103 protein-coding genes and 3 riboswitches (1 of these 106 only partly in view) are annotated in these 114,804 nt (G+C 64.6%); of the genes, 49 read left to right on the forward strand and 54 right to left on the reverse strand.

Annotated features, from left to right (window positions below; genetic code table 11):
• The first annotated feature begins 1,547 nt into the window (after window positions 1-1,547).
• Window positions 1,548-1,751, forward strand: a complete 204-nt coding sequence (locus IVA96_RS02955; protein ID WP_247305909.1) for a hypothetical protein — start codon at window positions 1,548-1,550, stop codon at window positions 1,749-1,751.
• 29 nt (window positions 1,752-1,780) lie between these two features.
• On the opposite strand, the gene IVA96_RS02960 is transcribed toward IVA96_RS02955, so the two are convergent.
• The 10 genes from IVA96_RS02960 to IVA96_RS03005 form a co-directional block, all read right to left on the reverse strand.
• Window positions 1,781-2,788: a formate dehydrogenase subunit gamma gene (locus tag IVA96_RS02960; RefSeq protein WP_247278117.1), complete on the reverse strand. Its 1,008-nt coding sequence runs from the start codon at window positions 2,786-2,788 to the stop codon at window positions 1,781-1,783.
• A gap of 31 nt (window positions 2,789-2,819) precedes the next feature.
• Window positions 2,820-3,416, reverse strand: coding sequence for a formate dehydrogenase FDH3 subunit beta (fdh3B, locus tag IVA96_RS02965; protein WP_027571966.1), 597 nt, complete (start codon window positions 3,414-3,416; stop codon window positions 2,820-2,822).
• A 12-nt stretch (window positions 3,417-3,428) separates the two neighbouring features.
• Entirely contained in the window at window positions 3,429-6,371 is a 2,943-nt protein-coding gene (locus IVA96_RS02970) for a formate dehydrogenase subunit alpha (RefSeq protein WP_247278118.1), read from the reverse strand.
• Between the two features lie 2 nt (window positions 6,372-6,373).
• A complete protein-coding gene (locus IVA96_RS02975; RefSeq protein WP_247278119.1) occupies window positions 6,374-6,592 on the reverse strand; it encodes a twin-arginine translocation signal domain-containing protein in 219 nt (72 codons plus the stop codon).
• Window positions 6,593-6,621: 29 nt separating this feature from the next.
• On the reverse strand, window positions 6,622-7,401 hold the full coding sequence (locus tag IVA96_RS02980; RefSeq protein ID WP_247278120.1) for a molecular chaperone TorD family protein: 780 nt from the start codon (window positions 7,399-7,401) through the stop codon (window positions 6,622-6,624).
• Window positions 7,402-7,522: 121 nt separating this feature from the next.
• On the reverse strand, window positions 7,523-8,146 hold the full coding sequence (locus tag IVA96_RS02985) for a DUF3306 domain-containing protein (RefSeq protein ID WP_247278121.1): 624 nt from the start codon (window positions 8,144-8,146) through the stop codon (window positions 7,523-7,525).
• Window positions 8,143-8,658, reverse strand: a complete 516-nt coding sequence (locus IVA96_RS02990) for a DUF3305 domain-containing protein (RefSeq protein ID WP_247278122.1) — start codon at window positions 8,656-8,658, stop codon at window positions 8,143-8,145. The genes IVA96_RS02985 and IVA96_RS02990 overlap by 4 nt, the downstream gene beginning before the upstream one ends.
• Window positions 8,655-9,662, reverse strand: a complete 1,008-nt coding sequence (locus IVA96_RS02995) for a DUF6352 family protein (protein ID WP_247278123.1) — start codon at window positions 9,660-9,662, stop codon at window positions 8,655-8,657. The genes IVA96_RS02990 and IVA96_RS02995 overlap by 4 nt, the downstream gene beginning before the upstream one ends.
• Window positions 9,659-10,198 (reverse strand): DUF6505 family protein, encoded by a 540-nt coding sequence (locus tag IVA96_RS03000; RefSeq protein ID WP_247278124.1) that lies wholly within the window; start codon window positions 10,196-10,198, stop codon window positions 9,659-9,661. The genes IVA96_RS02995 and IVA96_RS03000 overlap by 4 nt, the downstream gene beginning before the upstream one ends.
• A complete protein-coding gene (locus tag IVA96_RS03005) occupies window positions 10,195-10,917 on the reverse strand; it encodes a biotin/lipoate--protein ligase family protein (protein WP_247278125.1) in 723 nt (240 codons plus the stop codon). Before IVA96_RS03005 ends, IVA96_RS03000 begins: the two co-directional genes overlap by 4 nt.
• A gap of 182 nt (window positions 10,918-11,099) precedes the next feature.
• On the opposite strand from IVA96_RS03005, the gene IVA96_RS03010 reads away from it, so the two are divergent.
• Entirely contained in the window at window positions 11,100-13,070 is a 1,971-nt protein-coding gene (locus IVA96_RS03010) for a 4Fe-4S binding protein (RefSeq protein ID WP_247278126.1), read from the forward strand.
• 35 nt (window positions 13,071-13,105) lie between these two features.
• On the opposite strand, the gene IVA96_RS03015 is transcribed toward IVA96_RS03010, so the two are convergent.
• Window positions 13,106-14,320 carry a c-type cytochrome gene (locus tag IVA96_RS03015; protein WP_247278269.1) on the reverse strand — a complete coding sequence of 405 codons (1,215 nt, stop codon included), beginning with the start codon at window positions 14,318-14,320 and terminating at the stop codon, window positions 13,106-13,108.
• A 589-nt stretch (window positions 14,321-14,909) separates the two neighbouring features.
• Between IVA96_RS03015 and IVA96_RS03020 the strand changes: the two genes are divergently transcribed.
• Complete coding sequence (locus IVA96_RS03020) at window positions 14,910-15,116, forward strand: hypothetical protein (protein WP_247278127.1); 207 nt, start codon at window positions 14,910-14,912, stop codon at window positions 15,114-15,116.
• A gap of 586 nt (window positions 15,117-15,702) precedes the next feature.
• Here IVA96_RS03020 and IVA96_RS03025 read toward each other — a convergent pair.
• The 4 genes from IVA96_RS03025 to IVA96_RS03035 form a co-directional block, all read right to left on the reverse strand.
• Entirely contained in the window at window positions 15,703-15,909 is a 207-nt protein-coding gene (locus IVA96_RS03025) for a hypothetical protein (protein WP_247278278.1), read from the reverse strand.
• Between the two features lie 142 nt (window positions 15,910-16,051).
• Window positions 16,052-16,270 (reverse strand): hypothetical protein, encoded by a 219-nt coding sequence (locus tag IVA96_RS03030; RefSeq protein WP_247278128.1) that lies wholly within the window; start codon window positions 16,268-16,270, stop codon window positions 16,052-16,054.
• A gap of 624 nt (window positions 16,271-16,894) precedes the next feature.
• A complete protein-coding gene (locus IVA96_RS35545) occupies window positions 16,895-17,017 on the reverse strand; it encodes a hypothetical protein (RefSeq protein WP_256464607.1) in 123 nt (40 codons plus the stop codon).
• Between the two features lie 231 nt (window positions 17,018-17,248).
• A complete protein-coding gene (locus IVA96_RS03035; protein WP_247278129.1) occupies window positions 17,249-18,376 on the reverse strand; it encodes a mandelate racemase/muconate lactonizing enzyme family protein in 1,128 nt (375 codons plus the stop codon).
• A gap of 265 nt (window positions 18,377-18,641) precedes the next feature.
• Between IVA96_RS03035 and IVA96_RS03040 the strand changes: the two genes are divergently transcribed.
• The 20 genes from IVA96_RS03040 to IVA96_RS03135 all read left to right on the forward strand — a co-directional run bounded on the left by IVA96_RS03040 (window position 18,642) and on the right by IVA96_RS03135 (window position 41,035).
• The gene (locus IVA96_RS03040; RefSeq protein ID WP_247278130.1) at window positions 18,642-19,892 is read left to right on the forward strand and encodes an ABC transporter substrate-binding protein; all 1,251 of its coding nucleotides are present in this window, start codon (window positions 18,642-18,644) and stop codon (window positions 19,890-19,892) included.
• A gap of 124 nt (window positions 19,893-20,016) precedes the next feature.
• Complete coding sequence (locus IVA96_RS03045) at window positions 20,017-20,844, forward strand: AraC family transcriptional regulator (protein WP_247278131.1); 828 nt, start codon at window positions 20,017-20,019, stop codon at window positions 20,842-20,844.
• A 483-nt stretch (window positions 20,845-21,327) separates the two neighbouring features.
• Window positions 21,328-22,338 carry a branched-chain amino acid ABC transporter permease gene (locus IVA96_RS03050; RefSeq protein ID WP_247278132.1) on the forward strand — a complete coding sequence of 337 codons (1,011 nt, stop codon included), beginning with the start codon at window positions 21,328-21,330 and terminating at the stop codon, window positions 22,336-22,338.
• Window position 22,339: 1 nt separating this feature from the next.
• A complete protein-coding gene (locus tag IVA96_RS03055; protein WP_247278133.1) occupies window positions 22,340-23,422 on the forward strand; it encodes a branched-chain amino acid ABC transporter permease in 1,083 nt (360 codons plus the stop codon).
• Window positions 23,415-24,197 (forward strand): ABC transporter ATP-binding protein, encoded by a 783-nt coding sequence (locus IVA96_RS03060; protein WP_025035423.1) that lies wholly within the window; start codon window positions 23,415-23,417, stop codon window positions 24,195-24,197. The genes IVA96_RS03055 and IVA96_RS03060 overlap by 8 nt, the downstream gene beginning before the upstream one ends.
• A complete protein-coding gene (locus IVA96_RS03065) occupies window positions 24,190-26,400 on the forward strand; it encodes an ABC transporter permease (protein WP_247278134.1) in 2,211 nt (736 codons plus the stop codon). The genes IVA96_RS03060 and IVA96_RS03065 overlap by 8 nt, the downstream gene beginning before the upstream one ends.
• A gap of 3 nt (window positions 26,401-26,403) precedes the next feature.
• Entirely contained in the window at window positions 26,404-27,237 is an 834-nt protein-coding gene (locus IVA96_RS03070) for a phosphoenolpyruvate hydrolase family protein (protein ID WP_247278135.1), read from the forward strand.
• 25 nt (window positions 27,238-27,262) lie between these two features.
• Window positions 27,263-30,160: a flotillin family protein gene (locus tag IVA96_RS03075; RefSeq protein ID WP_247278136.1), complete on the forward strand. Its 2,898-nt coding sequence runs from the start codon at window positions 27,263-27,265 to the stop codon at window positions 30,158-30,160.
• 10 nt (window positions 30,161-30,170) lie between these two features.
• On the forward strand, window positions 30,171-30,608 hold the full coding sequence (locus IVA96_RS03080; protein WP_128939213.1) for an SRPBCC family protein: 438 nt from the start codon (window positions 30,171-30,173) through the stop codon (window positions 30,606-30,608).
• 2 nt (window positions 30,609-30,610) lie between these two features.
• Window positions 30,611-31,054 carry an SRPBCC family protein gene (locus IVA96_RS03085; RefSeq protein WP_247278137.1) on the forward strand — a complete coding sequence of 148 codons (444 nt, stop codon included), beginning with the start codon at window positions 30,611-30,613 and terminating at the stop codon, window positions 31,052-31,054.
• Window positions 31,055-31,056: 2 nt separating this feature from the next.
• A complete protein-coding gene (locus IVA96_RS03090; RefSeq protein WP_247278138.1) occupies window positions 31,057-31,875 on the forward strand; it encodes an FAD binding domain-containing protein in 819 nt (272 codons plus the stop codon).
• 12 nt (window positions 31,876-31,887) lie between these two features.
• Window positions 31,888-32,364 (forward strand): (2Fe-2S)-binding protein, encoded by a 477-nt coding sequence (locus IVA96_RS03095; RefSeq protein WP_247278139.1) that lies wholly within the window; start codon window positions 31,888-31,890, stop codon window positions 32,362-32,364.
• A 9-nt stretch (window positions 32,365-32,373) separates the two neighbouring features.
• The gene (locus tag IVA96_RS03100) at window positions 32,374-33,960 is read left to right on the forward strand and encodes a molybdopterin cofactor-binding domain-containing protein (protein WP_247415333.1); all 1,587 of its coding nucleotides are present in this window, start codon (window positions 32,374-32,376) and stop codon (window positions 33,958-33,960) included.
• Complete coding sequence (locus tag IVA96_RS03105) at window positions 33,961-34,983, forward strand: molybdopterin cofactor-binding domain-containing protein (RefSeq protein ID WP_091887626.1); 1,023 nt, start codon at window positions 33,961-33,963, stop codon at window positions 34,981-34,983.
• A 10-nt stretch (window positions 34,984-34,993) separates the two neighbouring features.
• Window positions 34,994-35,875 (forward strand): MoxR family ATPase, encoded by an 882-nt coding sequence (locus IVA96_RS03110; protein WP_247278141.1) that lies wholly within the window; start codon window positions 34,994-34,996, stop codon window positions 35,873-35,875.
• Complete coding sequence (locus tag IVA96_RS03115; protein ID WP_247415336.1) at window positions 35,872-36,993, forward strand: VWA domain-containing protein; 1,122 nt, start codon at window positions 35,872-35,874, stop codon at window positions 36,991-36,993. Before IVA96_RS03110 ends, IVA96_RS03115 begins: the two co-directional genes overlap by 4 nt.
• Entirely contained in the window at window positions 36,990-37,874 is an 885-nt protein-coding gene (locus IVA96_RS03120; protein ID WP_247278143.1) for an amidohydrolase family protein, read from the forward strand. Before IVA96_RS03115 ends, IVA96_RS03120 begins: the two co-directional genes overlap by 4 nt.
• Before the next feature lie 31 nt (window positions 37,875-37,905).
• Window positions 37,906-38,754, forward strand: coding sequence for an MBL fold metallo-hydrolase (locus IVA96_RS03125; protein WP_247278144.1), 849 nt, complete (start codon window positions 37,906-37,908; stop codon window positions 38,752-38,754).
• A 73-nt stretch (window positions 38,755-38,827) separates the two neighbouring features.
• Window positions 38,828-40,402, forward strand: coding sequence for an isochorismatase family protein (locus tag IVA96_RS03130; RefSeq protein WP_247278145.1), 1,575 nt, complete (start codon window positions 38,828-38,830; stop codon window positions 40,400-40,402).
• Between the two features lie 6 nt (window positions 40,403-40,408).
• A complete protein-coding gene (locus IVA96_RS03135) occupies window positions 40,409-41,035 on the forward strand; it encodes an NAD(P)H-dependent oxidoreductase (RefSeq protein ID WP_247278146.1) in 627 nt (208 codons plus the stop codon).
• A gap of 24 nt (window positions 41,036-41,059) precedes the next feature.
• Here the strand turns inward: IVA96_RS03135 and IVA96_RS03140 are convergent, their stop codons facing one another.
• Both IVA96_RS03140 and IVA96_RS03145 read right to left on the reverse strand, forming a co-directional pair.
• Complete coding sequence (locus tag IVA96_RS03140; protein WP_247278147.1) at window positions 41,060-42,085, reverse strand: cellulase family glycosylhydrolase; 1,026 nt, start codon at window positions 42,083-42,085, stop codon at window positions 41,060-41,062.
• Complete coding sequence (locus tag IVA96_RS03145) at window positions 42,082-43,392, reverse strand: O-antigen ligase family protein (protein WP_247415467.1); 1,311 nt, start codon at window positions 43,390-43,392, stop codon at window positions 42,082-42,084. The genes IVA96_RS03140 and IVA96_RS03145 overlap by 4 nt, the downstream gene beginning before the upstream one ends.
• A gap of 228 nt (window positions 43,393-43,620) precedes the next feature.
• On the opposite strand from IVA96_RS03145, the gene IVA96_RS03150 reads away from it, so the two are divergent.
• On the forward strand, window positions 43,621-44,757 hold the full coding sequence (locus tag IVA96_RS03150) for a GNAT family N-acetyltransferase (RefSeq protein ID WP_346015463.1): 1,137 nt from the start codon (window positions 43,621-43,623) through the stop codon (window positions 44,755-44,757).
• A 29-nt stretch (window positions 44,758-44,786) separates the two neighbouring features.
• Here IVA96_RS03150 and IVA96_RS03155 read toward each other — a convergent pair whose 3' ends face one another.
• Entirely contained in the window at window positions 44,787-46,010 is a 1,224-nt protein-coding gene (locus IVA96_RS03155) for an NAD(P)/FAD-dependent oxidoreductase (RefSeq protein WP_247415339.1), read from the reverse strand.
• Between the two features lie 462 nt (window positions 46,011-46,472).
• On the opposite strand from IVA96_RS03155, the gene IVA96_RS03160 reads away from it, so the two are divergent.
• A complete protein-coding gene (locus IVA96_RS03160) occupies window positions 46,473-47,819 on the forward strand; it encodes a polysaccharide biosynthesis C-terminal domain-containing protein (RefSeq protein WP_247278150.1) in 1,347 nt (448 codons plus the stop codon).
• A gap of 44 nt (window positions 47,820-47,863) precedes the next feature.
• Here the strand turns inward: IVA96_RS03160 and IVA96_RS03165 are convergent, their stop codons facing one another.
• Window positions 47,864-49,960, reverse strand: a complete 2,097-nt coding sequence (locus tag IVA96_RS03165) for a GumC family protein (protein ID WP_247278151.1) — start codon at window positions 49,958-49,960, stop codon at window positions 47,864-47,866.
• Between the two features lie 284 nt (window positions 49,961-50,244).
• Between IVA96_RS03165 and IVA96_RS03170 the strand changes: the two genes are divergently transcribed.
• Window positions 50,245-51,420: a glycosyltransferase family 4 protein gene (locus IVA96_RS03170; RefSeq protein ID WP_247278152.1), complete on the forward strand. Its 1,176-nt coding sequence runs from the start codon at window positions 50,245-50,247 to the stop codon at window positions 51,418-51,420.
• Between the two features lie 30 nt (window positions 51,421-51,450).
• Window positions 51,451-52,986 (forward strand): hypothetical protein, encoded by a 1,536-nt coding sequence (locus tag IVA96_RS03175; RefSeq protein ID WP_247278153.1) that lies wholly within the window; start codon window positions 51,451-51,453, stop codon window positions 52,984-52,986.
• A 76-nt stretch (window positions 52,987-53,062) separates the two neighbouring features.
• Here IVA96_RS03175 and IVA96_RS03180 read toward each other — a convergent pair whose 3' ends face one another.
• The 5 genes from IVA96_RS03180 to IVA96_RS03200 all read right to left on the reverse strand — a co-directional run bounded on the left by IVA96_RS03180 (window position 53,063) and on the right by IVA96_RS03200 (window position 59,195).
• The gene (locus IVA96_RS03180; RefSeq protein ID WP_247278154.1) at window positions 53,063-54,010 is read right to left on the reverse strand and encodes an ABC transporter substrate-binding protein; all 948 of its coding nucleotides are present in this window, start codon (window positions 54,008-54,010) and stop codon (window positions 53,063-53,065) included.
• 121 nt (window positions 54,011-54,131) lie between these two features.
• The gene (locus IVA96_RS03185; RefSeq protein WP_247278155.1) at window positions 54,132-55,166 is read right to left on the reverse strand and encodes a ribose ABC transporter permease; all 1,035 of its coding nucleotides are present in this window, start codon (window positions 55,164-55,166) and stop codon (window positions 54,132-54,134) included.
• Window positions 55,159-56,682, reverse strand: coding sequence for a sugar ABC transporter ATP-binding protein (locus tag IVA96_RS03190; RefSeq protein WP_247278156.1), 1,524 nt, complete (start codon window positions 56,680-56,682; stop codon window positions 55,159-55,161). The genes IVA96_RS03185 and IVA96_RS03190 overlap by 8 nt, the downstream gene beginning before the upstream one ends.
• 130 nt (window positions 56,683-56,812) lie before the next feature.
• Complete coding sequence (xylB, locus tag IVA96_RS03195) at window positions 56,813-58,258, reverse strand: xylulokinase (RefSeq protein WP_247415343.1); 1,446 nt, start codon at window positions 58,256-58,258, stop codon at window positions 56,813-56,815.
• A 13-nt stretch (window positions 58,259-58,271) separates the two neighbouring features.
• Window positions 58,272-59,195, reverse strand: coding sequence for a LysR family transcriptional regulator (locus IVA96_RS03200; RefSeq protein WP_247278158.1), 924 nt, complete (start codon window positions 59,193-59,195; stop codon window positions 58,272-58,274).
• 107 nt (window positions 59,196-59,302) lie between these two features.
• Between IVA96_RS03200 and IVA96_RS03205 the strand changes: the two genes are divergently transcribed.
• The 11 genes from IVA96_RS03205 to IVA96_RS03255 all read left to right on the forward strand — a co-directional run bounded on the left by IVA96_RS03205 (window position 59,303) and on the right by IVA96_RS03255 (window position 70,160).
• On the forward strand, window positions 59,303-59,626 hold the full coding sequence (locus tag IVA96_RS03205) for a Dabb family protein (protein WP_247278159.1): 324 nt from the start codon (window positions 59,303-59,305) through the stop codon (window positions 59,624-59,626).
• On the forward strand, window positions 59,623-60,702 hold the full coding sequence (locus tag IVA96_RS03210; RefSeq protein ID WP_247278160.1) for a maleylacetate reductase: 1,080 nt from the start codon (window positions 59,623-59,625) through the stop codon (window positions 60,700-60,702). The genes IVA96_RS03205 and IVA96_RS03210 overlap by 4 nt, the downstream gene beginning before the upstream one ends.
• Before the next feature lie 4 nt (window positions 60,703-60,706).
• Window positions 60,707-62,074 (forward strand): amidohydrolase family protein, encoded by a 1,368-nt coding sequence (locus IVA96_RS03215; RefSeq protein WP_247415345.1) that lies wholly within the window; start codon window positions 60,707-60,709, stop codon window positions 62,072-62,074.
• A 21-nt stretch (window positions 62,075-62,095) separates the two neighbouring features.
• Window positions 62,096-62,998 carry an NAD(P)-dependent oxidoreductase gene (locus tag IVA96_RS03220; protein ID WP_247278162.1) on the forward strand — a complete coding sequence of 301 codons (903 nt, stop codon included), beginning with the start codon at window positions 62,096-62,098 and terminating at the stop codon, window positions 62,996-62,998.
• 15 nt (window positions 62,999-63,013) lie between these two features.
• The gene (locus IVA96_RS03225) at window positions 63,014-63,898 is read left to right on the forward strand and encodes an intradiol ring-cleavage dioxygenase (RefSeq protein WP_247278163.1); all 885 of its coding nucleotides are present in this window, start codon (window positions 63,014-63,016) and stop codon (window positions 63,896-63,898) included.
• A gap of 59 nt (window positions 63,899-63,957) precedes the next feature.
• Window positions 63,958-65,352: an FAD-linked oxidase C-terminal domain-containing protein gene (locus IVA96_RS03230; protein ID WP_247278164.1), complete on the forward strand. Its 1,395-nt coding sequence runs from the start codon at window positions 63,958-63,960 to the stop codon at window positions 65,350-65,352.
• Entirely contained in the window at window positions 65,349-66,872 is a 1,524-nt protein-coding gene (locus IVA96_RS03235; RefSeq protein ID WP_247278165.1) for a sugar ABC transporter ATP-binding protein, read from the forward strand. The genes IVA96_RS03230 and IVA96_RS03235 overlap by 4 nt, the downstream gene beginning before the upstream one ends.
• Window positions 66,865-67,815 carry an ABC transporter permease gene (locus tag IVA96_RS03240; RefSeq protein WP_247278166.1) on the forward strand — a complete coding sequence of 317 codons (951 nt, stop codon included), beginning with the start codon at window positions 66,865-66,867 and terminating at the stop codon, window positions 67,813-67,815. Before IVA96_RS03235 ends, IVA96_RS03240 begins: the two co-directional genes overlap by 8 nt.
• Window positions 67,812-68,789, forward strand: a complete 978-nt coding sequence (locus IVA96_RS03245) for an ABC transporter permease (protein WP_247278167.1) — start codon at window positions 67,812-67,814, stop codon at window positions 68,787-68,789. The genes IVA96_RS03240 and IVA96_RS03245 overlap by 4 nt, the downstream gene beginning before the upstream one ends.
• 42 nt (window positions 68,790-68,831) lie before the next feature.
• Window positions 68,832-69,806, forward strand: a complete 975-nt coding sequence (locus tag IVA96_RS03250) for a sugar ABC transporter substrate-binding protein (protein ID WP_247415348.1) — start codon at window positions 68,832-68,834, stop codon at window positions 69,804-69,806.
• A gap of 66 nt (window positions 69,807-69,872) precedes the next feature.
• Window positions 69,873-70,160 (forward strand): YciI family protein, encoded by a 288-nt coding sequence (locus IVA96_RS03255; protein WP_247278169.1) that lies wholly within the window; start codon window positions 69,873-69,875, stop codon window positions 70,158-70,160.
• A 4-nt stretch (window positions 70,161-70,164) separates the two neighbouring features.
• Here IVA96_RS03255 and IVA96_RS03260 read toward each other — a convergent pair whose 3' ends face one another.
• The 7 genes from IVA96_RS03260 to IVA96_RS03290 all read right to left on the reverse strand — a co-directional run bounded on the left by IVA96_RS03260 (window position 70,165) and on the right by IVA96_RS03290 (window position 79,662).
• A complete protein-coding gene (locus tag IVA96_RS03260; protein ID WP_247278170.1) occupies window positions 70,165-71,142 on the reverse strand; it encodes an oligopeptide/dipeptide ABC transporter ATP-binding protein in 978 nt (325 codons plus the stop codon).
• Window positions 71,139-72,128 (reverse strand): ABC transporter ATP-binding protein, encoded by a 990-nt coding sequence (locus IVA96_RS03265; protein ID WP_247278171.1) that lies wholly within the window; start codon window positions 72,126-72,128, stop codon window positions 71,139-71,141. The genes IVA96_RS03260 and IVA96_RS03265 overlap by 4 nt, the downstream gene beginning before the upstream one ends.
• Before the next feature lie 16 nt (window positions 72,129-72,144).
• A complete protein-coding gene (locus IVA96_RS03270; protein ID WP_247415351.1) occupies window positions 72,145-73,068 on the reverse strand; it encodes an ABC transporter permease in 924 nt (307 codons plus the stop codon).
• A complete protein-coding gene (locus tag IVA96_RS03275) occupies window positions 73,065-74,006 on the reverse strand; it encodes an ABC transporter permease (RefSeq protein WP_247278173.1) in 942 nt (313 codons plus the stop codon). Before IVA96_RS03275 ends, IVA96_RS03270 begins: the two co-directional genes overlap by 4 nt.
• Window positions 74,007-74,023: 17 nt before the next feature.
• The gene (locus IVA96_RS03280; RefSeq protein ID WP_247278174.1) at window positions 74,024-75,625 is read right to left on the reverse strand and encodes an ABC transporter substrate-binding protein; all 1,602 of its coding nucleotides are present in this window, start codon (window positions 75,623-75,625) and stop codon (window positions 74,024-74,026) included.
• Window positions 75,626-75,858: 233 nt separating this feature from the next.
• Complete coding sequence (locus IVA96_RS03285; RefSeq protein ID WP_247278175.1) at window positions 75,859-77,292, reverse strand: PepSY domain-containing protein; 1,434 nt, start codon at window positions 77,290-77,292, stop codon at window positions 75,859-75,861.
• A gap of 12 nt (window positions 77,293-77,304) precedes the next feature.
• Window positions 77,305-79,662 (reverse strand): TonB-dependent receptor, encoded by a 2,358-nt coding sequence (locus IVA96_RS03290; RefSeq protein WP_247278176.1) that lies wholly within the window; start codon window positions 79,660-79,662, stop codon window positions 77,305-77,307.
• Window positions 79,663-79,778: 116 nt separating this feature from the next.
• Window positions 79,779-79,981: riboswitch (cobalamin riboswitch) on the reverse strand.
• 72 nt (window positions 79,982-80,053) lie between these two features.
• Here IVA96_RS03290 and IVA96_RS03295 point away from each other — a divergent pair.
• Complete coding sequence (locus IVA96_RS03295; protein ID WP_247415354.1) at window positions 80,054-80,626, forward strand: histidine phosphatase family protein; 573 nt, start codon at window positions 80,054-80,056, stop codon at window positions 80,624-80,626.
• Window positions 80,627-80,632: 6 nt separating this feature from the next.
• Here the strand turns inward: IVA96_RS03295 and cobT are convergent, their stop codons facing one another.
• The 8 genes from cobT to cbiE form a co-directional block, all read right to left on the reverse strand.
• Entirely contained in the window at window positions 80,633-81,685 is a 1,053-nt protein-coding gene (gene cobT, locus IVA96_RS03300) for a nicotinate-nucleotide--dimethylbenzimidazole phosphoribosyltransferase (protein ID WP_247278178.1), read from the reverse strand.
• Between the two features lie 10 nt (window positions 81,686-81,695).
• Entirely contained in the window at window positions 81,696-82,445 is a 750-nt protein-coding gene (cobF, locus tag IVA96_RS03305; RefSeq protein WP_247278179.1) for a precorrin-6A synthase (deacetylating), read from the reverse strand.
• Window positions 82,446-82,490: 45 nt separating this feature from the next.
• Window positions 82,491-83,168, reverse strand: a complete 678-nt coding sequence (locus IVA96_RS03310) for an energy-coupling factor ABC transporter permease (protein WP_247278180.1) — start codon at window positions 83,166-83,168, stop codon at window positions 82,491-82,493.
• Between the two features lie 36 nt (window positions 83,169-83,204).
• Window positions 83,205-83,425, reverse strand: a riboswitch (cobalamin riboswitch).
• Window positions 83,426-83,470: 45 nt separating this feature from the next.
• Entirely contained in the window at window positions 83,471-84,202 is a 732-nt protein-coding gene (cobA, locus tag IVA96_RS03315) for a uroporphyrinogen-III C-methyltransferase (RefSeq protein ID WP_247278181.1), read from the reverse strand.
• Window positions 84,199-85,509, reverse strand: coding sequence for a cobyrinate a,c-diamide synthase (locus IVA96_RS03320; protein ID WP_247278182.1), 1,311 nt, complete (start codon window positions 85,507-85,509; stop codon window positions 84,199-84,201). The genes cobA and IVA96_RS03320 overlap by 4 nt, the downstream gene beginning before the upstream one ends.
• On the reverse strand, window positions 85,509-86,291 hold the full coding sequence (gene cobM, locus IVA96_RS03325; protein WP_247278183.1) for a precorrin-4 C(11)-methyltransferase: 783 nt from the start codon (window positions 86,289-86,291) through the stop codon (window positions 85,509-85,511). The genes IVA96_RS03320 and cobM overlap by 1 nt, the downstream gene beginning before the upstream one ends.
• A complete protein-coding gene (locus IVA96_RS03330) occupies window positions 86,288-86,656 on the reverse strand; it encodes a cobalamin biosynthesis protein (RefSeq protein WP_247278184.1) in 369 nt (122 codons plus the stop codon). Before IVA96_RS03330 ends, cobM begins: the two co-directional genes overlap by 4 nt.
• Window positions 86,653-87,834, reverse strand: coding sequence for a precorrin-6y C5,15-methyltransferase (decarboxylating) subunit CbiE (cbiE, locus tag IVA96_RS03335; protein WP_247278185.1), 1,182 nt, complete (start codon window positions 87,832-87,834; stop codon window positions 86,653-86,655). Before cbiE ends, IVA96_RS03330 begins: the two co-directional genes overlap by 4 nt.
• Between cbiE and IVA96_RS03340 the strand changes: the two genes are divergently transcribed.
• Window positions 87,833-88,579 carry a cobalt-precorrin-6A reductase gene (locus tag IVA96_RS03340; protein ID WP_247415359.1) on the forward strand — a complete coding sequence of 249 codons (747 nt, stop codon included), beginning with the start codon at window positions 87,833-87,835 and terminating at the stop codon, window positions 88,577-88,579. The two genes, cbiE and IVA96_RS03340, sit on opposite strands and share 2 nt — an antisense overlap.
• Here the strand turns inward: IVA96_RS03340 and cobJ are convergent.
• Genes cobJ through IVA96_RS03375 form a run of 7 tightly spaced genes read right to left on the reverse strand, consistent with a single transcriptional unit; the run spans window position 88,555 to window position 96,462 of the window.
• Window positions 88,555-89,289, reverse strand: coding sequence for a precorrin-3B C(17)-methyltransferase (cobJ, locus tag IVA96_RS03345; RefSeq protein ID WP_247415361.1), 735 nt, complete (start codon window positions 89,287-89,289; stop codon window positions 88,555-88,557). The two genes, IVA96_RS03340 and cobJ, sit on opposite strands and share 25 nt — an antisense overlap.
• Window positions 89,286-90,017, reverse strand: a complete 732-nt coding sequence (locus IVA96_RS03350) for a precorrin-2 C(20)-methyltransferase (protein ID WP_247415363.1) — start codon at window positions 90,015-90,017, stop codon at window positions 89,286-89,288. The genes cobJ and IVA96_RS03350 overlap by 4 nt, the downstream gene beginning before the upstream one ends.
• Window positions 90,018-90,019: 2 nt before the next feature.
• Window positions 90,020-90,649, reverse strand: a complete 630-nt coding sequence (locus tag IVA96_RS03355; RefSeq protein ID WP_247278189.1) for a precorrin-8X methylmutase — start codon at window positions 90,647-90,649, stop codon at window positions 90,020-90,022.
• Window positions 90,649-91,812, reverse strand: coding sequence for a precorrin-3B synthase (gene cobG / locus IVA96_RS03360; protein ID WP_247278190.1), 1,164 nt, complete (start codon window positions 91,810-91,812; stop codon window positions 90,649-90,651). The genes IVA96_RS03355 and cobG overlap by 1 nt, the downstream gene beginning before the upstream one ends.
• The gene (gene cobN, locus IVA96_RS03365) at window positions 91,809-95,057 is read right to left on the reverse strand and encodes a cobaltochelatase subunit CobN (protein ID WP_247278191.1); all 3,249 of its coding nucleotides are present in this window, start codon (window positions 95,055-95,057) and stop codon (window positions 91,809-91,811) included. Before cobN ends, cobG begins: the two co-directional genes overlap by 4 nt.
• The gene (gene cobW / locus IVA96_RS03370) at window positions 95,057-96,091 is read right to left on the reverse strand and encodes a cobalamin biosynthesis protein CobW (RefSeq protein WP_247278192.1); all 1,035 of its coding nucleotides are present in this window, start codon (window positions 96,089-96,091) and stop codon (window positions 95,057-95,059) included. Before cobW ends, cobN begins: the two co-directional genes overlap by 1 nt.
• Complete coding sequence (locus IVA96_RS03375) at window positions 96,088-96,462, reverse strand: DUF1636 domain-containing protein (protein WP_247278193.1); 375 nt, start codon at window positions 96,460-96,462, stop codon at window positions 96,088-96,090. Before IVA96_RS03375 ends, cobW begins: the two co-directional genes overlap by 4 nt.
• 91 nt (window positions 96,463-96,553) lie before the next feature.
• Window positions 96,554-96,775: riboswitch (cobalamin riboswitch) on the reverse strand.
• A gap of 40 nt (window positions 96,776-96,815) precedes the next feature.
• Here IVA96_RS03375 and cobO point away from each other — a divergent pair.
• Complete coding sequence (gene cobO, locus IVA96_RS03380; protein WP_247278194.1) at window positions 96,816-97,451, forward strand: cob(I)yrinic acid a,c-diamide adenosyltransferase; 636 nt, start codon at window positions 96,816-96,818, stop codon at window positions 97,449-97,451.
• A gap of 12 nt (window positions 97,452-97,463) precedes the next feature.
• Entirely contained in the window at window positions 97,464-98,912 is a 1,449-nt protein-coding gene (locus IVA96_RS03385) for a cobyric acid synthase (protein WP_247278195.1), read from the forward strand.
• Here IVA96_RS03385 and cobD read toward each other — a convergent pair.
• Both cobD and cbiB read right to left on the reverse strand, forming a co-directional pair.
• Window positions 98,901-99,866, reverse strand: coding sequence for a threonine-phosphate decarboxylase CobD (gene cobD / locus IVA96_RS03390; RefSeq protein WP_247278196.1), 966 nt, complete (start codon window positions 99,864-99,866; stop codon window positions 98,901-98,903). The genes IVA96_RS03385 and cobD overlap by 12 nt on opposite strands.
• 11 nt (window positions 99,867-99,877) lie before the next feature.
• Window positions 99,878-100,819, reverse strand: a complete 942-nt coding sequence (gene cbiB / locus IVA96_RS03395; protein WP_247278197.1) for an adenosylcobinamide-phosphate synthase CbiB — start codon at window positions 100,817-100,819, stop codon at window positions 99,878-99,880.
• A gap of 122 nt (window positions 100,820-100,941) precedes the next feature.
• On the opposite strand from cbiB, the gene cobU reads away from it, so the two are divergent.
• From cobU to IVA96_RS03415, 4 genes are all read left to right on the forward strand, one after another.
• Window positions 100,942-101,445: a bifunctional adenosylcobinamide kinase/adenosylcobinamide-phosphate guanylyltransferase gene (cobU, locus tag IVA96_RS03400; RefSeq protein ID WP_247278198.1), complete on the forward strand. Its 504-nt coding sequence runs from the start codon at window positions 100,942-100,944 to the stop codon at window positions 101,443-101,445.
• Window positions 101,442-102,224 carry an adenosylcobinamide-GDP ribazoletransferase gene (gene cobS / locus IVA96_RS03405; protein WP_247278199.1) on the forward strand — a complete coding sequence of 261 codons (783 nt, stop codon included), beginning with the start codon at window positions 101,442-101,444 and terminating at the stop codon, window positions 102,222-102,224. Before cobU ends, cobS begins: the two co-directional genes overlap by 4 nt.
• Before the next feature lie 3 nt (window positions 102,225-102,227).
• Window positions 102,228-102,860 carry a 5,6-dimethylbenzimidazole synthase gene (gene bluB, locus IVA96_RS03410; protein WP_247278200.1) on the forward strand — a complete coding sequence of 211 codons (633 nt, stop codon included), beginning with the start codon at window positions 102,228-102,230 and terminating at the stop codon, window positions 102,858-102,860.
• A 351-nt stretch (window positions 102,861-103,211) separates the two neighbouring features.
• Window positions 103,212-103,469: a hypothetical protein gene (locus IVA96_RS03415; RefSeq protein WP_247278201.1), complete on the forward strand. Its 258-nt coding sequence runs from the start codon at window positions 103,212-103,214 to the stop codon at window positions 103,467-103,469.
• Window positions 103,470-103,480: 11 nt separating this feature from the next.
• On the opposite strand, the gene IVA96_RS03420 is transcribed toward IVA96_RS03415, so the two are convergent.
• Window positions 103,481-103,957 (reverse strand): hypothetical protein, encoded by a 477-nt coding sequence (locus IVA96_RS03420; RefSeq protein WP_247278202.1) that lies wholly within the window; start codon window positions 103,955-103,957, stop codon window positions 103,481-103,483.
• 192 nt (window positions 103,958-104,149) lie between these two features.
• Window positions 104,150-105,091: a LysR family transcriptional regulator gene (locus IVA96_RS03425; RefSeq protein WP_247278203.1), complete on the reverse strand. Its 942-nt coding sequence runs from the start codon at window positions 105,089-105,091 to the stop codon at window positions 104,150-104,152.
• Between the two features lie 125 nt (window positions 105,092-105,216).
• Between IVA96_RS03425 and IVA96_RS03430 the strand changes: the two genes are divergently transcribed.
• Window positions 105,217-106,155: a ring-cleaving dioxygenase gene (locus IVA96_RS03430; protein ID WP_247415369.1), complete on the forward strand. Its 939-nt coding sequence runs from the start codon at window positions 105,217-105,219 to the stop codon at window positions 106,153-106,155.
• Window positions 106,152-106,778, forward strand: a complete 627-nt coding sequence (locus IVA96_RS03435) for an alpha/beta hydrolase (protein ID WP_247415370.1) — start codon at window positions 106,152-106,154, stop codon at window positions 106,776-106,778. Before IVA96_RS03430 ends, IVA96_RS03435 begins: the two co-directional genes overlap by 4 nt.
• Window positions 106,779-106,820: 42 nt before the next feature.
• Here IVA96_RS03435 and IVA96_RS03440 read toward each other — a convergent pair whose 3' ends face one another.
• Entirely contained in the window at window positions 106,821-107,795 is a 975-nt protein-coding gene (locus IVA96_RS03440; RefSeq protein WP_247278206.1) for a magnesium transporter CorA family protein, read from the reverse strand.
• Between the two features lie 624 nt (window positions 107,796-108,419).
• Here IVA96_RS03440 and IVA96_RS03445 point away from each other — a divergent pair.
• Complete coding sequence (locus IVA96_RS03445) at window positions 108,420-110,192, forward strand: adenylate/guanylate cyclase domain-containing protein (RefSeq protein WP_247278207.1); 1,773 nt, start codon at window positions 108,420-108,422, stop codon at window positions 110,190-110,192.
• A gap of 270 nt (window positions 110,193-110,462) precedes the next feature.
• Here the strand turns inward: IVA96_RS03445 and IVA96_RS03450 are convergent, their stop codons facing one another.
• The 3 genes from IVA96_RS03450 to IVA96_RS03460 form a co-directional block, all read right to left on the reverse strand.
• Window positions 110,463-112,112 (reverse strand): amidase family protein, encoded by a 1,650-nt coding sequence (locus IVA96_RS03450; protein ID WP_249809004.1) that lies wholly within the window; start codon window positions 112,110-112,112, stop codon window positions 110,463-110,465.
• A 292-nt stretch (window positions 112,113-112,404) separates the two neighbouring features.
• On the reverse strand, window positions 112,405-113,901 hold the full coding sequence (locus IVA96_RS03455) for an ABC transporter substrate-binding protein (protein ID WP_247278209.1): 1,497 nt from the start codon (window positions 113,899-113,901) through the stop codon (window positions 112,405-112,407).
• A 56-nt stretch (window positions 113,902-113,957) separates the two neighbouring features.
• Window positions 113,958-114,804: the 3' portion of an oligopeptide/dipeptide ABC transporter ATP-binding protein gene (locus IVA96_RS03460; RefSeq protein ID WP_247278210.1), read on the reverse strand. It continues 161 nt past the right edge of the window; 847 of the gene's 1,008 nt are visible here — the last part of the coding sequence; its start codon lies off the right edge, out of view — the gene reads right to left on this strand; it ends in the stop codon at window positions 113,958-113,960.

Raw genomic sequence — 114,804 nt, forward strand, 5'->3', positions numbered from 1 at the left:
CCTTACCGCACATCCATCTATCACTTGAAACGGTGCGCTGGAGAAATCGCGCCTATTTCCCGAGGGGCCGACCTCGACCGTCTCTATCTAACGCGCAGAGCACCTTTCTTCTGAAACTCGACAGATCGAACAGAAGCCTTGGCACTCTTTTGAGCGCAATCGCCCTGCCCTCGATTGCGAGATGTAGAACTCGTATCAATCTGGCAAGACCGAGTTCTACGAATGCGTCTCGAACATGCGGATCGTCCGCGATCGTGAGCTGGTTGTCCCTAATGACGATGGATGCCGGCAGATCGGGTTTTCTCTCCAGAACGAAGTCTCGACACGCCGCGGCAAACTCCTCCTCTTGAACGCTCAAAGGTACCTTGAAGGCGCTCCGAGAATCTCCCGCCATATTCGGGTCCCACATGAAAGAACGGCAGAGGGACACGTGATGCCGGCTCAGGTTTTCGATTTCTAATGGCTGGCGCGCTTGGTCGGCCTCTTCGCACCAGGCAACGCACTGTCGTCAGGCTCCCTCGAATTCCCTCCTTGGTAGCATTGGGTGTCATGGTATATCTTGCCGAAAACTCCGGCATTTGGAGCTAAACATGCGATGGATGAGCCAGTTATTGCGGATTTTGGCATTCTCTGCCGCTTCGCCCGAGCGCGCCTATTTCGATGAGTGAAACGCCCGGTGGGCACATTTGTCGCAATAGGATGGATCGACCGCGCCTGCCCGCCACGTTTTTGCGCCTGTCGCAATGCCTGCGCCGCTAAAAAGAGCGGCGATCACGCGTGTCCGAGCCACGTCATGCTGGGAATAAGGTAGAACGAGCGCCTTAGATTTCCGCTTCTGCATGTTACTTTTTCGTGACGCGTGTCGGCGGTTGATGAGCAAGTGTGCGACGGCCAGCTTGAAATTCGAGCTGGCCTTTCGGTCATTCTTCGCGCTTCTTCGTAAACAACGGAATGCTGGCAGGGACTGCCCTTGATAAGTCGCGGCACTTTCGGGCCATTGGAAGCCAAATTCTTCGGAGAGCGAAGTCCACGCTTGCTGCCAGTAGATTTTTCTTGATCTCTCGGTGCACACGCCGTGCATACGACGCCTTCCAACCAATTGAAAGACTTGAACTCTCGCTCCAATCCATCATGGGCGCCGTGGAAAATTTCCGATCTAAGCCATTCATTCTGTTGATATATTTTTACTCTGATCAGTCTCTTTATGCGATTGGACCGATTGAGAAATCTGCTTTGACGAGGCTTCCGCAGCTTGGCTCTTCTGGAACCCATATAGGCACGAATTGGAAGCGGAAATCGCATTTTCGATTATCAGTGCACTCGTCACGCACACTAGAACGACAATGGCCCGTCACTCGATAGCGCACATCAGGGATTCCATAGAGCTTGCAGGGCGTGCTCGCGCGAAACGGCTTAGTTGCTTCGCTTCATACTCCCGCCTCGCTGGGGCCGATGTAATTTGAAGGCCGGCTGTGACGTGGCTCACATCCCGCCAGGCAATTTACGTTTATCGGTCGTGCCGGGTGGAATGGCAGACGGAGATGCGCATGAAACGCCTCATGCCCTCGCTCATCGCAGCCTTGCTTCTCGCCGGTGCCGCCAGCAGCGTGCTCAAATCGCACGTCCTGTTCCATGCCGGCCAGAGCAGCATGCCATCCATCAAGGAACTGCAGACCGGTCAGGCGAGCAAGCTGCCGGAGTTGCAGATGCAGGACCGCTCTGTCCTGTTTGCGAGAGAGCCGGTTCAGTAGAACGCCCGGCCACTTTCAGGCTGTTCGTCTTACTCGGCCGCCGCGGTCGCAGGTTGAGGCTGTCCGTCGTTCGGACCCGTTCGCGCCATCTGCTCGTCGAGCCAGAGGCTATGGTGCTCGCGGGCCCAATTGACGTCGACTTCGCCCGAGCCCATGGCCTCGAACGCACCTTCCATTCCGATCGTACCAATATAGATGTGCGCGATCATCGCCGCGACGAACAGCACAGCGACGATGGAGTGGACGATCTGGGCCAGCTGCATGCCTTCGATCCCCGTCGTGTAGAACGGGAACATGAGGACATAGCCGCTCGCGGCGACAAAACCGCCGCCGATCACGACGATCCAGTAGATCGCCTTCTGGCCGGCGTTGAAGCGGTAGGCCGGCGGATGATCGTGCCCGACGATGCCGCCGCCTCGCTTCATCCACTCGACGTCCACCTTGTTCGGAATATTGCCACCGATCCACATCAGAAGAATCAGAACGACCCCAATGGTGAACGGGAAGCTCAGATAGTTGTGGGCGTACTTTGCCCAAAGGGACCATTCGGAGAAGGCCTCGAAGCCGATCAGCGGCAATAGCAGCGGTCGCCCGAAGGTGATGTTCAGTCCGGAGATCGCCAAAATGATGAAGCAGGTGGCGGTCATCCAATGCACGAAACGCTCATACGTGTTGAAGCGCACGATGGTGCGGCCGGATCGTCCGCTTTCGAGGCGCACCATGCCGCGCGTGAGATAGAAGATCACGAGCACCGCCAGCATGCCGATGATCGCGACTCCGCCGATCCAGCGCAGCGTGACATTGTGGAACTCGCGCCATTCCCGCCCCTGTGGCTGCTCGAGAACGCCGGACCTTTGATCAGGAATGCTGACGCGACCCTGGATCCGGTTCAGCTCCTGCAAGAGCTGCCGCTCCTTGACCGCGCTTGCGGTCGGATTGACCTGCTGAGCGCCTACCGGTGCCGGAGCTGCCACGATGAGAAGGAGTAAAGCACAAGCCCAGACAGCCGCCCGAACGAATTTTGCAAACGACACCATGAGCTCCTCCTCAATGCTCGCGCGACCTTCGTCAGGATTCGATCGTCTCGCGATAGGCCGTCTTCCACCCCCAGGCACCCGAGCCGTAACCGCGCTTCATCACGCGCTCCTTGTAAATCTGGGCAATGATCTCGCCGTCACCCGCAAGCAGCGACTTGGTCGAACACATTTCGGCACACAGCGGCAGCTTGCCCTCGGCCAACCGGTTCGCGCCGTATTTCTCGTATTCCTCTTTGCTGCCGTCGGCCTCCGGACCGCCGGCGCAATAGGTGCACTTATCCATCTTGCCGCGAGAGCCGAAATTCCCGACCTTCGGATATTGCGGAGCACCGAACGGGCAGGCGTAGAAGCAGTAGCCGCAACCGATGCACAGGTCCTTGGAATGCAGCACCACAGCATCGGCCGTGGTGTAGAAGCAATTCACCGGGCACACGGCCGCACAGGGCGCATCCGTGCAGTGCATGCAGGCCATCGAGATCGACCGCTCGCCCGGCTTGCCGTCGTTGATAGTGACGACGCGGCGCCGGTTGATGCCCCAGGGCACCTCGTGCTCGTTCTTGCAGGCGGTGACGCAGGCGTTGCACTCGATGCAGCGATCAGCGTCACAGAGAAATTTCATACGTGCCATCGTCGTTACTCCCTAAACCGCCGCGATTTGGCAGAGAGTGACCTTGGGCTCCTGCATGCCCGTCGCGGGGTCGTATCCGTAGGTAGTGATCGTGTTGGCGCTTTCGCCGAGCACGATCGGGTCGGTGCCCTTCGGGTAATTGCCGCGAAGATCCTTGCCCGCGAGCCAGCCGCCGAAGTGGAATGGCATCCAGGCGACGCCCTTGCCGACGCGCTCGGTAACGAGCGCCTTCATCTTCGCCCGGGAATTGTTCTCTGCACCCGTGACCCACACCCAGCCACCGTCCTTGACACCGCGCTCGGCGGCATCGGCAGGGTTGATCTCAATGAACATGTCTTGCTGCAATTCGGCAAGCCACGGGTTCGTGCGCGTCTCCTCGCCGCCGCCCTCATATTCGACCAGACGGCCGGACGACAGGATGAGCGGGAACTGTTTTGCAATTCCCTTCTCCACCGCTGCCTTCTGCACGGAAAAACCGATATTCGGCATTCGGAACTGCTTGGCATCGGGCAGCGTCGGATATTTAGCGACGAGGTCGACGCGCGGCGTGTAGATCGGCTCGCGGTGAACAGGGATAGGATCGGGCAAGCCGAAGGCATTCATGCGCGCCTTGCCGTTGCCATAGGGAACGCAGCCATGCGCCAGCGCCACGCGCTGGATGCCTCCCGACAGGTCGAGCGCCCACGACACCGTGTCCGGATTGGCCGGATTGATCTTGTTGATCACGGCCATTTCCGCTTCGGTGAGCTCGGAGTCCCAGCCGAGCTTCTTCAAGCTCGCCAGCGTGAACTCCGGATAGCCGTCCTGAATTCCCGACCCCAACGAGTACGAGCCGTCCGCGAGCAAGCTCACCTTCCGCGTCGTGCCGTCCGGCAGCTTCTCCTCGCGCTCGACGCCGAACCGTGGCCGGAACGTGCCACCGCCGTCCATCACATTCAAATTGGTGTTGTAGAGCAGCGGCGTGCCGGGATGCTTGACCTCAGGCGATCCCCAGCACGGCCAGGGCAGGCCATAATAATCGCCGCCGACCTCGGGATCGTCCTTCGGTGCCCGCATGCTCAGCATATCGAACTTGGCCTGGTTCTTCATGTGCGCCTTGAGGCGCTCGGGCGATTGCCCGCAATAGCCAGTCGACCAGCTGCCGCGGTTCATCTCGCGCAGCACATCCTCGGCTTCAGGAAGATTGTTTTCGACCTTGATCTTCTTGAACATCTGGTCAGCGAAGCCGAGCTTCTTCGCCATCAGATAGATGACCTCGAGATCATCCTTCGATTCAAAGATCGGCTTCACGATCTGCTCGCCCCATTGCAGCGAGCGGTTGGAGGCGACGCGCGACCCCTTGCATTCGAATTGCGTAGCGACCGGCAGAATGTAGACGCCATCCTTGCGGCCCGCCTCGACGGAGAGCGAGGCCCAGGTCGTCGGATGCGGGTCGGCAATGACGAGCAGCTCGAGAGCCTTCAGACCATTCAGGGACTCAGGAATGCGGGTGATGCTGTTGGAGGCGTGTCCCTGCACGAACACCGCCTTCACATTGTCTTTCTGAGCGACCTGATCCTTGGGCAATGTCACTGCCTCGAACCAGCGGGTCAGCGGAATGCCCGGGGTTTCCATGATCTGCTTGGAGTCGAAGCGGGACTTCAGGAAGTCATAGTCGACCTCCCAAACCCGCGACCAATGCTTCCAGGCGCCTTCGGCGAGCCCGTAATAGAACGGCAGCGTGACGATATCGAGCCCGACATCGGTCGCGCCCTGCACGTTGTCATGGCCACGGAAGATGTTGGCGCCCGCGCCGGCTTTCCCGACATTGCCGGTCATCAGGAGGGCAATGCAACTCGCGCGGACGTTGGCGGTGCCGACGGTCTTCTGGGTCTGGCCCATGGCCCAGATGAGGGTTGCCGGCTTCTCGGTGGCGAACATCTTGGCGACGCGCTTGAGCTGCTCGCCGGGAATGCCGGTGACGCGCTCGACTTCTTCCGGAGGCCACTTCTCAACTTCTTTCTTGATGTCGTCGAAACCGTAAACGCGCTGCTGGATGAATTCCTTGTCCTCCCAGCCATTCTGGAGAATGTGCCACATCATGCCGTAGAGCACCGGAATGTCGGTGCCCGGGCGCATCCGCACATATTCCGTCGCGTGGGCCGCCGTACGCGTCAGGCGCGGATCGATGACGATAAAGTTGGCCTTTTGCAGCTCCTTGCCCTCGAGCAGATGTTGCAGCGACACGGGATGCGCTTCGGCCGGATTGCCGCCCAAGATGACCTGTGTCTTTGCGTTGCGAATATCATTGTAGCTGTTGGTCATCGCGCCGTAGCCCCAGGTATTGGCGACGCCGGTCACGGTAGTCGAATGGCAGATGCGAGCCTGATGATCGGTATTGTTGGTCCCCCAGAACGCACCGAGCTTGCGGAACAGATAGGCGCCTTCGTTGGTCATCTTGGCCGAGCCGAGCCAATAGACGGAATCGGGGCCCGACTTCTCGCGTACAGCTTGAAGTTTGTCACCGATCTCATTGATCGCGGTATCCCAGGAGACGCGGGTCCACTGACCATTTACCAGCTTCATCGGATAGCGCAGCCGCCGCTCGCTGTGTACGAGTTCACGTACCGAGGCGCCCTTGGCACAATGCGAGCCGCGATTGATCGGCGAATCCCAGCTCGGCTCCTGGCCGATCCATACGCCGTTCAAGACCTCGGCCGTCACCGTGCAGCCAACGGAGCAATGCGTGCAGATGTTCTTGCGGATGGTCGCGCCTGCGGTGAGCGGACCAGCCATTGCGGCTTCCGCTTTGCGCACGCTGCCGACCGGCAGGGCGCCGAGCGCGGCAAGCGCACCGCCGGCAAGCCCGGATTTGCGCAAGAAGCTGCGGCGGTCGAGACCGCCGGCCTGGCCCGCAAGGGACTCGACAACGGAGCCGTGGCCCGGGGAATGCTGGTGTGTTCGCTTGATCAGCACGGTCAGCCTCCCTTGGCCGGATAACGATTGACGCGGTAAAACGCCTTGACGTGGTCGGACTCCTGGTAGCGCGCCTTGCGCTTCTCATCGTTGGTCTCACCGTCGGCCTGCGCCGACCCGACCAACGGTGTCGCGAGTGTCGCACCGACACCGACCGTGCCGATGCTGACCTTGCGCAGGAAGTCGCGGCGTCCCACTGTGGTCTTCTTGTCTTCACTCATCGCATCTCTCCTGGACCTGCGCGTGCCGGTCAGTTGGCGAATGTGAATGCTTCCGTCTCGATCTCGATAAAGGTGCGACCGAGCGCGCCGACGGCCCGATAGAAGCGGGCGTTCCCGGCGCCCTCCATGTCTGCGAATAGTCGCCCCAGCCACGGCGACACATGTTTCTCGAAGAAGGCGCGCTGTGCCTCTGGCGAGGCACCGAAGTGTCCGCCGGCAAGGCCGGACATGATCTCGCAAATGATGGCGGCGTGGTCCTCGGGTTCGGAATTGTTGGCAACACGCTCGACGCCGAGCGTCGTCAGGTCCCCACGCAGGCGCGATAGCGGCCGTTCGTTGAGAAAGCCGGTGAGATAGTAGGAGGCGTAAGGCAGCAATTCGCCGCGACCGAGCCCCACGAACAAATCGAAATATTCGCGCTCGACCTTAGCCGCGACTGCGCTTGAGGCGACGTCGGCGAGCGCCGCATGCGCGCGGCCGAGCGGCGTGGCGTCACCACTCAATGCCGAGAGCTGCTCGAGCAGTCGTTTCGACGGCGGCGCGGACAGCAAGGTTGCTAGCAACGCGTATTCTTGCGCGCGCGCAGCATCGACGGGATCGATGAGCCCCGCTGGGACGGCTTTTTCGCTGTAGAGATCGGGCCGCAAATCGTTGCGTGGAATACCGGTGGCCGTTTCAACTGCAACCACCCGTTGTGCTGGCACCCGGGTCCAGTTCGAGACCGAAGGCTGGCTGATGCCGATTTTGCGCGCAAGCTGAGCAATGCCGCCTGCGGCATCGATTGCGCGATCAAGCCCGTCATCCCGCACGTGGACCTCCCATCCGAGTCCCGTCTGCTTGATTACTGCTTTTGTAACAGTGTTCTAACGAAATCGTAGTCCCGGTTCCACGGATGGTCAATCATCCGTCCATAGCGTGAACCTATAGCCTTTAGTCGTGCTGCTCGCGCGGCAGTGCGCCACCGTGAATACGGTGCCTGAGGGGCTCAGCGAAATCCGCAGATCTCTCCGCCACTGACGGTTGCACCGCAACAGAGATTGCCGGACGTTCCGTGGCGCCTGCTGTCCGCACAATATCCGGCGCGCCCGCCGCATCGGCTTGATGCAATTCCGCCGAAGAATCCGCTGTTTCAATCGACGCCTCGGGGAGAGACTGCACCGCCTCACGCACGCCGCCCACGATGCGCTCGACGAGCGCCGCCAGCTGTTCCGACGAGCAATCCAGCGGGCCAAAACCCGGCATCGCGGTCGGGTCGTTGAAGTCCCATGCGTTCTCCGCAAGCCCGACAAAGTCGCGAATGGCGGGGTCGGTTGCCCACGCGCGGCGAAGAGCCGCACGGCTCAACTCCTGTGGAATACCCTTGCGCAGGAAGGCGGTGATGTCGGTCGCAGCGTTGATCTCGTCGATCGACGGCAGGGTCGAGAGATCGAACTCGCTCTCATCCTGCTTTGCCGCAGGCGGGGGCGTGGGCTGCGCCCGGGCAGGCTCCGCCGGCTCCGCTTGCGCCTCGCGCTTACGGCGGGACCAGCGTGCAAGGAACTCCTCCTCAGTCATTCCTGTCCGCCTTCATGTTCGCGCCGCGCCAGCGCCTCCGGATCAGCGCGGCGCCGCTTGCGCTTGACGAACTCCCGCTCGACATGGTGCTCGACCACGAACCTTTCAATTACTTCGCGCAGCACCTCCGGCATCGGCACGGCCTCGACCAGATTATCGGCGGCTTCGGTAAAGCCCTCGCCCTCCGCGGGGTCAGCGGTAACCGCAGTCACGGCATAGGGCCAGGCGCCTTCCGAGGGCGACAGCACAGTCCAGATGCTCGGATTGCCGGAGGCGAGATTATCGCGATAGCGCGCCGTCTCGGACGGATAGAGATCCACGGTCGCGCTTCCGGCATAGAACAGGGCTGTGCCATCCTGCTCGCGAAGCACGGTCCAGGGTTGTGTCGCCGGCTCGTCCGGCAGGACAGCAATTCCGCGCCAGACGAAGTCAACCCAGGGCGAGGCAGCCTTGCGCCGCTCGACGACGACGCCGACGGAGATGGATGCGAGTGGCGATGCCGCGGGGCTCATGTGAACATCTCCAGGCGCTTCACGGGAAGGCCGGTCAGCAGATTTTGTGGCTTCATCCGGAGCTTCTGATCCGCCGTCATGGACAGGATCAGGTAGACGGGCTCGTCCCGGACGTCGTCGTGCGCGCGGCTCGAATCCGCAAAAATCAGCCGGAACAGTGCAAGCACCCGGTCGGCGTCGCGCTCGTCGACGTCTTCGCCTTGCCACAGACGGTCGCCAAGCCTGGTGGCCTCGGTATCGAGCCCGACATACCAGGTGAGCTTTGCGTCCTGCAGCGCGCGCAGCGGCTCGATCGTGACCTCGATGCCGAGCAGATGAGAGACCCAGCGCATCATCGCCTGCGCCAGCGCAGTTGGTCCGCGTCCGCCGGCCGTGAGATCAAGGGCCATGTCGAATTGGTCGCTGCGCTGCCAATAGGCCTCGACATTCTCTTCGCTCAATATATCGAGCATCGCCTCGTTGGTGGCGCCCAGCATCGACATCAGGGAGAGCACCGGGGTCGGGCTCCGGCCGCCGACGATCTCCTCGTCGCCGAGCAGCAGGGCTTGCTCATGCGGCAGGATCCGCTGAACCCGGAAGAATAGCTCGGCCGCGCGGAGCACAAAGGGGTCGTCGCAGCCATCGAGCGCGTTGCGCAGGATGACATGTACCAGCTGATTGACGAACAGCGGCGGCAGGTCGTTCGCGCCTGATCGCAGCGATGCAAGATAGGCCGCTTCGAGCGTCGGATGCCGCAACAGGAGATCGCGAAACGCCAGCACGAACCGCCAGTTCTCCCGGGCGTCGGCGTCGGAAATTCCGGCAATTTCGTCGGCGCCGACCCCCTGACGCGGATCGGCGAGCAGCTCGCGGTGCAACCGGCGTTCGACCGGACACGCATCGTCGGGCGGCATCAGCTCGGGACGGGCAAAATAGGCTTTGAGGAATTCGTCGGTGACGCACAGCCCACCGCCCTCGTCGCGATCGAGCAGATGATGGCCGCAGGCGATCCAGAAATCGTTCATCTGACGGTCGGCTCCCGGCCCAGATCCGCAAGCCTGACGTCGCCGTCAGGCTGGACGTCGTCCTCCACTTCCATGAACGAGAACGCCTTGCTGTGCCCCTGCCCTACGCGGAGCTTCAGTCGGCGGAAGGACTCGCGGACTTCGCCGTAAATTGAAGTCCGGTGCACCGCAATAAGGGAGCTGATCGGATGACTGCACAGCGATTGCGAGAACGCCACCTCTTCTTCCGCGGCCGTCATTGCTGTGGCCATGTCCGGCGCACCGAAACGATCGATGAGTTGCCTTGCAAGGAGATCGATCAGGCTGCGGTAATCGTCCTCGGTCGCCGGAACGATCTGCGCCAGCGTCGACCAGCCCCAGGATTGCACCCCGAGGAACCCGCCGCGAAACGCCGCGCGCGCCTTGCCCTCGAGCTTCGCACCGTCGCAATCCCAGAAGCGGAAAGCACCGGAGACGGCCCATTCACCCGGCTCCGCCGCCACATCGAACACGAAGGTGTCGGAGGGATCGAGCGCGATGGTACGCAGGAGCTTCACAGCCGCGGCCCTCCGAGCGCCGGATCGAGCCACGAAGGCGTCGCCAGCGCCCGCACGAGGTCGCCACGTTCAATCTCGCCCGCCCCAACCCGGCGCGTGAGAAGATGGCCGCGATCGTCGATGCGCAGAACGGTCTGCCGTTCGCGGGGCATGCGGGAAAGATATTCTCGCGCCACGCCCTCAAAACCGCCCGCCTGCCAATCATCGAATGCCAGCATCAGGTGCCGAGCAAAGCTCTCCGTGATCTGCACCGCACCAGCCTCGCCAAAGCCTTCCTGTTCGAGCGCCGAAGCGAGCGGGTGAACACCCCGCTCGTCCTCGTTCATGGCAACCGTCCGGATCATCGCGCCGAAAACCATCCATGGTGGCGACGCGTCCTCGTCAGCCTCAGGAGGCCATCCCATCCGCCCACCGCCCACCAGCCCCCCATCGATCCTGACGGCGTCGGGCCAAACGATCGTGATCGGCTTGCTCGGCGGTGCGTAGGCACGCAAGGCATCGGTGAGGGCGACCATGCCGGCGTAGAACGCGCGCCGCGCCGTACGTAAGGGCTCGGCTGGCTCCAACACCACGGCGAACTCCGCCAGATCAAAGCGGCCGACATAGACGAGCGTTCCGGCGCCGCTCTCCGGTGCAATGCGGCATGCGTGGGCAAAAGCGTCGCCACTCTCGCGCAGCCGCACCAATGTGAACGGCGGCGGCAGGTGGATCGGTTCCACCAGGGAAACGTGGCTGACTGGGATCGACGGCAGGCCGTCCTCCGCTTTCCTTTTCTTCCCGATGGATAAGTTCTATACGAGGCGAAGGGCCGGCGCGAGTCCGTCGTCGGTGCCGGATTGGCGGAGGGGTTAACCTGGAGCAGCCATCCAAGACCGTCCTGATCTGCTCGTGCGAAGACACGATGCGTCTCGACGCGGCCGCGATTCAGCGCGGATGTCCCAACTGCGAAATCAAAAGCTTTCATCATCTCTGCGGCGCCGAGCTCGATCACTTCCGCAGCGCAGCGGCCGCTGGCGGCGCATTGACGGTCGCCTGCACGCAGCAGGCCGCGCAGTTCACTGAGGAGGCCGGCGAGCGGCCTGATGCGATCAGCTTCGTCAACATCCGCGAAACGGCCGGCTGGTCGCGAGATGGCGCGCGCGCCGGCGCGAAAATGGCTGCCCTGCTCGCTTCCGCCTCCATCCCAGCGCCGGACTATCCGCTCGTCACTTTGTCGAGCGAGGGCGTGGTCCTGACCTACGGGCGCGATGAGGCCGCGATTGAAGCCGGCCGCCTGCTTGCCGATCACCTCGACGTGACGGTGATGCTGAAGCAGCTCGACGAGATCGTGCCGCCCGCTGCAACGGTCTTCCCGATCGTGAAGGGCACGATCCGCTCCGCAAAGGGACATTTCGGAGCGTTCGAGCTTGCGATCGACGATTACGCGCGCCCCCGCCCTTCTTCGCGCGATCGCTTCGTGCTGGACGCACCGCGAAGTGGGGTGACCTCGCGCTGCGATATCGTGCTCGACATTTCCGGTGGGATGCCATTGTTTCCTGCCCACGCGTTACGCGACGGCTATCTGCGCGCCGATCCGAGCGATCCCGCCGCCGTGCTTCGCGCCGTGCTGACCGCGCGAGACCTCGTCGGCAGCTTCGACAAGCCGAAATATGTCGACGTCACGCCCGCTCTTTGCGCCCATTCGCGTTCGAAGCGCACGGGGTGCCGGCGGTGCCTCGATCTCTGCCCCACTGGAGCGATCACGCCCGTCGGCGATCATGTCGCAATTGACCCGAACATCTGCGCGGGCTGCGGCCAATGCGCCGCCGCCTGCCCGACCGGCGCGGCATCTTATACGCTCCCGCCCGCTGATACGCAGCTTCAAAGAATTCGTGCCATGCTGCTGGCTTACCACAAGGCCGGTGGCACGAATGCGGTGCTACTCTTTCATGACAGCCCGCACGGCACGCCATTGATCGATGCCCTGGCGCGGCATGGCGATGGCCTGCCGGCAAACGTGCTCCCCTTTGCCATCAACGAACTCACGCAACTCGGGCTGGAGGCGATCGTCGGTGCCTTTGCCTATGGCGTATCGGCCATACGATTCCTGCTCCGCGCAAGACCACGCCACGATCTCACCGGACTGTCACAGACGATCGGCATGGCTGAAGCGATCCTTGGCGGCCTCGGCTTTGAGGGCCACCGCCTCGCCACCATCGAAACGGATGATCCCGACGCGCTCGGCGGGCATTTGGCTGCTATCGGCACACTGGCGGCCGTCGCGACGCCCGCGACCTTCAAAACCGTCGGCAAGCGGCGCGACCTTTTGCGGTTCGCCCTGAGCGAGTTGCATCGCGTGGCGCCGACGCCGGTCGACGTGATCGCCCTGCCCAAGGGTGCGCCGATCGGCGCAATCAGCGTCGATACCAGCGGCTGTACCCTATGCCTGTCTTGCGTCTCGGCCTGCCCGACCGGCGCGCTTCGCGACGATCCTGAGCGGCCAGTGCTGAAGTTCGTCGAGGACGCCTGCGTGCAATGCGGCCTGTGCCAGAGCACCTGTCCGGAGAAAGTCATCAGCCTCAAGCCGCAGATCGATTTCCGCGCGGCACGCGCCTCCGCCGTGATTATCAAGGAAGAGGAGCCCGCACTCTGCGTCCGCTGCGGTACCGCCTTCGGCGTCAAGAGCACGATCGACCGCATCGCAGCCAAGCTCGAGGGCCGGCACTGGATGTATCCGGCCGGCGACAAGCGGGTCGCAGCACTTAGGATGTGCGCAGACTGCCGCGTCATCGTCATGAGCGAACAGCAATTCGACCCGTTCAAGGGCGTTCCGGAACGAACGCCGCCGCGAACGACGGATGACTATCTACGCCAGCGCGATGGTAAGGATTAGACGAGCGAACATCTTCGCAGGGTCGGAAGGGGCAATCATTGCGACGTTGCGCGGCCCAAGAAGTCCGTCAACGCACGGCGGTCCTCGGCCGCGCCGATGCGCTGCTCCGGCATTTTGGTGCCGGGGGTGTAGGCATTCGGTCCAACCTCGAACAGTCGTGCGACCGTCTCCGGCGTCCAGACGATGTCCATGCTCTTCAGCGCGTCGGAGAAGCGATAGCCCGGCAGCGAAGCGATCTTGCGACCGTATAGTCGGGCAAGCGTCGGCCCCGCACGCTGAACATCCTTGTCCGACAGGGTGTGACAGGCCACACACGCCCGAAATACATCGGCGCCCCGATCGCCCGCATAGGCGGCGAGAGGATCGGCCGGCGTTCCCAAGAGGTTCGAACCAATGGGATCGCCGGTGCGGGCATTCCAGCGCCTGATCTTGCCGTCCGCGCCACCCGTCATCAGTGTTTCTCGATCCGGAAGGAAGGCGACCGACCATACCGGCAAGCCGGACACGACCAGCGTTCGTAGCAGGCTGCGCGACTTGCGATCTATGATCGCCACCGTGCCGCCGATGCCGGCCGCAGCAATCAACGTGCCGTCTTCCGATATCGTCAAGGCCGCCACCGCCGTGGGACCGGCCGCGACCTCGCCGCTCGGCTTGCCGTCTGTGGTCAGTATCCGCAGCGTGCCGTCGACCGCGCCCGTGACGATTTCACCATCCGGCGCCGCAGCAACGACGTTGAGCGGCGCCGGCAACGTCAAGACTTCAGGTTGGCCGTCCGGCAAATGCCAGATGCGCAAGGTGAGATCATAGCCGACGCTGAGAAGCGACTTGCCGTCCGGCGTGAAAGCGACACCGTTGACGTTCTGTGAATGACCTTCGAGCACGCGCGACGCGCCGTCCGACAGCGACCAGAGCCGCACCGTCCGATCCCATGAAGCCGATGCGAGAAGCGCCCCATCAGGGGACGCCGCAAGCGCCACGATTGGACCTCGATGTCCCTCAAACACCCGATCCGGCTGCTGCCGGCCAGGCATCCACACTGCAATTCGCGCATCGGCACCCGCTGTGATCATGCGGCCGTCCTTCAGAAAGGCGACGGCATTGACGGCGTCAGCATGATACCGCAGCACTTGCTGTGCCGTTTCGGTCTTCAGGGACCAGCGGATGGCTGCTGTGTCGAAGCTGCCGGACAAGAGGGCCTCGCCATCGGGGGAAATGGCAAGCGCCCGTACGGGGCCGCCATGTCCCACCATGTCGGCGTGCGCGGATGATAGCGCGAAGATGGCCCACAGGGCTGCGGCGCCGCCCGTGCAGAAAGGTAACCTCATCATCCGTCACCGGCTCTGGTCACGTTCACGGCCTCAAGATTGCCAGAAGCCCACGGAGATGAAAATCCGAACCCATTTACTTGGCTGGTGCCGTCGTCCTCTTGGACGATCCTTCAGGCGCGGCCTGCATTCCAGGCGGACTCTGACCTTGGGGACTTTCGGCGGGCGCACCACCCGAACCCGTATTGATTGGACCCGTCCAGCCTTGCGGTTGTGGTTGGCCCTTCTCCTCGGGCCGGGTTGGCGCCGCAGACGAATTGGTTTGTGGGGGTTCGGCGGAGGCGCGCTCGAACAGGCAGAGTGCTGCAAAGCACAAAATCGTCATCAGAAATTTCACGTTGGATCCTCCGAATGCCCGTACTAAACGGGGCGACACTGCATTCCGTTCCGGCGTGTGCGTCGCAACGGGCTGGCTTTGCGCATCCCGCTTGAATGCCGGTGATCCGGAGACTAATCTCCGACTGGCCACGTCAAGGATGACGGCATGCAGGGGCGAACGCGGCCATTTCTGCAGATGCTGGCGCGACTGCGCGCTTTGCGCGCGTTTGATGGATCGCAAGATCCCGATTCCCGAGACGCCTCGCCATTCCTGATCCTCGTTGCCGTCGTGCTTGCGCTTCTTCTTGCAATATTGGAAATCGACAGGAATGGCGCCGCACTTCAGTCCCTCGGCTTGATGGGTGATGCACTTTCCGTCGATGCGATGTTCAAGAGCCCGTAGGCGGCTTCTGCCTTGATACGATCAACGAGTTTGCTCGCGCCAAGCGGTGTCGTATAACAGCTTGACGTTTCGATCGAGGGAGGCTGCGGATGAAGGCTTTTCTTCTTGGCTGCGTCGCTGCAACGTTGATCGCGATTGTGGGGATGGTGATCTTGAATCGAATCCAGGAGCCAGTCGCGCAAGCGTTTGCCACAACCGGGGTACGTCTCTGAGACACCCATCTCAGGACCATGTTCAACATTCTTGGCGGCATGATCCCCGAGATCGGCAATCAAGCATGGCATGGGGCCAAGCAGCCTCCCATTCTCGAGGCCTTACGGCGTTCTGGTCGACGCTGCCCGCCGAGCACTGAACCAATAAATGCGAAAACAACCCCATGCACAGTAGAAGGCCCTTGTTTCCAAAGGACAATTTCCTGAGAAAAAAGTCCATGTCGCAGATGCTTTTGACACGTCGGGCAAAACAGGGGCATGATGTCATCATCGACGCGGATGTCGCCTCTGCGCCTCGATCCAAATTTCCGCGCCCTTGACCTGCACCGGATCGAGCCGCAACGGTGGGTTCGGCCAGCCCAGTGATCGCCCCATCACTCAAATCGAATGATGCCGCAACTCGGCTCAGCCTCGACGATATCACGGAGAAGGTTGGGTATGCCGCCCTCTACGCTCCGCGCTCCCAGGCGACGGTTGATCGGAATGCGGCAATCGTCCAGACGCAGCCTTGCAAGCGGATGCGGCGCGACGATGTCAATGCGGACCATTGAAAAGCGGCACGCTTCAATCAGCGCCGCCATCGACCCGGCCCGTAGTCGGCCAGGCGCAACGGGAGCTGCCGAAGAGTGTTTCGTAAGTTCACGACGGCAGCGTCCGGCCCGACGCTGCCTAACTCGATGCTCGTCCAAGCGTCGGCTGTCTAGGGTGTCCCCCGTTTTGCCTTTAGGACCACGGCGGCTCTTCGCTCGTCCCGGCCGCATCGTCATGGATCGTGACCCCCGCCGAACGCAACCCGGTTAGGAACACGGTTCTTACGGAGGCAGGATCGAATCCAATATCCTTGGCGTTTGGTGGATGCGCCTCGCTGCCCTTTAATCGGAGTGCCAAGTGCAAATGCTCGCAAAGGTGCTGAACGACAAGGTTGACCTGATCGTCAGTCATGATCCGCTCTTCCTGCTACCATTTTGCTACCCAACAGATAGCACACATGGAAATAGAGCGGTACGCGATTGGACCACCCCAAGGATCACCCCCCGCGAATGCCCATGGCCGGGCTCCAAATCTGCGCCAATCGGCGCAGACCTGAACTGACCAGCAGGCAACGAGAACGACGCTTTTGGCCCCAGAGCAGACCTCTGGCAGAGAGCCTCCCTTCGGCGGGTTGCTGTCACATGGCCGAGCCATGGCTAATGGCTCTCAACGCGCACTTATCTCCGAGCTCGACGCCGCACTGCCCCGACACATGGGACTCTTGAACGTTTGCCGTTGCTTCTTTCCAACGCCTTTTGCACCCGGGTGCTAAGGTTTCGAAGCTCTGCAAGTTGAGAATTGAGCGACCAGACACGTTGGTGCAGAATGACCATACGGTCGCAGACCCGATCACGACTACTCATTACGCGCCCCTGGAAGAAGGCAATTGCAAAAAAACGCTGACGTTGGGCCAAAAAATAAAAGGGACTTTCAAGTCAATGGTAGCATCGTTTCACGTACAAAATGTGAAGCGGCACACACATGCAGGAATGTATTCCACCGCCGCTCCCGGGCCGATTACCGAGGCGGCGGCTTTTAGAAGACGACCGGCTGTTTCGAGGGATCCTTGTGGGTGTCCAGGCTCTTGGCGGACTCCGCGACATCCGAAACGGGCAACGTGATGTCAGGCCGCCGGCCGATGACCGGCATTGTCGCCATAGGCCTCTCCCGATAGAGCCCGAGGCCTTCGGTCACAGCCAGGTCTTTGAAGCAGAACAAGGCAGGCGTCCTCGCTCGCGGGGTGCACCCGTCGGCATTCTCGATGATCACCTGAAAGGTCCGACGGCGAGAGCGCTGATCGCGCACGCGCGCGCCATTTCGGCGACCGCCAGCGGGCGATGACATCGCCACCCGACGCGCGGGTTGGTCGGAAGCCGACGAATCTCTGATCTAAATGGTGCGATGACGCTCGATAGATGCCAGATCAGGCGCTACTCCGAGGCCCGGCTCTTCGTCCAATTCAATCGTGCCTTCCCTCACGTTGAGGACCGGGCCGCAAAACAGATCGCGCAAGGGATTGTCGTTCGCGTCGACTTCCAGCCAGCCATTGCCTCCGATACCGGCGAGCAGGTGCGCGGATGCAAGCAAGCCAAGACCTCCGCCTAGATAGTGCGGGCAAAACGTCTTGCCCGCCTTCAGAATGTCGCGAGCCAGTGGAGCGCAGACACTCAGCCCGCCCCATTTCGCAATATCGGGCTGAACCACGCCGAGCACCTCTTCGGCCAGAACTTCCCTGAAACCCTCGGCGCTCGAAATGTTTTCGCCGGCGGCAATCGGCATCTTCGCTGCGGCGTGCAGCCTGCGCCATTCCTCGCGCGGCCGATCGGCGCGGATCGGCTCTTCCAACCAGCGCAGATCGAACTGGGCCAGCCGCGGCAGCATCTCCATCGCCTGCGTGACTGACCAGCCCTGATTGGCATCGGTAGCAAGCATACCGGGGCCGACGATCCGGCGCAGCGCCGCCAAATTGGCGAGGTCGGTCTCGGCGCCGAACCCGACCTTCAGCTTCAGCGCGCGATGGCCGCGCTCGAGCGCGGCCTCCGCCGTCTGCGCCGCACCGCCGGGATTGATGCCGCTGGCATAGACCTTGATCTTGCGCGACTGACCGCCGAGCAGCCGCCACAACGGCAGGCGCTGGCGGCGCGCGGAGAGATCCCACAGCGCGAGATCGATGCCCGCAATCGCCTGCGCGAACGGACCAGGTTCACCGCATTGAAGCGCCAGAACTTCGGTGCTTTTGGTCAGCGGCTCGAAGGCCTGGGCAGGACCCTCGAATTTGCGTCCGACGAGGCCGGGGGCGAGCACCTCGTTGACGAGCCGGGCGCGATGCTCCGCGCCTGGAGCCGGAAAGTTGCACCAGGCTTCGCCCCATCCCTCGACGCCGTCCTCGTCGACAGCGCGAACGAAGACGGCGGGACGGTCGAGCATCTTGCCGAACGACGTCACCACCGGCGTTGCCAGCGGATAGCGATAGCAGAACGCCTCGATCGCGCGGATGGTGAAGCTGTCAGTCGTCATGTTGCAGATCCTGCGGTCGAGATCGAAAAGCGGCGGGCGCCACTATCTCAACAGGCGCGCGCGAAGTCACCCGCCACGTGCTGCACCGCGAAACCATTTGCGCCGCAACATCCAAAATGAGACTGCCCGTCAAGCGGAACGAGGCGCCCGCGCATGCACCGCATGCGACTTCGGCTAGCCTTCCCGTCAAATCCGCCAGCCTTTCGAGCTGCGGGCGCCGCGCCGGTTGGCACGGCGACAAATCGACGGTACAGGGAGGAGCACAATGTCGAAATGCAGTGTGGGACTGCTGGCGCTGAGCAGCCTGTTTCTTTCAGGCGCCGCGATCGCTCAGGAGAAGATCAAGGTGGGCGTGACTGCGACGCTCGAAGGCACCTACACGGTGCTCGGCGAGGACGGCATGCGCGGCCACCAGACGGCCCTCAACGTGCTCGGCAAGAAGGTCGGCGACAAGGAACTCGAATTCATCGTCGCCTCGACCGACGCAACGCCCGACTCCGCCGTGCGCGCGGTGCGCAAGCTGATCGAACAGGACAAGGTGCAGATCCTGCTCTCACCGCTCTCTGGCGACGAGGGCATCGCGGTAAAGAATTTTGCAAAAACTCATCCCGAGCTGACCTTCATCAATGCGGCCTCCGGCGCCCAGGAAACGACTTATGTCGATCCGGCCCCGAACTTCTTCCGGTACAACATGGACGGCGCACAGTGGCAAGTCGGCCTCGGCAAATACGCCTATGACGAAAAGAAGTATCGCAAGATCGCGACCGTCGGCGAGGATTACTCCTTCATCTACACCCAGGTGTTCGGCCTTGTGCTCGAGTTCTGCGGTGCCGGCGGACAGGTCACCAACCGGCAATGGGTGCCGCTCGGAACGAAGGATTTCGCCTCGGTCATCGCCGCCCTGCCCGACGACGTCGACGCCATCTATCTCGGGCTCGGCGGCGCGGATGCCGTCAACTTTCTCAACCAGTATCAGCAGGCCGGCGGCAAGGCGCACCTGATGGGCGGTTCCATCATGATCGACCAGACCATCCTGTCGTCGAAGGGCAACGCCAAGAACGCGCTGATCGGCACCATTGCGGCGAGCGGCCAAGCCGATACCTGGGAGGATCCGGGCTGGCAGAAGTTCGTGAAGGCCTATCAGGACGCCTTCCCGCCCAACAAGCGCTTCCCGAGCCCGTCGCTGCTCGCGACCAACTATTATGATTCAACCATGGCGCTGATCCTTGCGCTGCGCCAAGTCAATGGCGACCTCTCCAACAACCAGGCGAAGTTCAAGGAAGCACTGGCGAAGATCGAGCTCGACGCGCCGAACGGCAAGATCAAGCTCGACTCCAATCGCCAGGCGATCGGCACCAACTTCGTCACCGAAGTCGTCGACGACGGCAAGGGCGCGCTGTTCAGCAAGGTCGTGAAGGTGATCCCGAACGTGAACCAGACGCTCGGCTATGATCCGGCCGTGTTCTCGAAGATCGGGCTGCCGAGCCGCACAGTACCGGAATGTAAGAAGTACTGACGCATCACGCCTGCACCGCGCTGGCGGAGAGCGACTTGCTGACGCGGTCGCTCTCCGCTCTTGCAATCTCGCCGGGGTTGTTGAACGCTGGCCGAAAAGACAAGAACATTCGGGAGGGGAAGGCATGAGCCGCGCGCTCGCCGTCTTCCACGGCCGGTTCGGCCGGGCGACGGTTTATCAGTTGAACCGCCCTTTCAATATCCACGCCCATCGTGAAGGTCATCTGATCTTCCATGTCGGCGGCATGCCGGCATGCATCGATGTCTCCAACGGGCATTATGATCTCACCGAATCCTCGGTCGTTGCCGTCAATCCGTGGGAGCCGCACAACTTCCTGCCGGCCGATGTCGACGGCGGCGCGATCTTCTTCGTGCTTTACGTCAACGCCGAATGGTTTGCGCCGGACGCATCCGGCTCCGACCGGTTGCGTTTCGGCCGCACCCAATTCAGGCGCACGCCTGCGCTCGACAAGCACATCAGGCGGACCGCCGCGCTCGTGTGCGGCGCACCATCGCTTTCCAGCCTCGATTCCGAGCTGAGGCGGCTGATCGACATCTGCTACGATGAAAGCTGGCAACAGGCCGAGATCGCGCGCGATCCGCGCGCCAATGGTGCCGTGACCGACTTCCGTGTGCGCAAATGCATCAGGCTGATGTCGGAGAGCCCCGGGGCCGAGATGGAGCTCGATAGGATCGCGCGGGAATCCGGTTTGTCTCGACCGCATTTCTACCGGCTGTTCCGCGTCCAGACCGGCGTCACGCCGAATCTCTATCTCAACACGCTGATCATGGAACAGGCGCTCGAAGCGCTGGTGGCGAGCGAGGCGCCGATCGCCGATATCGGCTTCGATCTCGGCTTCTCCTCGCAAAGCGGCTTCACCCGCTTCTTCGCCGCCAATGTCGGGATGGCCCCGACCGATTATCGTCGCGCGGCCAAAGTTTTGCGCACCTAGCCGCTGCGCGAAAAGATACTCACGATCAAACGTCCTCCTCGCAGCCCGGCTAGGATGTGGGCAACGCGATCTCGCTAGAGAATTGCGAGTCCAGGGAGGATGTTCGCCCATGGCAGGGCTCGCAGCCGATAACGGCTTGCACGCCGCCTCGTCCCACTTGCGGGGAGAGGGTTGGGGTGCACCCGCGCCGAAGCCCGTCATCGAGCGCGCCTTTGGCGCGACCCGTTGGACGCGACCGCTCCCCGGAAGCGGCAGGGTTATCGCATATGATCTCTTGGAGTGGTCTGAGCAAGCGCCTCGTCCTTCGAGACACCCGCTCCGCGGTCTCCTCAGGACGAGGCTAATTGGCATCCGGCCCGTTGAACCTGCTGCCGCACACTCCGCGCTCATCCTGAGGAGCCCGCCAAAGCGGGCGTCTCGAAGGATGGGCCGCAGGGAATCGCTTCCCATATGCGATTGCCCTGCCGCAAGCGGGGCGAGACCATGAGCCGCTTTGTCGAACGCCATCCCGTCTGGGCGCTGATCGTGATCATTGCCATTGCCGTCGTGCTTTGGCTGGTCTTCGCGGTCTGGCCGCCGGGCCTCGAAGAGGCGATCGGCCGCAAGCGCGTCTTCCTCAATGCCGTCTTCAACGGCATCACGCTCGGAGGGCTCTACTTCCTCGTCGCCAGCGGCTTCACGCTGATCTTCGGCCTGATGCGCAACGTCAACCTCGCGCATGGCTCGCTCTATCTGTTCGGCGGTTATGTCGGCTACGCCATCAGCGCCTCGACCGGCTCCTGGATCCTCAGCTTCATCGTCGCTTTCATCCTGACCGCCCTGGTCGGCGTCCTGCTCCAGTTGATCGTGTTCCGCCGGATGGAGGGACAGGATCTCAGGCAGACCATGGTGACGATCGGGCTTTCGATCGTATTCGCCGACCTCATGCTGTGGGCCTGCGGCGGCGACTTTTACCAGATCCAGACGCCGAATTGGCTGATCGGCCCGGTGGAGCTGCCGCTGATCACGGCGATCAAATCCTCAGGCGAGCCGGTCTATCTCAGATATCCGCTGGTGCGGCTCGTGATCTTCGCCGCTTCCGTGATCATCGGCGTGGCGATGTGGCTCGCGCTCAACCGCACCCGGATCGGCATGATCATTCGTGCCGGCGTCGATGATCGCGATATCCTTGCTGCGACCGGAGTGCGCATCCAGCTCGTCTTCGTGCTGGTGTTCGCCTTTGGCGCGGGACTTGCCGGCACCGCCGGCGTGGTCGGCGGCACGTTCCAGTCATTGTCGCCCGGCGAGGACATCCGCTTCCTGCTGGCGTCCCTCGTCGTCGTGATCGTCGGCGGCATGGGTTCGATCCCCGGCGCCGCACTCGGCGCACTGATCATCGGCCTCGCCGAACAGCTCGGCTCGGTCTACATCCCGACCTACGCCATCGTCGTGACCTTCCTGATCATGGTGCTGGTGCTGGCCATCCGGCCGCAAGGCCTATTGGCGAGGCGCTGAGATGTCGCTCGCCCACGATGCACGGCTTGCCGTACGCCCCGCCACAATGGCGCAGCGCCCGGCACGGACGTGGCCGGAGGTCAACAATCCCGCCGCCTGGATCGTCGCGGTCATTCTCCTGATCATGCCGCTGATCGCCAACGGCTTCTTTCTGATCGAGATCTTCGCCTCCACCTTGATCCTCGGCACCATGGCGCTGAGCCTGATGTTCCTCGCCGGCTATGGCGGCATGGTCAGCCTGATGCAGCTTACCATCGCGGGGTTCGCGGCCTATATGGTCGCCGTGTTCGGCGTCAGCGGCAATGCCAATATCAGCCTGGGCTGGCCGTGGTGGCTCGCGGTGCCGATGGCGCTGACGCTGGCGACCGCTTTCGGCACGCTCGGCGGCGCGCTCGCGGTCCGCACCGAAGGCATCTACACCATCATGATCACGCTCGCGATCGGCGCGGCCTTCTACTATTTCACCAACCAGAACTGGGCGATCTTCAACGGCCATACCGGTATCAACACCGTGGCCACGCCGCACTTCTGGGGCGTGAACTGGCGCGCCGACATTCCCTTCTACTACGTCGTGCTCGCGGTCGCCGCGCTCTGCTATTTCGCAGTCGAATATCTCTCACGCGCGCCCTTCGGTCTTGCCCTCCAGGGCGTGCGTGACAATCCCAGGCGCATGGCTGCGCTCGGCTTCAACGTCAATGCGCACCGCGTCGCCGCCTATGCGTTCGCCTCGTTCGTGGCCGCGCTGGCCGGCGTGCTCCAGGTCTGGAACTACCGTCAGATCTCGCCGGGGTCGGTCAGCGTCGGAGCCTGCATCGACGTGCTGATCATCGCCGTTGTCGGCGGCATCACGCGCCCGATCGGTCCCTTCATCGGCGCGCTGATCTTCGTGCTACTGCGCACCTTCGCGCTCGACTTCCTGGTCAGGCTTGGCCTCGATGGCAACCGCTTCCGCCTGCTGATCGGGCTCGGCTTCCTCGCCATCGTGTTCTGGTCCTCGGACGGCGTCATCGGCCTATGGCAGCGATGGCGCCAGCGTCAGCGCCGCGGCGCGGACCGTTCCGGCGGAGGGCGCCGTGATGGATAGCGTCGCTCAACGCCTCTCCGCCGTGGGCGCCGGCGCTGCGCTGGAGCTCCGCGGCGTGACGCGCCTGTTCGGCGCGCTGGCGGCGCTGACCGACGTCACCATCACGGTGCGTCCGGGTGAGCGGCGCGCGGTGCTCGGTTCGAACGGCGCCGGCAAGACCACGCTGTTCAATTGCATCACCGGCGACTTCCCGCCCTCCTCCGGCACCATCCGCTTCTTCGGCGAGGACGTCACGCACTTCCCGCCTTATGAACGCATCCGGCGCGGATTGCGGCGGACCTATCAGATCTCGGCGCTGTTCCCCGGCCTCACCGTGCAGGACAACGTCTATCTCGCCTGCCGCGGCGTCTCGCGCGGACGCTTCTCGTTTCTGCGTCCGGGACAGAACGACGCCCTGATGCATGCGGCGGACAATCTCGTCCAGGCCGTGCATCTTTCGGCCGTGAAGGACCAGCGCGTGGCCGAGCTCGCGCATGGCCAGCAGCGCCAGCTCGAGATCGCGCTCGCGCTCGCGGGCGCCCCGCGCTTTGTCCTGTTCGACGAACCGGCCGCCGGCTTGTCGCCGACCGAACGGGCCGAGCTGATCGAGATCCTGACCTCGCTGCCCGCGCATATCGGCTACATCATCATCGAGCACGACATGGATGTCGCTTTACGCGTCGTCGAGAGCGTCACGATGATGCACAACGGCCGCATCTTCAAGGAAGGCCTGCCGCAGGAGATCCAGTCCGATCCCGAGGTGCAGGAGCTCTACCTCGGAGGCGGTCATGAATGAGGTCCGCCGCAGCAAGGCCGCGCTCGAGGTCCGCGGCCTCGATGTCTACTATGGCCACTCGCACGCCCTGCAAGGCGTCGATCTCACACTGGAGAACGGTGTGTTCTCCGTCGTCGGCCGCAACGGCATGGGCAAGACCACGCTGTGCAAGGCGATCATGGGTCTGGTAGGCGTGAGCGGCGGCTCGATCCGCGTTCGTGGCGACGACATCACGCGGCGGCCTCCGGCCCAGATCGCCCGGCTCGGCGTCGGCTATGTGCCGCAAGGACGCCGGCTCTGGCGCTCGCTCAGCGTCGACGAGCATTTGCGGCTGGCCGGCGGCCTGCGGCCCGGCGCCTGGACTGTCGATCGCATCTACGAGACCTTCCCGCGACTCGCCGAGCGCAAGGATCACGGCGGCGGCCAGCTCTCCGGCGGCGAGCAGCAGATGCTCGCCATCTCTCGCGCGCTACTCACCAATCCGCATCTCCTGATCATGGACGAGCCGACCGAAGGGCTCGCGCCCGTCATCGTGGCGCAGGTCGAGGAGATGCTGCTGCGGCTCGGTGAGGACGGCGACATGTCCGTGCTCGTGATCGAGCAGAATATCGGCGTCGCCACCGCGATCTCGCGCAACGTCGCGATCATGGTCAACGGCCGCATCAACCGCATCATCGACTCCGCCCGCCTCGCCGCCGACCGCGAGCTCCAGCAGCGCCTGCTCGGCGTCGGGCTTCACGCCGAGCTCGAGCCGGATATCGACGTCGCCGCGCCCGGTGTCGAAGCCAGGCCGGCGCCGGCGCCACGCCGCGAGGGACCGATCCGCATCTACATCTCCAACCCGACGCTCCCGACCCGATGGTCGCAACCGGTACCGATCGCCCGCATCGAAGCTGCTGCGCGAACGGTCTCGACGCAAGTCACCCGGCTCGAAGAGACGACGCGGCGCAAGCGCGAGCCGGTGACGACGCAGGCCGCCGGCCCGCCTGTGGCGTTGGTCGTCGGCACGCTCGACACCAAGGGCGTTGAGCTGCGCTTCATCCGCGACATCATCGCAGAAAGCGGCCTGCGCACGCGGCTAGTCGATGTTTCCACGAGTGGCAAGCATTCGTCGTGCGATGTCTCCGCGCAGGAGATCGCCCTGAACCACAGCCGTGGCGGCGCAGCGGTGTTCGGCGCCGATCGTGGCGCCGCCGTGACCGCGATGGCCGATGCCTTCGCCAACTGGCTGCGGCGCCAGGGCAATGTCGTCGGAGTGATCTCGGCCGGCGGCTCGGGCGCAGCGTCTCTGGTCGCCCCGGGGATGCGCACGCTACCCGTCGGCGTACCCAAGCTGATCATCTCCTCCGTCGCCTCGGGCGATGTCGGGCCCTATGTCGGTCCCGCCGACATCACGATGATGTACTCGGTCACCGACGTGCAGGGGCTGAACTCGATCTCGCGGGCGGTGCTGGCCAACGGCGCCAACGCGCTCGCCGGCATGGTCAAGGCGCGGCTCGATGCCCGCGCCGCAGCGGCGCGCGAGGCCGGCGGCCTGCCAGCGGTCGGTATTACCATGTTCGGCGTCACCACGCCGGCCGTTCAGAAGATCGCGGCCGAGTTGCGTGATGATTTCGAATGCCTGGTGTTCCATGCCACCGGCGTCGGCGGACGCTCGATGGAGAAGCTCGTCGAGTCCGGCCAGCTCGCCGGAATCATCGACCTCACGACGACCGAGATCTGCGATCTGCTCATGGGCGGCGTGTTTCCTGCGACCGAAGATCGCTTCGGCGCGATCATCCGCAGCCGCGTTCCCTATGTCGGCTCGGTCGGCGCGCTCGACATGGTCAATTTTGGCGCGCCCGAGACTATTCCCGAACGCTACCGCGGCCGCAAGTTTCACGTCCACAATCCGCAAGTGACGCTGATGCGGACAACGGCCGAAGAGAACGAGCGCATGGGCCGCTGGATCGCTGAGCGGCTCAATCAGATGGATGGCCCTGTACGCTTTTTCCTGCCCGAGGGCGGCGTGTCCGCCCTCGATGCGCGGGGCCAGCCGTTCTGGGATCCAGACGCCGACACCGCGCTATTTCGCACGCTGGAGCGCACGGTGCGGCAGACCGGCAACCGCCAGCTCATTCGCGTGCCCAAGAACATCAACGATCCCGAGTTCGCCGCCGCCATTGTCAGTGCGTTCCGAACCCTGTTCGGCCGTACCAAGGTGCGCCGAAGAGTAGCGAGGTGACCGATGGCGAGGTTTGAACGCGCAGCGCTCCTGAAGACCTTTCGCGACATGGCAAGGCGCGGTGAGCCGATCGTCGGCGGCGGCGCCGGCACCGGTCTATCAGCCAAGTGCGAGGAAGCCGGCGGCGTTGATCTCATCGTCATCTACAATTCGGGCCGCTATCGGATGGCCGGCCGCGGCTCGCTCGCGGGTCTGATGGCTTACGGCGATGCCAACGCCATCGTCGTCGAAATGGCGAACGAAGTGCTGCCCGTGGTCACCAGGACGCCGGTGCTGGCGGGCGTCAACGGCACCGATCCATTCCGCGACATGGACGTGTTTCTCGACCAGTTGAAGGCGCTCGGGTTTGCCGGCGTGCAGAACTTTCCGACCGTCGGCCTGATCGACGGCGTCTTCCGCGCCAATCTCGAAGAGACCGGCATGTCCTATGCGCTGGAGATCGACATGATCGCCAAGGCGCACGACAAGGACATGCTGACCACGCCCTACGTGTTCAGCGAGAAGGAGGCCGCCGCAATGGCGATCGCCGGCGCCGACATCATCGTTTGTCACATGGGCCTGACCACCGGCGGCACCATCGGCGCGCAGACCGCACTGAAGCTCGAGGATTGTCCCGCGCAGATCGACATCTGGGCGTCCGCTGCGCTCAGTGTCAATCCGGACATTCTGGTGCTGGCTCACGGCGGCCCGATCGCGGATCCCGCCGATGCCGATTTCATCATGAAGAACACCCGCCATTGCCACGGCTTCTACGGGGCGTCCTCGATGGAGCGACTGCCCGTGGAGCGGGCGCTGACGGAGCAGGTGCGTCAATTCAAGGCGATCGGCGCGCGGTAACGCCGAAGGTACGAGGGAGGGAAAGATGTCGGGGATTCTCGTCGGTGAATTGATCCTCTGGCTGATCGTCGCGATCGTCGTGATCGTGGTTGGCGTCTACATCGTCAACTGGCTGTACCACCGCTCCTCGAAGGAGACCTCGTTCGTCCGGACCGGCTTCCTCGGCGAACGCGTGGTCATCGATGGCGGCGCCTTCGTGCTGCCGTTCATCCACGACTACACGCCGGTCAACATGAACGTGCTGCCGATGGGCATCGTCCGCTCCAAGCAGGACGCCGTGATCACCCGCGACCGCATGCGCGTCGACATCGAGGCCGACTTCTATGTCCGGGTCCAGCCGACCCGCGAAGCGGTCTCGATCGCGGCGGCGACGCTCGGCCGCCGCACCATGGAGCCCGAGCAGCTCCATGCGCTGCTGGCCGGCAAATTCATATCCGCGATCCGCTCGGTCGCCTCCGAAATGACCATGGAGGAAATGCACGAGCGGCGCGGCGACTATGTCGCACGCCTCAAGACCAATGCATCCGAAGCCCTCGCCCAGAATGGTCTCGAGCTAGAATCGGTCGCGATCACTGATCTCGATCAGACCGACCTGGAGTTCTTCAACCCGTCGAACCGGTTCGACGCCGAAGGCCTGACCCGCCTGATGGAGGATATCGAGGCCAAGCGAAAGCTGCGCAACGATATCGAGCAGGACTCGATGATCAAGATCCGCTCGCGCAATCTGGAAGCCGAGCGGCAGGCGCTCGAGATCGAGCGCGAGAGCGAGACCGCGCGCCTCGAGCAGGAGCGCGACATCGAGATGCGCCGCGCCCTTCAGCGCACCGAGGTTGCCCGCGAACGCGCGCTCCGCGAGACCGAGGCCGAACAGGCGCAGATTTCTGCGCGGGAGGCCATCGAGCGCGCGCGCATCGCCAATGATCAGGCGATCGCGGAGGCCCGCATCGCCTCCGAGCGGGAGACCCGGCAGAAGGAGATCGAGCGCACCCGTACCATCGAGGAGAAGGAACTGCTGGCGCGCGAGGAGATCGAGAAGACCCGGATCGCCAACCAGCGCTCGATCGACACCACCCGCATCGCTTCGGAGCGCGAGGTACGCCAACGCGAGATCGAGCGGATGCGCACGGTCGAGGAAGCCGAGATCGCCGCGCGCGAGGCGATCGAGAAGGCGCGGATCCAGCAGGATCGCGTCGTGACCGACGCCCGCATCGCCAACGACGAGGAGACGAGGCGCCGCGAGATCGAGCGCACGCGTGCCGTGGAAGAGGCAGAGATTGCCGCGCGCGAAGCCACCGAAAAGGCCCGCATCGCCCAGACCATGACGGTCAATGTCGAGCGCATCTCCTCGGACGAGCGCACCCGCGCGCTGGAGATCCAGCAGGTGCGAACAATCCAGGAGGCCGAGATCGAGGCTCAACGCGCGGTCGAGGCGGCCCGCATCGCCCGCGAGCGGACGCTCGCGGCAGAGCGCATCGCCGCCGAACAGAACACACGGCAACTCGAGATCGAGCGCAACCAGGCACTCGACGTCGCCGGCATCGCAGCGCGAGAAGCCACGGAGGCCACGCGCATCGCGCAGGAGGAGCGCGTGCGCTCGCTTGAGATCGCCCGCAACCGCGCCGTCGAGGAAGCTGATATCGCCTCGCGCGAGGCGATCGAGGCGGCCCGCATCGCCCAGGAGAAGGCGGTTGCGGCCGAGCGCATCCAGGCCGAGCGCGAAACCCGCGCACTGGAGATCGAACGGACCGGCGTCTTGGAGGCGGCCGAGCTGAAGCGGCGTGACGCGATCGAGCGCCAGCGTATCACGGTGGATCTGGCGCTCGAGGCCGAACGGATCAATTCCTCCAAGAAGCGCGAGGTGCTCAACATCGAGCAGAAGAAGGCGATCGAGATCGCCGACGAGGACCGCGTCATCGCGCTGTCCACCAAGAAGTCCGAGCGGATCGACGCCGATCGCCAGGTCCGGCAGGCAGAGATCGTCGCACGCAAGGAGGTCGAGACCACCGACGTCTCGCGCGAGCAGGCGCTGGAAGCCGCCCGGATCGAGCGGCGTCGCGCCATCGAGCAGCTCGAGGTTGCTCGGGTGCAATCCTTGCAGGAAGCCGAGATTGCCGCGCGCGAGGAAGTCGAGCGCGCGCGCATCTCCTCCGACCGCGGCCTCGACGAAGCCCGGATCGGCCGCGAACGCGAGCTGCGCAAGCTCGAAATCAATCGCGAGAAGGAGGTCGAGACCGTGCTGATGGAGAAGGCGATCGCAATCCACACGAAGTCGCTGGAGGAATCCGCAGCCAAAGCATCAGCCGAGGAAGCGCGGATGCGCGCCACAGAAGCCACCGAGCGGGTCATCACCGCTCGCGAGAACGAGATTGCCAAGCGTCGCAAGGGCGTAGAAATTCTCATCGCCGAGAAGCAGGCCGAGGAGACACGGATCGCCGCCGAGGCCGAGCGCGTGCGCGCGGCCGTGGAAGCGGAAGCGCAGCGATTGCTCAACGAGGCCGAGAACGTTCTCACCGACCAGGCGCGCTACTCCCTCTTCCGCAGAAAACTGCTCGACCGCATCGAGGGCATCGTACGCGAGAGCGTCAAGCCGATGGAGAAGATCGAGGGCATCCGCATCCTCCAGGTCGATGGCCTCAACGGCAATGGCCACGGAAACGGCAATGGCGGCCGCAGCGCCACCGACGAGGTGATCGATTCGGCGCTGCGCTACCGCGTTCAGGCGCCGCTGATCGACTCGATCCTGTCGGACATCGGCGTCGAGGGCGGCAGTCTCGCAAAAATGCCGGGCCTGATCCGCGAGGCGCGCGACATGCAGGGCATCAGGGATTCCGCGCGCAAGAGTGGCGGCGACAAGCCGGCCTCCCCGCCTGCGGCCGAAGGCGGCGAGCCGCCGGCCGAGCGCGGGCCGAGAAAGAAGAGCTGAGGTCTGATCCATGGCCCGCGTCTATGTCTCCACCGTCGTCAACGCCCGCAACGACCGCGTCTGGGCGCGGGTGCGCGATTTCAACGGCCTGCCGAACTGGCATCCGGCCATCGCCGAAAGCCGGATCGAGGGTGGCGAACCCGCCGACAAGATCGGCTGCGTCAGGGATTTCCGCCTGCGCAACGGCGACCGCATTCGCGAGAAGCTCCTGGGCCTATCCGACTACGACATGTTCTGCACCTACTCGATCCTGGAATCGCCGATGGGCGTCGAGAACTACGTCGCGACCTTGCGGCTGACGCCCGTCACCGACGGCGACCAGACCTTTGTGGAATGGACCGCCGAATTCGACTGCGCGCCGGAGCGCGAGACCGAGCTCGTCAGCAACATCGGCGGCGGCGTGTTCCAGGGCGGCTTCGACGCCTTGAAACGCGTGTTCGGAGGTTAGCCGTGCCGCATATCGTCAAGAGCACGATCCTGAGCGCACCGACCGATGCGGTGTGGGACCTGCTGCGGGATTTCAACGGCCACGACCGCTGGCATCCGGCGGTTGCGACCTCCTCGATCGAACGCGCTCAGGCCTCCGACAAGATCGGCTGTATCAGGCGCTTCAAGCTCAAGGATGGCTCCGAGCTGCGCGAGCAGTTGCTGGCGCTGTCCGACCTCGAACAGACCTTCAGCTATTGCCTGCTCGATACCCCGATCCCGATGTTCAATTACGTCGCCCATGTCCGACTGCTCCCGGTGACCGATGGCGACCGCACCTTCTGGAATTGGGAATCGCGCTTCACCACCAAGCCCGAGGATAGGGACCGCATCACCCACATGGTCGCGGAAGACATCTACCAGGCGGGATTCGAGGCGATCCGCCGCCATCTGAAGGAGGCCGCCTAACCATGGCTGTGACCGTAAAGACCTTTGCCAGCGCCAGCGAAGCGGCCGGGGCCATATCCTCGGACCGCAGCGCGCGCTATCTCGGCGGCGGCACGCTGGTGATGCGGGCATTGAACGAGGGCGACGTCTCGATATCGACCATCGTTCGCGCCAGTGACCAGGCGCTGAGCCGGATCGATGCGTCCGGCCCACGCATCACGCTCGGTGCCGGCGTCACTTTCGCGAGAATTCTCGGCGAGCGGGACCTCGCTTTCCTGCACGCGCCCGCCCGTTCGATCGGCGGGCCCGCCGTGCGCAACATGGGCACCGTCGGCGGCAATCTGTTCGCGCCCAACCCTTACGGCGATTTCACCGTGGCGCTGCTGGCGCTCGACGCCACAGTCGCGCTGCAAGGCGGCTTCGGCGCCCGCGACATCGCGATCGAGGAGTTCCTGCAATCGCGCGAGCGGCAATCCGGTGCGTTAGTCCTCTCGGTCTCCTGCACCCGGCCGGCCAACGCCGAGGCCTTTCGCTATCGCAAAGTTGCCCGCATCAAGCCGAAGGGCGGCTCGGTCATCACGCTGGCCGCACATCTGCCGGTCAGCGGCGGGCGCATCGCCGGTGCTCGCATTGCGCTCGGCTCGATGGCGGCGACCCAGATCCGCGCCAAGGCCGCGGAACGTGCCCTCGAAGGACGCACGCTCGATACCGCGAACATCAATGCAGCCGCCTCTACCGCAATCGAGGGCACATCGCCCGCGGACAACGCGCTCGGCAGCGCCTGGTATCGCCGCGAGATCGTCGGCGTCCATCTCCGCCGTTTGCTGTCCGGTCAGGAATAGACAAGGACCAACATGTCCAAGACGCCTCTGCAATTTCGTCACAACGGCCGCGACGTCGCCATCTTCGTCGATGGCGGCGCCAACTTGCTGGTCGCCTTGCGCGAGCTGGTCGGTGACATGACGCCTAAGTTCGGCTGCGGCCAGGGCGGCTGCGGCACCTGCAGCGTGCTGATCGACGGAGAACTCCACCTCTCCTGTCTGACGCTCGCCGAGACCGTCGCGGGCCACTCCGTCGAAACGCTCGACGGCCTCAAGCAGGGTCCGAACCTGCACCCGCTCCAGCGCGCCTTTGCCGACAATTTTGCCGCCCAATGCGGCTATTGCACGCCGGGCATGCTGATGGCCGCGAAGGCGCTGCTCGACCGCAATCCGTCCCCGAGCCGGGCCGACGTGATCGAGGCGATCTCCGGCAACATCTGCCGCTGCACCGGATACGAGCCGATCATCAATGCCATCCTCGCCGCCGCCGGCGGCCGGGCCAGCGCCTGAGGTCAGATCATGCTGGAACTACGCAAGGACATCTTCGCCGACGAGCGCGACGACAATCTCAAGGAGATCGGCAAGGGCACGCAGCGCCAGGACATGCTCGGCCACATCACGGGGACGTCGAGCTATTTCAACGATCATAAGCTCCAGGGCATGCTGCACTTGAAGGTCGTTCGCTCGACTCAGGCCCATGCTAAGCTGCGCCGCATCGATACCACGGACGCAGAACGCTCAGCCGGCGTGCGCCGGATCATTCGCGGCACTGACGTGCCGGTCAATCTCAACACGCTGCTGAGCCTGATCAATTTCGGCAAGGACGACGAGCCATCACTGGCCGTCGACAAGGTCCGCTACAAGGGCGAGCCGATCCTCGCCATCGTCGCCGACAGCGAGCGTGAGGCGTTCGAGGCCATTGCAAAAGTGCGGATCGACTATGAGCCGCTACCGACCGTGTTCGACGTCGAGGATGCCCTCAAGCCGGGCGCGCCCGTGGTCAACGAGACCTATCCGAAGAACGCCTTCATCTATCACGACGTCTACGATCACCAGCGCCTGCGGTTCGGCGATGCCGATGCGGCACTCGCGAACGCCGACCACGTCCTCGAACAGCGCTACCAGATGTCGCCGATCGAGCACGCGCCGACCGAGACCAATGGCGCGATTGCCGCGCCCGACACCAACGGCCGCTACGTCGTCTACACCTCGACCCAGGCGCTGTTCTTCTCGGTCGATACCTGCGCCAAGATTTTGGACGTGCCTTCCAACACCTTCCACTTCATCGGTGGCACGGTCGGCGGCGGCTTTGGCGGCAAGGTGGATACCCTGACCGAGCCGCTCGCGATCCTCGGCGCCATGCTGACCGGACGGCCCGTGCGCTACGTGTTCGGTCGCGAGGAGGAGATGCAGTACGGCCCGCCGCGCGGCGCCGAGCGCATCTACATCAAGGACGGCGTGATGCGCGACGGCCGCATCGTCGCCCGAAAGATCCGTGCCTATTTCGACAGCGGCGCCTATACGCGGCTCTCTAGCTACGCCGCGGTGAAATGCGCCGCGCATTTGCCGGGCCCCTATACCATCCCGAACGTTTATGGCGACGTCTACTGCGTCTTCACCAATCGCACGCCGGCGACCGCCATGCGCGGCTTCGGCGTCACCGCGATGGACTTTGCCATCGAATGCCAGATGGACAAGCTCGCAAACCTCGTCGGCATGGACCCAATGGAGTTCCGGATTCTGAACGCCTATCGCGACGGTGACATGAAGGCGCATCGGCGCGAGGCCAAGAACACGGCGCTGATCGAATGCGTTCAGGTCGCCGCCGAAAAGGCCAAATGGCCGATCCGCGACGAGTTCAGGCGCGCCTCCTCGCGCAAGGATGGTGGCGGCAGCCGCGCCGCGATTCCGCCGACGCCGACGGATGTGCGCGCGCGGCCGGCCGCCCAGCAGCGCACGACCTATGACCGCGCACCCGTGACCGCGACAAGAGAGCCGCCGCGCGAACCGCCACCGCCGACACCGCCGCCTCCTCCGCCCCGCCCGGCGGCACCATCGCACGGCGCCACCCGCTTCTCTTCCGTGTTCGGGACCAGGAGGCGCTAGATGACCAGACATCGCGGACGCGGCATGGCGTCGATCAACTATCCCATCGGCATGAACCTCGGCGGCGATCCCAGCCAGGCGCTGGTTCACTCCAATCCCAGCGGCAAGTTCACAGTGGCGCTGTCGTCGATCGATCTCGGCCAGGGCATGAAATCGGTGACGCGGCAGATTTGCGCTGAGACGCTGGGCGTGCCGGTCGAGGACGTCTACGTCGACACCGCGGATTCCGACACCGGCCCGCATTGCATGGGTTCGTTCGCCTCGCGCGGCACTCACCGCGTCGGTAACGCCGTGATGGCTGCAGCCCGCGAAGCCCGCGGCGTGATGATGGAGGCTGCGGCCGAGGAGCTGGAGGTCAACGCCGCCGACCTCGAGACAGACGGGCGCGGCAACATCCATGTCAAAGGCGCGCCGCATCGCTCGATCTCGACCAAGGATGTCGCGATCGCCGCGCAATTCAAGCAGGGCAAGACCATCTCCGGCCGGGGAATATTCCTGGTACCGCTGTCCGATGTCGACCCCGAAACCGGAGAGATGTCGCCGGCAACCTGCTATGCCCATGCCTGCCTGGTCGCCGAGGTCGAGGTCGACGACGAGACCGGTGAGGTCGCGATGGTCCGGATGGACTCCGCCTATGAGCTCGGCCGCGCGCTCAACCCGCGGCTGGTCGAGCAGCAGCTCGTAGGCGGCGCCTGGATGGGCGTCAGCCACGCGCTCTACGAGACGCCCGAGCCTTACTATCCCGACCCCGCTCACGGCCCGCGCGACTTCGTCGAATATCTGATGCCCGGCCCCGGCGATATCTGCCCGCACGATATCGCGGTGCTGGAACGCCCTGCTCCCGATGGTCCCTTCGGCGCCAAGGGTCCCGGCGAGATGTGCGCCAACCCGGTGCTGCCGGCCGTGGCGAATGCGATCTTCAACGCGGTCGGCGTGCGCATCGACGATCTCCCGATTACGCCCGAGAAAGTGCTGCGCGCGATCAAGGCCCAGGGCGGCGCACGGCCGCAGGCGCGACGCTAGAGGATTGGCCGTGGCGGTTCGCAGCAACATCGTCGGAATCGACAGCCCACAAGCGCTGGAGAAGGCGCTGCGCGCAGCCTATTACCTCGCCGACGAGGGACTGGCCACCGCCGCCTATCTCGGGCTCGCGCTCGGCAAGCCGCTGCTGCTGGAAGGAGCGCCCGGCGTCGGCAAGACGGAGGCTGCAAAGGCGATCGCTGCCGTGCTCGGCCGCCGGCTCATCCGCCTGCAATGCTATGAGGGCATCGACGCGTCGGCCGCACTCTATGAGTGGAACTACCCGCGCCAGATGCTCGCGATCCGCCAGGCCGGCGACGAGAGCATCGACATCTATGGCGAGACGTTCCTGATCGAGCGGCCGATGCTGGCCGCGCTGCGCGCACCCGATTCCACCGTTCTGCTGATTGACGAAATCGATCGCGCCGATCAGGAGTTCGAGGCCTTCCTGCTCGAATTCCTCTCCGACTTCCAGATCTCGATCCCCGAGCGCGGCACGGTACGCGCGGCGGAGCGACCCGTGGTCGTGCTGACATCGAACCGGACACGCGACCTGCACGAAGCGCTGCGCCGCCGCTGCGTCTATCACTGGATCGACTATCCCACCGCCGAGCGCGAAGCCCGCATCATCATGATGCGCGCCTCGAGCGTCGCCGAGGCCACGGCACGCGCGGTCGTCGCGACCGTCGAACGGCTGCGGCGCGAGCCGCTCAGCAAGGCACCGGGCATCGCTGAGGCCGTCGATTGGGCCGAGGCCGCGACGCTCCTTCACGAGGGCGGCGCGCGCTGGCCCGATGCGTTCAAGCGCTCGATCGGCGTGGCGCTGAAGGACGAAGAAGACCTGCATTTCATTTCGCCGCGGCTCGACGCCATGCTCGCGGAGGCGACCGCATGAGCACCGAGCCGCAGCTCCCGCGCGCCGCGCGCGTGTTCGTCGCCTTCGTCCCGCTGCTGCGCGCGAATGGCTTTGCCGTGGCGCCGGAGCAGACCACGACGTTCCTGGCGGCCATCGAGCTGCTCGGCCCTGATAGCATCGAGGATATCAGACAAGCTGCACTGGCGACGCTAGCTCCGCCGCCCGATCGTCGTGCCACCTTCGACCGGCTGTTCGATCTCCACTTCCGCGGCAGCGAGACGATTGCGCGCGATGACGAGGGCGAGGACGACGAGACGGTTCGCCTCCAGGAAGAGGGCCGCGGCGACGAGGAGCCCCTGCTCTCCGACGAGGCGAGCGAGTCCGGCCTCACCGCGACCCGAAGCGAGGCGCTGGTCGAGCGCCGCTTTGGGGTGAGTTCGACAACGGACGCGCTACGCCGCCTGGCGCGCGAGGCGTCGCGACGTCTGCCGCGACGGCGTGGCCACCGGCGCATGCGCGCCCGCCGCGGACCATTTGCCGACCTCCGCCGCACCTTGCGCGACACCGTCCGCAGCGACGGCGAGATCTTGCGGCTCGGTCACCTCAAGCGGCGGCAGCGGTCACGCAAGATATTGCTGCTGATCGACGTGTCCGGCTCCATGAAGACTCGCACTGAGGAGAACATGAAGCTCGCGCATGCGCTGGTGCAGGCGGCACCCAATGTCGAGGTCTTCACCTTCGGTACGCGGCTGAGGCGGGTCACCCGCCCCTTACGACTGAAGCGTCGCGAGCAGGCATTGAACGCAGCCGCTCATCTCGTCAGCGACTGGGATGGTGGCACCCGCATTGGCGATGCGCTGCAAGCCTTCCTCGCCGTGCCACGGTTCGGCGGCTATGCGCGTGGCGCCGCTGTGGTGATCGTCTCCGATGGACTCGAGCGCGGTGAAGGCGACGCACTTCGCGACGCCGTCGCGAAACTATCGCGGCGGTCCTGGCGCTTGAGCTGGCTGACGCCGCTCGCCACAAGCCCGGCCTTCCGCCCGCAGACCGAAGCGCTCATTGCCATCGAGCGCTTCGTCGATGATCTCGTGGATGGCGGCTCGAGCGCGTCGATCGTCGCGCACATTCTGGCGTTGGGACGAAGGAGAGCGGCGTGACCAATATTGTCGACGGCCATCATCACATCTGGCGGCAGGCCGACCTGCCCTGGCTGATCGGTCCGATGCAGCCGCGAATCTTCGGCCCCTACGAGTCGATACGGCGCGATTATCCGATCCAGGAATATCTCGACGACATCGAGGGCACCAGCGTCACCCGCTCGGTCTATGTGCAGACCAACTGGGCCAACGACCGCTTCGAGGACGAGGCCGCCTGGGTGCAGCAGGCCGCCGACGAACACGGCTGGCCGCACGCGATCATCGCCTACGCCAATTTCGCGGTCGAGGACGTTCGTCCCCAGCTCGATCGTCTCAAGCGCTATCCGCTCGTGCGCGGCGTACGCATGCAACTGCATTGGCACGAGAACCCGCGCTACCGCTTTGCAGCCCGCCCCGATCTCTGCGCAGATCCAATAATCCGCCGCAACGTCGCGCATCTCGCCGACTATGGCTGGAGCTTCGACCTGCAGGTGTTCACGCCGCAGATGCCGGAGGCAGCGGAGCTGGCCGACGCTTGTCCAAAGGTGACTTTCATCCTCCAGCATGCCGGCATGCTGGAGGACCTCTCGGCGGCAGGCCGCGCCGCCTGGCGCGCCGGCATGGCGCGGCTTGCGGCCTGCCCGAACGTAGTCTCAAAGCTCTCCGGGCTCGGCACCTTCATCCATCGCAACGATCCCGCGCACATCGCTGCCGTTCTCGCCGACACCGTTGCGATTTTCGGTGCCGAGCGCTGCCTGTTCGGCTCCAATTTCCCGATCGAGAAATTGTGGACCAGCTATCGCGAGCTCGTCGACGCGTTTTGCGCGGCAGCCGCACCGCTGAGCACCGAACAACAGGACGCGATCTTTCGGGCGACCGCTACGCGCGTCTATCGGCTTTGACAGACAAGAAGCAATACAAGGAGGGACGCGAATGGCGCTGGAGATCAAGATCCTGGACTACGGCGATATCGAGCTGGAATCGAGCTTCCTGGTGCTCGGCCGCGACTGCGGCCGCACGCGCCGCGTTCTCACCCTGGGCTTCCTGATCCTCGGCGGCAAATATCCGGTCGTGGTCGATACCGGCTATCGCTCCAACCAGATCATGGAGACGCTGGGCATGCGCGGGCTGCAATACCACGAGAACATGATCGAGAATCAGCTTGCGCGCCATGGTGTGCGCATGGGCGACGTCCGCTTCGTCTGCCACACTCATCTGCACATCGACCATGCCGGCAAGGACGATCTATTTCCGATGAACACGACAGTCGTCCTCAACCGCAGGGAGCTCGAATATTCCGTTTCCGGCCTGATGCATCCCCAATATCCAGCGCCCGACATCAAGCACCTGATCGACCGCTTGCACACCAAGAGCGCGCTGCGCTTTCTGGATCTCGAGGTCACCGGCCCGATCGAGTTGATGCCCGGCGTCTATTGCGATGCCGCCAACGCCCATACCGAGGGATCGATGAACATCATCGTTCACACCGCCGACGGCATTGCCACCATCTGCGGCGACGTGATCTACGACTTCAACGACCAGATCGTCACGCCCTTCAACGAGATCCACGATTGGGAGCCGCGCACCACCGGCAACCACGGCACCAGCAAGCGCGCGGAAAAGGCGGCGATCAAGAAGCTGCTCAGCAATTCGCGCTATCTCCTTCCCGTGCACGATCGCCCCGCCAAGATCGAAGGCGGCAATGTCGTCGGGCGGCTGCACGACCAGGTCCCAGGCCCGATCGTGCAGTCCTTGCCCGAGCGCAACTGGTTCCCGGCCTGAGACCCTTTCTGCGCATGATCTTGCCGGAAGTCCGCGCCGTACTTTCCGGACCATGGTCCTGGAGGATCGACCGATGACCCACGTTACCTTGCGTTCCGACTTCGAGACCCTGATCGACCCGTACGCGCCGGTCGCGCAAGTCGGCACCGGCTTCGAGTTCACGGAAGGACCGATCTGGCATCCGGTCGATCACTACCTCCTGTTCTCGGATATGCCGGGCGACGTGCGGCGGCGCTGGGACGCGCGGCGCGGCGTCGTGGAGGTCAAGCGTCCCTCGAACAAATGCAACGGCATGACCTATGATGCCGAGCTCAACCTCATCGTCTGCGAGCACGCGACGTCGTCGCTGGTCCGCGAGCGGCCGGATGGGCGGCGAGAGGTGCTGGCTTCACACTTCCAGGGCCAGGAACTCAACAGCCCGAACGATGTCTGCGTACACTCTTCCGGCGCGATTTATTTCTCTGATCCCTGGTATGGTCGGATGCCGGTCTATGGCGTCGAGCGGCCACGCCAGCTCGGCTTTCAGGGCGTCTATCGCCTCGTACCCGGCGGCGAACCGAAGCTCGTCGTCGACCGCAACCTGTTCGACCAGCCGAACGGGCTGTGCTTCTCGCCCGACGAAAAGCTGCTCTATGTCAACGACACCGTGCAGGCGCTGATCCGCGTCTTTGACGTCGATAGTGACGGTTCACTGTCGAACGCGCGCGTGTTTGCGAGCGGCATCCGCTCCGAGCTCGAGCCAGGTCTGCCCGACGGCATGAAGTGCGATCAGCAGGGCAATGTCTGGGTCACCGCGCCCGGCGGCGTCTGGGTCTATTCGCCGCGCGGTGAGCTGCTCGGCAAGGTTCGGGTGCCAGAGCTCGTCGCTAACCTCGCCTGGGGCGGTCCGGACTTCCGCATGCTGTATCTGACTGCGACGCATTCGGTGTACGCGATCCCGACCAAGGTCGGCCCGCGGCATGAGCCCTATATGAGCGGCCGGCGAAGCGGCGGCGGCACGGCGCCAAGCTCCGCGCCAACCTCGCCCATCCTCGCCGAGGGCGAGATGCGGCTCGATCCGCAGCGATGCGCGATGATCATCCAGGACCTTCAGAACGACGTCATCATGGAGGGCGGCGCCTTCGCCGAGTCGGGCGCCCCCGGTCATGCGCGGCAGCAGCACGTGGTTGACAACGTCCGCCGTCTTGCCGAGACCGCGCGCGCCCGCGGCGTCGCCATCATCCATGTCTGGTTCATCGTCGAACCCGGCGCGCCCGGCGTCACGCTGAATGCGCCGCTGTTCGAAGGCCTCGTCGACAGCAAGGCGATGGTACGCGGAAGCTGGGGTGCGGCGCCCGTGTCCGGCCTCGAGCCGCGACCGGGCGACTTCGTCGTCGAGAAAATGCGCATGAGCGCGTGGGAAGGCACGCGGCTGGAGACGATCCTGAAAGCCACCGGCCGCGACATGATAATCAATACCGGTGCCTGGACCAATATGTCGGTCGAGCACACCGCGCGCACCGGCGCCGACAAGGGCTACTTCATGATCGTGCCCGAGGATTGCTGCTCGACCATGAATGCGGATTGGCACAACGCCTCGATCAACTTCGCCATGCAAAATGTCGCGGTGGTGACCAGGGCGGAGGCGGTCATTAGGGCGCTGGGATGACGCGCAGTGCCGAAGCTCCTGCATCTGTCCTGCTCGCCCCGCCCCGACTCGGAATCGAGTGCCGCCGCGCTGGTCTTCATTGACGGCTTTCGTCAGACCCATCCCGATTGGGACATCGACTTCATGGATCTCTGGCGCGAGCGGATGCCTGAGTTCGCTGGTCCCATCCTCGAGGCCAAATACGCCCGCATGAACGGCCAGCGCTTCAGCGATCCTCAACGCGACGGTTTTACCGAGGCCGAGCGCATCGCGCTGCGCTTTTCACTCGCCGATCGCGTGCTGATCTCGACGCCGATGTGGAACTTCGGCATCCCCTACAAGCTGAAGCAGTTCATCGACATCATCGTCCAGCCCGGGCTTACCTTTCGGTTCGATCCGTCCCAGGGATACGTTCCGCTGCTGAGGGACCGGCCAACGCTCGTGATCCTCGCCAGCGGCAGCGATTTCTCCACCGGCATGAACCGCGGCCGCATCGACATGGCAACGCCCTACGTGCGGGAAATCCTGCGCTTCATTGGCATCAACGATGTCCGTTTCGTGCCGATCGGGCCGACCACGGGACCCCCACAACCGATTGAGGCCGCCCGTGAACGGGCGTTCAAGCGCCTCGGCGCCCTGGCTGCGCATTTCTGATGCCGTTGCGAACACGTCGCCGCTTCAATGCGGCGGCGGGATCAAGGCGCGCAGGATGCCCGGCTTCCAGGCCTGACGCGCGCTGTCGAAGGCCGCGAAATCATGGTCGAACTGCCAGTAGGCCCATGACCAGCCAAGCCTGTCGGCGTTTCTCGCCACGAAGGAGAGGTATCGCAAGCGACTGTCGGACGGCGCACGCTCGTACACCCCGAACTCCCCGAGATAAAGGGGGCGCCTCTCACTCTCCGCCCAGAGACTCATTTTCCTGAAATCGGCGGCGGCTTTTGCTTCGTCATCCCGAGTACCCCAAGCCAGCGGACCGATCTTCGAGAAAGTTGCAGACCATGGTGCACCCTGGTGCGTGAACCGTATGGGGGCGTAGTAGTGAAAAGTGACAATGAGCTTCCTGTCCTCGGCCGGCAGAGCCAGCTCGTCGACAGGAATATCATCCGTGTTGAGAACGGCGGCAATGACCGGCCGCTCGGGGTTGGTGCGGCGGATGATCGCGAGACACTCGTTGAGCAGTGAATTCCAGCTGGCGGACGTCATGAGCCCGCCAGGTTCATTCAGGACCTCGAAGACGAGCGAGGGATACTGCCCCGCATAGCGCTCGGATATCTGCCTCCAGAACGACTTCAGCTTCTCAGTGCATCCGGCAACGTCGCTTTGACAAACGTGGGTATCGTGTTCGTCGAGCACAGGAATGAGGCCCCTCGCAAGGACTTCCTCGATGACGGTGTCGAGCCGCCTCAGGACGATCTCATCCAGGACATTCTCCGGACCCATGAACTTGAAGCCGAAGAAGTTGATCCTGACGTGCGAAAATCCGGCCTTCTTGATTGCCGTCAAATTCTCCAGGCGGAAGGGCGCGTTCTGACCGCCCTCCCAGATTCCATCGTAGCCGAGAATATTGATGCCGCGCCCGAGTTTCGGCACGTCGCGGGAATTGGCCCGCTCGGCTCCGCGAACGTCGGAGAAGAGCGATGCGACGAATATCACCGTCGCTGCCAGCATGGCGCTCCCCGCCCACCGAGCGCGCATGACGGTCATCTTGCGTCCATTTGCAAGGACTGCAAATCGGCCTGTGGCACAGGCCTGCAGGTCGCGAACAAGAACGCCACCAGCAACACCGACGTGAACATGGTCGAGCGGAGGAATGTCGTCTCCGTGAAATTGGTCTGGAAGCTCAGGACGACAAATCCGATGATGAGAGCACAGTGCGAACGATCGATGGATCTGGTCGAGATCAGATGGAGAATCTTGCTCGAGAACAGAAGGACACTCGCTGCGAAAAGCACGTATCCCAGAAATCCGGTTTCCATCAGGATCGCGATGTAGCCGCTGTGATAATTGTCGAGTACCCAGCCGTGGTTTTGTTCGAAATAATCGTAGATCGACGGCACCGTCCAAAAACCGTTGATCCCGAAACCGAGCAGCGGCGCATCGTCGAAATGGCTGATGGCGTAGTGCCAGATGAAGGTTCGTTCAGTGAAATCGATCGTCGCATCGCCGACATGGATGGCGTCATAGCCTGTCAGGTAAAAATAAAGAAACAGAATTCCGGCCAGGAGACACATGACGAACGGCAGCACCGCATAGACCCTCATGCAGCCGACCGACCACATCGAGGTCACGAGCAACGCACAGGCTGCCAGGGCAACAGCGCCGGCACCGCGCGATTCCGACGCGAGGACGCAGGTCGAGGCCAGCAGGAACACGAAGAGGAACGTCGGCCAACCCTGCCCCTTCATCTTACGATAACAGCCAAAAAACATCAGATACGCGCCGACGAATCCGAGCGTCTGCTTCGATTCATAGACGCCCTGCCATTGACCGCTATGCATCCAGGTCTGGTCTATCCCGATATCGGGGACAGCAAGCGCACAGAAAGCCGATGCGGCGACCAATATCACCAGCCCAAGGGCCGTGGCCCTCACAATCTCGTCGATCTCGATGCGCGTGATGAGACAGAACGCGCCGAAGGTCGTCATGGCAAGCGCCGCGCTTTTCATGAACGCCGCCGCGCTCAGGCTCGACCAGAACACGGAGGCCACCGCGAACGTGTAGAATGCGAGCAGCGCGATCAGATCGAGATTGAACTGCAGACGCAGGCGCGGGCGCACGAATGCACTTGCGTAGATGAGGACGCCCCACATCAGAAGCGCCGCGGTCTGCTGCACAAAGGTGAGCTCCGGCGGCAGGAGCGCGGCGTTGAAGATGCCCATCGATGCAATCACGTTGATAGTAATCGAACAACTGATCGCGGCTCTGGCAATCTTCTCAACGCCAACGCTGCGCGTCTCCCAGAACGCGCTCTCGAGTGTCCCGGAATCCACCTCGGTCTGCAGGCTGGCCATGAACCGACCTTCCCTAGGCACGGTTAATAATTTGCTAGCACGGTCGAGCTCCGCCACTCCCAGCGCACAGGAGGCCGAACTTTAAGGATTTAATAACGATAAGAGACCCGGCGCGGCGCATTAATGCAAATCGTACCCCGCTGGTGTCTCGCCCGTAACGACCCTGCTATAAAGCGCGGATCGAGCTCGATCGAATTTTCACGAATTGTCTGGTTTTCTTGGTTGCGCATGAACAGATCCAGCAGCACGTTCGATATCGCCATCGAGCAGGCGTTCGATTTTCTGTGTCCGGAATACGCAGAGTTGTTTGACAACTCCGCCGCCACCGCGTTCCAGCATCCACAGTGGCTACACAGCCTCTATGCTAGGCTGGCATCTCATGCAGGGGCAACGCGTCTCATCGTCGTGGTCCGCCATCGCACGACGCGCGCCCTTGCGATGGTGCTGCCTCTGCTGCGGATCCGGCGTGGTCCGATACGGACCGTCGAATTCGCCGACCTCCGCGTCTCCGACTATCTGGCGCCGGTTTGCAGCCCGGGAGCATTTTCTCAACTGCTCGCGGACGAGAGCGCATGCGCGGAGCTTCGGAGCCTCCTCCGCCCTTTCGACCTGCTCCGCATGACCAAGCTTCCCGACGGACGGCTTCCGATCGAGAACCTCCTGGCTGCACCCCGCCGCGTCTCGATGGACACCAATGCCTACGCGACCGTTCTCATCGCGCCGTTCGAGCAATGGCGGGCCAGCGCGATGGATCGCTCCTATCAGAAGGAACTCGCGAAGAAATATCGACAGCTCCAGAAGAAGGGCGCCTTGAGCTTCTCGTGCTGCAACGATAGCGCCTCCATGCTCGACGCGCTGGAGGTCATGAAGAAATTTCGCGGGCCGCGGTTTCAGTCACAAGGCGACGGAGATCTGCTCCAGCGCCCTGAGTATTTCGACTTCTATTCCGAGGTGGCCCTCCGCGGCCTCGGCTCCTTTGTGCGGCTCTATGCCATGAAGATGGACGGCGAGGTGATCGCCGCCGTGCTCGGATTGTGCCACCGCGACACCTTCCACGTCATCATGAGCGCCTTCGACATTGCGGGCTACAAGAGCCAGTCGCTGGGCGCGCTGATGTTCGAGCAGGTGGCCAGGGATTGCATCGAGCGCGGGGACCAGATGCTCGACTTCACCATAGGTGACGAGCCGTACAAAAAACTGTTCGGCGGGCAGCCATCGCCGATGTGGGCGGTCACAAAGGCCGGCAGCACCGCAGGCGCCGTCGCGTTGTTCGCGCTGAAGCAGGCTCCTTGGCTCAAACTGGCCGCCAAGCGGATGTCGGAGTTCAGGCTTCTGCCGACTCGCACCTCGACCCCGACACGCTGACGAGCGCGGGACGCCAACGGCCGGGGCGCTCAGGCGCGAAGCGCGCTGCGGACATGCGCGAGCCAGCCTGGCCGCATTTGATCGACCCGATGGGTGATACTGCGGCGCAGGAAGTGCAGCCGCCGCCGCACATCCCAGCCGATATCGTCGCGCGAGGTCAAGGCTTGGCGGAATCGTGCCATCTTCAGTGACTGCTGGTCTGCCGCGACCTTGTCGCGATCGGAATAGAATTCCGAGATCTTGTCCCTGTTCATGCCGGGAGTCATCAGCCACCGCGGCACATATTCGGTACAAAGACGCTCGACGTCCACCAGCAGGCGCGCGACGCCGGTTCCGGCGGCGGGACAGTTGGTCTGGAACGCATCACCAATGAGCACGACACCGGGCTGAAGGTGGCCCTCGACGACCGAGAGGTCCATCACCCAGTTCTGTATCCGGTCAATCACGCGGAAGTCGCCGAGATAGGTCTGCAATCCCGGCAGCAGGCGCAGAACGGTCGCTTCCGTTTCGCGACGTAGATCGCGCATGATCGGATCGGCCGGGTCGCGGAACATGAAGAGATTCGCCCTCATACCCGCGCGCACGGGAAACAGGCTGAGGTAGTCGACGCCGTCCCCTGTGCGCTCGCCGTAACAGGTCAGCGCGTTGAAATCGAACGGCGCGCCATCGCGTCGGGCGATCGTAAAGCCGAACGAGACCGAATGGCCCGCAGCCAGCACGCGCCGCCTGATGCCGAGCTTGTGGCCGAGAACTCCTGCCATGCCCGTGGCCAGAACGATGAGGCGCGCAGTGACGCGCCGCCCGGAAGCGAGCTCGAGATGCTGGAGCTCGTCGCTACAGCTGATCGCAGTGACCTCGTCGACGATCAGGCTGGATGGATCAGGTAACTGGCTGCGCGCCATCGCGACGAGATCGGCATAGGCAAGCCCGTAAGCCTGGCCGACGCTGACATCGACCACCTTGCCTTCCCGGATATTGAGCACGCGGTCGTATGGACAGGCGGCGCTCTCGAGACCACGGATGAAGCCCAGCCTGCGGAACGCCTCCAGCTGTCGCCCGCCGATCTTTTCGACCCGGAATTCGTTCGGATAGACCGCACGCTTGTCGACCAGGGCAACGCGATGCCCTGCCCGCGCAAGAACGGCTGCCGCCAGCGACCCCGCAAGGCCACCGCCGACGATCGCGATGTCCGTCGCGATCGACGCGCTTGCCGCAGCGGCGATCGGCTCAGTCACGGTTGTATCGGTCGTCATGGTCCGGGCTCTCACGGTTAACGTGGCTTCATTTGCAACTTTCTCGCCTGATGTCGCATCGCTGGGCCAAACGCGATGATTTCCGGCGATCGAGGTTAATGACGGGAGGAAGATCTGGACCTGCGATGTCCCGGCACGGACCTTGCTCAGGAGGCTCTGCAGAGTTCACGCCTTGATAGATCCGCGGCCATTCCGGCGAGCCATTCCGCATTCGAACGGCTGACCGTGCTGTCCTCGGCGGTCGATCTGGCCCTTTGCCGCCCCCCCGGTCGAGCCGGGCCTTGCACTATCTGGAGACAATGGAGACGGCGATGTACCACAGTGAAGCAACCGACTTGGCCGCGACGTCGTGTATGGCGAACTCCTGGAAGCCGCTCATTAACACTCGCGGTTTTTCGGCATGCTAGGCTGGCGCCGGTATCGGCACGTATCTCTTCAGGGGAGAGTTGCCCCTTAACGTCCATGATCGAATCCATCATCCAACTCATGCGGCGCGACGTGACGCGCGGTGTCGTCGGGACCATCCTCCTCAAGGTTGGAAGCGGCGCGCTTGCGTTTGCGGTATTCTCGCTCGCGGCACGAACGATGTCGCCCGACGGTTTCGGTATCTTTGCGACCTGGCTTTCGGTTGCCCAGGTCGCATCGGTCGTGGGCCTGGTCGGCCAGGAATCGCTCCTGGTGCGCTTTCTGAACGAATATCAGGTCGGAAATCGACCCGATCTCACCAAGGGAGTGCTGCTGTCCAGCCTGAAGATTTCCTCCCTCGCGATGCTGATTGTGGTCGCCGCAATGTCGATTGCGGCGAGCTTGAAGGGCGACTGGTGGCTGCTGATCCTCGCCGTGTCCGCCTACACCGCCGTTAATGCGGGGGTGATGCTCGGCAGCCAGGTTGCGCGCTCGTTGGTCAGCATCCTCATGGGCGAGGGAAACAGAGAGTTCTTCTGGCGGGTCGGTGTCGTCTTGTTTCTGCTCGCAATCATGTTCGACCATCGGCGGCTCGACCCCGCCGAATTGTTCGCCGTGATGACGATCGCGATGTCGGTTGGCCTGGTCGCGCAGGTCGTTTCGATTGTGCGAGCTCTGCCGGATCTTCGCGGTACGGCGGCACGGTCCGAGCCGTCTCGCTGGAGATCGAGCGCGCTTCATTTCTGGATCGCATCCGTCCTGGAAGCCGCCAATCAGTATTTCGACGTCATTCTGGTGTACTGGATGCTGGATCCGGCGACAGCCGGCATCTATTTCGCCGCCTCGCGCCTTGCCAACATCTTCGCCATGCTGTCGGCGGCGCTATACAGTTTCGGCGCGCGCCGGCTTCCCTCGCTGTACTTCAGCAAGAACCATCAGGAATTCGAGCGGACGTTGCAGCTGATGGCGGAGGTGACCGCGCTTTGTGTGGTCAGCGGGCTGTTCCTGATCTGGATCGGCGGCCCCCATCTTCTCAACCTGTTCGGACCTCACTTCGCCGCGCAGCACTGGGTCCTTATCGTGCTCGCGATCGGAACGGCGTTTCAGGCAGCGGGCGGTCCATCCGCGGCGATCTTGCAGCTCACCGGCCATGAGCGCATCTATGTCCCCGTCGTTGCGGCGAACGTGGCGTTGCGGGTGGTCGGATTTCTCGTGCTGATTCCCTGGCTTGGCGTGCTTGGCGCGGCGATCTCGGCCACGGTGTCGTTGGCGCTAGCGACCATCGCGCTCAACGTCCTCTGTCGCCGGCGAACGGGGGTCGATCCTTCAATTCTCGTGCTCTTGCGCCTCGGCGGATCGAAACGCGGCACGTACGCAGTCCGCGGCGCTGACGCGGGCGATTAGGCTTCGGTTCGATCGCGACAGGCAGCGCACACGCCGGACGACGATCAACCAGCCAGGCCGAGCGCTGCACCCCGACGTTGAGCCGACGACGGGTCTGCTGGCACACGATTGACGACGATCCCGGTCGGCACGCCGCCAAAGCGAGAGAGCGCGGCCGTGACCCTGCGCATTGCGGCTGAATCGATTGCGTCTTCGCGGACGACCAGAATGACGAGATCAGCGTGAGCGGCCAGCGCCGCCGCCTCCGGCTGCAAGGCCAGAGAGGTGGCATGGATCACGATCAGATCGAACTCCGAACGAATATCGTCCGCGGGCGACGATTCAGGTCCGTTGCCGACGTTCAAAAGCGCATCGATGCTGCGAACGTCAGCGGTGGTTGCGCCATCCACCGGCGCCTTGGCGAGGCTGGCCCCGGCACCACCGAGATCCGGCTCGACCCGGATCAGGACGCTCAGCTTTCCCCTGTTCAGCGCCCACCGATTGAGCGAGCGCGCGACGGTGTTGCCGCCGGCCCGCTTCCCTACCGACATCACGAGAGCAACCCTACCCCGGCTTCCAGGCAATTGCTCCAGCCTGTCAATGAGCGGACGCAGATGAGGACCGAGATCGAGCTCACTCGTCGCGGACACCGGACCTTGCCAGATGTTTCTTGGGACATCGCTGGGCAAGAGTTCGGGAACGCGGGCCCACACCGGCGGACGCGACCACGCGCCGGGCTGGCGCGGAGCCGGATCGGGGGCGCGAACGTCCGGAACGGGTTTGTTCGATCTGCGTCCCGTTGCCGCGACGACCGCCGTCGATGTCAGCAGCGATCCGATCGCCAGCGCGGCGAGCAGCAAAGACAGCGGCGGAAGGGTCGAGCGAAGCGGCGGAATGGCGGGCGAGGCGACCTTGGTCTGAGAACTCTGCAACAGGCGCTGTTCATTCGTCGTCTTGGACCGCGAGAGGAATTGCTCGTAGATGTTTCTGTTGGCCTCGGCGTCGCGCTGTAGCTCCTGGAGCCGGACCAGAGCCTGACCGTCGACCAGGAGCTGCGATTCAGCCGCCTTCATCTGGCTTTCCAGAGCCTTCTGCTGATCGCGCTGAGCCTCATATTCCGACTTCGCGGTATCGATGCCTTTCGTCCGCTCGACCTCGATCTGTCTGTTCAAATCGTTTAGCTGGCTGTACGACATCACGAGATCGGGATGGCGATCGCCGAGCACCGCCCGCTTCTGCGCAATCTGATCATTGAGGGCCGACCGCTGGGCGCGCAACGCGCTCAGGAGGTCCTGCTTGACGGGACCCTCGACATTCGCCTTCGCGTCACGCTGCGCCTGCTCGTAACGGGCTTTGGCCTCCTCGGTCCGCGCGCGGGCAGCGGCGACCTGCTGCGACAGCTCGGTCACCCGCAATTGCTGGGTCGTTGCGTCCTTGCCGGCGTTGACGATACGGTGCTCGAGCTTGAATGTGGCGACGGCGTCCTCCGACGCCTTCAGCCGGTCGCTCAACGTCTTGAGCCGGCCACCGAGCCAGTCGGCAGCCTCGTCGGTCGCCTCGGTGCGGATGCGGCTCTGTCTGGCGACGAACGCCTCGGCAATGGCGTTGGCATAATAGGCAGCCCGCTCCGCCCGATTCGAGGTGAAGCGGATGGCGATGACATAGGTCAGCCCGCGACGGGAAATGTCGAGACGGTTGCGGAAACGCTCGAGCAGGCGCGCGGGGGCCGTGTAGCCGCCGGAAATGTCTTCGTCATCGCGAATCTTGAGCTGCTCGATCAGCGGCTCGAGAAAGCCGTCGGACTTCGCCACTTCGACCAGGCTTTGCAGCGCGGCGCTATCTTGCCCTATGCCCGGCAGAACGTCCTGCTCCGTGGTCACGCGTTGCTCGCGGGGATCGACGACGACCAGTGCGGTCGCTGCGAACCGCACCGGAATCATCAGGAGAACGACGGCGCCAAGCGCGAAGATCGCAAGAGCGAGCGTCAATATCCGCCGAGCGTTTTCGCGAAGGAAGGCGAGCACACCGGCGGCAGTGAACATACCGCCAAAGCGTGCAGCGGCTCCGGCGGCCTCATCGACGCCCGACGAATTTTGGCTCCAAGACGCGGCAACGCCGGTCGATCCGGAACTTGTCGGGTCTGCGCGGCGACCGAACGTCATGGACTCTACTCGGATTCAACTGGCGAACACTGTTCAGTGGCCTGCTCCACCGTAAATATCTATGGTTAATCCGCGGTTACCTGCCCCTCGCGCGACCATCACCAATTGGTTAACGCGGTCGCTCACTTCGTTTGCAAACCACCAGAATTCTCTGGCAAACGATGCCGTTCCGGCAGGCAGCGCATTAACTCCGTTTGTTGCTAGCCGGTGTCCGCGCGATGCTCGCATGGTAGGTACGGGATCAAGAAGGGTGAAAATTTCGTTTCTTCAGCGGGTCGGGATCCGTGCTCCATTACCAGCCAAACAAGGAGTTGGGCGAGACGACTGCGACAGCACTCATGCCGTCCGACGGCAGCGGGCCGAAGCTTCATGTCCTTCTCGTACAGACTCAGGCCGAAAACGCCGGCGCGCAGGAGATCTCCAGGCTGCTCGGTGCGGGCCTTACCGCCCGTGGCTACCGAGTCACCAATCTGTTCTTCTTCCGCCAGTCGGATTCGTTCGACGAGCCGCCCAATACGTTCTATTGCGCCTCGAGCCGGCCGGGCAATCCCCTGGCCCTGCTGCGGATGCTGTGGACGCTCGGCCGCCATATCCGGACCAGCCGACCCGACGCCGTTCTGACCTTTCAGCATTTTGGCAACGTGATCGGCGCCGGCGTGTCGCGCCTCGTCTGCCGCGCGCCTGTCATCGCCAATCAGGTTTCTTCCGCGCTCTCGATGAGCTGGCCCGTCCGCGCTGCCGACGTCGTGATGGGCAGTCTCGGCTTCTTCGACCGCATCACGCTCAATTCGAAGGACATGCAGCGCGAATATTCGCGCTACCCCGCGGCCTATCGGTCACGCATGGTGCATGTCCCGCACGGCTTTGACGACAAGGCCCTTACCCTGCCGAAGGAAGCTGCGCGACAAAAATTCAGTCTGCCGCCGGATCGCATCTTACTTGGCTGCGCGGCGAGGCTGCACCCGCACAAGCGGCTTGATGCGGCGATACGCCTGTTGCCGGATCGACCATCCTGGCACCTTGCACTGGCCGGACAGGGAGCCGACGAGGCCCGGCTGAGACAGTTGGCGGATGAATTGAACGTATCGGACCGGCTGCATCTGCTCGGCGAAATCGCCCCGCGTCAGATGGCGGATTTTCTCGCCTGTCTGGACGTGTTCGTGTTCCCGACACAGGCCGAAACCTTCGGCCTGGCTGCGGTCGAAGCCGCAAACGCCGGTGTCCCCTCCGTCGTCACCGATCTTCCCGTGTTACGTGAGGTGTTGTCCTTCGAGGGAAAACCTACCGCGCTGTTCGTCGATGCCTCCGATCATGCGAAGCTGTCGACGGCCGTCTCCAGGCTGCTGACGGACCAGCAACTGAGCGAGGAACTGCGACAAAACGCCAAAGGCCTGCGGCTGCGCTATTCGGTAGATGCCATGGTGGAGGAATACGTTCGGATTCTCGGCCAGGTCATCTGACCGGAATGTGTGGGAACAGATTGGCTCGACATGATCATCGAGTTTCGCTGTGAACGAGAGCATGCGCGGCGGTGGATGGACCGCGACGCGCTGTCGATCGACGGCCGAGATGTCCCGCTTCAAATCGCCTGGACCGCAACGACGGAGGCACGGCCCACAGGCCTCGACGCGCTGTTCGAACTCGAACGCATGGTGTTGCACAGAGGCCGGCACAGCGGCGCCGGCAAGCTGAAGATCATCCCGGAACGGATGCAGGCTCGCACCGGGACGGCCGACGTGATCGTCGATTTTACGGGCGCCGCGCGCGATCCCGATTGTTCCGCCCGGCTGTATCTGCGCCCTCTCTTCAACGGTGTCGCCGGCGAAAACGCCGCCCTCGCCGCCATTCTGGCCGGCGACCTGCCGGTGATCGAGATCGTCAACGAGCTCGACGGTGCAGTGCTCGATCGCGGTCACCCCTCCGGAGAGATTGCGGCCGGCTTGAGTGGCGCACTCGAAACCGTCATGGCGCGAACCCTGACCATGGTGGCGGCAATCCTGTCGGGACGGCCGCGCATCGTGCCGCAGCTGGCGCGCCCCGCCGGAGACGGCACCGGCCGGCAGCCGGCGGCATACGTTGCGCGCGGCCTCGCCGTGTCGATCGCCAAGGAGATCTATCGGCTCTGCTGCTATGCCCCGCATTGGCAAATCGGATGGCGCTTCAATGACGGTGCAGGCGTCTGGCAGACCGGAAATCTGTCCGGACCAGGCTGGAATGTCCTCTGCGATCCCGGCCATCGCTTCTACGCCGATCCGTTTCCCATCATATGGCAGGGACGGACATTCGTCTTCTTCGAAGATCTCGATCACCGGATTGGAAAGGGGATCATTTCCGCGATCGAGTTCAACGACGCAGGTCCGGTCGGCGAAGTCGTACCGGTGCTGGAGGAGCCCTGGCACCTCTCCTATCCGTTCCTGATCGAGAACGATGGTGCGCTGTGGATGATCCCGGAGAGCTCGGTTCACGGCGACGTCGCGCTGTACAAATGCGTTCGTTTTCCGGACAAATGGGAGCGTCACGCGACGCTGCTTTCCGGCCTCGAACTCGCCGATGTCACGATCACGCAGCACAACGGCCTGCACTATCTGTTTGGAGCCTGGCGCGACGGCGCGGGCGGCTATTCGGATGCGCTGGCGATCTATTACGCCGATCGCCTCTCGGGTCCGTGGTTGCCCCATGCTAGCAATCCGGTCCTGATCGATCGTGCGAGCACACGACCGGCGGGGAATTTCGTCACTATCGATGATAAATTGTGGCGGCCCGTCCAGAATTGTACGGACGGTTACGGTGCAGCGCTCGCACTAGCGGAAATCGTCGAATTGTCGCCGACGACATTCGGGCAGATCGTCCGCCATTCCCTCAAGCCCGGACCGGCATGGCCCGGACGGAAGTTGCACACCCTGAACCGCTGCGGCCGGCTCGAGGTGATCGACGGATCGCGCGTTCAACCGAAGACCCGCGCCTTCACGAGCAGATCTCCATCGGCCGTCTTGTCTCCGCGAGCCAATCCACACACCGCTTACTGAATCGCTTAGCAGACGGCATCGCTCAAGACGCCGCCCGTCATCTCGTGTGTCGAGCGCACCGGCTAGGGGCGGCGTTCTACTGAGAACGATCCGACGTCCAGCCCTTGTACTCGGCAACATTGTCCCTGGTCACGAGCTTCGAAGGCAACAGCTCGACGGTCGAGGCCGGCTTCTGGCCATTGAGAATGCCGACACCAACCTGCACGGCCCGACGCGCCATGAAGAACGGATCCTGCGAAGCCGACGCCTGGATCTGCGGCGACTGCGGATCTTTCAGCGCGGCCTCGATATCAGGTGCGCCGTCGACCGCCGTGATGACAATCCCGCTGCGGTTTTGCTGGCGCGCTGCAAGGTCGGTGCCGATCGCCTGCGGATCATTGATGGCGAAGATGGCGTCGATCTTGGGGAAGCGGGTCAGATAACCCTGCGCGACGGTGAGCCCGCCCTCTCGCGAGCCTTTGCCGTCCTGGTCGCTGGACAACACCTTGATACCCGGGTTCTTCGCGAACACGTTCTTGCAGCCGACGACACGGTCGATCACCGCGGAGACCTGCGGCCCGTTCTCGATGATGACGTCGCCCTTGCCCTTCAGTTTGTCGACGATGTACTGGCAGGAGATCTCGCCGGCCTGCACGTTGTTCGTGGTCACGGTGGCGTCGGCGCCTTCGGCCGCAGTGTCGACCGCGACGACGACGATGCCAGCGGCCTGCGCCTTCTTGATCGCCGGCCCGATCGCCTTGGGATCACCGGGGTTCAACAGAATCAGGTCGACGCCGGCGGCGATGAAATTGTCGATCTGAGTGACCTGCTTGCCGAGGTCGTATTCGAAGCCGACGGTCGTGATCTTCACGTTGGGATTGGTCTTCTTCGCCTCGAACTCGGCGCCCTTCGACAGCGCGACGAAGAACGGGTTGCCCATCGATCCCAGCGAGACGCCGATCGACTTGAGCTCCTTGGCAAAGGATGGCGCGGTGCTTAGGGCAAGCGTCACCGCGGCGCCGGCGAGCGTGATCGTCTTCAACATTGGCTTCCTCCCTGGTCTGTCTTCATCTCCGGCACGGCAGACCAGTTGCCGCAACGGAATCTCTCATCAAGCCATGCGCACTCCAGGTGCGCGCCAAACCCATCAAGTTCTCGCGGAGCCTTCACGTTCTGGCAGAGCCCTGCAGCCGGTAGCGGTCCAGCGCCACGGCGCCGATGATCACCAGGCCCTTGATCACATATTGCCAGATGTCGGAGACACCGATGAGGATGAGGCCGTTCGACAGCACGGCGATGATCAGCGCGCCGACCAACGTACCCCAGATCGAGCCGATGCCGCCGACGAATGAGGTGCCGCCAAGGATCACGGCGGTAATTGCGTCGAGCTCGTAAGACTGGCCGAGTTGGAGGCCATTGGCCGCATAGAGCCGCGCCGCCTGCATGGCGCCCCCGAGCCCGGCGAAAAGGCCGGAGACGCCGTAGACGAAGATCAGCACGGCCCAGACCTTGATGCCGGCAAGCCGCGCCGCGCTTTCATTGCCGCCTACCGCATAGATGTGCACGCCGAGCACGGTCCGTCGCAGCACCAGCCACGAGGCGAGGATGACGAGCAAGGCGATCACCGAGAGCCAGGGGATCGAGGCGACGCCGGGGACGAGCGTCAGCGAGCCGTTGCCGATGAAGGCATAAGGAATGGACGGATTGAAGACGGTGGTGTCGGCCCCGAGTAATCGGGCCAGGCCGCGTACGGCGGTGAGAGAGCCGAGCGTGACGATGAAAGGCGGCAGGCGAAGCAGCGCAATCAACACGCCATTGACGACGCCAAAGCCAAGGCCCGTGAGCAGCGCGGCTGGCAGCCACAGCATGCCAAGCGGCAGCTTGGAGAGCGTCAATCCGGCCATCGCGGAGGCCGCCAGGATCGAGCCGACCGACAGGTCGATGCCGCCCGTGAGGATGACAAAAGTCATTCCCGCAGCGAGCACGGTATTCACTGCGGCCTGCTGCAATACGATGCCGAGATTCTGTCCGGTGAAGAAGCGGCCCTCGGACAACAGGTGGAAGCCGATGCAGAGAATCAGCAGGACTGGCAGCATGCCGAGCGCGCTGATCAGCATCCTTATGCGCTGACGCTTCGTCTCCTGCGCAGCCGCAAGGCCGGCAGCGGCAGCCGCTTCCGCTTTCGGCGAGCTGTCATGCATCGAGTTGCTCCGTCCCTGTCGCGAGCGCCATGATGTCTTCCTGATTGAGGGGAGCCGCAGCTTCGCGCCTGATCTCACCGGCGATGTGTCCGGCGCGCATCACGATGACGCGGTCGCAGATGCCGATGATCTCGGGCAAATCGGATGAGATGACGAGGATCGCGGTGCCGGCCTTGGCCAGATTGTCGACGATCGAATAGATCTCGGACTTGGCACCGACGTCGACGCCACGCGTCGGCTCGTCGAGGATCAGAACCTTCGGCGCAATAGCGAGAAGCCGCGACAGCAGCACCTTCTGTTGGTTACCGCCGGACAGGCCGCCGGCGGGGACGGCGACATTGGCGGCACGGATGCTGAGCCCCGCGAAGGCCCGCTCGGCGCGCTCGCGCGCCTTGTCGCGATCCAGAAACCAGCCGAGCTTCGCATCGCGCGCGAGCACGGCGAGATTGATGTTGTCCAGGCATGACATGTCGAGAAACAGGCCGAGCGCCTTCCTGTCTTCCGTAAGATAGGCGATGCCAGCCTCAAGGGCCTCGCCCGGCGTGCGGATCTCGATCGGATGTCCCTCCAGCTCGATACGGCCGGAGGACTTGCGTGCCGCGCCGACGATGAGATGCGCGAGCTCGGTGCGACCGGCGCCGATCAGGCCCGCGAGCCCGACGACCTCACCTGCGTGCACGGTCAGCGAGCATCCCTTGACGCGCTGGCCGTCCGCCATGTCGATCGCTCGGAGTACCGGATGTCCCCGCCCCGCCTCCGGATCGTGATCCTTCTTGTAGAACGAGGAGACGTCACGCCCGACCATCAACCGGACGATGGTGTCGGCGCGGATCTCAGGCTTGTCGAGCGAGCCGACCAGCCGGCCGTCGCGGAGCACGGTGACGCGATCGCCGAGTGCGTAAACCTCGTCCATGCGATGCGAGATGTAGATGATGGCAAGCCCCTCGGCGCGAAGCTGGCGGATCAGCGCGAACAGCCGCGCGCTCTCGCCGGCTGACAACGCGGTGGTCGGCTCGTCCATGATCAGGATCTTCGATCTGGCATGCAGCGCACGCGCGACCTCGACCAGTTGCCGCTGGCCCATGGAGAGATGCGCCACCAGCGTCGAGGGCAGGAAGTCCGCGCCCAGTCGTTTCAGGATCGGGCCGACGCCCTCGCGCATGGCGCCGCGCGCCAGCAATCCTGATCGCGATAGCTCCCGTCCCAAATAGATATTCTCGGCAACACTGAGATTGGGAGCGAGCGACAGCTCCTGATAGATGATCGAGATGCCCGCCGCGCGGCCGCCGAGCGGGCCTTCGATCCGCACCGGGCTGCCCTCGATGCGGATCTCGCCGCCGGGATCGGGCCTGTAGGCGCCGGACAGGATCTTCATCAGCGTCGACTTTCCGGCGCCGTTCTCTCCCATCAGGGCGTGAATTTCGCCGGCATAGACGGTGAGATCGACGGCCCGCAGCGCCTTGATGCCAAAGAAGGATTTCGAGACCCCGCGCATCTCGAGGATCGGATCGTTCATCGTGCCTCCCGGCGCACAATGCGTTTCCCACCCGCGTGTCTATCGGTTTGTCAGCGCGGTTCGCGCATTAAACAAAACGTCGCAGCACAGGGCAATACCGAACAGACGTGAATGCAACATCGAAGCGATGCTAGTGGCGCGGCCGATACAGTTCGCGCCATGCGGGAAGCCGCTCTGCATAAGCAGCGACCAGTTCAGCGTCGGGCTCGAACGTCTCGATGCGCTCTGGCCGCGTGCAGACGGCGGCGATTGCCTCACCGGTGACAGCAAGTCGCCCCAATCTCGCCGCACCGAACGCGGCGCCGGTCTCACCTCCGGCAAAGCGATGGAGCGGAACATTCAGCACGTTTGCCAGCACCGAGAGCCAGAACCGGGACCGTGAACCACCGCCAATGGCATCGGCTTCCGCAATCGCAATGCCGGCATCCGCGAGCGCGTCGCGACAATCGGCAAGCGCGAAGGCAACGCCTTCGAGCACCGCCTGCACGATCGTCCCGCGCTCGGTGCCGTGGCTCAGACCATCCAGCATGCCGCGCACGGCGGGATCGTCGTGCGGCGTCCGCTCGCCTGCGAGATAAGGCAGGAAGCTCACCGGCGATGGCGCCTGGGGGCGCACTCCGAGCGGCGCCAGCAACTCTGCCTCGCTGACGCCGAACAGGCGCGCGGTCCAGGCGAGGCAAGAGGCGGCCGAGAGGATCGCGCCGGCCTGAATCCACATGCCGGGAATGGCGTGGCAGAATGTATGCACCGCGCGGTCCGGATTGGCGGCGATGCTGCTGGTCGGAGCCATGAGAGCACCGGAGGTTCCCAGCGATATGAACGCGCTTCCCGGCCGGATCGCGCCGATGCCGACGGCGCCGGCCGGATTGTCGCCGGCTCCGCCCGCGATCACCGGCTGCCGGCTCATGCCCCAGCGCCGCGCGAGCTCGCCGCGCAGGCGCGTTGCGGGCGCGCATCCCTCGACCAGGCGTGGCATGTGATCGCGCGTCAGGCCGGTCGCTGACAGTGCTGCGTCCGACCAGTCCCGGCGCGCGGCGTCGAGCCACAGCGATCCCGACGCATCCGAAACGTCTTCGATGGCCTCGCCGCTCAGCACCAGGCGCAAATAGGCCTTCGGAAGCAGAACGAGCCTGGTCGCCGCAAAGATGTCAGGCTCGTGCGCCGCGACCCAGAGCAGCTTCGGCGCGGTGAATCCCGGCATCGCCTTGTTGCCCGTCGTCGCACGCAAGGCGGGCCAGCGCTGCTCCAGGATACGGCACTGAGCGCCCGAGCGCCCGTCGTTCCAGAGGATGCAGGGCCGCAAGGGCCTCAAGCTCGCATCGAGCAGCGTGGCACCATGCATCTGGCCGGACAGCCCAATGCCTTCGACCGCCGCCAGCGCGTCGGCATGCGATGCCTTCAGAGCATCCAGCGTGGCAAAGGTCGCATCGATCCACTGCGCGGGATCTTGCTCGTAATAGCCGGATTGCGGCGAGACGGTCGCGAGCGGCCGGCTCTCGCTTGCAATCACGTGCTGCGCAGCGTCGACGAGAACCGTCTTGACCGCCGAGGTGCCGAGATCGATGCCGAGATACATGAATGCGTCCCGCTCACTTCGCCGCGTCGATCCAGATTCCCGGCTCCGAATGCTCGCGGATGTAGCTGACGAGGAAGTCGGAAAACACCCGGATCTTGGCCGGCAGCCTGACGCGGTTTTGATAGGCGATGTTCATGGTGAGCAGTGGCAGCTCCCAGCCCGTCAAGACGGGCACCAGCCGGCCGGCCGCGATATCGCCCTGCACGATGTAAAGCGGCTGGATCAGGATTCCGAGTCCCGCACGCGCTGCGCCACAGATGATCTGGCCGTCATTGCTGTCGAGCGTCGGCGCGATTCGGACCGTCTGCGTCGTGCTGCCCTGGCTCAACCGGAGCGAATAGGGATCATTGGCGAGATTGTAGATCAGCATGTTGTGACGGGTGAGATCGGTTGGATGCTCGGGCCGGCCCTGCTTCTCCAGGTAGGATGGAGCGGCCGCGAGCACACGATGCATCTGGCCGATGCGGCGGACGATGATGTTGGAATCCGGCTCATGCTCCCGCGTGCGTATCGCGACGTCAATGCCGGCTTCGATGAAGTCGGGGTAGCGGTTTGCGCTGATGATCTGCACGCTGAGATTGGGATAGAGCGCGCGGAAGGCAGGCAGCATCGGAGCGAGGTAGATCATCGCGAAGGACAGCGAGCTCGTCACGCGCAGCATGCCCTTCGGCGACAGCGCGCGGTCCGAGACCGCGTCCTCGGCCTCGGCGAGCTCGTTCAACAGCGTGCTGCAACGCTGCAAGAGTTCCTGCCCCGCTTCGGTCAGCCATTGCCGGCGCGTGTTGCGCTCGATCAGCCGGACCGCAAGCCGCTCCTCCAGCGCACTGAGATGACGGCTCGCGGCCGCGTTCGACATCCGCAGGTTTTCGGCAGCTTTGGAAAGACTGCCGAGTTCAGCGGTTTTGGAGAAGACCTCGAGTTGGAGCAGCCGGTCCATTTTTGCAGAAAGAGGAAAAGAGACTTACAAATTTTGACCTTTATTTCCGATTCCTGCAAGGCAAAATGGCGCCAACAAAGCACAATCGCAGGCGAGGAAATCAGGAAATGTCGGGCCCGATCAGGCACATCGTGATGTGGCGGCTGCGCGGGGAGACGCCTGCGGAGCGCTCCGCCGCCCGGATCAAGGTCAAGTCCCTGTTCGAGGGCCTGCGCGGCCGGATCGACGGCCTCACTCACATCGAGGTCGGTCTCGACGTCAGCGATGTCGACTACGCCTGCGACGTCGTTCTGTTCTCCGAATTCACCGACCAGGCTGCGCTTGCCGCCTATGCCAGCCACCCCGAACATTTGCGCGTCCGCGAGGCGCTGGGCGACTTGCGGATCGGGCGCTTCCAGGTCGATTATCCCATTAAAGAGACCGGCGCATGATCGGGTCGTTCACCTTTGAAAACCTGCCCTGCCGCGTCGTGTTTGGCAGCGGAACGCTTGCTTCAGCCAAAGCCGAGGTCGAACGGCTCGGCGGCAAGCGCGCACTGGTGCTGACGACGCCGCAGCAGGAGGCGCAAAGCAAGAGTCTCGGTGCAGCGCTCGGATCAGTCTATGCCGGCCTGTTTTCCGGCGCCACTATGCACACGCCAGTCGAGGTCACCGAGCGGGCACTGGCGGCGATGAAGGCGTGCGAGGCCGACTGCGTCGTCTCGCTCGGCGGCGGATCAACCACCGGCCTTGGCAAGGCGCTGGCCTTGCGCACCGGCGTCAACCAGCTCTGCATTCCCACCACCTATGCCGGCTCGGAGATGACGCCGATCGTCGGCCAGACCGAGAACGGCCTGAAGACCACGGTCCGTGACGCCGCCGTGCTGCCGGAGACGGTGATCTACGACGTCGAGCTGACCCTGACGCTGCCGGCGAGCCTGGCTGCGACCTCAGGCATCAATGCGATCGCACATGCGGCGGAAGCGCTCTATGCGCGCGACGCCAATCCCGTGACATCGCTGATGGCGGAAGAAGGCATCCGCGCGCTGGCCCGCGCCCTCCCCGCCATCGCCGCGAGGAGCGACGACCGCGAGGCCCGGACCGAAGCGCTCTATGGCGCCTGGCTGTGCGGCGTCTGCCTCGGCACCGTCGGCATGGCGCTGCATCACAAACTTTGCCACACGCTCGGCGGCACCTTCGATCTGCCGCATGCCGAAACGCACACGATCGTGCTGCCGCATGCGCTGGCCTACAACGCACCGGCGGTGCCGGATGCGATGGCGCGCATCTCGCGCGCGATCGGCGCGGCCGATGCGTCGCAGGGGCTGTACGACCTTGCGAAGCGACTGGGTGCAAAGCTCGCGCTGCGCGACATCGGCATGCCCGAGAGCGGCATCGGCAAGGCGGCCGATCTCGCTGTCACCAATCCCTACTGGAATCCGCGGCCCCTCGAACGGGCCGCCATCCGCGACCTGATCGCGCGCGCCTGGGCCGGCGAGCGGCCGGCCGCCATCAAAGCGGTGACGTGACGCGATGCGGCGCACGCTGATCCAATCCGCCATCGTCATCAGCATGGATGACGCGATCGGCGATCTCAATACCGGCGACGTGCTGGTCGAGGGCAGCCGCATCGCCAGCGTGCGTCCGTCGATCGATATCGGCAGCGGCGAGGCAGAGATCATTGACGGCACCGGGCGGATCATCATTCCCGGTCTGATCAACGCGCATATGCACACTTGGCAGACGGCGCTCCGCGGTTATGCAGCGAACTGGACGCTGCTCGAATATTTCCGCCGCATGCATGCCGGGCTCGCCACCGTATTCCGGCCGGACGACATCTACATCGCCACCTTGGTTGGCGCGCTGAACCAGATCAATTGCGGCACGACGACACTCGTCGACTGGTGCCACAACAATCCGACGCCTGACCATACCGACGCCGCGGTCAGCGGCCTGATCGAGAGTGGCATTCGCGCGGCCTTCTTCCATGGCTCGCCAAAGCCTGAGCCGAAGCCCGGCGAGCCGCATTTCTCTGAGATCGCGCATCCGCGCCGCGAAGTCGAGCGGCTGTTGGCAGGTCCCCTCGCCGACCGCGACGGGCTCGTCACGCTCGGGCTCGCCATTCTCGGCCCGCATTACTCAACGCTCGACGTTGCCATGCACGACTTCCGCTTGGCGCGGGAGCTCAAGCTGATCGCCTCCATGCATCAGGGCGGCGGTCCCGCCAAAACGCCCGGTGGCTGGGAGAAGCTGATCGAGGCCGGCCTCGTCGGCGCCGGCATCAACGTCGTCCATGGCAACGATTTGCCCGACGATCTCCTGGACCGGATGGTCGATCTTGGCGTGTCGTTCTCGGTAACGCCGGAGAACGAGATGATCCAGGGTCACGGCTTTCCGGTTACCGGACGGTTGCTGAAGCGCGGCGTGCGGCCGACGATCGGCATTGATCTCGAATCCGTGCTGGCCGGCGATCTCTTCTCCGCCGCTCGCGTCGCGCTCTCGATGCAGCGGGCGCTTGACAATGCGGAGACGCGCAAGGCCAGCGGCACCATCCCGGCGACGACCACGATCCCCGTGCGCGAGGCGCTGCGCTGGATCACCACGGAAGGCGCCCGCATGCTCGGCCGCGAGAACCAGATCGGTTCGCTGGCGCCGGGAAAGCTCGCCGACCTCGTCATCATCAACGCCTCCGATCTCAACCTCTTCCCGGTGCACGATGCGGTCGCAACCGTCGTGATGCAGACGAGCCTCGTCAACATCGAGGCGGTCATGATCGGCGGCGCCTGGAAGAAGCGAAATGGCCGGCTACTGATCGAAGGGCTAGAGAGCAAAAAAGAGCTGCTGGCGCAATCCGGCCGGCGGCTGGTGCAGGACATCGAACAACAGGGACGCGCCGCCTGAAGGCGCCAGTGGACAAGAACAATGACTGACGCTTCAAGGAATGTCGCTTTCATCGGGATCGGCAAGATGGGCCTGCCGATGTCGGTGCTCGTCACCAAGGCCGGTTACGCGGTCAGCGCGTTCGATCAGAGCGCGGCGCGAATCACCGAGGCACGCGCGCAAGGCATTGCGATTGCCGCTACGTCGGCCGAGGCCGTGAGCGGCAAGACGGCAGTGGTCACGTCCCTGCCCGACGACGCCGCCTTGCGCGGCGCGCTGCTCGATCCTGCCGGCCTCATGGCCGCGATGACGCCCGGAGCTGTTCTCATCGAGACCAGCACTGTGAGTGTGGAGGCCTCTACTGAGATTGCAGCCGCCGCGCAGGCGCACGGCATTGCCTATCTTCGCTCGCCGGTCTCCGGCAATGCCAGCATCGTCCACACCGGCGCACTGACCTGCTTCGTCTCGGGTCCAAAGGACGCCTTCGAAAGCGCAAAGCCGCTGTTCGCCGCCTTCACCCGTGCCCAGACCTATCTCGGGCCCGCCGAGGAAGCGCGCTATGCAAAACTCTCGGTCAATCTGATGATCGCGGTTTCGGCCGCGATGATGGCGGAGAGCCTGGCGCTGGCACGCAAGGGCGGCATTGCCTGGCAGGACATCTTGAAGGTGCTCGACGACAGTGCCGTGGCTTCGCCGATGGTGAAGTACAAGACAGCGCCGCTGCGCAACCGCGATTTCGAGTCCACTTTCTCCTGCAAGCAGATGGCCAAGGACCTCGACCTCATCCTCGGCGCCGGCCACGCCGTCGGCGTTCCGCTACAGCTAGCGGCGCAAGTGCGCGAGACCTATGGTTCGCTGGTCGCGCAGGGCGAGGGCGAGGCCGACTTCATTGCGACCGTCAAGCATCTCGAACGGCTGGCCGGCCTCGGCGAGCCGAAGCTGTGATCAACGGAGGCACACATGCGTAACTTCAACGAGAACACGATCACAGACGCGGTGCTGGAGCGGATCGCGCGCGCGACTGATCCGCGCATCAAGCAAATCAGCGAAGCGCTGGTCCGTCATCTTCATGCCTTCGTCCGCGAGGTGCGGCCGACCCAGAAGGAATGGGAATACGGCATCGACTTCCTGACCCGCACCGGGCACATGTGCGACGACAAGCGCCAGGAATTCATTCTGCTATCGGACACGCTCGGCGTCTCCATGCTGGTCGATGCCATCAATCACCCGGTGCCCGAAGGCGCGACCGAGACCACGGTGCTCGGCCCGTTTTTCGTCCAGGCTGCGCCGGAGAAGGATAGTGGCGCCGATATCTCGGGTCCGATGGAAGGCGATCCGATGCTGGTCACCGGCTCGGTCTCGAGCGTCGACGGAAAGCCGCTTGCGGGCGCCGTGGTCGACGTCTGGCATTCCGACGACGACGGTTATTACGACGTGCAGCAGCTCGACGCCATCGGCGATCTCGCGATGCGCGCGCGCTTTCACACCGATGCCAATGGCCGCTTCCATTTTTGGTCGATCAAGCCGGCGGCCTATCCGATCCCGCATGACGGCCCGGTCGGCGAGATGCTGGAAGCCCAGGGCCGCCACCCCTGGCGCCCCGCCCATGTGCATTTCATGATCTCAGCGCCGGGTTTCGAGCAGCTCGTGACGCACGTATTCGTCGCGGGCGACCAGTATCTCGACAGTGATGTGGTGTTCGGCGTCAAGGACAGCCTGATCCGCGAATTCGTCCGGCATCCCGCCGGCCGTGCGCCGGATGGTCGCATGGTGCAGCGCGAGTATTTTCACCTCAATTACGATTTCGGCCTGAAGCAGGTCGCGAGCAACGCAAAGGCCGCTTAAGCTGAAGCGGCAGCGGACCAACAAGAGTCCGGCAACAGGGGGCGGACGGAGAGCTGAGGATGGGACCGCGGGTCAGCACGAGCATATTGGCCGATCGCCTTACCGGCATGATCGGCCCGCGCGCGAGCGTTGCGCGCGGCGTGCTCGACCAGCACGGGCAGAGCGAGTCGCATTACCGCAACTTGCCGCCCGACATCGTCGTCTTCCCTGAAAGCACGCAGGAGGTCGCCGAGATCGTGAAACTCTGCGCGAGCGCGGGCATGCCGATCGTCCCGTTCGGCGCCGGCACTTCGCTCGAAGGCAATGCGGCCGCGGTCGCCGGCGGCGTCTGCTTCGACTTCGCGCGCATGAACAAGGTGCTTGCCGTCCACGACAGCGACATGGATGTCGTGGTGCAGCCCGGCATCACGCGAAAGCAGCTCAATGCGGAGCTACGGACGACCGGCCTGTTCTTCCCGATCGATCCCGGCGCGGACGCCTCGATCGGCGGCATGACGTCGACGCGCGCCTCAGGCACCATGGCGGTGCGCTACGGCACCATGAAAGACAACGTCATGGCGCTGGAGGTGGTGCTCGCGGACGGGCGGGTGATTCGGACGGCTAGGCGCGCGCGCAAATCGGCGGCCGGTTATGATTTGACGCGCATGTTCGTCGGCGCGGAGGGCACGCTTGGTGTCATCACGGAGATCACGCTGAAGGTCCATCCCGTGCCGCAGGCGATCTCGGCCGCAGTGTGCAGCTTCGATAGCCTGCACAATGCCGTCGATACCGCGATCTCCGTGATCCAGTCGGCGATCCCCGTTGCGCGCATCGAGTTGCTCGACGACGTCATGATGCACGGCATCAATGCCTATGCAAAGCTCGGCTATCGCGAGGCCCCGACCTTGTTCTTCGAATTCCATGGCTCCGCGGCTTCCGTCGCCGAGCAGGCCGAGGCCGCGCAGGCGATCGCCGCCGACCATGGCGGCCATGGCTTTGCCTGGGCCAAGGCGCCGGAAGACCGCAGCCGGCTCTGGCACGCTCGGGACAACACGCTCTATGCCGGCCTCGGCTTGCGGCCCGGTGCGCGGGCGGTGATCACCGATGTCTGCGTGCCGATCTCGCGGCTGGCGGAATGCTTGACCGAGACGCGGCGGGATGCGGACGCGCACGGCTTCACGGCACCGATTGTCGGCCATGTCGGAGACGGCAATTTCCACATGCTGATCCTGATCGACCCGGCAAAGCCCGACGAAGCCGAAGGCGCCAAGGCGCTTCAGGCGCGCATGGTCGCCCGGGCCATCGCCATGGACGGCACCTGCACTGGCGAGCACGGCATCGGGCTCGGCAAGATCGACTATCTCACCGATGAGCTCGGCGAGGCCGTCGACGTGATGCGGTCGATCAAGTCCGCGCTCGACCCTGATGGACTGATGAACCCCGGCAAGATCTTTGCGAGCGGAGCCATGGTATGAGCGACGCGCTTCCGATCGAGGTCACCTCGCCCACGCCGCTGCTCGAGCTGCGCGGCATCAGCAAGGAATTTCCCGGCGTCAAGGCGCTCGATGACGTTTCCTTCGCCATCTACCCCGGCGAGGTGCATATGCTGCTGGGCGAGAACGGCGCCGGCAAGTCGAGCCTGATGAAGGTGCTGTGCGGCGCCTACCGCGCAGACTCCGGCGAGTTTTACCACAAAGGCGAGAAGGTTGCAGTCAACTCGACTGCCGATGCGCAAAAGCTCGGCATTGCCGTGATCTTCCAGGAATTCTCCCTGGTCCCCTATCTCGACATCGCTCAGAACATCTTCCTCGGCCGCGAGCCGAAGGGCCGCATTCCCGGTACCATCGACCGCCGCCAGATCCTGGTTGACGCCAGGCGCGTGCTCGGCACCATCGGTTTCGACATCGATCCCTCCACCACCGTCGACAAGCTCGGCGTAGCGCAGCAGCAGATGGTCGAGATCGCGAAAGCAATCAGCCAGAACGCCCGCATCCTTGTGATGGACGAGCCGACCGCGGCGCTGTCGGACCGCGAGACCGAGCTGCTGTTCGCGCTGATTGCGCGGCTGAAGGCCGACGGGGTCTCGATCGTCTACATCTCCCACCGCATGGCCGAAGTGTTCGCACTCGGCGATCGCATCACCGTGCTGCGCGACGGCCGCCGCATCGACGGTGTCCGTCCCGCCGACGTCACGCCGGACCAGCTCGTCCGGATGATGGTCGGCCGCAATGTCGACATGACCTATCCGCGCCATTTTGCCGCCAAGCCCGGCGAGGTGCTGCTGGAGGTCAAGGGCCTGACCGCGCCGACCGGCATCTCCGACATCAACATCGAGGTGCGCCGGGGCGAGATCGTCGGCCTTTGCGGCCTGGTCGGCTCGGGCCGCAGCGAGGTTGCGCGCGCCATCTTCGGCGCCGATCCCGTAACGTCGGGCGAGATCGTCTTCGACGGCAAGACCATTTCCGGCGAGCCCGACCTCGCGACCCGTCGCGGCATCGCGCTGATCCCGGAGAGCCGCAAGAGCGAAGGCTTGGCCTTGCTGCGATCAGTGAGCGACAATCTGGTGGTGTCGGCGCTGCGAAAATTGTTTCCCAGCGGCCTGTTCGACCAGCGGCGTGCGCAGCGCACCTCCGACGGCCTGATCCGGCAATTGAGGATCGCGACACCGAGTGCGCGGCAGACCGTTGGCCTGCTCTCGGGCGGCAACCAGCAGAAGGTCGTGATCGGCAAATGGCTAGCGGCCGGCTCGAAGCTATTCATCTTTGACGAGCCGACGCGCGGCATCGATATCGGCGCCAAGTCGGAGATATTTGCCCTGATCGACCGCCTCGTGGCGGAGGGCGCGGCCGCCCTGATGATCTCGTCCGAACAGGTCGAGATCTGCCATGTCTGCGACCGCGCCTATGTGATGCGCGAGGGGCGTATCGCCGGTCATCTGACACGCAACGAACTGACCGAGGAGAACATCGTGCGACTGGGGATGCATCATGCGTGAAGCCGCGATCGTCTCAGAGCCCAATCCGCTGCAACGCATTCCCGGCGTCGCCATGGTGCTGGTGCTGCTGATCGCGCTGTTCAGCGTGATCGCGCCCGGCTTCCTGTCGGTCGCCAACCTCTCCAACGTGCTGGTGCAATCGACCATTCTCACCATGCTCGCGCTGCCGATGACGCTGATCATCATGACCGAGGGGCTGGACCTGTCGATGGGCGCGGTGCTGACGCTGACCTCGCTCTGCGTCGCGATCGTATCGCTCGCCACGAAATCGATGTTGCTGGGCTTAGGTGCCGGCCTGCTGGTCGGCACCGCCTTCGGTATCGCCAACGGCTGGCTGGTCGCCATCCTCGGCATTCCGCCCTTCGTCGCGACGCTCGGCACGCTCGGCATGGCGCAGGGCCTGTCGCTGATCGTCAGTGACGGCCAGAGCGTGGTCGGCATTCCCCACAGCGTGCGCGACATCTACTCGGCGACGCTTTTGGGCATCCCCGTGCCAATCGTGATGGCGCTCGTGACCTACGCGGCGTTTCACGGCCTGCTCTATCATACCCGCTTCGGCACCTACATCTTCGCCCTCGGTGGCAACCGCGAGGCGCTGCGCTATGCGGGTCTCTCGCCGAACCGGCTCTTGATCGCGGTCTATGCGATCGGCGGCGCCATGGCTGGCATCGCCGGCCTCTTGATGACCGCGCGGATGAATTCCGGCCACCCCACCGCCGGCCTCGGGCTTGAATTCGATGCCATCGCGGCCGTTGCCGTCGGGGGCACCTCGTTTGAGCGCGGCAATGGCTGGCTGCTCGGCACCTTGCTCGGCGTTCTTTCCGTCGGCGTGTTGCGCAACGGGCTGAACCTGATCTCGTTGCCGTCCTCGGTGCAGGTGGCAAGCGTCGGCGTGCTCGTCATCGTCGCCCTGTTCCTCGATGGCCTCAGGAGCCGCGCATGACCGACATCACCAAGGACGCCATCGCGCCGCCCCGCTCGTTCCTGTCGCAGGATGCGATCCAGCTGTTCTATCGCCTGCTCGCGGCGCTGCTGATCTGCGCCGTGCTCGCCGTGCTGAGCGATTCCTTCCTGAGCCTCGGCAACATCCTCAACGTGCTGAGGCAGGCGAGCCTGACCTTCTTTATCGCCTCCGGCCTGACTCTGGTGGTGCTGACCGCCGGCCTTGATCTCTCCGTCGGCGCCAATGTCGCACTGTCTGCCTGCATCGCCGGGACCGTGATCCACAAGACCGGCTCGCCGGCGCTTGGCATCCTCACCGGGCTTGCCTGCGGCGGCATCGTTGGCCTCCTCAACGGCATCATGGTCACCGCGCTGCGCATCCCCTCCTTCATCGCCACCTACGGCATGCTCTGGGTGCTGAACGGCCTCACCTATTGGTACATGGCGGGCGAGACCCTTCACGGCTTCCCCGCAGGCTTCCGCCAGATCGGCAGCGGCTACCTGTTCGGCCTGCCGATCCCGGTCTATCTGCTGCTGGTGTTCCTCGGGATCGGAACGCTGTTCGCGCAGCGCACGATCTGGGGCCAGGAGATCTATGCGATCGGCGCCAATCCGGTCGCCGCCCGCCTCTCCGGCATCCCGGTCGCGCGCCGCCTGCTGCTGGTCTACACCGTCTCCGGCACCATGGCGGGACTTGCCTCGATTATCTTCCTGTCGCGGCTGAACTCGGCCGAGGCCGACATTGGCGAGAGCCTGACCTTGCCCGCGATCGCGGCCGTGCTGATCGGCGGCACCTCGCTGTTCGGCGGCGTCGGCACGGTGTTCGGCACGTTCATCGGCGCACTGATCCTGACGCTGGTGCTGAACGGCATGAACCTGCTCTCGGTCAGCGCCAACTGGCAGCCGCTCGTGACCGGCATCATCGTCATTCTCGCGGTCTGGCTCGACATGAAGACCCGCCGCCGCACGCAATGAGCTTTTGAGGTTCAAACAAGCAAAATGAGGGATGGAGGCAATATGAAACAGAAACTGGGCTATCTGGCGCTACCGCTGCTGATGGCGGCCGCGTTCAGCACGCAAGCACGCGCCGACGGCGAGACCATCGCCATCTTCACCAAGAACCAGACCAATCCGTTCTTCCAGACGGTTCGGGTCGGTGCCGACAATATGGCGAAGACGCTGAACGCGAAGACGCTTCAGTACATCCCGACCAAGCCGGATTCGATCCCCGAGCAGCTCAGCCAGATCGAGGACGTCGTGGTGAAGAAGCCGAGCGCGATCGTCTTCACGCCGGTCGATTACAAGGCGATGGTGCCCGGTGTCGAGAAGATCAACGAGGCAAAGATCCCCGTCGTCAACATCACCGATCGTTCCGCGGGCGGCAAGTTCCTCTCCTTCGTCGGCGCCGACGATTACAGCCTCGGGCTCGACACTGCGCGCTTCCTGCTCAAGACGCTCGGCGGCAAGGGCAATATCGTCATCATCGAAGGCGTCAAGGGCTCACTGACCAATGTCGACCGGGTCCGCGGCTTCAACGACGCGCTGAAGGAAAGCCCGGGGGCCAAGCTGCTGGCCTCGCAGCCGGGCAATTACCAGCGGCTCCAGGCGCTCCAGGTGATGGAGAATCTGATGCAGTCGAATTCACAGATCGACGGCGTGCTCGCCGCCAACGATGCCATGGCGGTCGGCGCGATCGAGGCGCTGGACGGCGCCAACCGCAAGGCTCAGGTGATCGGCATCAACGGCACCAAGGAGGCGATCGATGCGATCAAATCCGGCAAGCTCCTGGCAAGTGGGGATTACAACGGATTTGCCCAAGGCTGCCTCGGCACCATGATGGCGATCCGGTCGTTGCGCAATCAGCCGGTCATCAGCGAGATCGTGCTAAAGCCTACGGTGATCACCAAGGACAATTACCAGCCGTTCGACGTGCCGCTGGAGCAGCGGACCTGCCCGACCTTCGAGGAGGCGGGCAAGCTCAGCGCGAAGTAGACCAACCGCTCACGACAGGCCCGGACGGCCGCGTCCTCGCGGCCGTCCCAAGAAACGGATCTCCCCATGCTGTTCGCCATTCACGCCCTCGACCGCGCCGGCGCGCTGCCGACCCGGCTCGCCAATTACGACGCCCACAAGGCTTTCCTCAGCGACACCTCGCGCTTCGGCGTCAAGATCGTGATGTCGGGACCGCTCGTCTCCGACGACGGCGCGACCATGATCGGCAGCCTGTTCCTGATCGAGGCGGCAGGTCGCACCGAGGTCGAGGCCTTCAACCGCGCCGATCCTTTTGCCGCCGCCGGCATCTGGGAGAAGGTGACGATTACGGGCTTCCTGCGCCGCCAGGGTTGAGGCGTTAAGGCGCGTCTTCGAGGTGACAGGCCACCCACTGCTCGGCGCCCGTCGCGCGCAGCGTCGGCTCCTCGGTCCGGCAGCGGTCGAAGACGAAGGGACAGCGGGTGTGGAAACGGCATCCACGCGGCGGATTGATCGGGCTCGGCACGTCGCCCTTGAGGATGATGGGATTGCGCCGGGCGCCCGGCTCGGGCAACGGCACCGCCGAAAGCAGCGCCTTGGTATAGGGGTGCTTTGGCGCGGCAAATATCTCGCGGCGCGGCGCCACCTCGATGATCTTGCCGAGATACATCACTGCAACGCGGTGGGTCATGTGCTCGACGATCGCGAGATCGTGGCTGATGAACAAGAGCGCAAGGCCGAACTCGTGCTGGAGATCCTGAAGCAGATTGACGATCTGCGCCTTGACCGAGACGTCGAGCGCCGAGACTGCCTCGTCGCAGACGATCAACTCGGGCTCGGCCGCGAGCGCCCGCGCGATACCGATGCGCTGGCGCTGGCCGCCGGAGAACTCGTGGGGCCTGCGATTCAGCGCCTCGCGCGGCAGGCGGACCGTGTCCATCAGCGCGGTGACGCGCAGTTCGAGGTCTTCCGCGGATTTGGCGAGGCCGAAATTGCGGATCGGTTCGGCCAGGATGTCGCGCACGCGCATGCGCGGATTGAGACTCGAGAACGGATCCTGGAATACCACCTGCACGCGGCGGCGCATCTGACGCATCGTGCTCGGCGCGGCATCGTCGATCCTCTGGCCGTCGAGGATCACCTGCCCCGCGGTGATGTCGAACAGCCGCAGGATGGCGCGACCGACCGTCGACTTGCCGCAGCCGGACTCGCCGACCAGCGACAGCGTCTCGCCGCGCGCGATCTCGAACGACACGCCGTCCACCGCATAGACCCGTTCGGACTTGCGGCCGAACAAGCCGGTCTTGACCGGAAAATGCTTCTTGAGGTCGTTGACCTGGAGCAGCGGAGCACTCATGCCGCGACGGCTCCCTTGGCCGCATAGTGGCAGGCGGCGATATGACGGGGATCCTTCTCTTCGAGCCCCGGCGCATATTGCCGGCAGAGGTCGGTCGCAAGCGCACAGCGTCCGGCAAAGACGCAGCCGGTGATCCGCTTGCGCAGATCAGGCACCTGGCCGGGAATCTCGGCCAGTCGTCTCGCAGTGCCGGTCAGCGAGGAGCCGAGGCGCGGCACCGCGCCGAGCAGGCCTTGCGTATAGGGATGGCGCGGCGAACGGAACAGTTCGGCTACCGGTGCCTCCTCGACCTTGCAGCCGGCATACATAACCATGACGCGTTCGGCGATTTCGGCGACGACGCCGAGATCGTGCGTGATCAGGATGATGGCTGCGCCGACCCGGCGCTTCAGATCCAGCATCAGTTTCAGGATCTGTGCCTGGATGGTCACGTCTAGGGCGGTCGTGGGCTCATCCGCGATGAGAAGCTTCGGATTGCAGGCGAGCGCGATGGCGATCATGACGCGCTGGCGCATGCCGCCGGAGAGCTGGTGCGGATATTCGCGCACGCGGCGCTTCGGCTCGGGAATGCCGACCAGCGTCAGCATCTCGATGGCGTGCGTCTCGGCGGCCTGCTTGTCCAGGCCCTGATGGATCATCAAGGTCTCCCGGATCTGGCGGCCGACCGTGAGGACCGGGTTCAGGCTTGTCATCGGCTCCTGGAAGATCATCGAGATGTCGTTGCCGCGGATGGCGCGCATCTCGCGATCGGACAGTTGCAGCAGGTCCCTCCCCGCAAAGCGGATGGCGCCTGCGATCCGGCCCGGCGGTTCCGGGATCAGCCGCATCACCGACATCGACGTCACCGACTTGCCGCAGCCGGACTCGCCGACGATGGCAAGCGTCTCGCCCTCGTTGACGTGGAAGGACACGCCGTCCACCGCGCGGTTGATGCCGCTGGGGGTACGGAAATGGGTCTGGAGGTTCTCGACTTCGAGCAGTGGCATCGCGATCAGCCCCTCTTCAAAGGCTCTTGGCCATGCGCGGATCGAGCGCGTCGCGAAGACCGTCGCCAAGCAGGTTCACGGCGAGCACGGTCACGGACAGGAATGCAGCCGGAAAGAACACGATGTAGGGCTTGACCTGCCACAGCGCGCGGCCCTCGGCCATGATGTTGCCCCAGGACGGAATAGTCGGCGGCGTCCCTGCGCCGATGAAGGACAGGATCGCCTCCGTGATCATGGCGCTGGCGCAGATATAGGTCGCCTGCACCAGCATCGGCGCCACCGTGTTGGGCAGGATATGGCGCAAGATGATCATCGGCGTGCGCGTGCCGCAGGCGACGGCTGCGTCCACATAAGGCTGCTCGCGCAACGACAGCACCACGCTGCGGACGAGGCGCGAAACACGCGGGATTTCGGCGATGGTGATAGCCAGGATGACGTTGCCGACGCTGCCGCGGGTCAGCGCCATCAGCGCGATCGCGAGCAGGATCGGCGGGATCGACATCAGGCCGTCCATGAAGCGCATTAGGATGCCGTCGGCCCAGCGGATGAAGCCGGAAACCATGCCGATGGCAAGGCCGGCCGCGGATGCGAAGATCGCAACTGAAAGCCCGACCGTGAGCGAGACCCGCGCGCCAAACAGCACGCGCGAATAGATGTCGCGGCCGAGCACGTCGGTGCCGAACCAGAAATCGGCCGACGGCGCCCGCGTGCGCTTGGCCGGCGCGAGCGCGGTCGGGTCGACTGTTCCGAGATATGGCGCAAAGATCGCGATCAGGACCAGGGTCAGCAGCAGCGCGCCGCCGATCGCGACTGTCGGATGGCCGCGCAAGAACCCGATGAAACCGAGCCGGATCCTGACCGGTCGCAGGATCTCGGGTAGTTGTGGCGCGACGACGAAGCCAGCGGGAAGCGATTGCGGATTGACGGTGGTATCGGTCAATAGCGGATCCTCGGGTCAACGAGCGTGTAGATGACGTCGATCATCAGATTGACGAGGACGTAGACGAAGCTGAACAGCAGCACGATACCCTGGATGACGGGATAGTCGCGGCGCAAGATCGCGTCGATCGTGAGGCGGCCGAGACCGGGGATCGCGAACACACTCTCCGTGACCACCGCGCCGCCGATCAGGAGTGCGATGCCGATTCCGATCACGGTCACGATCGGAACCGCCGCGTTCTTCAGCGCGTGAACGAACAGGATGCCCCCCTGCCCGAGGCCCTTGGCGCGGGCGGTGCGAATATAATCCTGCTGCAAGACTTCGAGCATGGTGGCGCGGGTGATGCGCGCGATCAGCGCAATGTAGACGCAGCCGAGCGCGATCGCCGGCAGGATCAGGTTCTCGAGCCACGGCCAGAAGCCTTGCGCGAGCGGCGTATACCCCTGCACCGGCAGCCATTCCAACTCGAGCGCGAAGACGTAGGCGAGCATGTAGCCGACCACGAAGACGGGCAGCGAGAAGCCGAACACGGCAAAGCCCATGATCACGCGGTCGATCAGGCTGCCAGCCTTCCACGCCGCCACCACGCCGAGCGGCACCGCGACCACGATTGTGAGCAGCAGGGTGACCATCATCAGTGACAGCGTCGGTCCGAGGCGCTGGCCGATCAGCGCCGACACGGGCAGATTGGTGAAGATCGAGGTGCCGAGATCGCCGTGCAGGATACGCCAGACCCAGCTTCCGAACTGGACCAGGAAGGGCCGATCGAGGCCGAGGCTCTGGCGGATGCGCTCGACATCCTCCGGGCTCGCCTGATCGCCCGCGATCACCACGGCGGGATCACCGGGCGCGATGTAGAGCAGGCTGAACACGAACAGCGCGACGATCGCCATCACCGGAAGTGTTGCGACGATGCGACGGAGGATGTACGAGAGCATCTGGCCTCAACGCAGGATCATGCGGACTTCGACACGCCCCAGAAGAACGGCAGCGGCCCCTTGGTGATGCCGGAGACGTTCTTGCGCCACGCCGTGTAGCTCAGGAAGAATCCTGTCGGCGCATAGACGACGTCCTCGAGCGCCGCCTTGTTGAGGCGGGCGACCGCAGCCTTCTCCTCATCGATGTTCTTGGCGTCGAACCAGGCCGTGACCTCCTTTTCGGTGCCGGGGCTGCTCGGCCAGCCGAACCAGGCCTTGTCGCCATTGGCGCGAATGGCGGTGTAGGGGGCCGGATTGATGCAATCCGCACCCGCATGCCAGGTGTGGAACATGTTCCAGCCGCCCTGGCCGGGCGGCGTCTTCTGCGCACGGCGCGAGCCGACCGTGCCCCAATCGGTGGCAACGAAGTCGACATTCATGCCGAGCTTCTTCAGGAGGTCCGCCGTGACGTCTCCTTGCGCCTTCGTGATCGGCTGATCCTGCGCGACCAGGCAGGTCACCGGCTGGCCGGAATAGCCGCTCTCGGCGAGCAGCTTCTTGGCCGCATCGAAATCACGCTTGCCTTTCAGGATCTCGCCACCTGCTTCGCTGTAGAGCGGCGTATTCGGCGTGAAGAAGCCGGGGAGCGGCTTCCAGAGCGCAGTGTCGTCGCCGACGATCGCGCGCATATAATCTTCCTGGCTCAGCGCCATCAGCACGGCACGGCGCGCCCGCACATCGTTGAAGGGCGCAAAGAGGTGATTCATGCGGAACGAGCCGATATTGCCAAGGGGATCGCCGATGTCGACGCTGATATTCTTGTTTTTCTTCAGGACCGGAACGAGGTCGGCGATCGGGCTCTCCCACCAGTCGACCTCGCCGTTCTGCAACGCGGCGGCCGCGGTGGCCGGATCCGGCATCACCACCCACTCCACGCGATCGACCAGGATCTGCTTGCCGCCGGCAAGCCAGGATGCCTTCTCCTGCCGCGGCACGTAGTCGGCGAACTTCTCGAACACCGCTTTCGCGCCGGGCACCCACTCGCCCTTGGCGAACTTCATCGGACCGGAGCCGACGTAATCCGTGATCTGCTTGAACGGATCGGTCTGCGCGATGCGCTCCGGCATGATGAAGGAGCAAGGCGAATTGTTCTTTGCCAGCGCGTAAAGCATCTTCGGATAGGGCTGCTTCAGCACCCATTTGAAGGTGCGGTCGTCAACGGCGGTGAGTTCCTGCTGGAGCGCCTTGATCATGAGGCCCATCGGATCGCGGGCCGCCCAGCGGGAAAGGCTCGCGACGACGTCCTTGCTCAGCACCGGCTCGCCGTCGTGGAACTTGAGGCCAGGCCTTAAGCGAAACGTCCAGGTCGTACCGTCGTCCGTCACTTCCTCGGACTCGACCATTTGCCGCTGCGGCTGAAGCGAGGAATCGATGCCGTAGAGCGTGTCCCAGACCATCGCTGCAGCGTTGCGCACGACATATTGAGTGCCCCAGATCGGATCGAAATTGGCGAGGTTTGCCTGCGGCACGAAGCGCAGGGTGCGCGCCGCACCTTGCGACAGGGCGGGGGCCGAAAGGCCGCCCGTCAATGCCAGACCGCCCGCACCAGCCAGTCCCTTCAATACGGTCCTGCGATCCATGAAGTCCTCCCAGTATTGCCGTGATGCCGGCCATCATTGGCCACGGGCAGGTGAAACCAGAGCCCATTGGCGTGCAAATGGTATGCCACTAACCCCACCTTCGCCAGCGGGATTTGGATCGGACTTCGCGCGTCCTGGCAGGCGCCGCCGCGATCAGCACGGCGTATCGTGCGCCGCCCGCGTATCGCTGATCTGCTGATCCCTGCCGTATCGAGCCGCCCTTGCGCCTTAATTCAGGCTGCCAGCGAGGACCGCAAGCGCCGCCAGCCGATGACAATGCCGGTGATGGAGAACACCAGCCCGAGGGCACAGAGCCCGACGGTCACGACGTCGCGCAGCCGCGGATGCGAGAGCAGGACCGGGAAGTCGAGCGTGTGCAGTGCGCCGTAAAGCCAGCGGTAGGCGCGCCGCGACGGATCCAATCTTTGCAGCACGGCGCCGTCGGCGCCATCGACGTCGAACCAGTTCTCGCCGCACAACGAGCGGTAGACCGGTGCACCCGGCATCATGGATCGGGCGGGGTAGCCGTCGTTGTCAGGAAGGACGGATGGTGGAGCGCAGCCGTCTGCAAAGCGCCCGGTCAGCCCCTGAATCTCGTGCACGTCAAGGAATCCCCGCGGTCCATCGCGCGGCGCATCCCCTGTCCTGATCAACGTCTGACGGCCGAGCGCCACCCGATCGCGCCGATAGACATTGCCGTTGAAGGCGAACCATTCGACCTCGCGAGCCAAGGCAGATATTGGCCACCGATCGAGCGATGAAGCATCCCGCCAATCCGGCGCTGCGTTCACCAGGCCGGCCTCAGTGGTGGTCAACTGCCCGCGCGAGAACAGTCGGCCGTGATCCATCGAGAGCCAGCCGCTGAAGATCCAGGTCAGCACGAAGACTGTCGCTGCCAAGCCGATCAAGTGATGCAAGGCGTGCCAGCCACGGTAAGGCGACGAGATCTGCCTCTTGCCAATCCTGATCCGCACAATCCCGAGCACCGTACCAAGTACAGCCGCGATCAGAGCCAGCAGCGATAGCGACCACACCAGCCGATCCCATAGCGCCCAGTCGCTTCTCAGAACGGTCGGATAGATCCAGTGCAGCACACTGCCGACAAGATTCCAGCCTCGCTCGCGCCGCGTCGTATCCAGGACGATCTCACCGGTGAGCGACGAGACGTAGACTTCCGTCCCGGCGGCATCGCCGAGGGCCACGCGCAACAAGGGTCGATGGCGATCGAATCCGTTCGGTACGCTCCACTGATCGACATCCGCACGGCCGACAATCCTCGCATGCGAGGCATCGATCTCGCGCGGGCGCGCATGAGCCTGCGCAATAGCCAGTGCGAGATCGGCGGATTTCACCGACGCGTCGTTCCCGTCGGCCGCGCGGATTGCGCGCTGACGCGATGGACCCGAGACGATGTAAACCGCGCCGTCGCTTCGCTGGATCAGCCGAACGCGCGTGGCATCCGCGATCCCGCTCGCGGCAGCGGCGCCGGCAACCGGTATTCTCGTCTCTTCGCGATCCAGCGGCACGAGTCCGGCAAATCGCTCCGCCTCCGTCAACGACGGGAACGGAACGAAGTGCATCACGATCCCGGTCGCGAACCACATCGCGAACAGCAGGCAGAAGGCGATCCCGAGCCAGCGGTGCAGCAGGACGATCGCACTCATCATCCGTCTAACACCTCACCATTTGAACGCCGCGGAGATTTCGTAGGTCCGCGGCGCGCCGAGCAGGATTTGGTCGGGGTAGAACGGATCGCCCCAGATCGCATACCGCTTGTCGGTTATATTGCGCACACGGAAGGTCAGGCGAGCCTGGTCGACCGCATTGAACACCGTCTTGGGAATGTCGACGAAGGCATAGACGTCGGCCACAGTGTAGGCCTTCATCGTCACCACGTTGGCATCGGTGTTGTAACGGTCGCCGACGTGACGGCCGGTGATGCCGAGCTCCACCGGCCAGGGCGTGAAGAAGCGATACGAAGCGCCGGCGTTGGCCACGATGCGCGGCACGTTCGGCGGCGTGTTGCCGGAGAATGAGCCGCCGGCAAAATTGTAGTCGGCATAGCGCGCATCGACAAAGGCGATGTTGCCCCAGAGACGCAGGGGCTCGATCGGGCGCACGGACGCCGCGAGTTCCACGCCCTTCGACTCCTGCCGTCCGGCGATATTCAACTGCATGCCGCCGGCCGCGGCGTAGACGTTCTTGCGCACAATGTCGTAGGCGGAAAAAGACCACTCCGCCCTGTTGTCCCAGAACAGATGCTTGACGCCGGTCTCATAAGTGCGCGCGGTCGTCAGTTCGAGCGGCTGGGTCGGCCCGAGCAGAAAGATGTTGTTGGCGGAGATATCAGCGCCGGTGGCGTACTGGCTGAAGAAGGTCAGGCCGGGCACGGCCTCCCAGGTGTAGCCGATGCGACCGGTGACCGGCGCCCAGTCTTTCGTGAACGGAAAGCCAGCCTTCTCCAGGCCGTTCTTATCGGTCGAGTTGCGGTCGAGCCCGATATGCTCGACGCGCAGGCCGCCGACCAGTGCGAAGGTACGTGTCAGCTTCAGCCGGTCCTCGAACGACAGCGCCTCATTGTCGATGCGCGCGGTTTGCTGCTGGATCGTGAGCGGGCCGTAAAAGCCGCGGTCGGGATTGACCAGCGAAACGGAATCGCCTGGGAAGTTTGCCGCACCCGGCCTGACGAAGTCGAGATAGCTTGACGACAACGTCGTGACCAGCCGGTTGTCGAAGCCTGCAATGTTCGTGTCCCAGATCAGGTCGGTGATGTTGCCCACCAGCCGCTGGCTGTGCGCGACATAGAAGCGTTCACGATCGACCATGTTCGTCGTGGAATTGAACGCCTCGATCTCGTTGTTGAACCAGGTCCGTTCTGCACCGTAGCCATATGCCTGGCTCTTCAGCGTCAGGTCCGGCGCGAGCTTCAGCTCGAAGCCACCGCGCAGCCACACCTCCTGGGCGGCGTTGCGATTGTCGAGGACGTTGTAATTGGTGTTGAAGGTGCGGTCGTCAATGGTGACGGCGCCGAGATTGCTTCCGTTGTAGTTGGAGACGTAATTGCCGGAGACGATCCCCGTCGTCGCGTGCGAGCCGCTGAAGGCGATCGGCACCAGCGGCGCGCCCCAATAGGCTTTGGAGCGGTCCTCCCTGTATTCGATTGCGCCCCAGATCTTGAGACTGTCCGAGATGCGGTAATTGAGCTGGCCGGACGTGCCGAACGTCTTGACGTTGGTGTCGTCGGCAAAGCCGTTGAGGGTGGAACGGCTGATGTCGACGCGATAGTCCAGGCCCTGCACGTTGGTGCTGCCACCCGAGCCATAGTGGACGCGGAACGAGTTCAGGGAATCCCAAGAGAAATCAGCCTCGTTCCGGACCGGTCCTGTATGCGGCTGCTTGGTGACGAAGTTGATGGCGCCGCCGGCAGCGCCCTCGCCTGAAATCAGCGAGGCCGGACCTTTCAGGAATTCAACGGCCTCCAGATTGGCGGTGTCTACGATCCGCGAGGTCATGTTCTGCGGACCGATCTTGATGCCGTTGTAGAGCGTGTTGATCTGGCTGTTGGTGAAGCCGCGCATGGAGAAGGCTGAAGGTTCAGCCGGATTGTCGCCGGAGGTGACGCCGACCGCGCCCTGCGCCACTTCGGAGACAGTGCGATAGCTCTGCTCGCGCATCGTCTCGGCCGAGATGACTTCGGCGGTCGCCGGCGTTTCACGCACGGTGAGGCCGAGCCGCGAGGCGCTTTCAGCCACAGCATTGCTGTTGAGCGGCGTTGGTGCCGCGGCGGCCGGCACGACAGGCTTGGGCGCTGCGGATGCAGTCGCTGGCCTGCGCGCCGTTGCACGGCGTGTGCCCTGCGCCTCCCGGCCCGCCGGCTTGGCCTGCTTGCGGGATTGGGCGGGCGACACCTCGACCGGCGGCAGCGACTCGCGGACCTGCTGCGCCCGGGCGGCAGATACATCGACGGCGGCCAGTGACGTAAGCGCCGCGGAGGCAAGCAGGAAGCGGTGCGGTCGTACAAAAAGGAGACAAGACACGGTTTTCGAAACCTCGGTATGACGTCAGTGGCACGTCACAGCGAACGAGGTCTCACCTTTGGCCTGTCAGCCCTTCGATGAAGCCGAATGTCTGTACTCCCCGACCGACATCTTCGCGTGTGACCACGGCTGACGGCAGGTCTCCTGGCTCGCGGGTCGTGACCGCTTCGTCGCCTTCCCGGGACCGAGGACCCAGTGGCTTCTGACGAAGGATTCACCGCTTACAGTTGCGGGGGCAGCCGCGGCATTGGGGACGAATTCCCCGCACCGCATTCCCTTTTCATCCCCTCTCGGGGAAACCGTCGCCAGCATCTAGGATTACGATCAAGACGGAGTCAATGTGCAAGCTGCGGCGTTATTGCCACAGCAACCAACTTCCTTGGAGACGAGCATGGAAGGCGAGACCTTCCTCTGGCTGATACGGCATGCGCCGGTCGATGGCGTCACAGGGACGATCCATGCCGCCGATGCCCCGGCCGATCTTCGCGATCGCGCGCAGCTAGAGGCACTGCGGCAGTCTCTGCCGAGAGGCGCGGCGAGCCATGCGAGCCCAGCGCGGCGCACGATCGAGACCGCGCATGCGCTGGGACTCGCGCCCGAGCTGATCCCCGAATTCGGGGAACAGGATTTCGGCGCATGGACCGGCCGTCGGCATGACGAGATCGGCGCGGCCGGGGACGAGGCCTATGCGCAATTCTGGAGCGATCCGGCGCGCGGACGTCCGCCGGGCGGCGAGAGCTTTGCGGATCAGGTCGCGCGCGTCCGGCTTGGGCTCTCGCGGATCGGCGCGGTCTCCGCAACGCTCGTCGTGCATTCCGGCACGATCCGCGCCGCGCTGTGCATCGCGCTGGATCTGACGCCGCACGCCGCCTTGCGCTTCGTGATCGATCCGCTGTCGCTCACCCGGATCGACCGGCTCGCCACTGGGTGGCGCGTCGTCTCCGTCAATCAGCGGATGGCCTGAGCCCGATCAGGCCGGGCGATCCGGCACATTGGCTTGCGCAAAAGTCGCCATCCCGTTGTGGAGCGCGCAAGCCGACCGCACCAGCGGCAACGCGATCGCAGCGCCGGAGCCCTCACCGAGCCGGAGATCGAGGCTGATCAGCGGCTGCACGTTCAGCGCACGCAGCACCAGCCGATGCCCCTGCTCCGCCGATTGATGCGACGGCAGCAGGAACGGCCGGCACGATGGGTTGATCTGCACCGCCACCAGCGCCGCGACCGACACGATGAATCCGTCGATCAATACGGGAAGGCGGCGTTGCGCCGCCGCGATGATAGCGCCGCAGATCGCCGCGATCTCGAGACCGCCGACGGCACACAAGATGTGTTCGGGCGAAGCCCCCGCAATACCGTGGCGCGCAATCGCGGCATCGATCACCCGCGCCTTGTGCGCGCGGCCGGCCGCGTCGATTCCGGTGCCGCTGCCCGCGATTTCCTCGGCGCTGATGCCGAGCAGACTCGCCGCAATGGCCGCCGAGACCGTGGTGTTGCCAATGCCCATCTCGCCGAAGATCACCAGATCAGGCCGGCCGACTTCCGCGCGCGCAACCGCGCGCTGGCCGGCCGCGAAGGCGAATGCCAGTTCCGCCGGCTCAAGTGCAGCTTCCTCGCTGAAATCGCGCGTGCCGCTCCGCGGCTTGTCGGTGACGACGCCCGCCATCTGTTCCTGCGCCAGCGTGCCGGCGTCGACCACCTCCAGGCTGGAGCCAAGCTCACGCGCCAGCACTGAGATCGCGGCGCCACCGGACGCAAAATTCGCCATCATTGCGATGGTCACAGCTTGAGGATAGGCCGACACACCCTGCGCAACGATGCCGTGATCGCCGGCGAAGACGATGATCGGCACGCGCGCGGCGCGAGGAGATTCCGTCGCTTGCAGGCCCGCAAGCTCGATCGCCAGTTGCTCAAGCCGGCCGAGCGCGCCGGTCGGTTTTGTCAACTGCGTCTGCCGCGCGATCGCTGCCTCGCGGTGCATCGCGGAGATTTCGGGACACTCTTGGTAGACCCATTCGGGGAGCATGCAGCCTCGCTTAACGCGTGCGCTTGAGAATGTAGCTGTCCATGATCCAGCCATGCCGCTCGCGCGCTTCCTGCCGAAGTGCGACGATGCGCGGGCCGACTTCGGCCAACGCGCCGGACATGACGATCTGGTTGGGCATGCCGAGATAGGCACCCCACCAGATCTGCAGACTTTCCGGAGCGAGCGACTCGAACGCCGTGCCGCCGTCGAGCATCACCGCGATGGTATCGACTCCTTGTGGCCAGCCGCCTTCGCGCAAGCGCCGCCCCGTCGTGACCAGGAATGGCTCACCGATGTCGTTGAGCGGCAGCGCATGCGCGGCGCACAGCGCCTGGATCGAAGTAATGCCGGGCACGACCTCGATCGTCGGTAACGGATCGAGCCGCCGCGCAATGCGGAGCGAGGAATCGTACAGCGAAGGATCGCCCCAGATCAGCAGCGCGACCTTGCCCTCGCCGTCGAGATGATTTGCGATGGTTTGCGACCAGGTTGCCGCCACCGCATCGTGCCAATCGTCCACGCCCTTTTGGTAGTCCGCCTCAGTCGTGTCCCGCACTGGCAAGTCGAACTCGGCGATGCGCGTGCTCGCGCTGGTGAGCACGTCCGCGCAGATCGTCCGCCTGAGATCCGCCAGATCGGATTTCGCCGGCCCCTTGCGCGGGATCAGGACGATGTCGGCAGCGTTGATGGCACGGGCCGCGGCGCGCGTGAGCTGCCCGGGATCGCCGCAACCGATGCCTATCAGGGAAAGCGTGAGCATCGCGAGCGCGAAGGGCGGCCGCACCGGCCGCCCTTCGCTTGTCTCTCAAGCGCCGTTATGCAGGCGCGGCGTGACGAGGCCGGGCGCAGTGACACCGCGCAGCGACTTCGCCAGCGCCAGCACCGCGAGATCGGCGAGCGGCTCGATCACGATGACCAGCGCATAGGATGCCGCAAACGCCGCGATGTTGGCGAGGTTGGTCGCGCCGAAGCCGGAGCCATAGAGCGCCCAGAACGCCACCCAGGCGACGATGCCGGACTGATAGGCGGTCGAGAGCGCCAGCGCCTGACGGTATTGCAGATCGACGTAAGCCGTGTTGCGCGGAATGATCCGCGTGGCCAACGCCTGAATCGCGAACAGCGGCACCAGGAGCGTGGTGATGTTCATGCCGTATTGCGGCAGGTCGGTCGGCACGAAGAAGACGCCCTGGAGCAGCAGGCCGAACGCAAGGCCGAAGGCGGCGGGCGCAGCACCGAACAGCAGGAACAGCGTCGAGCCGAGGATGAAGTGCACCTCGGAGACGCCGACGGGGAAGTGCGGCAGCACCTGGAAGAAGCTGAAGACGAGGCCGGTGGTGGCGAGCGTGCGCGTCGCGAACGAGCCGATGCCCTGCTCGCGCACGGTGTCGACCGCGAGCTTCAAGGCAACGCCGCCTGCGGCGATGCCGGTTGCGTAACTCAACACGAGCTTGGCGCCCGTCACGATTCCGGGTTCGATATGCATGGCTCAGATCCTTCCTGCCGTCACACCCGACGGCCTTGGCCTCAAAACGTGCAGGGCCGGTCTCCTGGCTCGCGGTTCACTGGGGTTCTCCGGCCTTCCCGAGCCTTGCGGCCCAGTGGCTGATCGGAGCCCCTCACCGCTTACAGTCGCGGGGGCGGCTGGGGATTTGGGCGCCGCAACTGGGTCCGCCCGCCCCCATTCCCGATTATGCTCCGGCGCTTTGCGCCGCGTCGAGCACCATGCCTCTCCTGTGTGCCCCTTTCGCGAGCCGGGCGTCAAGGGGCGAACGGCGGCCGCGGCCATCATGACAGATCGTCTCCTGCCAGCGCCCCGAACAGGATGACGGCGGCGGTGGAAGCGGCGCCGCCGCGCGCAAGCTGCTCGGCAAGCTCGACAATGGTGGTGCGGACCAGCCGCTCGTCGGAACGGCCAAGAGATTCCGCAAACAGCGCCGGCGTATTTGCGGCCAGGCCATGCTCGATCAATTTTGCGGCAAGGGCCGGAAAGGTGCGCCGGCCCATATAAACCACGGTGGTTGCCTCCGGATCTGCCAGCGCCACCCAATTCAGGTTTTGCGGCAGTTCGCCGGTGACGTCAGCCCCGGTCACGAACTGCACCCGCCGCGAGGTGTGGCGCCGGGTCAGGGGGATGCCGGCTTGCGCGGCGGCGACGCAGGCGGATGTGACGCCGGGAATGATCTCGTAGCCGATGCCGGCCTCGCGCAGCGTCTCGAGCTCCTCCTCGAGCCGGCCGAAAATGCCGGCGTCGCCAGACTTCAGCCGCACCACGCGCGCGCCAGTTGCGGCGTAGTCAACCAAAAGGCGGTTGACGTGGTGCTGCTTGGTGGAGGGCCGCCCTGCCCGTTTGCCCACCGCGACGAGATTGGCGCCGGGACGGGCGAGATCGAGGATCGCGCCGGAGGCAAGATCATCATAGAGCACGACGTCGGCCTCGCGCAGCCGTGCAGTCCCCTTCACCGTGAGGAGTTCTGGGTCGCCGGGGCCGGCGGAGACGAAACTGACAAAACCGCTCACCGGTCCTCCGCAATCAGATGGAAGAACGTGCCGGTGGCTTGGCCCCGCCGCGAGCCGGTCTCGGCAATGACCGCGCCGGTTGCATCGTGGACCACGGCCAGCGGCGTGTCGGGCTGGGCGATGATCGTCGAATAATGGAACTCGTGGCCGCGCAGGCGTGCGCCTGCCCGGTGCCCCGGCATCGGCGTGTCCAGTTCGGCGAGACGATAGCCCAGATGCATGCGGCGCTTGGCAAAGCTGGTCTCCAGGCCGAGCAGCCCCGCCATCTCATGGCGCACGCCATCGGCATCGGTCAAAGCAGTTCCTAGCACCATATAGCCTCCGCATTCGCCGTGGACCGGCCGTGTCTCGGCGAAGGACCGCACGCCGCTGCGAAAGCGTGCGTTGGCCGCGATCTTGCCGGCATGAAGCTCGGGATAGCCGCCGGGCAGCCAGCAGACATCGGCGCTCGCGTCGGGCGATTCGTCGGCCAGCGGCGAGAACGGCACGATCTCGGCGCCGGCCGCGCGCCAGGCCTCCAGCATGTGCGGATAGACGAAGGAGAACGCCGCATCGCGGGCGAGCGCAATGCGCTGCCCGGGCGGCGTGACGTTCAAATCATTGCTCGCTGCCTGCGGCGACCAATTGGCGGCCGCCCGCAGCACCGCATCGAGATCGACATGCTCGGCAACGAAGCGCGCGGCCTCGTCGATCAGCTTGCCGATCCCGGTCTGCTCCTCGGCCTGCACCAGGCCGAGATGCCGCTTTGGCAGGCTAATCTCGGCATGGCGTGGCAATACGCCGAACACGGCGATGCCGGCGTCTCTCAGCGCGCGACGCACGAGATCTTCGTGGCGTGGGCTGGCGACACGATTGAGCACGACGCCGGCAAGGCGCACGCCAGGGCGGTAGTCGCGAAGGCCCGCGGCAATCGCTGCCGCGGTCTGCGCTTGGCCAGAGGGATCGATCACCAGCAGCACGGGCCAGCCCAGCATCTCGGCGATGTCTGCGGTGGCGCCGGTGCCGGAGACGCCGCGCGCGGCGACGCCGTCGAACAGGCCCATCGAGCCCTCCGCGAGCACGACGTCGGCATCCGCGCCGCGGCTGACGAGATGCGCGATCGCCCCGCGATCCATTGCCCAGCTATCGATATTGACGGAGGCCCGTCCCGTCGCCGCAGCGTGAAAGGCGGGATCGATATAGTCGGGCCCGCTCTTGAAGCACTGCACGTTCAAGCCGCGATTGCGCCAAGCGCGGGCGAGCGCCAGCGTCAGCGTGGTCTTGCCGACGCCTGAGGCCGGTGCGGAGATGACGAGACCTGCCGCCATCAGGGCGCCTCCGGGAAGCGGGGCTCGGCGCCAACCGGCCGATAGCGGCGATCATAGTCGGCGGCATAGAGGCGGCTCTCGTCAAAATCCGTGGCATTCAGCGTCCTGCCGACCAGGACCAGCCCGGTGCGCTCCATCTCGCTGCCTACAGCCGCATCGAGCGTTGCCAGTGTGGCGCGCACGATGCGCTGGTCCGGCCAGCTCGCGCGCCAGACGATCGCGACCGGGCAGTCTGCGCCGTAATGCGGCGTCAGCTCGGCGATGAGCTTGTCGAGCAGGTGGATCGACAGGTGGATCGCGAGCACCGCGCCGGTCGCGGCGAATGCGGCAAGCTTCTCGCCCTCGGGCATGGCGCTGGCCCGGCCCGGCGTGCGCGTCAGCACCACGGTCTGGGCAAGGCCCGGTAGCGTCAGCTCGGCCTCCAGCGCAGCGGCAGCAGCCGAGAAGGACGGCACGCCCGGCGTGACCGAATAGGGGATGCCGAGCGCGCGCAGGCGGCGGAGCTGCTCGCCCATCGCCGACCAGATCGAGAGATCGCCGGAATGCAGACGGGCGACGTCTTTGCCGCCCGCATGCGCGGCGGCGATCTCGGCGATGATCTCGTCGAGCGACAGCGGCGCGGTGTTGACGATCCGCGCGCCCGGCGGGCAATGCGCCAGCACACCCTCCGGCACAAGCGAGCCGGCATAGAGACACAGCGGAGAGGCGGCGATCAGGTCGCGGCCGCGCAACGTCAGCAAATCGGGCGCGCCCGGGCCGGCCCCGATGAAATGCACGGTCATAAGCCGTCTCCTTCCGCAATCGCGGCGGTCGCGGTGCGATCCTGCGAGACAACGCGTGTCGCAATCAGCCGCGCGCGAGGGCCGGCCACTGCGAGCGCCGCGGCTTCGGCAACCGATCCCGTGCCGAACTTTTCCGCGATGAACTCCGATTGCGTCGGCGTGTCGATGCCCGCGAGCATGTGCACCGGAACCGCCTTGATCGGCACGCCGCATTCACGCGCGAGCTGCTTCAGCGCTTCGGCCTCGGCCTTGTCGCTGACGGTCGCCACTGCCGCAAGGCCTTCGGGACCGCCGGCCGCCAGCAGCGCCTCGCGCAGTGAAGCCAGCGTCACGTCGTTCTTGAATCCGAGCCCGGCAACTTTCATCGGACCACACTCCATTGCACCACCGGCCGCGCCGCTTCCCAGGAGCGGTAGCGACCGAGTGGACTTGCATGCGCGATCTCGACGCGCATCAGCTCGCCGCCGTGGCGCTGATGCAGCTCGCCGAGCAGCGCCTCTGTCTCCAGCGTCACCGCATGCGCGACGAGCCGCGCCCCAGGCGCCAGCCGCGACCAGATGGCGTCAAACATCGCGCCATCGAGGCCGCCGCCGACGAAGACAGCGTCCGGCGCGTCCAGCGCTGTCACAGCATCGGGTGCTTCGCCCGCGATGACCTTGATCCGATGCTCCAGTCCGAACGCGGCCGCGTTGCTGCGGATGTTGGCAGCCCGATCATCACGCGCCTCAATGGCCACCGCCGTTCCGCCGCACAGCGCCCACTCGATCGAGATCGAGCCCGAACCGGCGCCGATGTCCCACAGCGTCCTGCCGGGACACGGCGCCAGCGCCGAGAGCGCAAAGGCGCGCATCGGCCGCTTGGTGATCTGGCCGTCGTGAGCGAAGAGATCGTCCGGCAGGCCCGAACCGCGAGACAGCCCCTGCCCTCCCTTCGTCTCCAGCGCAACCGCAGTGAGATTTCCGGACGAAGCGCGCGTAAAGCTCTCAGCGCGATACTCTCTGACGCTTTCATTCGGCCCGCCAAGCGCGGCGAGAGTCCAGAATGCGGAAGGGCCCCAGCCGCGCTCGGTCAGCCAGTTCGCGAGATCGCCGGCCGCTTTGCCATTACGCACGAGACAGATGATCCGCGCCCCGCGCGCCAGATGCTGCACGAGACGTTCGAATGGCGCAGCGTGAAGTCCAAGACAGATCACGGATTCCAGACGCCAGCCGAGCCGCGCAGCGACGAGCGAGAACGTCGACGGCGCGGAGTGCGCAATCCACTCGCCAGCCTGCAGCTTGTCGGCAAGACTTGCGCCGGCGCCATGCCAGAACGGATCGCCTGAGGCGAGCACCACCGTCGGCCGGCCGCGGCAGCTCAGCACGATATCTGCATCGAACGGCACCGGCCACGGACGGCCGCGGCTGCCAACTTGCGCAAGCGCGAGATGGCGCTCGCCGCCGAAGACGGTTTCTGCCTTGGCAAGCGCCTTTCGGCTTGCTTCGGACAGCCCGGCAAGGCCATCTTCGCCGATACCGATGATGGTCAGCCAGGGATCAGCCATGATGCGCGCCCTCGTTCTGGGCGGAACAGCCGATGCGAGCCTGCTGGCTGCGGCGATCGCGCGCGCGGGCATCAAGGCCGTCTATTCCTATGGCGGTCGCACCCGCGCGCCTGCCGATCAGCCGCTGCCGACCCGCATCGGCGGCTTCGGCGGCGTGGGCAGGCTTGCCGAATACCTTCGTCATGAAGGCATCACGCATGTGGTCGACGCGACCCACCCATTCGCGGCGGAGATGAGCCGCAATGCGGTCGAAGCCTGCGCGGAGACGGGCACGCCATTGATTGCGCTGGAGCGAGCGCCCTGGACCAAAGCGCCTGGCGACAACTGGATCGAGGTCGTCGACGTCAACGCCGCCGTCGCAACGCTGCCCGAAAGGCCGGCCAAAGTGTTCCTCGCCATCGGCCGCCAACACATCGCGCCATTTGCGATGACGCCGCAGCATCGCTACACGCTGCGTTTCGTCGATCCCCCCGAAACAACCCTGCCCTTTCCGGCCCACGTGATCGTGTCGCGCGGGCCGTTCACGCTTCATAGCGAGCTGGAGATGATGCGGGAGCGCGGGATCACTTGGATCGTTGCCCGTAATTCCGGCGGAGACGGTGCGCGCGCCAAGATCGATGCGGCCCGCATGCTCGGCCTGCCCGTGATCATGATCTCGCGACCAAACCTGCCCGAGCGGTTGCGGGTGGAGAGCGTTTCCGAGGTCATGCAGTGGCTCGGTCATCGGACCTGCCTCGGCGCATAGACCCAGCGGCCGACGCGGCGGGTCTGCGAATTGCCCACGATCACCAGCGTGCGCATGTCGGCCATCTCGGGTGTCGCTTCGTTCAGAGCGACGGTCTCGATCTTTTCATCGGGCGCGCTGATCGAGCGGGCAAAGATCATCAGGCGCTCGCCGCAACCGGACTCCTTCAGCACCGCAAGCGCGCGGCCAAATCCCTCCGCGCGGCTCGCCGAACGCGGATTGTACATCGCAATGGCAAAATCGGCCTCCGCCGCAAGCCGCAGGCGCTTCTCGATCACCGCCCAGGGCTTCAGATTGTCGGAGAGATTGATCGCACAGAAATCATGGCCGAGCGGCGCGCCGGCGCGGGCAGCCGCCGCCAGCATGGCGGTGATGCCGGGCAGCACGCGAATAGGCAGCTCCCGCCATTGCGGTGCCTGCTCGAGCGCCTCGAACACGGCAGAGGCCATCGCGAACACACCGGGATCACCGGAGGAGACGACGACCACCTGGCCGCCTTCCGAGGCAAGCCGCAAGGCTTCGCTTGCGCGCTGCAGCTCTTCGCGATTGTCCGACGGGTGCAGTGCAAGCCCCGGTCGCGGCGGGACGCGGGCGACATAAGGCGCATAGCCGAGAATGTCGGTCGCGGCCGCGAGCGCGGCGGAGACTTCCGGCGTCACCAGCGCGTCGCTGCCAGGGCCGAGCCCTGCGATAGTCAGCGTGCCCGTCATTCGGCGGCGTCCAGGTGCCGGCCCTTGCCGTGCACCAGCACGATCGCGAAATAGGGACAATCGGCGGCATCGACCTCGGCGAGCCGCGCGATGCGCTCGCCGGGCATGGTGCCGCGCTCGACCAGCCAGGCATCGTCCAGCCGTCCGGCGGATGCAAGCGCGCGGCGCACCTTTGCAAGATTGCGGCCGGTCTTCATGATGATGAGTGCATCGGAATCGCGCATGCGCCGCTCGAGTTCGTCTTCGCCAAGCGTCCCCATCAGCACCGTCGTCACATCGTCGCCGAGCGCAATCGGCTGTCCCACGCCGTTCCAGCAGCCGACCATGCCGGGAATGCCCGCGATCACCTCGATCTCGACGCGGCCTTGCAGGCGCGTATGCAGATGCATGAAAGAGCCGTAGAAGTAGGGATCACCCTCGCAGAGCACGACGACGTCGACCGCGCGCGAAAGCCGCGCCAGGCGCTCGGCCCATTCGTCATAGAAGCCGGCGAGCAGATGGACATAGCCGGGGCTGTCGAAGGCGATCTCGGTCGTAACGGGATATTCCATGGGGTATTCGGTGATGTCGGCAGCAAGCATGCCCTCGACGATGCGGCGCGCCTGACCCGGCCTTCCCTTCTTGCGGAAATAGGCGACGTGCCTGGCACCGCGCACCATGCGGTCGGCGCGCACGCTCATCAAATCGGGATCGCCGGGGCCGAGACCGCAGCAGATGATGCGTCCCATGACTATTCGCTCCCGCTCGCCAGCGCGTTCACGGCGGCAACCGTGATCGCGGAACCGCCGAGGCGGCCTTCGACCGTCAGCGCAGGTGCCGGCGGATCGGCCATCAGCGCGGCCTTGGATTCGGCGGCACCGACGAAGCCGACCGGACAGCCGATGATCGCCGCGGGCCGCGGGCAGTCGCGGTCCTCCAGCATGTTGAGGAGATGAAACAACGCAGTCGGCGCATTGCCGATCGCGATGATCGCGCCGCCCAGATGTGGCCTCCACAGCTCCAGCGCCGCAGCCGAGCGCGTGTTGCGCATGGACTGCGCCAGCGCCGGCACGGTGGCATCACCGAGTGTGCAGATGATCGGGTTGGCCGCAGGAAGTCTTGCGCGCGTGATTCCTTCCGAGACCATGCGCGCGTCGCACAGGATCGACGCGCCATTCTGCAAGGCCGCGCGCGCAGCGGCCACCATGCCGGGCGTGAAGCGGATATGCGCCTCAAGGCCGACCATGCCGGCGGCGTGGATCATCCGCACCACGACCTGCTCCTCGTCCGGCGAGAAGCGCGCAAGATCAGCCTCGGCGCGGATGGTCGCAAAGGACTGCCGGTAGATCGCCGCGCCGTCGGTCTCGTAACTGTGCGGCATCAGTGCCCTCCCACCAGAATGGAGGGATCGCTGACGATGTCATCGCGGTTCAGGCCGCGCAGAGCGGGCTCATCGCGGGCCGATCCACCGCGCACGAGATCGAATCCGGCACCGGTCGCAACCAGCGTCACCGCGGTGGCGCCGGAATGCGCACAGCCCTTGGCGCAGCCAGAGACATGAAGCCGCGTATCGGGTGCAATGCGCGGCGCGAGCGCGGCGGCGAGCGCGCGGGTGTCGGCATGCGCCTCGCGGCAGCGTGGGGCGCCGCTGCAGGCGATGACGCGCAGCGCGGGATCGTAGGGTTCGGTGATGAGACCCGCCCCGTTCGGCATCGCACGCTTGCCCTCGCTCAAGACCATCCGCCATGGCGTCATGCGCAGAGCATGTCCGCAACCGGCGAATTCATGCAGCGTCGTATGCAGCATCTGCCCGAATGCGACCCCGACCATGGCGCCCTGCGGATAATGTCCGGGCTGCAGCGCAGCCATCACGGAGGCAGGTTCGGTCTCGCCGCGCAAGGTCCCCGGCAATGCCGCACCGGAAGCGATGTGGGCCGCCATGCGCCCTCGCCCGCTGCGGACCCCGCCGGAGGTAATGAACCAGTCTGCGAGCGCGAGCGCCGTGCTCACGACGTCTCCGCGTCCGACGGAACGACCGAAGCTCGCACCATCGGCGCGCACGAGAAGCCGGCCCGCACGATCGCGCTCGATGCGCACGTCGGCGGAGTCGCCGGCGAGCACGCGCGAGGTCCCGTCATCGATGGCGAAGCCGAATTTTGTGGGCAATTTGAGCGCGCTGTCGGCAAGCGCCTCTTCGAGCTCGGCGGCGAGCGCCTGCGTGTCGTCGCCCTCGTTCCAGAACGGCGTCACCAGGATGTTGCGCCGGGATTCGATATCGGCATCGGGATCGAGCAGCGCCAGTCGCGCAAGGCCGTCGAGCAGCGGACCGTGGCCTTCGTCCCTGACACCTCTGATCTGGAGGTTGGCGCGGCTCGTCACGTCGAGGAGACCATTGCCGAAGCGTTCGGCCAGATCAGCAAGGCCGGAAGCCTGTGCCGCTTCAAGGCGACCGCCGAACGGGCGCACGCGGACCACGAGCCCGTCGCCCGATTGCATCGGCCGCAGCGCGCCGGGACACCAGCCCTTGACCGCGGAAGCGCTCATGAGGCCTCCTTCAACGCAGCGGCGATCGAATTGCGGCGCGTCCGCCAGAGCGAGGCGTCATGCAATCGCGTGAAGCACGTCTCCATTGCTGCGACCGCCGCCGGATTTTCGCGCGCCATGAAAGCGCGGACGTCGGCGTTGCCAAGCGTCGCGTCATAATAGAGATCGAACAGATGCGGCGGCACGGCGCCGGCAAGATGCGCGAAGGCGGCCATGTGCTCGAGCGTCGCGGCGATCTCGGCCGCGCCGCGAAAACCGTGGCGCATCATGCCGTCGATCCAGGCGGGATTGGCCGCGCGCGCACGGACGACCCGGGAGATTTCCTCGGCCAGCGAGCGCGCGTGCGGTTGCTCGGGACGCGTCGTGTCAATGTGATAGAGCGATGGTCCTGCCGCGCCGAGATGTGCCGCAGCTGCGGCGACCCCCGCTTCATGCGCAGCATAGTCCGCGGCGAGCAGAAGATCGGTCTCTGGCAGATCCTGGACATGGACGAAGGCATCGGCGGACGCAAGCCGCGCCTCGATGCCGGCGCGATCAGGCTTGATCGCGCCATCCGCCGAGAACGCCCAGGACGATGCCGACAGCCACGCTTCCCCGGCGGCATCACGCGTCTCGGGCGTGAAGGTATCAGGGATCGCTGACAAGCCGACGCCGTATTGTCCGGGCCGCGGCGCAAAGACGCGTGGCGCACGGTGGCGATAGGGATTCTCCTCACCCTCTTCGTCGCGGTTTGCGAGCGCCTCGGACGCAGCCTCGAACAATTGCGCCAGACCCGAAAAGACGTCGCGGAACAGGCCCGATACGCGCAGCGTCACGTCGATGCGGGGGCGGCCGAGCTCGGCCGGCGCGATGATGTCGTAGCCGGTGACGCGCCCGGAGGCGTGGTCCCAGTGCGGCGCAAGACCGGCCAGATGCAGCGCCATCGCGAACTCCTCGCCTGCGGTGCGCATCGTCGCCGAGCCCCAGAGATCGACCACGAGCCCCTTCGGCCAGTCGCCATGATCCTGCAAGTGACGGCGCAGCAGCTCTTCCGCGAGCTTGATGCCTTGCGCATGCGCCGACGGCGTCGGCACCGCGCGTGGATCGACGGCGAAGAGATTGCGCCCGGTCGGCAGCACGTCCTGGCGCCCGCGATAGGGCGAGCCCGATGGCCCCGGCGCAATGCGCTGCCCCGCAAGCGCGGCGCGCAGGGCGTCCCGCTCCGCGTCGCCGCAGGCGCCGCGGCCGAACACGTGCAGGCCGTCACCGAACTGGCTTTCCTTGATGTCGCAGACGAAACGATCGATCCGTGGAATCGCTTCGGCTGGTGCGGCCGATGCATCGAGGCCAAGATCGTCTTCGAGGCCCGCGGCACGGGCTTCGTCGCGGATCGCCGCGATCAACCGCTGGCGGCGGGCGGGGTCAAGACCATCGGCAGTGGAATATTCGTCCAGAAGCCGTTCGAGCCGGCGCAAGCCCTCCGGGACGACGGATGCGGCAAGGGGCGGCGGCAGATGGCCGATCGTGACGGCGCCGATGCGCCGCTTGGCCTGCGCGGCCTCGCCAGGATCATTGACGATGAAGGGATAGATGACCGGCAGATCGCCGATCAGGGCTTCCGGCCAACAGCTCGATGACAGCGCCAAGGATTTGCCGGGCAGCCATTCCAGCGTGCCGTGCGCGCCCATATGCACGACGGCGTCACAGCCCTGCTCTCGAAGCCACAGATAGAACGCAACATAGGCATGGCGCGGCGTGCGGGCGAGATCGTGATAGTCGACATCGCGCGTGGTTGCATCGCCACGCTCGGGCTGAACCGCGATGATCGACTGGCCGCACCGAATCGCGGCGAAGTGGAGCGCACCGTCGCGACAGCTCGGATCATCCTCCGGCGCACCCCAAGCTTGTGCGAGATCATCCTGCAATGCTTGCGGCAGACGCGAGAGCGCCGTGCGGTACTCAGCGACGCTCCAGGTCAGCTGCTGCCTCAGCAGCGTTTCGCCGAGCGCATGAACTGGCGCGGCATCGAAGCCCGTCTCCGCGAGGTCGGACAGCAAGACCTCGACGGACGCCAGCGCATCGAGGCCAACCGCATGCGCGATCTGGTGTGGACGGCCCGGGTAGTTCGAAAGCACGATCGCCAGACGCTTCTTGGCGGCCGGCGTCTCGGCGAGCCGCCGCCAGGCCGCAACCCGTGCGGCGACGGCCTTCACCCGCTCCTCGTCAGCGCGATGCGCAAGATGGGAGAACTGCAGATCGGGATCGCGCTCCGCAGCGGATTTGAAGCTCACCACGCCCGCGAACAAGCGGCCATCGACCTCGGGCAGCACCACATGCATCGCGAGGTCGCCCGGCGAGAGGCCGCGCAGCGAGGTAGCCCAATCCTCGCGCCGTGCCGTCGAGAGCGCAACCTGGAACACCGGACACGGGGCTACGTCAAACGGCGTCGTGCCATCGTCGCCTACGGCCGAGAACGCCGTCGCATTGACGATCGCCGTAGGAGGATCTCGCGCGAGATGCGCGCGCAGCCAATCGGCGACGGCCGCGGCTTTCAGCGAGGTGACGAAGACACCATAGGCACCAAAACCCTTCTCGCGCAGCGCGGCGATCAAGGCATCGACCGGCCCGGTGTCCGCAGCGGTGAGATAGGAGCGATAGAACGTCACCAGCGCGTGCGGCTTCCCCTCGCCGCCCGTCGGCGCAGCAATGACGCCGCGCGCGGGATCATAAAATCCCGTCTCGGGCACATTCATTTCGCCGACGACTGGCCCGGCATAGAGGCCCGAGGCCAGCGCGAGCTGCGCGATCGCGGCTTGGGCCGCGACCGGGCCGCCGGTGTCACAGAGCACCTTGAGCCGGCGCAGGGTCGAGACCGGCAAGGTCGAATACGCGTCGAGCCGCGTATCGTCACGGCCGTCGGCCGGCAGCACGGCCAGCACGATGTTGCGGTCCTTAGCAAGTTGCTGGAGCGTCGCGAGACCATACGGCCAATAGGATTCACCGCCGATCAGACGTACCAGAATGCCACGCGCATGGGAGAGCGTGCGCTCGATATAGGTGTCGACCGAGAGCGGATGACGCAGTTCCGCAAGATTTGCGAGCCGCAGCGACGGCAGGCTGGTACGGCCGCGCCGCCAGCCGGCCGCAAACGCGGCAAGATCGGAATCCGAATATGAGAGCACCACGAGATCGGCCGGGTCCTGGCCGATGTCCCTTGGCGTCGCGGTCTCCTCAAGACCGCGGCTCTCGCGGAAAACGACGTGCATCAGGTTGCTAGCCCTGACCTGATCGCGGCCTCGTCAATATCGCCGTGCTCGCCAATCACGACGAGTTTCGATTGCCTGACACCTGCGCCCCAGGGCTTGTCGAACTGGTGGCGCACACGCTCGCCGACCGCCTGCAGCAAGAGGCGCATCGGCTTGCCCGCGATTGCGATATAGCCTTTGACGCGCAGCACGTTCTGCTCGCGCGCTAGGCGCTGAACGGAGGCGACCAGCGCATCGATATCGGCAACTTCCGGCAGGTCGATCACGACGGAGGCAAAATCGTCATGCTCATGCTCCTCCTCGCCGTCGTGATGCGAGGGACGCGCGGCAAGATCGCTCTCGGCGGCGGCGCCGAGACCGAGGATGACGCGCGCATCGATCGCGCCGTCGGTGATGGGAAGCATCGGCACGCGGCGCGGCATCTCGGCGGTGATCGCCGCCTTGGCGGCTTCTATCCCTGAGCTGCCGGCAAGATCGGCCTTGGTCAGCAGCACGATGTCGGCGCAGGCGATCTGGTCCTCGAACACTTCCGACAGCGGCGTCTCGTGGTCGAGATTGTCGTCCGCCGCGCGCTGCGCTTCGACTGCAATCGGGTCCGGCGCGAAGCGGCCAGCAGCGACAGCCTCTGCATCGGCCAGCGCAATCACGCCATCGACAGTGATGCGCGAGCGGATCTCCGGCCAGTCAAAGGCCTTCAGCAGCGGTTTTGGCAACGCCAGGCCCGAGGTCTCGATCAGGATGTGATCGGGCTTCACGGGGCGTGCCAGCAATTGCTCCATGGCCGGAATGAAATCGTCAGCGACGGTGCAGCAGATGCAGCCATTGGCGAGCTCGATGATGTTCTCCTCCGGGCAATTGGCAGCAGCGCACGACTTCAAAATCTCGCCGTCGACGCCCTCGCTGCCGAACTCGTTGACGAGCACGGCGAGCTTCTTGCCGCCGGCATTGGCGAGCAGATGCTGGATCAGCGTCGTCTTGCCGGAGCCGAGAAAACCGGTGATCACAGTGACCGGGACTTTTGCGAGCGAATTCATTCGGCGGCCTCCGGCACGACGGCAAGGGGGGGAATGCGGGCAAGCGACTGCTTGCGGAAGATTTCGGGACGGCTGCGCCAGGGCACGAGGCCGTCGGGCGCGGCCGCATACGCCGCAGCGCCCGCGACCACGTCGCGCGCATTCGTCTCCGACAGGCGGCCATAGACATAGGACCAGCGACCCGGCGCACTCAGCGCGACCGAGCAGCCCTGGCTACAGGCAGAGAGGCATTCGACCGGAACCACATTGACGCCGTCGGGCACGCCGGCGTCCAGGATCGCGCCATGCAACCGCTTGCCCGGCGTGACGTCGCCTTCGCCAAGCGTCTCGCCGGCACGGCAGGTAATGCAGACGTGAAGTGTGACCGTCATCGCCTCTTCCAGAATAACAGCGGGAGGCGAAGAGGCGCACGGACCATTGTGAGAGGCCCGTTTCCCCGTCGCGGAACACCCCGTCCGCCGGTCCAAAATCGTCCGCGCTGGCAGGTCTCCCGGCTTGCGGAGCAGGGCTTTTGCCCTTCGATCCCCGCCTTCCCGATCCCGTTAGGGGTCAGTGGCTTCGGGCATCTCTCCGGTCACGGTCGCGGGGGCGGCTGCATTTTGGACCCAAATCTTGCCAATTCGGACCCTATCGCATTCCCTCTTCGCCTGTCATAGGACAGGAACCAGCGCAGACCCACCATTTGCCGGTGGCCGCCACTTGTCAAGCCGAAGGACCGGATACGATGACGCCTGAACCGGATATCCAAACGGGCGAGGAAACCGACGCCCGCCACGCCGCGAAAATGGCAAAGAAGAAGGCCGCCCGCGACGAGATCATGGCGACCAAGAGCGGCGAAAAAGGCCTCGTTATCGTCCACACCGGCGCCGGCAAAGGCAAGTCGTCCTCGGCCTTCGGCATGATCGTCCGCTGCGTCGCCCATGGCTTGCCCTGCGCGGTGGTGCAGTTCATCAAGGGCGCCTGGGACACCGGCGAGCGCCGCCTGCTCACTGGCCATTTCGGCGACCTCTGCCAATTCCACGCCATGGGCGAAGGTTTCACCTGGGAGACGCAGGACCGCGCCCGCGACATCGCCGCCGCGCGCGCCGGCTGGGACAAGGCCAAGGAGCTGATTCGCGATCCTGCCTTGCGCATGGTCGTGCTCGACGAGATCAACATCGCGCTGCGCTATGACTATCTCGACATCGCCGAGGTGGTCGAATTCCTGACGACGCAAAAGCCGCCGATGACGCATGTCGTGCTCACCGGGCGCAACGCAAAGGACGAATTGATCGAGATCGCCGATCTCGTTACCGAGATGACGCTGGTCAAGCATCCCTTCCGGTCCGGCATCAAGGCGCAAGCCGGCGTCGAGTTCTGATACGATCTCGCCATGGCGCGCGCGCTGATGATCCAGGGGGCCGGCTCGGACGTGGGCAAGTCGCTCATCGTCGCGGGCCTTGCGCGCGCCTTCATGCGGCGCGGCCTGCGCGTGCTCCCTTTTAAGCCGCAGAACATGTCGAACAATGCCGCCGTCACCGTCGACGGCGGCGAGATCGGCCGCGCCCAGGCGCTTCAGGCGCTCGCCGCTCGCGTCGAGCCGCACACCGACATGAACCCGGTGCTGCTCAAGCCGGAGACCGATGTCGGCGCGCAGGTCATCGTCCATGGCAAGCGCATCGCAACGGTGCGTGCGCGCGATTATGCGGCGATGAAGCCCTCGCTGATGGGCGCCGTGCTGGAGAGTTTCGCGCGCTTGAAGACGCGCGCCGATCTGGTGCTGGTCGAAGGCGCGGGCAGCCCGGCCGAGGTGAATTTGCGAAAGGCCGACATCGCCAATATGGGCTTTGCGCGCAAGGCCAACGTGCCGGTCGTGCTGGTCGGCGACATCGACCGCGGCGGCGTCATCGCCCAGCTTGTCGGCATCAGGACGGTCATCGACCCTGACGATGCCGCGATGATCCAGGGCTTCGTCATCAACAAGTTCCGCGGCGACCCCACGCTGTTCGATGACGGCTACCGGCTGATCGAAGCGAAAACCGCATGGCGCGGCTTTGGCGTGCTGCCCTGGTTCGCGCGCGCCGGCGAGCTGCCGGCCGAGGACGCGCTGGGCCTGCGCGACGCGCGCAAGCCGGGCCAATGCAAGATCGCCTGCCTCGCCCTGTCGCGGATCGCCAATTTCGACGATCTCGATCCGCTCAAGCTCGAACCCGGCGTCGATCTCGTCATGGTGCGTCCGGGCGAAGCAATCCCCGGCGATGTGAGGCTGGTCATCATCCCCGGTTCAAAATCCACTCGTGGCGATCTCGCCTTCCTGCGAGCACAGGGCTGGGACATTGATCTCGTGGCGCATCACCGCCGGGGCGGCCATGTGCTCGGGCTCTGCGGCGGCTATCAAATGCTCGGACACAGCGTTGCCGACCCTGACGGCATCGAGGGACCTGCGGGCGACACGCCGGGTCTCGGGCTGCTCGACGTGACAACGGTGATGAGGCCGCAGAAGACGCTGACACGCGTCTCCGCCTTGCACGCCGCCACCGACCAGGCGATCGAGGCCTACGAGATCCACATCGGCCACACCGACGGGCCCGATCGCGCGCGGCCATTTGCGAAACTGAACGGCAAGCCGGAAGGCGCGATCTCGCGCGATGGCCGCGTCCAGGGCAGCTATCTGCACGGCCTGTTCACGTCGGATGATTTCCGCAAGGCATATCTGGCAAAGCTCGATATTCCCGCGGGTAACGAGCCCTATCATGCCAGGATCGAGAGCGCGCTCGATGCCCTCGCCGATCACATCGAAAGGCATCTCGACGTCGAAGGCCTGCTCGCGTTAGCCCGCTAGCACCTCGGCAAGGCGCGTCCATTCGGATTCGCTGCCGGGAAGCCCGAGGCGCAGCCATGCCGGCTCTCGCGCGAAAACGCGCGACCAGATCTGGGCGCGCGCGAGCTTTTCCTGCGCGGCCAGCGCGTTAGGTGTCTGGTAAAGACGAAACAACGGCGTGCCGCCGATAAGCGTCCAGCCTTGCGACTGCGCCATGGCGTCGAGCCGAACACAGTCGCGTGCGAGCCGCGCTGAGGTAGCCTCAGCCCAGGCATCGTCGCGCAAGGCGCGGCAACCGATCGCGATCGCCGCTCCCGAGACCGGCCATGGACCCGACATCGACGCAAGCTTGCCGATATCCGCCGCATTGCCAATTGCGAAGCCAAGCCGAAGGCCGGCAAGGCCATAAAACTTTCCGAACGAGCGCAGGATCAACAGCCGCGGCCGATCGACTTCCGAAGCAAGCGACAGCTGCGGGACGGCGTCGGCAAAGCTCTCGTCGATCACGAGATGGCCGACGCGCGGCAGCAGTGCCAGCAAGTCCTTGGGCGAATGGCGGCGGCCATCGGGATTGTTGGGATTGACGACGATCGCGAGGTCTGCGCCGGCCAACGCGTCAAATTCGCCGACCTCCAGGACATCCCAGCCCGCGGCCGACAGGACCCCGGCATATTCATTGTAGGTCGGCGCGAGGATGCGCGCGCGGCCAGGCGCCGCGAGCTGCGGCAGCAGTTGAATGGCGGCCTGTGCACCGCCCATCGCAACAACAGGTGCGCTCGTGCGATAGGCGTGCTGCGCGGCTTGATGCAAGGCATCGATTTCGGCGCGCGACGGCAACGCGCTCCAGGCGCGCGCGCTCACCTCGCCTACCGGATAAGGCAGCCGGTTGATCCCTGTCGAGAGGTCGATCCAATCCTCTGCGCGTCCGCCAAAACGCTGCTGTGCCAGATCGAGATTTCCACCGTGCTCGCGCATGCCCCGTTCTTTCACGCGAAGGCCAGGACCGCAAGCACCGCGGCGAGAAGCAGCATGGACCTGCGATAGACCGTCAATCCATGATTGATGTCCGCAGCGAGCGGATCGCGCGCGCCCTCGTTGAGCCAGGGCTCGTTCGTGACGCTACCGTGATAGATGCGTGGGCCGCTGAGCCGCACACCGAGCGCGCCAGCCATGGCCGCTTCCGGCCAGCCAGCGTTAGGCGAGCGGTGGCGGCGGGCATCGCGGGTCATGCACGACAGCGCCTCCGATCGCCGCGACGCCAGCAGCACGAAGAGGAAGCCGGTCACGCGCGCCGGAACGAAATTGGCGACATCGTCGATGCGCGCTGCGGCCCAGCCGAACGCTTCGTGCCGCTCGCTGCGATGTCCGATCATGGAGTCGAGTGTGTTGATCGCCTTGTAGCCGAAGATGCCGGGCAGGCCGAACAGCGCGCCCCAGAACACCGGCGCCACGACGGCGTCGGAGGCGTTCTCGGCGAGGCTCTCGATTGCCGCGCGCGCGATACCGGCCTCATCGAGCGCCGCGGGATCGCGGCCGACGATCCGCGAGACCGCGTCGCGCGCGGCGGCGATGTCGCCGGCCTGCAAGGGCGTCGCGACAGCCGCGACATGGTCATGCAGCGAGCGCAGCGCGACCAGGGGCCAGGCCAGGACGCCGACCAGCGCGATCTGAATCCAGCCCCAGGGAAGCACGGACTGAAGCATCCAGCCGAGCGCGATTGAGACCGCGATCACCGCGAGCGCTCCGGCAACGCCGGCGGCGCGGCGAAACGCCGGCGGGTCAGACGCGCGATTCCAGGCGGTGTCGATAGTCGCGATCAGGCGGCCGAGCCAGGTCACGGGATGGCCGATCCGCGCGAACAGCCACGACGGCCAGCCCAGCAGGGCATCCGCCGCCATCGCCACCACCATCCCCGCCGCAAAGCCCACACGCGCCTCCTGTTCCGCCCCTGTTGCGCAAAGCGAAGGCAGAGCGCAAGCCCCTACAGGCCCGATTTCGGCTTTGTCTTTGGCCGTGTTTGGTGATTAGTCAGGGCTGATAGGAGACCTTCATGGCCGTCATCTTGATCACGGGCGGAGCGCGATCGGGCAAGAGCACGCGTGCGGAAGCGCGAGCGAAGGCCTTTCCCGGGCAGCCCGTCTATGTCGCGACGGCCGAGGCGCTCGATGCCGAAATGGAGGCGCGCATCGCCACGCATCGCGCGCGGCGCGAAACCGACTGGATCGAGCGCGAGGTGCCGCTTGATCTCGTGCAGGTGCTGGTCGCAACCGATGGCGGCGGCGCAAGGCTGGTGGATTGCCTGACGCTGTGGCTCTCGAATCTGATGCATGCGGAACGCGACTGGGAGAGCGAGGTGAAAGATCTTGCCGGCGCCCTGCCCCGGCTGAAAAGCCCAGTTGTTCTCGTCACTAACGAGGTCGGTCTCGGCATCGTTCCTGACAACGCCCTGGCACGCAGCTTTCGCGACGCCGCCGGCCTCATGAATCAGACTATCGCGGCGGCTGCCGACGAGGTCGAGTTCGTCGTCGCCGGCCTGCCGATGAAATTGAAATGATGCCGCGCGCCGAATTTCTGCGAGACGTCATCGCCGATCTCAGGATGGCGGCATCGTTCGTCACGATTCTGCCGGTGGCATCGTCGAAGCCCGCAGGCGACGGCGCCATCGCGCGTGCAACCTGGGCGCTGCCCGTCGCGGGACTGCTGGTCGGACTTGCCGGCGCGCTGGTCTATAAGATGTGCAGCCGGTTCGGACTGACGCCGAACCTTGCCGCCCTGCTCGCGCTGGCCGCTACCGCCCTCATCACCGGCGCGCTACACGAGGATGGGCTTGCCGACACCGTCGATGGCCTCGGCGGCGGCCGAACGCGCGAGCGCAAGCTCGAGATCATGCGCGACAGCCGGATTGGGACCTATGGCGTCTGCGCGCTGATCCTGTCGTTCGGCCTGCGCTGGAGTGCGCTCGCGGCGATCGCCAATCCATGGACGGTCACGCTGGCGCTGTGCGCGGCGCACATCGCAGCCCGCGCAGGCGTGCCGGCCTTCATGTCGCTTGTCCCGCTGGCGCGGCCGGATGGGCTTTCGGCGAGCGCGGGGCCGCCGCCGGGCCGCAGTGTCGCCATCGCCTTCGCACTTGGGACGCTCGCTCTCGTCCTCGCGCTCGGGCCGGGCAAGGCGCTGGTCGCCCTGATCCTGCTGTCGCTCGCCGGGTTCATGCTGGCGCGGCTCGCCATCCGCCAGATCGGCGGGCAGACCGGCGACATCCTCGGCGCGTTCGAGCAGACAGGCGAGATCATGATCCTGCTGGTTGCCGCGGCCTTCCAGGTCGGACGCTGACCCATGGTCGAGTTCGATGACGCCTTCCGCCGACAATTACGCGAGCTGTTCGTATGGCGCCGGGACGTGCGGCGTTTTCGCGGCGATCCGTTACCACGCGGCGCGGTGGAGCGCCTGATCGAGACCGCCTGTCTCTCGCCATCGGTCGGTCTCAGCCAGCCCTGGCGCTTCGTCACGGTCGACGACGCCGCACGGCGCCAAGCCGTGATCGACGACTTCAAATCGTGCAATGCCGATGCGTTGAACGCCTATACCGGCGAGCGCGCGACCCGCTATGCCACGCTGAAACTGTCGGGTCTCGAACAGGCTCCTGGCCACCTCGCCGTGTTTGCCGACAAGGCCAGCGACATCGGTCACGGCCTCGGCCGTGCCACCATGCCGGAGACGACGGAATATTCGGTCGTCGCGGCGATCACCGCGATGTGGCTCGCCGCGCGCGCGGAAGGCATCGGGCTCGGCTGGATCTCGATCCTGAATCCTGCGCGCATTCACGCCATTCTCGACGTGCCGGAATCATGGAAGTTCATCGCCTATCTCTGCATCGGCTATCCGGAAGTCCAATGCGACCGGCCCGAACTGGAGCAGGCGAAATGGGAGCACCGGCGCAGTGCGGACGAGTTCACGCTGAGGCGCTAGCGGAGACCAGCGTATCGAAACGCCCTCGATGCCTGAAGGTGAAGACCAGGCCCGAAATCGCGACTCTTCGCGGCGTGTGAAATTCGCGGCAGAGCGAATCGAACTTTTCCCGATTCATCAATCTGAGCCTACCTCAGTATGGTCTCGCCATACCCGCGCACAATGGCGACAACCAAGTGCTCAGTGCTAACTATGAACGCGGAGTGATAAGCAACGGAACCGGCCGCGCGAGCCGGCAGTTGCAGGACAAGTCCGGCCGTGTAGCGTCCGCCGGCTTTTCTCCTAGCGAACGGTGCGATGCCGCTCCAGTACTTGGTGTCTACTGTCACAGTTGGCTGCAGAGAGTACGTCATGAGAAACATCGCCGATGTCCTCGGGCGGTTTTGGCAAGCGAGCCAGCCCGCATCCGATACTCAGGTTGAGGCTATGGCCGAAAACCGAGATCAATCCAGCATGGCCGATTTTGTCCGCATCCTGCAGGCCTACGATCAAGACCAGTGGGGCGACCGCGCCCGCCCGGTTCTTCAGCAGGTCGCCCGGCCGGCAATGTGCCGCCGGCCGGCCAACACGCCACACAAGGGATCAACTTCCTTGGTGTGGGACCTGTGAACATTGCGCTGTCATGAACCGGACGTTTTAACGACGAGCTTTATGTTTAGCAGGTTGACGCCCTTGAATGGGTTCGGCGCGCTTTCGATTGTGCCCGTACCCGTGGCGTTCGCATAGGCACCTGTGCCCGATAGGATCGTGTATTCGCCCGTTGATTTGCCGTCTTTGGCCGAACCGGTGTAGCGCGCCGTAATCGAGCCTTCCTCGAACGTGTAAGTGCTGTAGCCGAAGAACGGGCCCGACCCTTTGAGCAAGTCCGAAGTATTGACGAACTCTTTCACTCCGATACGGCCGTCGTTGAAAACGGCGACTCCAAAGAATTTGCCTGACACAACCGTCTGTCCTTCGACGTTTGCGGCCTCGATGACCTTGAGATCGATCGGCTTTGTAACCAGCTTGAACTCAAGCACCCGCTCGCCCGCTACAGCGGTTGACGCCGCGACGATCAATGCTACGCCAGAAAGGAAAAAGCTGAGAGACTTCCGCATAGGCTCCTCCTGCGCTTGTTGGAATCAAGTCGAGAAGTGTCGGCGAGCCACACATCACGCCGCCGCTTTTCGCAGCGGCACGAAAGAGAGCCCTCGGCGACGCCCCGGCAGCGGCTGAAGCTCTCTGGTCCTAAGCGCGAAGTCGGGACGCAAGTATGAGTCCTGAGCGATCGGAAGAAAGTTCAGTCTCCGTTACGGTATAATAGTATCCCTAGCCTCCGCACGTCTGCGTCCGCCGGCTTCGTCCCGCTCGCGGCCAAAACGCTCGACCAGGAAGTCGATGAACAGACGCACCTTGACCGACAAATGCCGCGTCGGCGGATACACCGCATAAAGCGCGAGCGGCGGCGCGAAATAGTCGTTCAGCACCGTCCGCAGCTCGCCCTTCTTCAACGCATCCGCGGCGATGAACTCGGGCAGCAGCGCCAGCCCCCTGCCGTTGATCGCGACGTCGCGCAGCACCTCGGCGTTGTTGACGCAGAGCGACCAGGCCGGCTGGATCCAGTGATCGCCATCAGTGCCGGTCAGCTTCCACTGATTGCCGGTGAGTAGGAAGCCGTAGGTCAGCGCGGCGTGCTCGCGCAGATCCTGCGGATGATTTGGGGTGCCGTGACGCGCCAGATAATCCGGCGAAGCGCAGATCATGCGCGCCACCGGCATGATCTTGCGCGCGATCAGGCTGGAGGATTCCAGCTCCGCGATCCGCAACGTCACGTCAAATCCGTCCTGGACCGGATCGAGCAAATCGTCGCTGAGCACGATCTGGAACTGCAACTCGGGATAGCGTGCCATGAAATCGGCGAGCACCGGCCCCAGCCGCATCGTGCCGAACGACATCGGCGCGTTGACGCGCAACAGGCCCCGCGGCGCCGACTGGGCCTGCGTCACCGCCTGGTCCGCAGCCTCGATCTCCAAGAGGATCACCACCGCACGCTCGAAATAGCGCTGGCCGTTCTCGGTCGGGCTCGCGTGCCGCGTGGTGCGGTTCAGGAGTTGGACGCCGAGACTCTCCTCGAGGTCCGCGATGTATTTGCTGATCGCCGAGCGCGACAGCCGCAGCTGGCGGCCGGCTTCCGCAAAGCTGCCGCTTTCGACCACTTTTACGAAAGCCCGGAGGCTGGCCACCTTGTCCAATCGGGCGCGCCTATTGTTTCCAATTCATAGACATAGCCGTCATATTTGCATGGATTGTCTCCAATCCAAAGCGGAACGATATTTCCAACCAGAGCACGATGCTCCCCGAATTTTGGAGGACGACAATGTCTGGACTGCACCATGTCACCGCGATCGCGGGCGATCCCATGAGGAACTTCGGCTTTTACACCCGGGACCTCGGCCTGCGCTTCGTCAAGAAGACGGTCAATTTCGACGACCCTGCCACCTATCACTTTTATTACGGCGACGAGACCGGCCGCCCCGGCACCATCCTGACCTTCTTCCCGTGGGCGGGCGTTTCGGCCGGCCGCCGCGGTGTCGGCGAAACCCATCAGACCGCCTTCCGCGTGCCGCAGCGCTCGCTCGCCTACTGGACGCAGCGCTTCATCGAGAAGGGCATTGCTCACGAGGCGCTGGAGAAGCGCTTCGGTGAGTCCGTGCTGCCGTTCAGCGACCCCGACGGGATGGCGCTCGCGCTGGTCGGCATTCCCGGCGCCGAGAACGAGCCGGGCTGGAGCAATGGCGACGTGCCGGCCGAGCATGCGATCCGCGGCTTGCACGGCGTGACCCTGCTGCTCGACAGCGCAGTGAAGACGGCGGCCGTCCTCACCGACGTGTTCGGCTTCAAGGAGACCGCGCGCGAAGGCTCGGTGATCCGCTTCAAGGCAGCGGGCGATGCCGAAGGCAGCGTCGTCGACATCTACGAAGCCCAGGGCTTCTTGCGGGGACATCAGGGCGGCGGCTCGGTGCATCACATTGCCTTCCGCGCGGCCGACGACGCCGAGCAGGGCCAGATGGCGCAAAAGCTCGTGAGCAATCACGGCCTGCACCCGACCGAGCAGAGGGATCGCAACTACTTCCGCTCGATCTACTTCCGCGAACCCGGCGGCGTGCTGTTCGAGATCGCGACCGACATCCCCGGCTTCGCCGTCGACGAACCCGTCGCGACCCTGGGCCGCGACCTGAAGCTGCCCGGCTTCCTCGAAGCGCACCGCAAGCAGATCGAGGAAGTGTTGCCGAACCTTGAAGAGAGTGTGTCATGACCGAGAGTTCATTCATCCATCGTTTCGAGCCCGCGGCCAACGCGGGCTCGGCCCCACTCCTGCTGCTGCACGGCACCGGCGGTGACGAGAACGACCTGCTCGGCCTCGGCCGAATGATATCGCCCGGCGCCGCCCTGCTCTCGCCGCGCGGCCGCGTGCTCGAGCACGGCAAGCCGCGCTTCTTCCGCCGCCTGGCCGAAGGCGTGTTCGACGAGGACGATTTGCGCCGGCGCGCACACGAACTCGCCGACTTCGTCACGGAGGCGCGACAACGTTACGGCCTCGCCGCGCCGGTCGCGGTCGGCTTCTCTAACGGTGCCAACATCGCTGCCGCGCTGTTGCTGCTGGAGCCGGACGTGCTTGCAGGCGCGATCCTGTTGCGCGCCATGGTACCGCTGTCGGATCCGCCAAAAACCGATCTTGCAGGCAAGCCAGTCCTGCTGTTGTCCGGGCAAGGCGACCCGATCGTGCCGGCTGGCAATTCAGCCCACCTCGCGGCTCTGCTCTCGCAAGCAGGCGCGAGCGTCACCCACAGGGTCCTGCCGGCAGGGCACCCATTGTCGCAAGCCGACGTCACGCTGGCCCGCGACTGGATCGGCAATGTCGACGCCAGGGCAGCATGATCAAAGCAGCGGCGCATCGCTTTCGAACGGTGCGCCGCCGCTTCAATCGAACCAGCCGCGCCGCTTGAACCAGATCAGCGGAAGCACGCCGCTGGCAATCACCGCAAGCCAGGCCAACGGATAGCCGAAGGTCCAGTCCAGCTCTGGTATGTGCTTGAAGTTCATGCCCCAGATGCCGACCAGGATGGTCGGCGGCACGCCGACAACGGAGACGATCGTCAGGATCTTGAACAGCTCGTTCTGCTGGATGTTGACGAAGCCGAGCACCGCATCGAGCAGCAGCTGGATCTTGTCGGACAGTCGTGTCTCGTAGTCGCTGAGTGAAACGACGTCCTTCGACACCGCCTCGAGACGTTTCTTCGACGCGGCCCTGATCCATTCACTGCCGACATCGCCGGCAAACGAGGCAACGCGGCCGACCCCGAGCAGGACATCGCGCGCCTTGGCCAGCCGGTCGGCCAGCTCGCCGATATTCTCCAGCGCCTCGCGCATCCTGCGGCTGGAGCGCACCGGACGTTGGGTGCGAACCAGCCCGCCCCTAAAGACGCCCCGCGAGAGCCGGTCCACCTTGGCGCCGAGATGCTCCAGGACATCGGCGCCACGGTCAACCATGGCCTCGAGCAGGCTGGTGAACACGCACATGCCGTTCTCCAGGCTGTCGTCGGAGCCGATGCGCTTGCCGACGTCGTCGAAGATCGGCAGCTCCGCAAAGCGCACCGTCACCAGAACATGCGGGCCAATGACGAACCCCACCGGCGTGATCTCGGCCTCCTTGTTTTCGCTGGGCCGGAGCGCGGGCGAGCTGAGATAGAGCGCCCCGTGGTCGAGGATCAGGCGGCTCGACGCCTCGATCTCGCTGAGGGACTCTTCCGAGGGAATGCGGATCCCGAGCAGTCGTTCGACGAACTGCTTTTCCTCGTCACTCGCGTTCAAGAGATCGGCCCAGATGATCTCCGAGGGCATTTCCGCACCGATGCCGTGCCAGTCGTCCGACGGCCACCTGTAAAGCTTAAGCAAGAACCGAACTCCGTGGCCGCGTCGTCATGCCGGATGGTCCATCCGGCCTTCATCCGTGCGGCTAACGCATGAGGGTTCCAAACGTTCAATGCCCTTGCGGCGCAGCTCCCTCGTCGCGGGCCTCACTCTGGACAGTTCGGCTTCCCGGTTACTCCCTCACTTTGCCACACACGCTTTGGTAGTTGCGAAAAAGGTTATTCTTCCAAATGAATCGACTCACGCGCCAACCACTATCCACAGCAGCCTAGCGATGGGTGACCTTACGTCCGCTTCCTGGCCACAACCGGACATAAGGCTTTGCCCGAAAGCGGAGTCGGCGTCGGCGCGGCCCCTCTATTTAGCGCTTGCAGAGCATCGGAATTGCGCGACGGCTGACGGAGGCGAAGGATCGCGTCGGCCGCGGCAATCACTCACCTAAGGGGCCCGCCTGTCTGCTTCGAGTCATCCGCGCCGTTTAGCCGCTTGGCCGGCTGAATCCGGTCCGTCTTCATGAGCCGACGCTAGCGAACCAGCCCGGCGACGCTATGGAGCAGGATCAGACACCTCGACCGCTCCCTCATGTCAAATCCCTTGGCACCTGCAACTAAATGCGTAGACTGGCCTCGATCGATCCAGGAGGGAAACTTGGCGATCGAGCGGCCAAACCGACGGTTGACCACGATCCTCGCGGCCGATGCAGTCGGCTATAGTCGGCTGGTGGCAACTGACGAGGAAGGTACGCTCGATCGCCTCCGAGTCATCCGCAAGAGCTTGATCGATCCTGTTATCGCGGCCCATCGCGGACGCATCGTCAAGACCACCGGAGATGGCTTGCTGGCCGAGTTCGCCTCGGTGGTGGATGCAGTTCGCTCGGCGGTCGATGTGCAACGGGCTATGGTCGAGAGCAACGCCGGCTTAGCACCGGATAGGCGTATCGAGTTCCGCATTGGCATCAACCTTGGCGACGTGGTCGTGGAGGACGATGGCGACCTCATGGGCGATGGGGTCAATGTGGCGGCGCGATTGGAGCAGATTGCCGAGCCTGGTGGTATCTGCCTGTCTAGTGCGGCCTATCACCAAGTACGTGGCAAAATGGACATCGCCGCACAAGATCGCGGCCAGCAGCAACTGAAGAACATCGCCGAGCCGGTGCAGGTCTATTCGCTTTCACCGATGCGCGCCGCAGCAACGGCGCCGCACACGGCCATCGCACCGCGGCTCTCCATCGTGGTCCTGCCCTTCGTCAACCTCGATGGCAACAGCGAGCAGGACTACTTCGTCGACGGTATCACTGAAAGTCTCACAACCGACCTGTCGCGCATTCCTGGAGCCTTCGTCATAGCTCGCAACACCGCCTTCACCTTCAAAAGCAAGCCAGTCGACGTCCGCGTAATCGGCCGCGAGCTTGGTGTGCGCTACGTGATGGAAGGCAGCGTGCAGGGCGGCGGCGACCGCGTACGCGTCAACGCGCAGCTCATCGACACCGAAACCGGCGCGCACCTTTGGGCCGAACGCTTCGACAAGCCGCGCGCCGATATCTTCGACATGCAAGATGAGATCACCACGCGCCTCGCCCGGACCGTGGGCATCCAGCTCGTTGCCGCGGAAGGCCGCCGGGCCGAGCGCGAACGGCCGAACAACATGGATGCCGTAGACTTGGCGATGCGCGGCTGGGCAATCCTCAACCAACCCTTGTCGCTGCGCCGCGACCGCGCGGCGTGCGACCTGTTCGACGCGGCGCTCAGGTTGGACCCTCGCAATGTCGAGGCGTTGGTCGGTCTCGCCTTCTATCATGGCAACGAACTTCGCACCTTTGCCTCGACCAATCGCGAGGAACAGCTACGTATCGCCCATACCGCGATCACTCAGGCATTGACGCTTGCTCCGGGCAACGCGCTGGCCCATTTCGTACACGCCAATGTCCTGCATGTCTCGGGCGCGACGGAGCGGTCGCTGCGCGAGCTTGAGTTCGCAATCGCGCTGGATCGCAATCTGGCCTGGGCCCATGCCGACGCAGGCTTCATGAAGGTGCTACTCGGACGCGCGGAAGAGGCAGAAGCCGATCTCATGAACGCAATCCGGCTGAGCCCCCGCGATCCCGGACTGGATCGCTGGCTTGCCCTGCTTGGGATCGCCGACCTCTTCCTCGGCCGGCTCGATTCAGCCCTAGACCGGCTGCGCAGATCAGTCGAAATAAATCCTAATGTTGCCATGCCGCATTTTTTCCTGGCCGCGGCCTCAGCGCTCAGCGGTCGCGCTACGGAGGCGCGGGAGGCGCGGAATGCCGGGCTTCGGTTGGACCCGAACTTTACCGTCGCTAGATTTCGCAACGAGCGGCGCAGTGAAAACCCGACCTTCCTGGCCCAGCGCGAGCGCATTTACGAGGGCCTAAGCTTGGCAGGTGTGCCGGAAGGATAGGCTCGCAGCGAGACGGTCCTGTCTGCATCGGGTCAAAAGCGTTGTTCTGGCTGCCCGCTAGTCGCTTCCGGTCTGCACCGATAGGCGGACGATTTTGGAGGGTGTCGCCATCCACGATGAGGCAGCCGGGGCGAGCGAAGAGCCGCCGTGCTCCTAAACGCAAGATGCGAGACAGAAGCTCTGCGCCAATGTCTCAGTTGGGTCACAAAGGCGGCACCAGCGGACGGGCCCGGGTGTCCGCGTTACGATCGAAAGCAGCGATCCAATTCATCAATGCAAGGCTGATCGGGTGTCTGCCGGTGAGGTCCAAGGCGCCAGCAAGCCGGGCGGCGGCTTGCGCTTGTTGGAGGCCTGCTCATAGGCGTAGGCCAGACGCAGCAGCTTGTGCTCGCTCCAGGCACGGCCTGCGAAGGTGACGCCGAGCGGATAGTCTGGCGTGTCCTTGCCGTCGATCGTTCCCGAGATGAAGCCTCCGGGCACCATGACGCTGGGATAGCCTGCCCTCGCGGCGATCGCGGCGCCGGTGGCGCCTGCGAACAGCACCGCATCGAGCTTGTGCTCGTTCATGTAGGCATCCATGCCGCGCGTCTTGGCCGAGAGCAGATCCATGGCGCGCGCGGATTTGTACTCGCGCTCGCTGAGATCGCCCCTGGTCATGTCGGCGGCGAGGAAATGATCTTGGCCGAAACGCAGCGCCCTCTCCGCGTTCGCTTCGTTGAAGGCCACGATGTCGGCGATGCTCTTGATGTCCGTGTTTGTGGCCCATGTGTTCAAATAGAGATTGAGGTCGTGCTTCAGCTCATAGAGGAAGACGACCGGCGGCCTTGCGACAGTACCTTTTTGCTCGCTCAACGGATTGCGGTTGAGCACGGCCATGGTGGTGCCCGGTCCGCCGATCCAGCCGAGCGTCGGCATATTGGCGCGCACGATGACGGCGCCAAGATCCTCCAGCACCTTGATCGTCTCGGTCATGACCTTGATCCTGTCGGGCAGCAGCTTGCCGTAGAAGCAATCGTTCAGCGGGTCGGCCGGGTCGCTCGGCACGCCAATGCGCGCACCGTTCATCGTATCCCGCGCGAGGCCCGCAGTATAATCGGCAGGCCGCCGCTGCTTTTGCGTGGCCGGGTCGAGCGGGTCCTTGGCCGCCAGCACGTTCAGCAGCATCGCCGCGTCGCGCACGGTGCGCGTCATCGGCCCTGCAGTGTCCTGGCTGTGCGCGATCGGCACGATACCGGCACGGCTGATCAGCCCGACGGTCGGCTTGACGGTGACGAGGCCGTTCAGGCTGGCGGGGAACAGCAGCGAGCCCGAGGTCTCGGTGCCGATCGAAGCTGCGCACAGGCCTGCCGCCACCGCCACCGCCGAACCCGCGCTCGAGCCTCCGGGAGTCAGGATCGGGATGCCATGCTCGCCCATCAGCGCCGGCCCATAAGGATTCTTCACTTGACCACCCAGCGACGAGTAGCCGCCGGGCATGTCGACCGCGAGCATGTTGGAGAACTCGGTCAGGTTCGCCTTGCCGAGGATCACTGCGCCCGCGTCCCGCAGCAGCTTGACGATCGTGGCATCGTCCCGGGCGCGCGCGCCTTCCAGCGCCAGCGAGCCCGCCGTCGTCGGCTGTTTGTCTCCGGTCGCGATGTTGTCCTTCACCAGGATCGGGATGCCCGCCAGCGGCCGCCTGGCCGACGGTCTGCTGGTGTCGAGCTTGCCCGCGATCGCGAGCGCGTCGGGATTGAGCGCGCGCACGGCGTTGAGCGCGGGTCCGCCGCGATCGTAGGCCTCGATGCGCGCGAGGTAGGCTTTGGTCAGCGCCGTCGCGGTGACCTGCCCACTGGCCAGCGCCTGAGCGATATTGCTCAGTGGCGCATCGTCGAGCTTCAGAGGGGTCGTCGCCTCGCCGCTAGGGGCAGCCGCGACCATGCCAGCGTCGCGGCAGGATGGCTTCTTCACGGCGTGCCTCGCCTGACGGTGCGTCCCGAACCATGAGGCCGCGATGATGATATATTGCCAGTGTTTTGCCCGACGGGTCAACGTCCGAGCGCATCGCGCAGACCACCGAACCGCGCAACGCGTAAACCATTGAAATGACTATCCACGCCTACTGTGCATGGGGTTGTTTTTCAGGTTTTTGTTTTGGACACGCCAAACGATTGACCTCTTCCCGATGGGAAGAGGTCAAATTGGAAGCGACAGGCTCGACTTGAGCCGGCCCTTACTCCCAATACCAGGTCGAGAAATCATTCTCGTATTGCGGGACGTCCTTCCAGACGCCCTTCAGCTTCTTGTTGGTGATGGTGATCAGCTGCGGCTGGTACAGGTAGGCGGAGACGGCGTCGGTGGCCAGCATGCGCTGGGCGTCACCGAGAAGTTTTGCGCGAGCCGCCTCATCCGGCGTGGACACGATCTGCTTGTAGAGCGCGTTGAAGGCTTCGTTGTTGTAGCCGAGATAGTAGTCCGGCTCGGTAATCTTGACGAGGTCGAACGGCTCGACATGGCTGACGATGGTGAGCTCGAAATTGTGCGGACCATTGCCGGCGAACACCTGCGACAGCCATTGCGCCCATTCGACGTTCTCGATTTTGGCGACGATGCCGACCTTGGCGAGCTGGGCCGCGACGATCTCGCCGCCCTGCCGCGCATAGGACGGCGGCGGCAGCTTCAGCGAAAGCTCCAGCGGCGTGGTGACGCCGGCCTCGGCGAGCAGCTTCTTGGCCTTCTCGGGATCGTAGGGATTGATGCCGGTGGTGTCGACATAGCCGAGCGCGCCCGGCACGTAGAAGCTGCCGATCGGCGTGCCGAAACCGTCGACGGCGCCGTCGATCATCGCTTTGCGGTCGATCGCGGCGAGGATGGCGCGGCGGACGCGGACGTCGTCCAGCGGTTTCTTGCGGTGGTTGATCGCGACGATGGTCTTGGCCCTGGAGCCGCCGACCAGCACCGTGAACCGTGGATCGGCCTTGAACTGAGCGATGCTGCGCTGGGCCGACACGCGCGGGAACGCATCGACGTCGCCCGAGAGCAGCGCGGCGATCTGCGCCGCCGGATCCGAGATGAAGCGGATCGTCACCTTGGACAGCTTGATCGCCGCGGCGTTGCGATAGTCGGCCCATTTGCTCAGGGTGATCGAGGAGCCCTTGGCCCAGGCCCCTAACTGGTAAGGCCCGGTGCCGACCGGCTGTGTGATGTTGGTGGCAGCGCTCTTCGGCTCGACGATCGAGCCGCTGGCCTGCCCGAGCAGGAACGGCAGGTTCGGCTCGGAATTCTTCAGGGTGATCACGATCGTGTCGGCGTCGGGCGCCGCAACGGACTCGAAGCTCTGGAACAGGCTCTTGTCCTTGTTGGTGCTGGTCGGCACGGCGTTACGCTCGAACGAAAACTTCACCGCGGCGGAATCGAACGGCTCGCCGTTGTGGAATTTGACGCCCTTGCGCAGCTTGAACGTATAGGTCTTCAGGTCCGGCGAGGCGCTCCAGCTTTCGGCCAGCAGCGGCGAGACGGAGCCGTCCTCGTTGATCTTGGTCAGCGTCTCATAGATGTTGTAGAGCGTGACCTCGGCGATCGCGGCGGCGGCGGCGTTGGTGGGATCGAGACCCGGCGGCTCCAGCGCCATCGCCATGACGACGCTGTCCTTCTTGCTCTGCGCCAGCACCGGCAACGGCGCTGCGGCAAGCACGGCGGCGAATGCAACGATCGATAATTTCCTGAACATGCGCAACTCCCCGGCCATCTCTGTTCTTCAAGCCTACGCCAATCCTGCTCTGGAGACTAACCTTCCAGGGTCGGCCGGGGCAACGCCATCACCGCCTCCGTCTTGTGGCAGGCGGCAAGGTGCCCCTCGCCTACCTTGCGTAACTCAGGCAGGATCGCGCGGCAATGCTGGTCAGCGAGGGCACAGCGCGCGGCGTAGGGGCATCCGGTCGCCGCCGCCGATTGCGAGGCGGCCGCCTGGGCCCCGCGCCGCCGCCGGCCGCCGCCGGCGCGTGCCCGCGGCACGGCATCCAAGAGCGCGCGCGTATAGGGATGGGCGCAGTGCTCGAACAGGTCCTGCGGCCGGCCCTGTTCGACGATCCGGCCGAGATACATCACCGCAACCTCGTCGCAGAGATAGTCGACGACGGCGAGATCGTGGCTGATCAGGATGTAGCTGAGACCGAACTGCTCCTGGAGGTCCTGCATCAGGTTCAACACTTGCGCTTGCACGGAGACGTCGAGCGCGGAGACCGGCTCGTCGGCGACGATCAGCTTCGGCTGGGTGATCAGCGCACGCGCAATGGCGATGCGCTGGCGCTGCCCGCCGGAGAATTCGTGCGGATATTTGTCCATGTCGGCGTCGCGCAAGCCGACCTGGCGCAGCACTGCGGCGACGCGTTCGCGGAATTTGGTGCGATCCGCCTCCTCCAGCACGGTGAGGGGCTCGGCGACGATGCGGGCGATGGTTTGGCGCGGATCCAGCGAGCCGTAAGGGTCCTGGAACACCATCTGGAAATCACGCCTGGCACGGCGCAGTTCATCGGCAGAGATGCGGTTGAGATCGCAGCCGAGCAGCGCGACCTGCCCTGACGTCGGCCGCTCCAGCGCCATCACCAGCCGCGCGAAGGTCGACTTGCCGGAA

Source organism: Bradyrhizobium sp. 159 (assembly GCF_023073795.1).
In the GTDB taxonomy this organism is placed as follows: Bacteria; Pseudomonadota; Alphaproteobacteria; order Rhizobiales; family Xanthobacteraceae; genus Bradyrhizobium.

Excerpts from the sequence above, each read along its gene's own strand:
- IVA96_RS02955 (WP_247305909.1), top strand. The coding sequence starts at position 1,548 with ATGAAACGCCTCATGCCCTCGCTCATCGCAGCCTTGCTTCTCGCCGGT.
- IVA96_RS02960 (WP_247278117.1), bottom strand. The coding sequence starts at position 2,788 with ATGGTGTCGTTTGCAAAATTCGTTCGGGCGGCTGTCTGGGCTTGTGCT.
- fdh3B (WP_027571966.1), bottom strand. The coding sequence starts at position 3,416 with ATGGCACGTATGAAATTTCTCTGTGACGCTGATCGCTGCATCGAGTGC.
- IVA96_RS02975 (WP_247278119.1), bottom strand. The coding sequence starts at position 6,592 with ATGAGTGAAGACAAGAAGACCACAGTGGGACGCCGCGACTTCCTGCGC.
- IVA96_RS02985 (WP_247278121.1), bottom strand. The coding sequence starts at position 8,146 with ATGACTGAGGAGGAGTTCCTTGCACGCTGGTCCCGCCGTAAGCGCGAG.
- IVA96_RS02990 (WP_247278122.1), bottom strand. The coding sequence starts at position 8,658 with ATGAGCCCCGCGGCATCGCCACTCGCATCCATCTCCGTCGGCGTCGTC.
- IVA96_RS02995 (WP_247278123.1), bottom strand. The coding sequence starts at position 9,662 with ATGAACGATTTCTGGATCGCCTGCGGCCATCATCTGCTCGATCGCGAC.
- IVA96_RS03010 (WP_247278126.1), top strand. The coding sequence starts at position 11,100 with ATGCGTCTCGACGCGGCCGCGATTCAGCGCGGATGTCCCAACTGCGAA.
- IVA96_RS03015 (WP_247278269.1), bottom strand. The coding sequence starts at position 14,320 with ATGGTGGGACATGGCGGCCCCGTACGGGCGCTTGCCATTTCCCCCGAT.
- IVA96_RS03020 (WP_247278127.1), top strand. The coding sequence starts at position 14,910 with ATGCTGGCGCGACTGCGCGCTTTGCGCGCGTTTGATGGATCGCAAGAT.
- IVA96_RS03025 (WP_247278278.1), bottom strand. The coding sequence starts at position 15,909 with ATGGCGGCGCTGATTGAAGCGTGCCGCTTTTCAATGGTCCGCATTGAC.
- IVA96_RS03030 (WP_247278128.1), bottom strand. The coding sequence starts at position 16,270 with ATGACTGACGATCAGGTCAACCTTGTCGTTCAGCACCTTTGCGAGCAT.
- IVA96_RS35545 (WP_256464607.1), bottom strand. The coding sequence starts at position 17,017 with ATGGCGACAATGCCGGTCATCGGCCGGCGGCCTGACATCACGTTGCCC.
- IVA96_RS03035 (WP_247278129.1), bottom strand. The coding sequence starts at position 18,376 with ATGACGACTGACAGCTTCACCATCCGCGCGATCGAGGCGTTCTGCTAT.
- IVA96_RS03040 (WP_247278130.1), top strand. The coding sequence starts at position 18,642 with ATGTCGAAATGCAGTGTGGGACTGCTGGCGCTGAGCAGCCTGTTTCTT.
- IVA96_RS03045 (WP_247278131.1), top strand. The coding sequence starts at position 20,017 with ATGAGCCGCGCGCTCGCCGTCTTCCACGGCCGGTTCGGCCGGGCGACG.
- IVA96_RS03050 (WP_247278132.1), top strand. The coding sequence starts at position 21,328 with ATGAGCCGCTTTGTCGAACGCCATCCCGTCTGGGCGCTGATCGTGATC.
- IVA96_RS03055 (WP_247278133.1), top strand. The coding sequence starts at position 22,340 with ATGTCGCTCGCCCACGATGCACGGCTTGCCGTACGCCCCGCCACAATG.
- IVA96_RS03060 (WP_025035423.1), top strand. The coding sequence starts at position 23,415 with ATGGATAGCGTCGCTCAACGCCTCTCCGCCGTGGGCGCCGGCGCTGCG.
- IVA96_RS03065 (WP_247278134.1), top strand. The coding sequence starts at position 24,190 with ATGAATGAGGTCCGCCGCAGCAAGGCCGCGCTCGAGGTCCGCGGCCTC.
- IVA96_RS03070 (WP_247278135.1), top strand. The coding sequence starts at position 26,404 with ATGGCGAGGTTTGAACGCGCAGCGCTCCTGAAGACCTTTCGCGACATG.
- IVA96_RS03075 (WP_247278136.1), top strand. The coding sequence starts at position 27,263 with ATGTCGGGGATTCTCGTCGGTGAATTGATCCTCTGGCTGATCGTCGCG.
- IVA96_RS03080 (WP_128939213.1), top strand. The coding sequence starts at position 30,171 with ATGGCCCGCGTCTATGTCTCCACCGTCGTCAACGCCCGCAACGACCGC.
- IVA96_RS03090 (WP_247278138.1), top strand. The coding sequence starts at position 31,057 with ATGGCTGTGACCGTAAAGACCTTTGCCAGCGCCAGCGAAGCGGCCGGG.
- IVA96_RS03095 (WP_247278139.1), top strand. The coding sequence starts at position 31,888 with ATGTCCAAGACGCCTCTGCAATTTCGTCACAACGGCCGCGACGTCGCC.
- IVA96_RS03100 (WP_247415333.1), top strand. The coding sequence starts at position 32,374 with ATGCTGGAACTACGCAAGGACATCTTCGCCGACGAGCGCGACGACAAT.
- IVA96_RS03105 (WP_091887626.1), top strand. The coding sequence starts at position 33,961 with ATGACCAGACATCGCGGACGCGGCATGGCGTCGATCAACTATCCCATC.
- IVA96_RS03115 (WP_247415336.1), top strand. The coding sequence starts at position 35,872 with ATGAGCACCGAGCCGCAGCTCCCGCGCGCCGCGCGCGTGTTCGTCGCC.
- IVA96_RS03125 (WP_247278144.1), top strand. The coding sequence starts at position 37,906 with ATGGCGCTGGAGATCAAGATCCTGGACTACGGCGATATCGAGCTGGAA.
- IVA96_RS03130 (WP_247278145.1), top strand. The coding sequence starts at position 38,828 with ATGACCCACGTTACCTTGCGTTCCGACTTCGAGACCCTGATCGACCCG.
- IVA96_RS03140 (WP_247278147.1), bottom strand. The coding sequence starts at position 42,085 with ATGACCGTCATGCGCGCTCGGTGGGCGGGGAGCGCCATGCTGGCAGCG.
- IVA96_RS03145 (WP_247415467.1), bottom strand. The coding sequence starts at position 43,392 with ATGGCCAGCCTGCAGACCGAGGTGGATTCCGGGACACTCGAGAGCGCG.
- IVA96_RS03150 (WP_346015463.1), top strand. The coding sequence starts at position 43,621 with ATGAACAGATCCAGCAGCACGTTCGATATCGCCATCGAGCAGGCGTTC.
- IVA96_RS03155 (WP_247415339.1), bottom strand. The coding sequence starts at position 46,010 with ATGACGACCGATACAACCGTGACTGAGCCGATCGCCGCTGCGGCAAGC.
- IVA96_RS03160 (WP_247278150.1), top strand. The coding sequence starts at position 46,473 with ATGATCGAATCCATCATCCAACTCATGCGGCGCGACGTGACGCGCGGT.
- IVA96_RS03165 (WP_247278151.1), bottom strand. The coding sequence starts at position 49,960 with ATGACGTTCGGTCGCCGCGCAGACCCGACAAGTTCCGGATCGACCGGC.
- IVA96_RS03175 (WP_247278153.1), top strand. The coding sequence starts at position 51,451 with ATGATCATCGAGTTTCGCTGTGAACGAGAGCATGCGCGGCGGTGGATG.
- IVA96_RS03180 (WP_247278154.1), bottom strand. The coding sequence starts at position 54,010 with ATGTTGAAGACGATCACGCTCGCCGGCGCCGCGGTGACGCTTGCCCTA.
- IVA96_RS03185 (WP_247278155.1), bottom strand. The coding sequence starts at position 55,166 with ATGCATGACAGCTCGCCGAAAGCGGAAGCGGCTGCCGCTGCCGGCCTT.
- IVA96_RS03190 (WP_247278156.1), bottom strand. The coding sequence starts at position 56,682 with ATGAACGATCCGATCCTCGAGATGCGCGGGGTCTCGAAATCCTTCTTT.
- xylB (WP_247415343.1), bottom strand. The coding sequence starts at position 58,258 with ATGTATCTCGGCATCGATCTCGGCACCTCGGCGGTCAAGACGGTTCTC.
- IVA96_RS03200 (WP_247278158.1), bottom strand. The coding sequence starts at position 59,195 with ATGGACCGGCTGCTCCAACTCGAGGTCTTCTCCAAAACCGCTGAACTC.
- IVA96_RS03205 (WP_247278159.1), top strand. The coding sequence starts at position 59,303 with ATGTCGGGCCCGATCAGGCACATCGTGATGTGGCGGCTGCGCGGGGAG.
- IVA96_RS03210 (WP_247278160.1), top strand. The coding sequence starts at position 59,623 with ATGATCGGGTCGTTCACCTTTGAAAACCTGCCCTGCCGCGTCGTGTTT.
- IVA96_RS03215 (WP_247415345.1), top strand. The coding sequence starts at position 60,707 with ATGCGGCGCACGCTGATCCAATCCGCCATCGTCATCAGCATGGATGAC.
- IVA96_RS03220 (WP_247278162.1), top strand. The coding sequence starts at position 62,096 with ATGACTGACGCTTCAAGGAATGTCGCTTTCATCGGGATCGGCAAGATG.
- IVA96_RS03225 (WP_247278163.1), top strand. The coding sequence starts at position 63,014 with ATGCGTAACTTCAACGAGAACACGATCACAGACGCGGTGCTGGAGCGG.
- IVA96_RS03230 (WP_247278164.1), top strand. The coding sequence starts at position 63,958 with ATGGGACCGCGGGTCAGCACGAGCATATTGGCCGATCGCCTTACCGGC.
- IVA96_RS03235 (WP_247278165.1), top strand. The coding sequence starts at position 65,349 with ATGAGCGACGCGCTTCCGATCGAGGTCACCTCGCCCACGCCGCTGCTC.
- IVA96_RS03240 (WP_247278166.1), top strand. The coding sequence starts at position 66,865 with ATGCGTGAAGCCGCGATCGTCTCAGAGCCCAATCCGCTGCAACGCATT.
- IVA96_RS03245 (WP_247278167.1), top strand. The coding sequence starts at position 67,812 with ATGACCGACATCACCAAGGACGCCATCGCGCCGCCCCGCTCGTTCCTG.
- IVA96_RS03250 (WP_247415348.1), top strand. The coding sequence starts at position 68,832 with ATGAAACAGAAACTGGGCTATCTGGCGCTACCGCTGCTGATGGCGGCC.
- IVA96_RS03255 (WP_247278169.1), top strand. The coding sequence starts at position 69,873 with ATGCTGTTCGCCATTCACGCCCTCGACCGCGCCGGCGCGCTGCCGACC.
- IVA96_RS03260 (WP_247278170.1), bottom strand. The coding sequence starts at position 71,142 with ATGAGTGCTCCGCTGCTCCAGGTCAACGACCTCAAGAAGCATTTTCCG.
- IVA96_RS03265 (WP_247278171.1), bottom strand. The coding sequence starts at position 72,128 with ATGCCACTGCTCGAAGTCGAGAACCTCCAGACCCATTTCCGTACCCCC.
- IVA96_RS03275 (WP_247278173.1), bottom strand. The coding sequence starts at position 74,006 with ATGCTCTCGTACATCCTCCGTCGCATCGTCGCAACACTTCCGGTGATG.
- IVA96_RS03280 (WP_247278174.1), bottom strand. The coding sequence starts at position 75,625 with ATGGATCGCAGGACCGTATTGAAGGGACTGGCTGGTGCGGGCGGTCTG.
- IVA96_RS03285 (WP_247278175.1), bottom strand. The coding sequence starts at position 77,292 with ATGATGAGTGCGATCGTCCTGCTGCACCGCTGGCTCGGGATCGCCTTC.
- IVA96_RS03295 (WP_247415354.1), top strand. The coding sequence starts at position 80,054 with ATGGAAGGCGAGACCTTCCTCTGGCTGATACGGCATGCGCCGGTCGAT.
- cobT (WP_247278178.1), bottom strand. The coding sequence starts at position 81,685 with ATGCTCCCCGAATGGGTCTACCAAGAGTGTCCCGAAATCTCCGCGATG.
- cobF (WP_247278179.1), bottom strand. The coding sequence starts at position 82,445 with ATGCTCACGCTTTCCCTGATAGGCATCGGTTGCGGCGATCCCGGGCAG.
- IVA96_RS03310 (WP_247278180.1), bottom strand. The coding sequence starts at position 83,168 with ATGCATATCGAACCCGGAATCGTGACGGGCGCCAAGCTCGTGTTGAGT.
- IVA96_RS03320 (WP_247278182.1), bottom strand. The coding sequence starts at position 85,509 with ATGGCGGCAGGTCTCGTCATCTCCGCACCGGCCTCAGGCGTCGGCAAG.
- cobM (WP_247278183.1), bottom strand. The coding sequence starts at position 86,291 with ATGACCGTGCATTTCATCGGGGCCGGCCCGGGCGCGCCCGATTTGCTG.
- IVA96_RS03330 (WP_247278184.1), bottom strand. The coding sequence starts at position 86,656 with ATGAAAGTTGCCGGGCTCGGATTCAAGAACGACGTGACGCTGGCTTCA.
- IVA96_RS03340 (WP_247415359.1), top strand. The coding sequence starts at position 87,833 with ATGATGCGCGCCCTCGTTCTGGGCGGAACAGCCGATGCGAGCCTGCTG.
- cbiE (WP_247278185.1), bottom strand. The coding sequence starts at position 87,834 with ATGGCTGATCCCTGGCTGACCATCATCGGTATCGGCGAAGATGGCCTT.
- cobJ (WP_247415361.1), bottom strand. The coding sequence starts at position 89,289 with ATGACGGGCACGCTGACTATCGCAGGGCTCGGCCCTGGCAGCGACGCG.
- IVA96_RS03350 (WP_247415363.1), bottom strand. The coding sequence starts at position 90,017 with ATGGGACGCATCATCTGCTGCGGTCTCGGCCCCGGCGATCCCGATTTG.
- IVA96_RS03355 (WP_247278189.1), bottom strand. The coding sequence starts at position 90,649 with ATGCCGCACAGTTACGAGACCGACGGCGCGGCGATCTACCGGCAGTCC.
- cobG (WP_247278190.1), bottom strand. The coding sequence starts at position 91,812 with ATGAGCGCTTCCGCGGTCAAGGGCTGGTGTCCCGGCGCGCTGCGGCCG.
- cobN (WP_247278191.1), bottom strand. The coding sequence starts at position 95,057 with ATGCACGTCGTTTTCCGCGAGAGCCGCGGTCTTGAGGAGACCGCGACG.
- cobW (WP_247278192.1), bottom strand. The coding sequence starts at position 96,091 with ATGAATTCGCTCGCAAAAGTCCCGGTCACTGTGATCACCGGTTTTCTC.
- IVA96_RS03375 (WP_247278193.1), bottom strand. The coding sequence starts at position 96,462 with ATGACGGTCACACTTCACGTCTGCATTACCTGCCGTGCCGGCGAGACG.
- cobO (WP_247278194.1), top strand. The coding sequence starts at position 96,816 with ATGACGCCTGAACCGGATATCCAAACGGGCGAGGAAACCGACGCCCGC.
- IVA96_RS03385 (WP_247278195.1), top strand. The coding sequence starts at position 97,464 with ATGGCGCGCGCGCTGATGATCCAGGGGGCCGGCTCGGACGTGGGCAAG.
- cobD (WP_247278196.1), bottom strand. The coding sequence starts at position 99,866 with ATGCGCGAGCACGGTGGAAATCTCGATCTGGCACAGCAGCGTTTTGGC.
- cobU (WP_247278198.1), top strand. The coding sequence starts at position 100,942 with ATGGCCGTCATCTTGATCACGGGCGGAGCGCGATCGGGCAAGAGCACG.
- cobS (WP_247278199.1), top strand. The coding sequence starts at position 101,442 with ATGATGCCGCGCGCCGAATTTCTGCGAGACGTCATCGCCGATCTCAGG.
- bluB (WP_247278200.1), top strand. The coding sequence starts at position 102,228 with ATGGTCGAGTTCGATGACGCCTTCCGCCGACAATTACGCGAGCTGTTC.
- IVA96_RS03415 (WP_247278201.1), top strand. The coding sequence starts at position 103,212 with ATGAGAAACATCGCCGATGTCCTCGGGCGGTTTTGGCAAGCGAGCCAG.
- IVA96_RS03420 (WP_247278202.1), bottom strand. The coding sequence starts at position 103,957 with ATGCGGAAGTCTCTCAGCTTTTTCCTTTCTGGCGTAGCATTGATCGTC.
- IVA96_RS03430 (WP_247415369.1), top strand. The coding sequence starts at position 105,217 with ATGTCTGGACTGCACCATGTCACCGCGATCGCGGGCGATCCCATGAGG.
- IVA96_RS03435 (WP_247415370.1), top strand. The coding sequence starts at position 106,152 with ATGACCGAGAGTTCATTCATCCATCGTTTCGAGCCCGCGGCCAACGCG.
- IVA96_RS03450 (WP_249809004.1), bottom strand. The coding sequence starts at position 112,112 with ATGGTCGCGGCTGCCCCTAGCGGCGAGGCGACGACCCCTCTGAAGCTC.
- IVA96_RS03455 (WP_247278209.1), bottom strand. The coding sequence starts at position 113,901 with ATGTTCAGGAAATTATCGATCGTTGCATTCGCCGCCGTGCTTGCCGCA.